This window comes from Pseudocitrobacter corydidari (assembly GCF_021172065.1).
GTDB lineage: Bacteria > Pseudomonadota > Gammaproteobacteria > Enterobacterales > Enterobacteriaceae > Pseudocitrobacter > Pseudocitrobacter corydidari.
The window spans coordinates 3,735,127-3,850,469 of the sequence record NZ_CP087880.1 but is presented as its reverse complement, the minus strand read 5'-3'; the positions used below and the strand labels follow the sequence as shown (position 1 = coordinate 3,850,469).

The 115,343-nt window shown below is 53.9% G+C and carries 102 protein-coding genes, 1 pseudogene and 1 other annotated feature (2 of these 104 only partly in view); of the genes and pseudogenes, 48 read left to right on the top strand and 55 right to left on the bottom strand.

The features are described 5' to 3' along the window. The 7 genes from glmU to phoU all read left to right on the top strand — a co-directional run. On the top strand, positions 1-946 hold the 3' portion of the coding sequence (gene glmU / locus G163CM_RS17850; RefSeq protein ID WP_231825819.1) for a bifunctional UDP-N-acetylglucosamine diphosphorylase/glucosamine-1-phosphate N-acetyltransferase GlmU. It extends 425 nt beyond the left edge of the window; only the last 946 of its 1,371 coding nucleotides appear in the window; the start codon falls outside the window, past its left edge; it ends in the stop codon at positions 944-946. A gap of 221 nt (positions 947-1,167) precedes the next feature. Further along, a complete protein-coding gene (glmS, locus tag G163CM_RS17845) occupies positions 1,168-2,997 on the top strand; it encodes a glutamine--fructose-6-phosphate transaminase (isomerizing) (protein WP_231825817.1) in 1,830 nt (609 codons plus the stop codon). A 299-nt stretch (positions 2,998-3,296) separates the two neighbouring features. Further along, complete coding sequence (gene pstS / locus G163CM_RS17840) at positions 3,297-4,337, top strand: phosphate ABC transporter substrate-binding protein PstS (RefSeq protein WP_015966602.1); 1,041 nt, start codon at positions 3,297-3,299, stop codon at positions 4,335-4,337. A gap of 127 nt (positions 4,338-4,464) precedes the next feature. Continuing rightward, a complete protein-coding gene (gene pstC / locus G163CM_RS17835) occupies positions 4,465-5,424 on the top strand; it encodes a phosphate ABC transporter permease PstC (protein ID WP_015966603.1) in 960 nt (319 codons plus the stop codon). Then, entirely contained in the window at positions 5,424-6,314 is an 891-nt protein-coding gene (pstA, locus tag G163CM_RS17830) for a phosphate ABC transporter permease PstA (RefSeq protein WP_015966604.1), read from the top strand. The genes pstC and pstA overlap by 1 nt, the downstream gene beginning before the upstream one ends. A 92-nt stretch (positions 6,315-6,406) precedes the next feature. Continuing rightward, a complete protein-coding gene (gene pstB / locus G163CM_RS17825) occupies positions 6,407-7,180 on the top strand; it encodes a phosphate ABC transporter ATP-binding protein PstB (RefSeq protein ID WP_015966605.1) in 774 nt (257 codons plus the stop codon). 13 nt (positions 7,181-7,193) lie between these two features. Further along, positions 7,194-7,919 carry a phosphate signaling complex protein PhoU gene (gene phoU / locus G163CM_RS17820; RefSeq protein WP_015966606.1) on the top strand — a complete coding sequence of 242 codons (726 nt, stop codon included), beginning with the start codon at positions 7,194-7,196 and terminating at the stop codon, positions 7,917-7,919. Positions 7,920-8,010: 91 nt separating this feature from the next. On the opposite strand, the gene yieH is transcribed toward phoU, so the two are convergent. Then, on the bottom strand, positions 8,011-8,676 hold the full coding sequence (yieH, locus tag G163CM_RS17815; protein ID WP_231825816.1) for a 6-phosphogluconate phosphatase: 666 nt from the start codon (positions 8,674-8,676) through the stop codon (positions 8,011-8,013). Positions 8,677-8,844: 168 nt separating this feature from the next. On the opposite strand from yieH, the gene adeP reads away from it, so the two are divergent. Next, positions 8,845-10,182 (top strand): adenine permease AdeP, encoded by a 1,338-nt coding sequence (gene adeP, locus G163CM_RS17810; RefSeq protein ID WP_149463801.1) that lies wholly within the window; start codon positions 8,845-8,847, stop codon positions 10,180-10,182. Between the two features lie 55 nt (positions 10,183-10,237). On the opposite strand, the gene G163CM_RS17805 is transcribed toward adeP, so the two are convergent. The 9 genes from G163CM_RS17805 to rpmH all read right to left on the bottom strand — a co-directional run bounded on the left by G163CM_RS17805 (position 10,238) and on the right by rpmH (position 17,947). Then, complete coding sequence (locus G163CM_RS17805) at positions 10,238-10,804, bottom strand: NADPH-dependent FMN reductase (RefSeq protein WP_015966609.1); 567 nt, start codon at positions 10,802-10,804, stop codon at positions 10,238-10,240. A 38-nt stretch (positions 10,805-10,842) separates the two neighbouring features. After that, the gene (locus G163CM_RS17800) at positions 10,843-11,592 is read right to left on the bottom strand and encodes a 4'-phosphopantetheinyl transferase family protein (RefSeq protein ID WP_231825815.1); all 750 of its coding nucleotides are present in this window, start codon (positions 11,590-11,592) and stop codon (positions 10,843-10,845) included. Between the two features lie 170 nt (positions 11,593-11,762). Then, positions 11,763-12,722 (bottom strand): HTH-type transcriptional regulator YidZ, encoded by a 960-nt coding sequence (gene yidZ, locus G163CM_RS17795; RefSeq protein ID WP_231825814.1) that lies wholly within the window; start codon positions 12,720-12,722, stop codon positions 11,763-11,765. After that, positions 12,691-13,875, bottom strand: coding sequence for an MFS transporter (locus G163CM_RS17790; RefSeq protein WP_231825813.1), 1,185 nt, complete (start codon positions 13,873-13,875; stop codon positions 12,691-12,693). The genes yidZ and G163CM_RS17790 overlap by 32 nt, the downstream gene beginning before the upstream one ends. Before the next feature lie 219 nt (positions 13,876-14,094). Then, positions 14,095-15,459, bottom strand: a complete 1,365-nt coding sequence (gene mnmE / locus G163CM_RS17785) for a tRNA uridine-5-carboxymethylaminomethyl(34) synthesis GTPase MnmE (protein WP_231825811.1) — start codon at positions 15,457-15,459, stop codon at positions 14,095-14,097. Positions 15,460-15,563: 104 nt separating this feature from the next. Beyond that, positions 15,564-17,207 carry a membrane protein insertase YidC gene (gene yidC / locus G163CM_RS17780; RefSeq protein WP_231825810.1) on the bottom strand — a complete coding sequence of 548 codons (1,644 nt, stop codon included), beginning with the start codon at positions 17,205-17,207 and terminating at the stop codon, positions 15,564-15,566. 2 nt (positions 17,208-17,209) lie between these two features. Beyond that, complete coding sequence (gene yidD, locus G163CM_RS17775) at positions 17,210-17,467, bottom strand: membrane protein insertion efficiency factor YidD (protein WP_015966614.1); 258 nt, start codon at positions 17,465-17,467, stop codon at positions 17,210-17,212. After that, positions 17,431-17,790, bottom strand: coding sequence for a ribonuclease P protein component (gene rnpA / locus G163CM_RS17770; protein WP_014072458.1), 360 nt, complete (start codon positions 17,788-17,790; stop codon positions 17,431-17,433). The genes yidD and rnpA overlap by 37 nt, the downstream gene beginning before the upstream one ends. Before the next feature lie 16 nt (positions 17,791-17,806). Then, positions 17,807-17,947: a 50S ribosomal protein L34 gene (rpmH, locus tag G163CM_RS17765; protein WP_000831330.1), complete on the bottom strand. Its 141-nt coding sequence runs from the start codon at positions 17,945-17,947 to the stop codon at positions 17,807-17,809. A gap of 793 nt (positions 17,948-18,740) precedes the next feature. Here rpmH and dnaA point away from each other — a divergent pair. The 4 genes from dnaA to gyrB are packed head-to-tail and all read left to right on the top strand — an operon-like array spanning position 18,741 to position 24,759. Continuing rightward, positions 18,741-20,138 (top strand): chromosomal replication initiator protein DnaA, encoded by a 1,398-nt coding sequence (dnaA, locus tag G163CM_RS17760; protein WP_041686133.1) that lies wholly within the window; start codon positions 18,741-18,743, stop codon positions 20,136-20,138. 4 nt (positions 20,139-20,142) lie between these two features. Then, on the top strand, positions 20,143-21,243 hold the full coding sequence (gene dnaN, locus G163CM_RS17755; protein ID WP_015343927.1) for a DNA polymerase III subunit beta: 1,101 nt from the start codon (positions 20,143-20,145) through the stop codon (positions 21,241-21,243). Beyond that, positions 21,243-22,316: a DNA replication/repair protein RecF gene (gene recF / locus G163CM_RS17750; protein WP_015343928.1), complete on the top strand. Its 1,074-nt coding sequence runs from the start codon at positions 21,243-21,245 to the stop codon at positions 22,314-22,316. The genes dnaN and recF overlap by 1 nt, the downstream gene beginning before the upstream one ends. A gap of 28 nt (positions 22,317-22,344) precedes the next feature. Further along, entirely contained in the window at positions 22,345-24,759 is a 2,415-nt protein-coding gene (gene gyrB, locus G163CM_RS17745) for a DNA topoisomerase (ATP-hydrolyzing) subunit B (RefSeq protein ID WP_231825809.1), read from the top strand. Between the two features lie 130 nt (positions 24,760-24,889). Here the strand turns inward: gyrB and G163CM_RS17740 are convergent, their stop codons facing one another. Further along, positions 24,890-25,459 (bottom strand): YidX family protein, encoded by a 570-nt coding sequence (locus G163CM_RS17740; protein ID WP_231825808.1) that lies wholly within the window; start codon positions 25,457-25,459, stop codon positions 24,890-24,892. 78 nt (positions 25,460-25,537) lie between these two features. Then, positions 25,538-26,287: a DUF3239 domain-containing protein gene (locus G163CM_RS17735; RefSeq protein ID WP_231825807.1), complete on the bottom strand. Its 750-nt coding sequence runs from the start codon at positions 26,285-26,287 to the stop codon at positions 25,538-25,540. Between the two features lie 293 nt (positions 26,288-26,580). Between G163CM_RS17735 and G163CM_RS17730 the strand changes: the two genes are divergently transcribed. Continuing rightward, a complete protein-coding gene (locus G163CM_RS17730) occupies positions 26,581-26,982 on the top strand; it encodes a YidB family protein (RefSeq protein WP_231825806.1) in 402 nt (133 codons plus the stop codon). 121 nt (positions 26,983-27,103) lie between these two features. After that, a complete protein-coding gene (yidA, locus tag G163CM_RS17725) occupies positions 27,104-27,916 on the top strand; it encodes a sugar-phosphatase (RefSeq protein WP_015343933.1) in 813 nt (270 codons plus the stop codon). Between the two features lie 44 nt (positions 27,917-27,960). Here the strand turns inward: yidA and G163CM_RS17720 are convergent, their stop codons facing one another. Then, the gene (locus tag G163CM_RS17720) at positions 27,961-28,617 is read right to left on the bottom strand and encodes a YidX family protein (RefSeq protein WP_420851449.1); all 657 of its coding nucleotides are present in this window, start codon (positions 28,615-28,617) and stop codon (positions 27,961-27,963) included. Positions 28,618-28,679: 62 nt separating this feature from the next. Beyond that, positions 28,680-29,786 carry a colicin M resistance lipid reductase CbrA gene (cbrA, locus tag G163CM_RS17715; RefSeq protein WP_231825804.1) on the bottom strand — a complete coding sequence of 369 codons (1,107 nt, stop codon included), beginning with the start codon at positions 29,784-29,786 and terminating at the stop codon, positions 28,680-28,682. 99 nt (positions 29,787-29,885) lie between these two features. On the opposite strand from cbrA, the gene G163CM_RS17710 reads away from it, so the two are divergent. Next, the gene (locus tag G163CM_RS17710) at positions 29,886-31,112 is read left to right on the top strand and encodes a YidR family protein (protein WP_231825803.1); all 1,227 of its coding nucleotides are present in this window, start codon (positions 29,886-29,888) and stop codon (positions 31,110-31,112) included. A 1-nt stretch (position 31,113) separates the two neighbouring features. On the opposite strand, the gene G163CM_RS17705 is transcribed toward G163CM_RS17710, so the two are convergent. Next, entirely contained in the window at positions 31,114-31,446 is a 333-nt protein-coding gene (locus G163CM_RS17705; RefSeq protein WP_149463773.1) for a YceK/YidQ family lipoprotein, read from the bottom strand. Between the two features lie 244 nt (positions 31,447-31,690). Further along, positions 31,691-31,765 (top strand) — a sequence feature (ROSE (Repression Of Heat Shock gene Expression) occurs in the 5'-region of heat shock genes and acts as an RNA thermometer to modulate expression.). Here G163CM_RS17705 and ibpA point away from each other — a divergent pair. From ibpA to G163CM_RS17690, 3 genes are all read left to right on the top strand, one after another. After that, entirely contained in the window at positions 31,759-32,172 is a 414-nt protein-coding gene (gene ibpA / locus G163CM_RS17700; RefSeq protein ID WP_015343937.1) for a small heat shock chaperone IbpA, read from the top strand. (Overlaps the previous feature by 7 nt.) A 111-nt stretch (positions 32,173-32,283) precedes the next feature. Further along, the gene (gene ibpB / locus G163CM_RS17695) at positions 32,284-32,712 is read left to right on the top strand and encodes a small heat shock chaperone IbpB (protein WP_231825801.1); all 429 of its coding nucleotides are present in this window, start codon (positions 32,284-32,286) and stop codon (positions 32,710-32,712) included. A 223-nt stretch (positions 32,713-32,935) separates the two neighbouring features. Continuing rightward, positions 32,936-34,597 carry a putative transporter gene (locus tag G163CM_RS17690; protein ID WP_041686135.1) on the top strand — a complete coding sequence of 554 codons (1,662 nt, stop codon included), beginning with the start codon at positions 32,936-32,938 and terminating at the stop codon, positions 34,595-34,597. Here the strand turns inward: G163CM_RS17690 and G163CM_RS17685 are convergent. After that, the gene (locus G163CM_RS17685; protein ID WP_015343940.1) at positions 34,577-35,314 is read right to left on the bottom strand and encodes a GntR family transcriptional regulator; all 738 of its coding nucleotides are present in this window, start codon (positions 35,312-35,314) and stop codon (positions 34,577-34,579) included. The genes G163CM_RS17690 and G163CM_RS17685 overlap by 21 nt on opposite strands. Before the next feature lie 298 nt (positions 35,315-35,612). On the opposite strand from G163CM_RS17685, the gene G163CM_RS17680 reads away from it, so the two are divergent. The 6 genes from G163CM_RS17680 to G163CM_RS17655 all read left to right on the top strand — a co-directional run bounded on the left by G163CM_RS17680 (position 35,613) and on the right by G163CM_RS17655 (position 42,166). Further along, the gene (locus tag G163CM_RS17680) at positions 35,613-37,235 is read left to right on the top strand and encodes an alpha-glucoside-specific PTS transporter subunit IIBC (RefSeq protein ID WP_231825800.1); all 1,623 of its coding nucleotides are present in this window, start codon (positions 35,613-35,615) and stop codon (positions 37,233-37,235) included. Further along, positions 37,232-38,554: a 6-phospho-alpha-glucosidase gene (locus G163CM_RS17675; RefSeq protein WP_231825799.1), complete on the top strand. Its 1,323-nt coding sequence runs from the start codon at positions 37,232-37,234 to the stop codon at positions 38,552-38,554. Before G163CM_RS17680 ends, G163CM_RS17675 begins: the two co-directional genes overlap by 4 nt. A gap of 397 nt (positions 38,555-38,951) precedes the next feature. Further along, positions 38,952-40,304 carry a glycoside-pentoside-hexuronide (GPH):cation symporter gene (locus G163CM_RS17670; RefSeq protein ID WP_231825798.1) on the top strand — a complete coding sequence of 451 codons (1,353 nt, stop codon included), beginning with the start codon at positions 38,952-38,954 and terminating at the stop codon, positions 40,302-40,304. A 47-nt stretch (positions 40,305-40,351) separates the two neighbouring features. After that, positions 40,352-40,699, top strand: a complete 348-nt coding sequence (locus G163CM_RS17665; protein ID WP_231825797.1) for a YidH family protein — start codon at positions 40,352-40,354, stop codon at positions 40,697-40,699. Beyond that, a complete protein-coding gene (locus G163CM_RS17660) occupies positions 40,689-41,051 on the top strand; it encodes a DUF202 domain-containing protein (RefSeq protein ID WP_231825796.1) in 363 nt (120 codons plus the stop codon). The genes G163CM_RS17665 and G163CM_RS17660 overlap by 11 nt, the downstream gene beginning before the upstream one ends. Next, positions 41,048-42,166 carry an anaerobic sulfatase maturase gene (locus tag G163CM_RS17655; protein WP_231825795.1) on the top strand — a complete coding sequence of 373 codons (1,119 nt, stop codon included), beginning with the start codon at positions 41,048-41,050 and terminating at the stop codon, positions 42,164-42,166. The genes G163CM_RS17660 and G163CM_RS17655 overlap by 4 nt, the downstream gene beginning before the upstream one ends. A 5-nt stretch (positions 42,167-42,171) precedes the next feature. Here G163CM_RS17655 and G163CM_RS17650 read toward each other — a convergent pair whose 3' ends face one another. Together G163CM_RS17650 and G163CM_RS17645 are read right to left on the bottom strand one after the other, a co-directional pair. Next, complete coding sequence (locus tag G163CM_RS17650) at positions 42,172-43,629, bottom strand: sulfatase (RefSeq protein ID WP_231825794.1); 1,458 nt, start codon at positions 43,627-43,629, stop codon at positions 42,172-42,174. A gap of 151 nt (positions 43,630-43,780) precedes the next feature. Continuing rightward, on the bottom strand, positions 43,781-45,196 hold the full coding sequence (locus tag G163CM_RS17645) for an aryl-sulfate sulfotransferase (RefSeq protein ID WP_231825793.1): 1,416 nt from the start codon (positions 45,194-45,196) through the stop codon (positions 43,781-43,783). A 387-nt stretch (positions 45,197-45,583) separates the two neighbouring features. Between G163CM_RS17645 and G163CM_RS17640 the strand changes: the two genes are divergently transcribed. Beyond that, positions 45,584-45,847 carry a helix-turn-helix domain-containing protein gene (locus tag G163CM_RS17640; protein WP_255689004.1) on the top strand — a complete coding sequence of 88 codons (264 nt, stop codon included), beginning with the start codon at positions 45,584-45,586 and terminating at the stop codon, positions 45,845-45,847. Here the strand turns inward: G163CM_RS17640 and dsdA are convergent. After that, entirely contained in the window at positions 45,844-47,163 is a 1,320-nt protein-coding gene (gene dsdA / locus G163CM_RS17635) for a D-serine ammonia-lyase (RefSeq protein ID WP_231825790.1), read from the bottom strand. The genes G163CM_RS17640 and dsdA overlap by 4 nt on opposite strands. A gap of 187 nt (positions 47,164-47,350) precedes the next feature. Next, positions 47,351-48,535, bottom strand: a complete 1,185-nt coding sequence (emrD, locus tag G163CM_RS17630) for a multidrug efflux MFS transporter EmrD (protein ID WP_231825788.1) — start codon at positions 48,533-48,535, stop codon at positions 47,351-47,353. Positions 48,536-48,828: 293 nt separating this feature from the next. Here emrD and ivbL point away from each other — a divergent pair, with 293 nt between their 5' ends. From ivbL to ilvN, 3 genes are all read left to right on the top strand, one after another. Next, complete coding sequence (gene ivbL, locus G163CM_RS17625; RefSeq protein WP_072277096.1) at positions 48,829-48,927, top strand: ilvB operon leader peptide IvbL; 99 nt, start codon at positions 48,829-48,831, stop codon at positions 48,925-48,927. 107 nt (positions 48,928-49,034) lie between these two features. Beyond that, positions 49,035-50,723 (top strand): acetolactate synthase large subunit, encoded by a 1,689-nt coding sequence (gene ilvB, locus G163CM_RS17620; protein ID WP_231825787.1) that lies wholly within the window; start codon positions 49,035-49,037, stop codon positions 50,721-50,723. A gap of 3 nt (positions 50,724-50,726) precedes the next feature. After that, on the top strand, positions 50,727-51,017 hold the full coding sequence (gene ilvN, locus G163CM_RS17615) for an acetolactate synthase small subunit (RefSeq protein ID WP_015343952.1): 291 nt from the start codon (positions 50,727-50,729) through the stop codon (positions 51,015-51,017). A gap of 1 nt (position 51,018) precedes the next feature. Here the strand turns inward: ilvN and G163CM_RS17610 are convergent, their stop codons facing one another. Further along, positions 51,019-51,804 carry a DeoR family transcriptional regulator gene (locus G163CM_RS17610; RefSeq protein WP_231825786.1) on the bottom strand — a complete coding sequence of 262 codons (786 nt, stop codon included), beginning with the start codon at positions 51,802-51,804 and terminating at the stop codon, positions 51,019-51,021. A gap of 325 nt (positions 51,805-52,129) precedes the next feature. Between G163CM_RS17610 and rbsK the strand changes: the two genes are divergently transcribed. From rbsK to nepI, 5 genes are all read left to right on the top strand, one after another. Next, positions 52,130-53,050 (top strand): ribokinase, encoded by a 921-nt coding sequence (rbsK, locus tag G163CM_RS17605; RefSeq protein ID WP_231825784.1) that lies wholly within the window; start codon positions 52,130-52,132, stop codon positions 53,048-53,050. A 26-nt stretch (positions 53,051-53,076) separates the two neighbouring features. Continuing rightward, complete coding sequence (fucP, locus tag G163CM_RS17600; RefSeq protein WP_231825783.1) at positions 53,077-54,393, top strand: L-fucose:H+ symporter permease; 1,317 nt, start codon at positions 53,077-53,079, stop codon at positions 54,391-54,393. A gap of 11 nt (positions 54,394-54,404) precedes the next feature. Beyond that, the gene (locus G163CM_RS17595) at positions 54,405-55,418 is read left to right on the top strand and encodes an aldose 1-epimerase family protein (protein ID WP_231828394.1); all 1,014 of its coding nucleotides are present in this window, start codon (positions 54,405-54,407) and stop codon (positions 55,416-55,418) included. Between the two features lie 72 nt (positions 55,419-55,490). Beyond that, positions 55,491-55,943, top strand: a complete 453-nt coding sequence (locus G163CM_RS17590; RefSeq protein WP_231825782.1) for a DUF1198 family protein — start codon at positions 55,491-55,493, stop codon at positions 55,941-55,943. Positions 55,944-56,059: 116 nt separating this feature from the next. Next, the gene (gene nepI / locus G163CM_RS17585; RefSeq protein ID WP_231825781.1) at positions 56,060-57,244 is read left to right on the top strand and encodes a purine ribonucleoside efflux pump NepI; all 1,185 of its coding nucleotides are present in this window, start codon (positions 56,060-56,062) and stop codon (positions 57,242-57,244) included. Positions 57,245-57,294: 50 nt separating this feature from the next. On the opposite strand, the gene G163CM_RS17580 is transcribed toward nepI, so the two are convergent. The 11 genes and pseudogenes from G163CM_RS17580 to G163CM_RS17535 all read right to left on the bottom strand — a co-directional run bounded on the left by G163CM_RS17580 (position 57,295) and on the right by G163CM_RS17535 (position 70,975). Continuing rightward, the gene (locus G163CM_RS17580; protein WP_015343961.1) at positions 57,295-57,594 is read right to left on the bottom strand and encodes a YicS family protein; all 300 of its coding nucleotides are present in this window, start codon (positions 57,592-57,594) and stop codon (positions 57,295-57,297) included. A gap of 64 nt (positions 57,595-57,658) precedes the next feature. Beyond that, complete coding sequence (locus tag G163CM_RS17575) at positions 57,659-58,570, bottom strand: carboxylate/amino acid/amine transporter (RefSeq protein ID WP_041686136.1); 912 nt, start codon at positions 58,568-58,570, stop codon at positions 57,659-57,661. 86 nt (positions 58,571-58,656) lie between these two features. Next, positions 58,657-60,090, bottom strand: a complete 1,434-nt coding sequence (gene murP / locus G163CM_RS17570) for a PTS N-acetylmuramic acid transporter subunit IIBC (RefSeq protein WP_231825780.1) — start codon at positions 60,088-60,090, stop codon at positions 58,657-58,659. Between the two features lie 21 nt (positions 60,091-60,111). Continuing rightward, positions 60,112-61,014 carry an N-acetylmuramic acid 6-phosphate etherase gene (murQ, locus tag G163CM_RS17565; protein WP_231825779.1) on the bottom strand — a complete coding sequence of 301 codons (903 nt, stop codon included), beginning with the start codon at positions 61,012-61,014 and terminating at the stop codon, positions 60,112-60,114. Between the two features lie 159 nt (positions 61,015-61,173). Continuing rightward, positions 61,174-62,328: a multidrug effflux MFS transporter gene (locus tag G163CM_RS17560; protein ID WP_231825778.1), complete on the bottom strand. Its 1,155-nt coding sequence runs from the start codon at positions 62,326-62,328 to the stop codon at positions 61,174-61,176. A gap of 409 nt (positions 62,329-62,737) precedes the next feature. After that, positions 62,738-62,818, bottom strand: a pseudogene (locus G163CM_RS23580) (hypothetical protein); the annotation flags it as partial. Between the two features lie 15 nt (positions 62,819-62,833). After that, positions 62,834-64,198: an efflux transporter outer membrane subunit gene (locus G163CM_RS17555; RefSeq protein ID WP_231825777.1), complete on the bottom strand. Its 1,365-nt coding sequence runs from the start codon at positions 64,196-64,198 to the stop codon at positions 62,834-62,836. Between the two features lie 3 nt (positions 64,199-64,201). After that, positions 64,202-67,306: an efflux RND transporter permease subunit gene (locus tag G163CM_RS17550; RefSeq protein ID WP_231825776.1), complete on the bottom strand. Its 3,105-nt coding sequence runs from the start codon at positions 67,304-67,306 to the stop codon at positions 64,202-64,204. Beyond that, a complete protein-coding gene (locus G163CM_RS17545; RefSeq protein WP_015343968.1) occupies positions 67,306-68,427 on the bottom strand; it encodes an efflux RND transporter periplasmic adaptor subunit in 1,122 nt (373 codons plus the stop codon). Before G163CM_RS17545 ends, G163CM_RS17550 begins: the two co-directional genes overlap by 1 nt. Positions 68,428-68,562: 135 nt before the next feature. Further along, a complete protein-coding gene (locus tag G163CM_RS17540) occupies positions 68,563-69,132 on the bottom strand; it encodes a TetR/AcrR family transcriptional regulator (protein ID WP_015343969.1) in 570 nt (189 codons plus the stop codon). A 328-nt stretch (positions 69,133-69,460) separates the two neighbouring features. After that, a complete protein-coding gene (locus G163CM_RS17535; protein WP_231825775.1) occupies positions 69,461-70,975 on the bottom strand; it encodes an MDR family MFS transporter in 1,515 nt (504 codons plus the stop codon). Positions 70,976-71,054: 79 nt separating this feature from the next. Here G163CM_RS17535 and G163CM_RS17530 point away from each other — a divergent pair, with 79 nt between their 5' ends. Then, a complete protein-coding gene (locus G163CM_RS17530) occupies positions 71,055-71,711 on the top strand; it encodes a TetR/AcrR family transcriptional regulator (RefSeq protein ID WP_231825774.1) in 657 nt (218 codons plus the stop codon). A 50-nt stretch (positions 71,712-71,761) separates the two neighbouring features. Here the strand turns inward: G163CM_RS17530 and G163CM_RS17525 are convergent, their stop codons facing one another. Continuing rightward, positions 71,762-72,034, bottom strand: a complete 273-nt coding sequence (locus G163CM_RS17525) for a hypothetical protein (RefSeq protein ID WP_231825773.1) — start codon at positions 72,032-72,034, stop codon at positions 71,762-71,764. Positions 72,035-72,312: 278 nt separating this feature from the next. Between G163CM_RS17525 and G163CM_RS17520 the strand changes: the two genes are divergently transcribed. Together G163CM_RS17520 and G163CM_RS17515 are read left to right on the top strand one after the other, a co-directional pair. After that, positions 72,313-72,525 carry a YdgH/BhsA/McbA family protein gene (locus G163CM_RS17520; protein ID WP_015343973.1) on the top strand — a complete coding sequence of 71 codons (213 nt, stop codon included), beginning with the start codon at positions 72,313-72,315 and terminating at the stop codon, positions 72,523-72,525. Positions 72,526-72,594: 69 nt separating this feature from the next. Beyond that, entirely contained in the window at positions 72,595-73,695 is a 1,101-nt protein-coding gene (locus tag G163CM_RS17515; protein ID WP_231828393.1) for an alkene reductase, read from the top strand. Positions 73,696-73,905: 210 nt separating this feature from the next. On the opposite strand, the gene cfa is transcribed toward G163CM_RS17515, so the two are convergent. The 11 genes from cfa to priA all read right to left on the bottom strand — a co-directional run bounded on the left by cfa (position 73,906) and on the right by priA (position 87,586). Further along, positions 73,906-75,048: a cyclopropane fatty acyl phospholipid synthase gene (gene cfa, locus G163CM_RS17510; RefSeq protein WP_015343976.1), complete on the bottom strand. Its 1,143-nt coding sequence runs from the start codon at positions 75,046-75,048 to the stop codon at positions 73,906-73,908. Between the two features lie 271 nt (positions 75,049-75,319). Beyond that, positions 75,320-76,636, bottom strand: a complete 1,317-nt coding sequence (locus G163CM_RS17505; RefSeq protein WP_231825772.1) for an OprD family outer membrane porin — start codon at positions 76,634-76,636, stop codon at positions 75,320-75,322. A 383-nt stretch (positions 76,637-77,019) separates the two neighbouring features. Continuing rightward, entirely contained in the window at positions 77,020-78,216 is a 1,197-nt protein-coding gene (locus G163CM_RS17500) for a hypothetical protein (protein WP_231825771.1), read from the bottom strand. A gap of 600 nt (positions 78,217-78,816) precedes the next feature. Further along, a complete protein-coding gene (locus G163CM_RS17495) occupies positions 78,817-79,536 on the bottom strand; it encodes a hypothetical protein (RefSeq protein ID WP_231825770.1) in 720 nt (239 codons plus the stop codon). A gap of 59 nt (positions 79,537-79,595) precedes the next feature. Continuing rightward, entirely contained in the window at positions 79,596-80,081 is a 486-nt protein-coding gene (rraA, locus tag G163CM_RS17490; RefSeq protein WP_231825769.1) for a ribonuclease E activity regulator RraA, read from the bottom strand. A gap of 92 nt (positions 80,082-80,173) precedes the next feature. Continuing rightward, on the bottom strand, positions 80,174-81,094 hold the full coding sequence (menA, locus tag G163CM_RS17485) for a 1,4-dihydroxy-2-naphthoate polyprenyltransferase (RefSeq protein WP_231825767.1): 921 nt from the start codon (positions 81,092-81,094) through the stop codon (positions 80,174-80,176). Positions 81,095-81,163: 69 nt separating this feature from the next. Beyond that, positions 81,164-82,495, bottom strand: coding sequence for an HslU--HslV peptidase ATPase subunit (gene hslU / locus G163CM_RS17480; RefSeq protein WP_015966505.1), 1,332 nt, complete (start codon positions 82,493-82,495; stop codon positions 81,164-81,166). 9 nt (positions 82,496-82,504) lie between these two features. Then, positions 82,505-83,035, bottom strand: a complete 531-nt coding sequence (gene hslV / locus G163CM_RS17475; RefSeq protein WP_015966504.1) for an ATP-dependent protease subunit HslV — start codon at positions 83,033-83,035, stop codon at positions 82,505-82,507. A 90-nt stretch (positions 83,036-83,125) separates the two neighbouring features. After that, entirely contained in the window at positions 83,126-84,118 is a 993-nt protein-coding gene (gene ftsN, locus G163CM_RS17470) for a cell division protein FtsN (protein ID WP_071843569.1), read from the bottom strand. A 99-nt stretch (positions 84,119-84,217) separates the two neighbouring features. Next, positions 84,218-85,240 carry a DNA-binding transcriptional regulator CytR gene (gene cytR, locus G163CM_RS17465; RefSeq protein ID WP_015966502.1) on the bottom strand — a complete coding sequence of 341 codons (1,023 nt, stop codon included), beginning with the start codon at positions 85,238-85,240 and terminating at the stop codon, positions 84,218-84,220. A 150-nt stretch (positions 85,241-85,390) separates the two neighbouring features. Beyond that, a complete protein-coding gene (priA, locus tag G163CM_RS17460; protein ID WP_231825766.1) occupies positions 85,391-87,586 on the bottom strand; it encodes a primosomal protein N' in 2,196 nt (731 codons plus the stop codon). Positions 87,587-87,798: 212 nt separating this feature from the next. On the opposite strand from priA, the gene rpmE reads away from it, so the two are divergent. After that, a complete protein-coding gene (gene rpmE, locus G163CM_RS17455; RefSeq protein ID WP_015966500.1) occupies positions 87,799-88,011 on the top strand; it encodes a 50S ribosomal protein L31 in 213 nt (70 codons plus the stop codon). 303 nt (positions 88,012-88,314) lie between these two features. Beyond that, positions 88,315-89,736 (top strand): MFS transporter, encoded by a 1,422-nt coding sequence (locus G163CM_RS17450; RefSeq protein ID WP_231825764.1) that lies wholly within the window; start codon positions 88,315-88,317, stop codon positions 89,734-89,736. 266 nt (positions 89,737-90,002) lie between these two features. Here the strand turns inward: G163CM_RS17450 and G163CM_RS17445 are convergent, their stop codons facing one another. Further along, positions 90,003-90,611, bottom strand: coding sequence for a YiiX family permuted papain-like enzyme (locus G163CM_RS17445; protein WP_231825763.1), 609 nt, complete (start codon positions 90,609-90,611; stop codon positions 90,003-90,005). Between the two features lie 65 nt (positions 90,612-90,676). Then, positions 90,677-90,994 (bottom strand): met regulon transcriptional regulator MetJ, encoded by a 318-nt coding sequence (metJ, locus tag G163CM_RS17440; protein ID WP_015966498.1) that lies wholly within the window; start codon positions 90,992-90,994, stop codon positions 90,677-90,679. A 264-nt stretch (positions 90,995-91,258) separates the two neighbouring features. Between metJ and metB the strand changes: the two genes are divergently transcribed. Both metB and G163CM_RS17430 read left to right on the top strand, forming a co-directional pair. Beyond that, the gene (gene metB, locus G163CM_RS17435; protein ID WP_015966497.1) at positions 91,259-92,419 is read left to right on the top strand and encodes a cystathionine gamma-synthase; all 1,161 of its coding nucleotides are present in this window, start codon (positions 91,259-91,261) and stop codon (positions 92,417-92,419) included. A 2-nt stretch (positions 92,420-92,421) separates the two neighbouring features. Beyond that, complete coding sequence (locus G163CM_RS17430; protein ID WP_231825762.1) at positions 92,422-94,854, top strand: bifunctional aspartate kinase/homoserine dehydrogenase II; 2,433 nt, start codon at positions 92,422-92,424, stop codon at positions 94,852-94,854. 87 nt (positions 94,855-94,941) lie between these two features. On the opposite strand, the gene G163CM_RS17425 is transcribed toward G163CM_RS17430, so the two are convergent. Further along, the gene (locus tag G163CM_RS17425; RefSeq protein WP_231825761.1) at positions 94,942-95,316 is read right to left on the bottom strand and encodes a carboxymuconolactone decarboxylase family protein; all 375 of its coding nucleotides are present in this window, start codon (positions 95,314-95,316) and stop codon (positions 94,942-94,944) included. Between the two features lie 89 nt (positions 95,317-95,405). On the opposite strand from G163CM_RS17425, the gene G163CM_RS17420 reads away from it, so the two are divergent. From G163CM_RS17420 to G163CM_RS17400, 5 genes are all read left to right on the top strand, one after another. Next, on the top strand, positions 95,406-96,314 hold the full coding sequence (locus G163CM_RS17420) for a LysR family transcriptional regulator (protein WP_231825760.1): 909 nt from the start codon (positions 95,406-95,408) through the stop codon (positions 96,312-96,314). 157 nt (positions 96,315-96,471) lie between these two features. Beyond that, positions 96,472-97,362, top strand: a complete 891-nt coding sequence (gene metF, locus G163CM_RS17415) for a methylenetetrahydrofolate reductase (protein ID WP_231825759.1) — start codon at positions 96,472-96,474, stop codon at positions 97,360-97,362. A 164-nt stretch (positions 97,363-97,526) separates the two neighbouring features. Then, positions 97,527-99,707 carry a catalase/peroxidase HPI gene (katG, locus tag G163CM_RS17410; RefSeq protein WP_231825758.1) on the top strand — a complete coding sequence of 727 codons (2,181 nt, stop codon included), beginning with the start codon at positions 97,527-97,529 and terminating at the stop codon, positions 99,705-99,707. Positions 99,708-99,807: 100 nt separating this feature from the next. Then, positions 99,808-100,689 carry a DMT family transporter gene (locus tag G163CM_RS17405; RefSeq protein ID WP_231825757.1) on the top strand — a complete coding sequence of 294 codons (882 nt, stop codon included), beginning with the start codon at positions 99,808-99,810 and terminating at the stop codon, positions 100,687-100,689. A 13-nt stretch (positions 100,690-100,702) separates the two neighbouring features. Next, complete coding sequence (locus tag G163CM_RS17400; protein ID WP_231825756.1) at positions 100,703-101,329, top strand: hypothetical protein; 627 nt, start codon at positions 100,703-100,705, stop codon at positions 101,327-101,329. Positions 101,330-102,078: 749 nt separating this feature from the next. On the opposite strand, the gene G163CM_RS17395 is transcribed toward G163CM_RS17400, so the two are convergent. The 4 genes from G163CM_RS17395 to ptsP form a co-directional block, all read right to left on the bottom strand. Next, the gene (locus tag G163CM_RS17395; RefSeq protein ID WP_231825755.1) at positions 102,079-102,690 is read right to left on the bottom strand and encodes a DUF1287 domain-containing protein; all 612 of its coding nucleotides are present in this window, start codon (positions 102,688-102,690) and stop codon (positions 102,079-102,081) included. A gap of 187 nt (positions 102,691-102,877) precedes the next feature. Further along, a complete protein-coding gene (gene gldA / locus G163CM_RS17390) occupies positions 102,878-103,981 on the bottom strand; it encodes a bifunctional L-1,2-propanediol dehydrogenase/glycerol dehydrogenase (RefSeq protein WP_231825754.1) in 1,104 nt (367 codons plus the stop codon). Positions 103,982-103,993: 12 nt separating this feature from the next. Beyond that, complete coding sequence (gene fsa, locus G163CM_RS17385; protein WP_231825753.1) at positions 103,994-104,656, bottom strand: fructose-6-phosphate aldolase; 663 nt, start codon at positions 104,654-104,656, stop codon at positions 103,994-103,996. Between the two features lie 11 nt (positions 104,657-104,667). Continuing rightward, positions 104,668-107,169 (bottom strand): phosphoenolpyruvate--protein phosphotransferase, encoded by a 2,502-nt coding sequence (gene ptsP / locus G163CM_RS17380; RefSeq protein WP_231825752.1) that lies wholly within the window; start codon positions 107,167-107,169, stop codon positions 104,668-104,670. 307 nt (positions 107,170-107,476) lie between these two features. On the opposite strand from ptsP, the gene G163CM_RS17375 reads away from it, so the two are divergent. The 3 genes from G163CM_RS17375 (at position 107,477) to G163CM_RS17365 (ending at position 109,315) form a co-directional block, all read left to right on the top strand. Beyond that, positions 107,477-108,556 (top strand): PTS fructose transporter subunit EIIC, encoded by a 1,080-nt coding sequence (locus G163CM_RS17375; protein ID WP_015966488.1) that lies wholly within the window; start codon positions 107,477-107,479, stop codon positions 108,554-108,556. A 17-nt stretch (positions 108,557-108,573) separates the two neighbouring features. Next, positions 108,574-108,894, top strand: coding sequence for a PTS fructose-like transporter subunit IIB (locus G163CM_RS17370; protein ID WP_231825751.1), 321 nt, complete (start codon positions 108,574-108,576; stop codon positions 108,892-108,894). Between the two features lie 64 nt (positions 108,895-108,958). Further along, the gene (locus G163CM_RS17365) at positions 108,959-109,315 is read left to right on the top strand and encodes a PTS fructose-like transporter subunit IIB (protein ID WP_231825750.1); all 357 of its coding nucleotides are present in this window, start codon (positions 108,959-108,961) and stop codon (positions 109,313-109,315) included. On the opposite strand, the gene G163CM_RS17360 is transcribed toward G163CM_RS17365, so the two are convergent. From G163CM_RS17360 to argE, 4 genes are all read right to left on the bottom strand, one after another. Beyond that, positions 109,302-110,153, bottom strand: a complete 852-nt coding sequence (locus tag G163CM_RS17360; RefSeq protein WP_015966485.1) for a helix-turn-helix transcriptional regulator — start codon at positions 110,151-110,153, stop codon at positions 109,302-109,304. The two genes, G163CM_RS17365 and G163CM_RS17360, sit on opposite strands and share 14 nt — an antisense overlap. A 200-nt stretch (positions 110,154-110,353) precedes the next feature. Beyond that, positions 110,354-112,087, bottom strand: coding sequence for a phosphoethanolamine transferase CptA (locus G163CM_RS17355; protein WP_015966484.1), 1,734 nt, complete (start codon positions 112,085-112,087; stop codon positions 110,354-110,356). 225 nt (positions 112,088-112,312) lie between these two features. Then, positions 112,313-114,964: a phosphoenolpyruvate carboxylase gene (gene ppc / locus G163CM_RS17350; RefSeq protein WP_231825749.1), complete on the bottom strand. Its 2,652-nt coding sequence runs from the start codon at positions 114,962-114,964 to the stop codon at positions 112,313-112,315. A gap of 301 nt (positions 114,965-115,265) precedes the next feature. Next, a protein-coding gene (gene argE, locus G163CM_RS17345; RefSeq protein ID WP_015966482.1) for an acetylornithine deacetylase crosses the window boundary here: on the bottom strand, positions 115,266-115,343 show its end. The gene runs 1,074 nt beyond the window's last position; the window shows 78 of its 1,152 coding nt (coding positions 1,075-1,152); the start codon falls outside the window, past its right edge — the gene reads right to left on this strand; the stop codon is at positions 115,266-115,268.

The window sequence follows — 115,343 nt, the reverse complement described above, 5'->3', positions numbered from 1 at the left end:
CACCCGCGAAAACGGCAAAGTGACCGGTATCGTTGAGCATAAAGACGCCAGCGATGAACAGCGTCAGATTCAGGAAATTAACACCGGCATTTTGATTGCCAGCGGTGCGGATATGAAGCGCTGGTTGTCGAAACTCAACAATAACAATGCGCAGGGTGAGTTCTATATCACCGACATCATCGCGATGGCGTATCAGGAAGGGCGTGAAATTGCCGCCGTGCATCCTGACCGCCTGAGCGAAGTAGAAGGCGTCAACAACCGCCTGCAACTCTCTCGTCTCGAACGCGTTTACCAGTCTGAGCAGGCTGAAAAACTGCTGCTGGCGGGCGTAATGCTGCGCGACCCGGCGCGTTTTGATCTTCGTGGCACCCTGACGCACGGGTGCGATGTGGAAATTGACGCTAACGTTATTCTGGAAGGCGACGTTACGCTGGGCAACCGCGTGAAAATTGGCGCAGGCTGCGTGATTAAAAACGCGGTGATTGGCGATGATTGTGAAATCAGCCCTTACAGCGTGGTGGAAGACGCACGTCTCGACGCCGCCTGCACTATCGGCCCGTTCGCACGTCTGCGTCCTGGCGCGGAACTCATGGAAGGCGCACACGTTGGCAACTTCGTTGAAATGAAAAAAGCGCGTCTGGGTAAAGGCTCGAAAGCCGGCCATCTGACTTACCTGGGCGATGCGGAAATTGGCGACAACGTGAATATCGGCGCAGGCACCATCACCTGTAACTACGATGGTGCGAATAAATTCAAAACCATCATTGGGAATGATGTGTTTGTGGGTTCTGACACGCAGCTGGTGGCGCCGGTTACCGTCGGCAATGGTGTGACCATCGCCGCAGGCACCACTGTCACGCGCAATGTTGCTGATAACGAACTGGTTTTAAGCCGTGTACCGCAGGTCCATAAACAGGGCTGGCAGCGTCCGGTGAAGAAGAAGTAATACTGTAAGGGGATAAACCCCGTTGATCTATTTGTAGGCCTGATAAGGCGAAGCCGCCATCAGGCAGACAGGGGATGAGGAGATAACATAATCTCCCGCCCAAAATGCAGTACTCAAAATAATAACCCCACTCTCTACAAAGGCTCGGGGCGCCCGAAAATACGGGCATACAGGTTGACCGACAACGACTGGCATATCGCCAAAATCGGAATTAAAAAACTATGTGTGGAATTGTAGGCGCAGTCGCGCAACGTGATGTAGCTGAGATCCTTCTCGAAGGTTTACGTCGTCTGGAATACCGTGGTTATGACTCCGCGGGTCTGGCGGTCGTTGATGAAAAGGGCAACATGACCCGTCTGCGTCGTCTGGGTAAAGTCCAGATGCTCTCTCAGGCGGCGGAAGAACACCCGCTTCACGGCGGCACCGGTATTGCTCACACCCGTTGGGCAACGCACGGCGAACCTTCAGAAACCAACGCGCATCCGCATGTTTCTGAACACATTGTGGTGGTGCATAACGGCATCATCGAAAACCACGAACCGCTGCGCGAAATGCTGCAGGGCCGTGGCTACACCTTCGTGTCCGAAACGGATACCGAAGTAATCGCGCACCTGGTGCACTGGGAAATGGAGCAGGGCGGCACACTGCGTGAAGCCGTGCTGCGCGCCATCCCACAGCTGCGTGGCGCGTACGGCACCGTGATTATGGATACCCGCAATCCGGACACTCTGCTGGCCGCGCGCTCTGGTAGCCCGCTGGTTATCGGCCTCGGCATGGGTGAAAACTTTATCGCCTCTGATCAGCTGGCGCTGCTGCCGGTAACTCGCCGCTTTATCTTCCTTGAAGAGGGTGATATCGCGGAAGTGACCCGTCGTGCGGTAACCGTGTTTGATAAAACTGGCGCAGAAGTCAAACGTCAGGATATCGAATCCAATCTCCAGTATGACGCGGGCGATAAAGGTATTTACCGCCACTACATGCAGAAAGAGATTTACGAGCAGCCGAACGCCATCAAAAACACCCTGACCGGCCGCATCAGCCACGGGCAGGTTGATTTAAGCGAACTGGGGCCGAATGCCGACGAACTGCTGGCGAAAGTCGAGCATATTCAGATCATCGCCTGCGGTACCTCCTACAACTCCGGGATGGTTTCCCGCTACTGGTTTGAATCGCTGGCGGGCGTACCGTGCGACGTGGAAATCGCTTCTGAATTCCGCTATCGCAAATCCGCAGTGCGTCGCAACAGCCTGATGATCACCCTGTCGCAGTCTGGTGAAACGGCAGATACCCTCGCGGGCCTGCGTCTGTCGAAAGAGCTGGGTTACCTGGGGTCTCTGGCTATTTGTAACGTTCCGGGCTCTTCGCTGGTCCGTGAATCCGACCTGGCGATGATGACCAATGCCGGTACTGAAATCGGTGTAGCGTCTACCAAAGCCTTCACCACGCAGTTGACCGTTCTGCTGATGCTGGTGGCGAAACTGGCAAGCCTGAAAGGTCTGGATGCGTCCATCGAGCACGATATCGTTCATGGCCTGCAAGCACTGCCGAGCCGTATTGAGCAGATGCTGTCGCAGGACAAACGTATTGAAGCGCTGGCAGAAGATTTCTCCGACAAACATCACGCGCTGTTCCTCGGCCGTGGCGATCAGTACCCGATTGCCCTGGAAGGCGCGCTGAAGCTGAAAGAGATCTCGTACATTCACGCGGAAGCTTATGCCGCAGGCGAGCTGAAACACGGCCCGCTGGCGCTGATTGACGCGGATATGCCGGTTATCGTGGTTGCACCGAACAACGAACTGCTGGAAAAACTGAAATCCAACATTGAAGAAGTTCGCGCGCGCGGTGGCCAGTTGTATGTCTTCGCCGACCAGGATGCTGCTTTCACCAACAGCGACAACATGCACATTATTGAGATGCCGCACGTTGAAGAGGTGATTGCGCCAATCTTCTACACCGTGCCGCTGCAACTGCTGGCGTACCACGTGGCGCTGATCAAAGGCACCGACGTTGACCAGCCGCGTAACCTGGCAAAATCGGTGACCGTAGAGTAATCACACAGGCTCCACCTTCGGGTGGAGCTTTTTTTTGCGCCATTCCCCGCCTGAGATTTATGACAATCTGTCATTTTCAGCTACTGTTTCTGATGTCATAAAAAGAAAATATTGCTGAAATCTGAAATTCGCTACAAAGAACAAATTATTGAATTGTATGGGTTTTATATCCATGTTTTCGGTAAGTACTTCCTTGTCATAAAACTGTCATATTCCATACATATAACTGTCACCTGTTTGTCCTATTTTGCTCATCGTAGCCATTAAACAATGCTTTATGAATCCTCCCAGGAGACATTATGAAAGTTATGCGTACCACCGTCGCAACTGTTGTCGCCGCGACCTTATCGATGAGTGCTTTCTCTGCGTTTGCTGCAGCAAGCCTGACGGGTGCTGGTGCAACATTTCCGGCGCCGGTGTATGCCAAATGGGCTGACACCTACCAGAAAGAGACCGGTAATAAGGTTAACTACCAGGGTATTGGTTCTTCTGGCGGCGTAAAACAAATTACCGCTAACACCGTGGATTTCGGCGCATCTGATGCCCCGCTGTCTGACGAAAAACTGGCGCAGGAAGGCCTGTTCCAGTTCCCGACCGTGATCGGCGGTGTGGTTCTGGCTGTAAACATTCCGGGTCTGAAATCTGGCGAACTGGTGCTGGATGGTAAAACTCTGGGTGACATCTACCTGGGTAAAATTAAGAAGTGGGATGACGAAGCCATCACCAAACTGAACCCAGGCGTGAAACTGCCTTCGCAGAATATCGCCGTCGTGCGTCGTGCGGATGGCTCCGGTACCTCCTTCGTCTTCACCAGCTACCTGGCGAAAGTGAACGAAGAGTGGAAATCCAAAGTTGGTGCAGGCTCTACCGTAAACTGGCCGACTGGCCTCGGCGGTAAAGGCAACGACGGTATCGCGGCGTTCGTACAGCGTCTGCCGGGTGCGATTGGTTATGTCGAGTACGCTTACGCGAAACAGAATAACCTGGCCTACACCAAAATTGTTTCTGCCGACGGTAAGCCGGTAAGCCCGACCGAAGAGAGCTTCTCTAACGCTGCCAAAGGCGTCGACTGGAGCAAATCTTTCGCTCAGGACCTGACCAACCAGAAAGGTGACGATGTGTGGCCGATTACCTCCACCACCTTCATCCTGGTGCACAAAGAGCAGAAAAAACCGGAGCAGGGCGTAGAAGTGCTGAAGTTCTTTGACTGGGCTTACAAAAACGGCGCGAAACAAGCTAACGACCTGGATTACGCGTCACTGCCGGACAGCGTGGTTGAGCAGGTTCGTGCCGCATGGAAGACCAGCGTGAAAGACAGCAGCGGTAAAGCGCTGTACTAACGGGAAATTTTGACGAAAATGGCGGGTGGCGCTGCGCTTGCCCGCCCTACGGTTCAGACTGTAGGCCCGATAAGCGTTTGCGCCATCGGGCAACTTCGTAAAACGCGTTTAACGGAAAGAGTGATTTATGGCTGCAACCAAGCCTGCTTTTAACCCACCGGGTAAAAAGGGTGACATGATCTTCAGCGCGCTGGTAAAACTGGCTGCGCTGATTGTGCTATTGATGTTGGGCGGCATTATCGTGTCCCTGATCATCTCCTCCTGGCCGAGCATCGAAAAATTCGGCTTTTCATTCCTGTGGACCAAAGAGTGGGATGCGCCGAACGATATTTACGGTGCGCTGGTTCCCATCTACGGCACCCTCGTCACCTCGATTATCGCGCTGCTGATCGCCGTTCCGGTGAGCTTCGGCATCGCGCTGTTCCTGACGGAACTTGCTCCCAACTGGCTGCGTCGCCCGTTGGGTATCGCTATTGAACTGCTGGCGGCTATCCCGAGTATCGTTTACGGCATGTGGGGCCTGTTTATCTTTGCTCCGCTGTTTGCCACGTACTTCCAGGAGCCGGTTGGCAACGTTCTCTCCAACATCCCGTTTGTGGGCGCGCTGTTCTCCGGCCCGGCCTTTGGTATCGGGATTCTGGCGGCTGGCGTGATCCTCGCCATCATGATCATCCCGTACATCGCGGCGGTCATGCGCGATGTGTTCGAACAAACGCCGGTGATGATGAAAGAGTCGGCCTACGGTATCGGCTGCACCACCTGGGAAGTTATCTGGCGCATCGTCCTTCCGTTCACCAAAAATGGCGTGATTGGCGGTGTGATGCTGGGCCTGGGTCGTGCGCTGGGGGAAACCATGGCGGTGACCTTTATCATCGGTAACACCTACCAGCTCGACAGCGCCTCGCTGTACATGCCGGGCAACAGTATCACCTCGGCGCTGGCAAACGAATTCGCGGAAGCGGAATCCGGGCTGCACGTCGCGGCGCTGATGGAACTGGGTCTGATCCTGTTTGTGATTACCTTTATCGTGCTGGCGGCATCTAAGTTCATGGTGATGCGCCTGGCGAAAAACGAGGGGGCGCGTTAATGGCTACGCTCGAAATGCAAAACACGGCGGCCCTGGCGGAATCTCGCCGCAAAATGCAGGCGCGTCGCCGTCTGAAGAACCGTATCGCGCTGACGCTTTCGATGGCGACGATGGCGTTCGGTCTGTTCTGGCTGGTGTGGATTTTGATGTCCACCGTAACCCGTGGTATCGATGGGATGTCGCTGGCGCTGTTCACCGAAATGACGCCGCCGCCGAACACGGCGGGCGGTGGTCTGGCGAATGCCCTGGCGGGGAGCGGGTTGTTAATCCTGTGGGCGACCGTTTTTGGTACGCCGCTCGGCATCATGGCGGGTATCTACCTGGCGGAATATGGCCGTAAATCCTGGCTGGCGGAAATCATTCGCTTTATCAACGACATCCTGCTTTCTGCACCGTCGATTGTGGTCGGTCTGTTTGTTTACACCATCGTGGTGGCGCAGATGCAGCACTTCTCCGGCTGGGCCGGGGTGATCGCGCTGGCGCTGTTGCAGGTGCCCATCGTTATTCGTACCACCGAAAACATGCTCAAGCTGGTGCCGGACAGCCTGCGTGAAGCGGCTTACGCGCTGGGTACGCCGAAGTGGAAGATGATCTCGGCGATTACGCTGAAGGCGTCCGTGTCGGGGATCATGACCGGTATTCTGCTGGCGATTGCCCGTATCGCGGGTGAGACCGCGCCGCTGCTGTTTACCGCGCTCTCGAATCAGTTCTGGAGCACCGACATGATGCAGCCGATCGCTAACCTGCCGGTCACCATCTTTAAATTTGCGATGAGCCCGTTTGCCGAGTGGCAGCAACTGGCCTGGGCCGGGGTGTTGATTATTACCCTGTGCGTACTGCTACTGAATATTCTGGCGCGCGTTGTTTTCGCGAAGAAGAAACACGGTTAACACTTTGCCGGATGGCGGCGTGAACGCCTTATCCGGCCTACGGTAAGCCTGATAAGCGAAGCGCCATCAGGCACGATGAGGAAGAGATTGAGATGAGTATGGTCAATACTGCCCCGGGTAAAATTCAGGTTCGTGATTTGAACTTCTACTACGGCAAATTCCATGCCCTGAAGAACATCAACCTGGATATCGCCAAAAACCAGGTGACGGCGTTTATCGGGCCGTCCGGCTGCGGGAAATCCACGCTGCTGCGTACCTTCAATAAAATGTTCGCGCTCTACCCGGAGCAGCGTGCGGAAGGGGAAATTCTGCTCGATGGCGACAACATCCTGACCAACACCCAGGATATCGCCCTGCTGCGGGCGAAAGTGGGCATGGTATTCCAGAAACCCACGCCGTTCCCGATGTCGATTTATGACAACATCGCCTTTGGCGTGCGTCTGTTTGAAAAGCTCTCGCGCACCGATATGGACGAGCGCGTGCAGTGGGCGTTGACCAAGGCCGCATTATGGAACGAAACCAAAGATAAACTGCATCAGAGCGGGTACTCTCTTTCTGGTGGTCAGCAGCAGCGTCTGTGCATCGCGCGCGGCATCGCTATTCGCCCGGAAGTGTTGCTGCTGGATGAACCGTGCTCCGCGCTGGACCCGATCTCCACCGGGCGAATTGAAGAGCTGATCACCGAACTGAAACAGGATTACACCGTCGTTATCGTGACCCACAACATGCAGCAGGCTGCGCGTTGCTCGGATCACACGGCGTTTATGTACCTGGGCGAGCTGATTGAGTTCAGCGACACGGATGCACTGTTCACCCGCCCGGCGAAGAAACAGACTGAAGATTACATTACTGGCCGCTACGGTTGATTTGGAGTTAACCATGGACAACCTCAATCTTAATAAACACATTTCCGGCCAGTTCAACGCCGAGCTGGAAAGCATCCGCACCCAGGTGATGACCATGGGCGGCATGGTCGAGCAGCAGCTCTCCGACGCGATTACCGCGATGCACAACCAGGACAGCGATCTGGCCAAACGCGTGGTGGAAGGCGACAAACAGGTCAACATGATGGAAGTCGCCATCGACGAAGCGTGCGTGCGCATTATCGCCAAACGCCAGCCGACGGCGAGCGACCTGCGTCTGGTGATGGCGATCATCAAAACCATCGCCGAGCTGGAACGTATTGGCGACGTTGCCGATAAAATCTGCCGCACGGCGCTGGAGAAGTTCTCTTCTCAGCACCAGCCGCTGCTGGTGAGCCTGGAATCGCTGGGCCGCCACACGGTGCAGATGCTGCATGACGTGCTGGATGCCTTCGCGCGTATGGATCTCGACGAAGCGGTGCGTATCTATCGCGAAGATAAGAAAGTCGATCAGGAATATGAAGGCATCGTGCGTCAGTTGATGACTTATATGATGGAAGATCCGCGCACTATCCCAAGCGTGTTAACGGCGCTGTTCTGCGCGCGTTCAATCGAGCGTATCGGCGACCGCTGCCAGAATATCTGCGAATATATCTTCTACTTCGTGAAAGGACAGGATTTCCGTCACGTGGGCGGCGATGAGCTGGATAAGCTGCTGGCGGGGAAAGACCCGAAAGAGTAACAGGCTGCGGTAAAATGCCCGGTGGCGCTGCGCTTACCGGGCCTACCCAACGTACGTAGGCCGGATAAGCGTTAGCGCCATCCGGCTTTGTTTAGCGAGTAATATCCCACCCGCGCGCTTTCCACAGCGCAGGCAATTGCGCCAAATCGGTAAACGTCGTCACCTTCGGATGTTCAATTGGCTTATTATGCGGGTCGGCGCAGAAGTAGAACACCTCCATTCCCGCATCAATTCCCGACTGCGCGCCTGCGGAAGAGTCGTCCACCAGAATGCAGTTCTCAACGTTGACGTTCATCGCCTTCGCCGCGTGGAACATCAGCGCCGGGTCCGGCTTCCAGCGCTGGATGTCGTAGCCGCTGAACAGTTTTTCCGGGAAATGGTGCAACATCTGAAGCTTGCCCAATGAGTGCTGCATTTTGCTGACCGGGCCGTTAGAGACCACGCACATCGGCACTTTCATAGCATTCAGCAGCGTATCCGCCCCGGCGATTATCTCAAGTTCCGAGTCGAACAGGCGTGCGACCTCAGCGCGATAAACCGGTTCCAGATCTGCGCGGGCGAGATTCACCCCGTGCTCTGCGTTAATGATGTCGATGATCTCGTAGAGTTTCACGCCCTTAAAGCGTTTAAAGATCTCTTCCAGATCAAGCGTAATGCCAAACTCTTTGAACATATGGACATACGCGCGAGAACAAATCACTTCGCTGTCGACCAGCGTGCCGTCACAGTCGAAAAATACTGCTTCAATCCCGGACATATCATTCCCTTAATAACAAGTTTAACGTTTTCGTACTGCTGAATTGAGAGACGCAATCGTTGCCGTATAAGCAAAACAGATGAAAAAAAGTATCTCGCAACCGCGCCTATTGTCGCATTTTGGTATAGGATAGCGACGAATTTTCCTTCCTTTCTGCGGAAATAGATGATGAGCCAACAACAAACTACCCAGACTTCCGGTCAGGGTATGCTGGAACGCGTGTTCAAACTGCGCGAACACGGCACAACGGCACGTACTGAAGTGATTGCCGGTTTCACCACTTTCCTGACGATGGTCTACATCGTTTTTGTAAACCCACAAATTCTTGGCGTGGCGGGCATGGACACCAGCGCGGTGTTTGTCACCACCTGCCTGATTGCTGCATTGGGCAGCATCCTGATGGGCGTCTTCGCGAACCTGCCGGTGGCACTGGCGCCCGCGATGGGCCTGAACGCCTTCTTCGCCTTTGTCGTGGTACAGGCGATGGGCCTGCCTTGGCAGGTTGGCATGGGCGCAATCTTCTGGGGCGCAATCGGCCTGCTGTTGCTGACTATCTTCCGCGTGCGTTACTGGATGATTGCCAATATCCCGGTTAGCCTGCGCGTGGGCATCACCAGCGGTATCGGCCTGTTCATCGGTATGATGGGCCTGAAAAATGCGGGCGTCATCGTGGCGAACTCCGAAACGCTGGTGGCGATTGGCAACCTGACCTCTCACAGCGTACTGCTGGGTGTGCTGGGCTTCTTCATTATCGCCATTCTGGCCTCGCGTAACATTCATGCTGCCGTACTGGTCTCCATCGTGGTTACCACGCTGCTGGGCTGGATGCTGGGCGACGTGCATTACAACGGGATCGTTTCTGCGCCGCCAAGCGTCATGACGGTTGTCGGTCACGTTGACCTGGCCGGGTCATTCAACCTGGGCCTGGCGGGCGTGATTTTCTCCTTCATGCTGGTGAACCTGTTCGACTCCTCCGGTACGCTGATTGGCGTGACCGATAAAGCTGGCCTGACCGACGAAAAAGGCAAATTCCCGCGCATGAAACAAGCGCTGTATGTGGATAGCGTCTCGTCCGTCGCCGGTTCCTTTATTGGCACCTCGTCCGTTACCGCGTACATCGAATCCTCCTCCGGTGTCTCCGTCGGTGGCCGTACCGGCCTGACAGCGGTCGTTGTGGGGCTGCTGTTCCTGCTGGTGATTTTCCTCTCTCCGCTGGCCGGAATGGTTCCAGGCTATGCGGCTGCGGGTGCGCTGATTTACGTTGGCGTGCTGATGACCTCAAGCCTCGCGCGCGTGAAATGGGAAGACCTGACCGAATCCGTTCCAGCGTTCATTACCGCCGTGATGATGCCGTTCAGCTTCTCGATTACCGAAGGGATTGCGCTGGGCTTCATCTCTTACTGTGTGATGAAAATCGGTACCGGACGTTTCCGCGACCTCAGCCCGTGCGTGATTATCGTTGCGCTGCTGTTTGTGCTGAAGATTGTGTTTATTGACGGGCATTAATGCTTTCATCCTAACCCTCTCCTTGTGGGAGAGGGCCGGGATGAGGGAAAAATTTTTACGCCTTAACCCGCGAAATATACTCGCCAAACGCGGTCAACTGACCGGTCAAATGATCCAGCGTACCCTGCTCAATCACTTCACCCAACTGCGGGTCGACCTTGTTCTGAATCACGCCGCCCATAAATTCCGGCTTGTTCATCACCATTGCATCGAGGAAGACCAGAATCTGACGCAGGTGATACTGGCAGCGTGCGCCGCCAATCGCGCCCATAGAACTGGTCTGAATCAGCACCGGCTTACCGGCCAGCGGCTGTTCCGGCAGGCGTGACAGCCAGTCGATGGCGTTTTTCAGGCCACCCGGCACCGAGTAGTTATATTCCGGCGTCACAATCACCACGCCATCAGCCTGGCGAATCTGCTCCGCCAGCGCTAATACGCTTTGCGGAAAACCCTCTTCCTGCTGAACGTCGGCGTCATACAGCGGGATATCGCCAATCGACGGCAGCGGAGCAACGTCCATACCCGCTGGCGCAATTTTCGGCAGGGTGCGCGCAACCATACCGTTAAATGAACCTTTGCGCAGGCTTCCCAGTAACGTAACAACTTTCAACGCTTCGGACATGATTACTCCTGTTTATCTACTGGCCAACAACGGCCAGGCTAATTGAGTATAAGAGCCTTATCAGCCGACAGGCTGGTGAATCGCATCAGACGGGCATCTTCGGCATTCGCGCGCGTTTGCGCGTCGGGCAGGCTCTGCCAGCCGTGCTTACCGTCATATTGCCAGATTTTGAGCTTCTCGATGGCGGGCGTCGCGGCGAGCGACCAGACCAGCACATCCTCAGCATCGCTCAGGGCTTCCAGTTGCGCCAGACGAGCCGATCGCAAACGCCCCGAGCCCGGTAACAGCTGGAGCAGTTCGGGCTTATCGTGATGAATTTCACCGGTGAGTTTCAGAATGCTGTGGCGCAGGGTCAGCAACTGAACCTGCGCTTCATTGGCGTCATTTTGATTTTTAATCCACAGCTTCTCATTACTGGTGAAGCCGTCGATTTCCGGATTCTGGGCGCGTGATAGCGAATAGGCCGAACGTTGTAGTTCAAGATCGAGCCCGCATTTTCCTTCCGTCGTCAGGGCGACTCCGACAATGTTTCCGGCGTAGGCCAGCGAAAAATCGGGAAGGTTGGGGTCACGAAAAACCGGCCTGCCATCAGGCTGATTGATGATTTCTGGTAGTTCGCTGATGCCGTAGAGCATAAACACCAGTTCGGCGAGCAGGGCGCGTGACGCCAGAAATCGTGTTCGTCGATGTGATGGTAACTCGCGGGCCGCATTATGACAGGCTGTCGACAGCCTGACCGAGAGCATATGCCCGTCGTTCAGTATCCCTCTTGCAAAATGTATCGCCATTTTTCGCTCCGTGATTAATGGTCCGTTAATAAATTTCACCCTTATATTATCGGTGAAACGTATACGTTTTAATGCGGAAGCGCAGACTTTGAAAGGGTCAGGACAGGACTTTTACAATTCCTTAGCCGTTACAGTTAAATATGTCGCAAAAATGACATAAATAAGCAGGATCACTTAATATCCCGATATAACGATTTTATGCTCTCCTTGAGCCAGACGAGTTTGGGGTTGTGACTGTTGCGCTTGTGCCACAGCAGCGTAAAAGGCACCCTCATCTTCTCGCGCAGGCTTTCCTCAAAGGGCAGCGGACGGGCAACCAGCGGTAGATGATGCTGCTGATTGTAGTGCTGACAGTAGAGCGGCGCGGTAGCGATCAGCGAATGATCCGGTTGGGCGGCCATAAACAGCGATTGCTCAAAACCCGGCAGGCTCAGGGCGATAGTGCGTTCGCGTCCCAGCTCCTGCAACACGTTGTCCAGCGCCCAGGTGTCACTCTGTTCCCAGCAAATGCTGATGTGCGGATAGCGCAGGAAGGTCTCCAGATTCCACTCTTCGCGCAGCGCCGGATGATCCTCGCGCAGCCAGACCCACGGAAGATCGGTAAACAGCACCTCGAAGTCGATCGACAGCGGCAGGGCGCTGAGTAATTCCCGTGAACGGGGATGCGTCTCGCGGCCTGTAAAACCAATATCCACCTCACCGCGCGTAATGGCATCCAGCGAATCGTAATCCCAGTTACGCACTTTTATCGACGCCTGCGGGTAACGCTGATAAATCTGCTGCGACAGCGTATTAAATTTCAGCATCATCAGCGGCGATTCCGCCGCCAGCTCGAATTTTAGTCCTCCCGGCGTGTCGTTGTGCGGCTTATCGAGGATTTGCTTACCCATCTGCATCCAGTCCGCGAGGTCCTGCTCAATGCTCACCATCAGAGGCGTCGGCGTCAGCCCTAAAGGCGTATTAATAAACAGCGGGTCGTCAAACCAGGCGCGCAACTTGGCCAAAGACTTACTGACCGCCGACGGCGTCACGCTCATCCGCTTCGCCGCTTTGGTCACGCTGCGCTCCTGCGTCAGAAGTTGCAGGCATAACAGCAGGTTAAGATCGAGGCTGGTGATGGATTTCTTCATGGCGATGCGCGGTCCTGTTGGGCGTGACGGCGAGAATCAGCAATAGACTCAGTATGCTACAGGCAATCAGAATCCCGATCAGCATATTCAGCGCATTGAGGCCGAGCACCGCCGCAAGCCAAATCCACAGCGATGACCCACAGACCTGAGCAATGCCCAGCACCGAACTGGCGACGCCCGCACGCAGGGCGAACGGGCCGAGTGCCTGGCTCATCGCCACGCCAAAGCCGACCGAGAACCCTGCGCAAATCAGCGTAATGCCAAACAGCGTAACGGCGTGGGTTGGCGCAAGGATGAGCACCACGCCTGCCGCCAGAAACAGGCACTGCGAGGTCATCATCAGCGTGCGTGGCTTAAAGATGCTCAGCGCAAACGGCGTCGAGAACGAGACCGCCATACTTACGCCCGCCGTTAACGCCATGGTGGTGGCATACTCGCCGCGCGCAAAGCCCATCATCTCCATCAACAGCACCGGCGACGTATTCACAAAGGTGAGGATCACCGAGACGCTAAGCGTGGTGATGGCCAGGCGGCTGAGGAAGAATCGGTCGAGCAGCGATTCGGATGAGGGCGCAGAGTGGGCGGTGGCATGTTGTTGTTTATCGGGCCGCGTCTCTTTCAGCACCAGCAGTGAAAGCAGGAACACCACTACGCCCATGGTTAACATGGTCCAGAACAGGCTCTGCCAGGGATAGCTGAGCATAATCAGATGGCCCATCACCGGCGCCAGTACGGGCACAATACAGGTGATACCGTTCAGCAGCGACAGCACTTTGGCACGCCGCTGGTCATCCAGCGTATCGCGCAGAATCGCAAAGGCAACGACGTAGCAGTTCCCGGCCCCAAACCCCTGTACGAAACGCCCCAGCAGAAACAGCGAACTCTCCTGCGCCAGCGCGCACAGCGCGGAGGCCAGCACAAACACCACCGCGCCAAACAGCGCGACAGGCCGACGCCCTGAGCGATCGGCGACGCGTCCGGCAAACAGCATCGCGGTCGCCATTCCGGCCAGATAGACCGAGAAGGCAATATGCAGCTGCGCCTCGCTGGCGTTGAGATCGGCGGCAATACGCGGTAAACCCACCAGATACATGTCGATACCCGCGGGATAAAGCAAAACAAGGGCGAAACTACACAGGAGATAGCGGGCCATAGCGTCCTCACAATAAGCGTGGCGCTCAGGATACGGGGAGGGCGAATGGCTGGCGAGTTGCCATTTGGACAAGTGTGATTTCCTGTGGGGAAAACTCACATGGCGGGCAGTGGTGCTAAATGCCCGGTGGCGCTACGCTTACCGGGCCTACAAAACCTGTAGGCCGGATAAGGCACAGCCGCCATCCGGCGATGGGCGCGAACGTCTGACAAAAATTTCTTACTTCCCAATGCAAAAACTCGAGAAAATCCGCCCCAACAAATCATCTGAGGTGAATTCCCCGGTAATCTCGCTCAGGGCTTGCTGTGCGAGGCGCAGTTCTTCAGCCAGTAGTTCACCCGCCCATGCGCCCAACAGTTGCGCCTTGCCCTGCTGAAGGTGCTCTGCGGCCTGTTCCAGCGCCTGCAGGTGGCGACGACGCGCCAGGAAGCCGCCTTCCATATTGGTTTCAAAGCCCATGCTTTGTTTAAGATGGTTGCGCAGCACTTCCACGCCATCGCCGGTACGCGCGGAAAGACGAACGAGTGAGTGACCATTCACCTCGCTCAATCCCTGCGGTTCGCCGGTGATATCCGCTTTGTTTCGCACCACGGTTATCGGCAAATTTGCCGGCAGGCGGGCGATAAAATCAGGCCAGATAGCCGCCGGATCAACGGCGTCGGTGGTGGTGCCATCGACCATAAACAGCACGCGGTCGGCCTGTTCGATTTCCTGCCAGGCGCGCTCGATACCGATGCGTTCCACCTCATCACTGGCTTCACGCAGGCCCGCCGTATCGATGATGTGCAGCGGCATGCCGTCGATATGAATATGTTCGCGCAGCACGTCGCGCGTGGTGCCTGCGATATCGGTAACGATGGCGGCTTCACGCCCGGCCAGCGCATTCAGCAGGCTCGATTTCCCGGCATTTGGACGTCCGGCAATCACCACCTTCATCCCTTCACGCAGCAGGCTGCCCTGACGCGCTTCGGCACGCACGGCGTCGAGATCGGTCATCACATTGTTCAGCTGCGCTTCGATTTTACCGTCGGAAAGGAAATCAATTTCTTCATCCGGGAAGTCGATGGCGGCTTCCACGTAGATGCGCAGGTGAGTGAGTGCTTCCACTAAGTGATTTACGCGAGCAGAAAATGCACCCTGCAATGAGTTCAGCGCGGAACGCGCCGCTTGCTCTGAACTGGCGTCGATCAAATCGGCAATCGCTTCTGCTTGCGCCAAATCGAGCTTATCGTTGAGAAACGCGCGCTCAGAGAACTCGCCCGGCTTTGCGATACGCACGCCCGGAAGAGTCAGAATACGTTTGAGCAGCAGGTCCAGAATTACCGGGCCGCCGTGTCCCTGAAGTTCCAGCACGTCTTCACCGGTAAAGGAGTTTGGTCCGGGAAACCACAGGGCGATGCCCTGATCCAGCGCAGTGCCATCGACATCTTTAAACGGCAGATAGTCGGCGTAGCGAGGTTTTGGCAGTTTGCCCAGCACGGCTTCGGCCACTTCACGCGCTTTCAGGCCAGAGATGCGCAGAATACCCACACCACCGCGTCCCGGAGGTGTCGCCTGGGCGATGATCGTGTCGTTATGGCTCATGATATATCTCGTCCAATACAAATAAAAAAAGGCGGTCATGAGACCGCCCTATCATTATTGTTCCGATTGCCGGGGGGCGCTACGCTTACCCGGCTTACACCGAATCAGGAGCTTTTCTTCTCGCGGCTATGCAGGCCACGTTTCTCCAGACCACGGTAAATCAGCTGCTGCTGAATAATGGTCACCAGGTTGCTGACGATATAGTACAGCACCAGACCAGACGGGAACCACAGGAAGAACACGGTGAAGATGACCGGCATAAAGGTCATGATCTTCTGCTGCATCGGGTCGGTTACGGTGGTCGGCGACATCTTCTGAATGAAGAACATCGTTACGCCCATCAGAATCGGCAGGATGTAGTACGGGTCCTGTGCGGACAAGTCGTGGATCCAGAGTGCGAACGGCGCATGACGCAGTTCAACGGAGCCCATCAGCATGTAGTACAGCGCAAGGAAGATTGGCATCTGGATCAGCAGCGGGAAGCAGCCGCCCAGCGGGTTAACCTTCTCAGCTTTGTACAGGGCCATCATTTCCTGGCTCTGACGCTGTTTGTCATCGCCCAGACGCTCACGCATTGCCTGAATTTTCGGCTGCAGCATACGCATCTTCGCCATGGAGGTGTACTGCGCTTTAGTCAGCGGGTACATGATGCCACGAACGATGAAGGTGATGACGATGATGGAGAAGCCCCAGTTACCCAGGAAGCTGTGGATCCATTTCAGCAGTTTGAACAGCGGCTGAGAGATGAACCACAACCAACCGTAATCAACGGTCAGATCCAGGTGCGGCGCGACGGCTGCCATTTTGTCCTGAATTTCCGGACCAACCCACAGGGTGCTGCCCAGCGTACCGGTTTGACCCGGTTGAACCAGAACAGGCTGAGATTTGTAGCCGATCGCTGCAACGCCGTTACCGAGGTTAGCGGTATAGAAGTTGTTGGAGCCATCGTTACGCGGAACCCACGCGGTCGCGAAATACTGTTGCAGCATCGCCACCCAACCGCCTTTGGAGCTGACGTTCAGGTTTTCGTTATCTGCAATGGTATCGAATTTGTATTTTTCATACTTCGCATCAGGCGTGGAGTACGCAGCGCCGCGGAAGGTGTGCAGCGCAAAGTTGCTGCTGCCCGTATCGCGGTGAGAGGGCAGATTGATGGACTGCTTAAGCTGACCAAAGGTGGACAACTCTAACGGTTTCTCGCTGCTGTTCTGTACGCTGTAGCCCACGTTCACCGCATACTCGCCCTTTTTCAGGGTGAAGGTTTTGGTGAAGGTGTTGCCCGCTTTATCGGTATAGGTCATCGGGATAACCAGTTCGTTCTGGCCATCGGCCATTACAAAGGTATCGCTGGTGACGTTATACAGCGGACGATCGCCATTTGCCGGATTATCCGGGCCATCACGACCGGTCAGGCCGCTTTGTGCCTGATAGATAAACTGCGGCGTCGTTTCCAGTAACTGGAACGGCTCAGAAGATTTGAGTTCTTTCGGGTAAGCCAACAGGAGTGCCTGCTCAACATCACCACCACGGGTGTTGATGGTCAGCTCGAGCACATCGGTTTTCACCGTAATCAGTTTCCCCTGGCCACTGGCCGGTACGCCCTGGTCGGCGGCGCTACCCGCTGCGGTGGTCGTAGTCTGCGTGGTCTGCTGCTGAGGTTGAGGATTTTTATCCTGCTCCCAAGCCTGCCAGATCATGAAAGACACGAACAACAAAGCGATGATGAGAAGATTGCGTTGCGAATCCATCGTTAGTGTTCTCTGGTATTAAAAGGTCCGGGGGGGACGGGGTCGTCTCCACCTGGGTGTAAAGGGTGGCATTTTAATACGCGTTTCACTGTCAACCAACTGCCTTTTATCACTCCAAACCTGCGCAATGCCTCAATTCCGTATTGTGAACAGGTAGGAGTGAAACGGCAATGCGGCCCGAGTAGCGGACTAATCAGGCGTTGATAGACCCGAATGAGGGCTATCAGGAGCCGTGAGCCAGGCGACAATGGCGGCGCCATAATTTTTCCAACGCTTCCGAAAGAGCACGGTTATCGAGGTCTGCAACCCCCTTCTTCGCCACCACCACGAAATCCATAGACGGGAGTTCATGTTGACGTAAACGGAAGCTTTCACGCGTCAGACGTTTAATCCGATTGCGTTCATGCGCACGTTTAACATTTTTCTTGGCGACTGTAAGACCGATACGGGGATGCCCCAGCGAATTTTGGCGGCCGAGGATGGTGATTTGCGGCGTGCCAGCCCGTTGTGGCTGCTGGAAGACGAATGTGAAATGAGTGGGAGTTAACAAACGTAACTCCCTGGGAAATGCTAGCTTAACCACTCAGGGGTTAGCTTTATTACTTGGAAACGGTCAGACGAGCGCGGCCTTTAGCACGACGACGTGCCAGAACCTGACGACCATTTTTAGTAGCCATACGAGCACGGAAGCCGTGAGAACGGTTGCGCTTCAGTACAGACGGTTGAAAAGTGCGTTTCATGGCGATTTCTACCTAAACTTGAATAAATTCAATGGCTTTATTGGATATCCGCCCGAAAATCGAACGATGGACACCGAAGCCATGGGTGATTAAAGAGGCCGGATTGTAATAATTGTACACTCCGGAGTCAATTCTCTTTCCTTATTTACCGCGCAATTTACCACGTTTTTTTGTAGCGATTAGCACGGAAAATGAGCAACATCTGACGCCTGTAGGCACGTAGCATGCGCTGGGTCGGGGATTATACGGCCTGACCATTAAAGCGCAAGGATCATCCAGGATCTTTGTTAGATCATTTAAGCAAAAATTTGTCGTTACTCATTAATTTTTCCAATATGCGGCGTAAATCCCCCCTCCTTCTCTTGCGGATCGTTTACACTTAGCCGGTCTCGATCCTTCCTGTGGATAAATCGGGAAGAATCTGTGAGAAACAGAAGATCTCTGGCTCAGTTTAGGCTATGATCCGCGGTCCTGATCGGATCAACGGATCCTGAACCGGGAAAACACACTGAACGCTTCCGGTGTTTCTGGTTGCGGTACTGCCCACGGGCAGCCCGAGGTGTTTTGTGGAAAACCGCAAAGAGCGGTTCGCACGTCACCCTTGTGCATTGGGTCTTTTCGACGTGTGCCAATAATCACGAACTTTTTAATCTTATACACAGCACTATTCAGGCTGCATCTGCGGCTACTGAGTGAGTCCCCGACAGTTTATGTCAGGCAGGTTCATCAACAGCACCCTGACAGGGTCGCCTGAACGATGATGTGTATCGACTTTTTTCGAGTGGAGTCCGCCGTGTCACTTTCGCTTTGGCAGCAGTGTCTTGCCCGATTGCAGGATGAGTTACCAGCCACAGAATTCAGCATGTGGATCCGCCCGTTGCAGGCGGAACTGAGCGATAACACGCTGGCCCTGTACGCGCCAAATCGTTTTGTGCTTGATTGGGTAAGAGACAAATACCTGAACAATATCAACGGGCTGCTGAATGATTTCTGCGGTTCTGACGCCCCACAGCTGCGCTTTGAAGTGGGCACCAAACCGGTCACCCATACCCTCAAAGAGACGGCAAACGTCGCGATCCCTGCACAGGCCGCGCAGGTGCATACGCCACGCGCCGTGCCCGCTCCGCGTCAGGGGTGGGATAACGTTCCGGCCCCGGCTGAGCCTTCTTACCGCTCCAACGTCAACGTAAAACACACCTTCGATAACTTCGTTGAAGGTAAGTCGAACCAACTGGCTCGCGCGGCGGCGCGTCAGGTGGCGGACAACCCTGGCGGCGCGTATAACCCGCTGTTTTTATACGGCGGAACGGGCCTCGGTAAAACGCACTTATTACATGCGGTCGGTAACGGCATCATCGCACGTAAACCGAATGCCAAAGTGGTGTACATGCACTCCGAGCGTTTTGTGCAGGACATGGTAAAAGCCCTGCAAAACAACGCCATCGAGGAGTTCAAACGCTACTATCGCTCCGTCGATGCCCTGCTTATCGATGACATTCAGTTCTTTGCCAATAAAGAACGATCCCAGGAAGAGTTTTTCCACACCTTTAACGCCCTGCTGGAAGGTAATCAGCAGATCATCCTCACGTCGGATCGCTATCCAAAAGAGATCAACGGCGTGGAAGATCGTCTGAAATCCCGCTTCGGCTGGGGCCTGACGGTGGCGATTGAGCCGCCGGAACTGGAAACCCGCGTTGCCATTCTGATGAAAAAAGCCGACGAGAACGACATTCGTCTGCCGGGTGAGGTGGCGTTCTTTATTGCCAAGCGTCTACGCTCTAACGTGCGTGAGCTGGAAGGGGCACTGAATCGCGTGATTGCCAACGCCAACTTTACGGGCCGGGCTATCACTATCGACTTCGTTCGCGAAGCGCTGCGCGATTTACTCGCGTTGCAGGAAAAACTGGTCACTATCGACAATATTCAGAAGACAGTGGCCGAGTACTACAAGATTAAGGTGGCGGATCTGCTCTCCAAACGGCGTTCCCGTTCGGTGGCGCGTCCGCGTCAAATGGCGATGGCGCTGGCTAAAGAGCTGACCAACCACAGTCTGCCAGAAATTGGCGACGCATTTGGTGGTCGTGACCATACTACCGTGCTTCATGCCTGCCGCAAGATTGAGCAGCTGCGTGAAGAGAGCCACGATATCAAAGAAGATTTTTCAAATTTAATCAGAACATTATCGTCGTGACGCTATGAAATTTACCGTAGAACGTGAACATTTATTAAAACCGTTACAACAGGTGAGTGGCCCGTTAGGTGGCCGCCCGACGCTGCCTATTCTCGGAAACCTGTTGTTGCAGGTCGCTGACGGTACGCTGTCATTGACCGGTACCGATTTAGAAATGGAGATGGTCGCTCGCGTGGCGCTGGTACAGGCGCACGAGCCCGGCGCAACCACCGTCCCGGCGCGTAAATTCTTCGATATCTGCCGTGGTCTGCCGGAAGGCGCCGAGATCGCCGTGCAGCTGGAAGGCGACCGCATGCTGGTCCGTTCTGGCCGTAGCCGCTTCTCGCTCTCCACGCTGCCTGCCGCAGACTTCCCGAATCTGGACGACTGGCAGAGCGAGGTGGAATTCACCCTGCCACAGGCGACCATGAAACGTCTGATTGAAGCGACCCAGTTCTCGATGGCGCATCAGGATGTTCGTTATTACTTAAACGGCATGCTGTTTGAAACCGAAGGTGAAGAGCTGCGTACCGTGGCGACCGATGGTCACCGCCTGGCGGTATGCTCTATGCCGGTCGGCGAATCGCTGCCGAACCATTCGGTGATCGTGCCGCGTAAAGGCGTGATTGAACTGATGCGTATGCTCGACGGCGGTGATAACCCGCTGCGCGTACAAATTGGCAGTAACAACATCCGCGCGCATGTCGGCGATTTTATCTTCACTTCTAAGCTGGTTGATGGCCGTTTCCCGGATTATCGCCGCGTATTGCCGAAGAATCCGGACAAACATCTGGATGCCGGTTGCGATATTCTCAAGCAGGCGTTCGCGCGTGCGGCCATTCTTTCCAACGAAAAATTCCGCGGCGTGCGTCTGTTTGTCAGCGAAAATCAGCTGAAAATCACCGCCAACAACCCGGAACAGGAAGAAGCGGAAGAGATTCTGGACGTCAACTATTCCGGCACCGAGATGGAAATTGGCTTTAACGTCAGTTACGTCCTCGATGTGCTGAATGCGCTGAAATGTGAAAACGTACGTATTTTGCTGACGGACTCCGTTTCCAGCGTTCAGATTGAAGATGCCGCATCACAGTCGGCAGCCTATGTTGTCATGCCAATGAGACTGTAATGTCGCTCACCCGCTTGTTGATCCGCGACTTTCGCAACATCGAAAGCGCGGATCTCGCCTTATCTCCCGGCTTTAACTTCCTGGTTGGCGCAAACGGCAGTGGCAAAACCAGCGTGCTGGAAGCCATCTATACGCTCGGCCATGGCCGGGCGTTTCGCAGTTTGCAGATTGGCCGCGTGATTCGCCATGAGCAGGACGCATTCGTGCTGCACGGGCGTTTGCAAGGCGAAGAGCGCGAAACCACCATTGGCCTCACTAAAGACAAGCTGGGCGACAGTAAAGTACGCATCGACGGCACCGACGGTCACAAAGTTGCCGAACTTGCGCTGCTGATGCCGATGCAGCTCATCACGCCCGAGGGGTTTACTTTACTCAACGGCGGCCCCAAATACAGAAGAGCATTCCTTGATTGGGGATGCTTCCACAACGAAGCCGGGTTCTTTACCGCCTGGAGCAACCTCAAGCGCCTGCTGAAGCAGCGCAACGCCGCGCTACGCCAGGTCAGCCGCTATGAGCAGCTGCGCCCCTGGGATAAAGAATTGATTCCCCTGGCGGAACAAATCAGCCGCTGGCGTGCCGAATACAGCACCGGTATCGCCGAGGATATGGCGGATACCTGCAAACAGTTTTTACCGGAGTTCTCCCTCACCTTCTCATTCCAGCGCGGCTGGGAAAAAGAGACGGATTATGCCGAGGTGCTGGAGCGGAACTTCGAGCGTGACAGAATGCTGACCTACACCGCGCACGGCCCGCATAAAGCGGACTTTCGCATACGCGCCGACGGCGCGCCGGTGGAAGATACCCTGTCGCGCGGGCAGCTTAAGCTGCTGATGTGCGCACTGCGCCTGGCACAAGGCGAGTTCCTGACCCGTGAAAGCGGACGGCGCTGCCTGTACCTGATAGATGATTTTGCCTCTGAACTTGATGACGCGCGTCGCGGGCTGCTGGCCAGCCGCTTAAAAGCGACGCAATCACAGGTTTTCGTCAGCGCGATCAGCGCTGAACACGTTATGGACATGTCGGATGAAAATTCGAAGATGTTTACCGTGGAAAAGGGTAAAATAACGGATTAACCCAAGTTTAAATGAGCGAGAAACGTTGATGTCGAATTCTTATGACTCCTCCAGTATCAAAGTCCTGAAAGGGCTGGATGCGGTGCGTAAGCGCCCGGGTATGTATATCGGCGACACGGATGACGGCACCGGTCTGCACCACATGGTATTCGAGGTTGTGGATAACGCTATCGACGAAGCGCTCGCAGGGTACTGTAAAGACATCGTTGTCACCATCCATAGCGATAACTCCGTATCCGTACAGGATGATGGCCGTGGTATCCCAACCGGCATTCACCCGGAAGAGGGCGTGTCCGCCGCCGAAGTTATCATGACCGTACTGCACGCAGGCGGTAAATTCGATGATAACTCCTATAAAGTCTCCGGCGGCCTGCACGGCGTAGGCGTTTCCGTGGTTAACGCCCTGTCGCAGAAACTGGAACTGGTTATCCAGCGCGATAACAAAGTTCACCGTCAGATTTACGCGCACGGCGTGCCGCAGGCTCCGCTGGCCGTGACCGGCGATACCGAAAAAACCGGTACCATGGTTCGCTTCTGGCCGAGCCTTGAAACCTTTACTAACGTCACCGAATTTGAGTATGACATCCTGGCGAAACGCCTGCGCGAACTGTCATTCCTCAACTCCGGCGTGTCTATTCGCCTGAAAGATAAGCGTGACGGCAAAGAAGACCACTTCCACTATGAAGGCGGCATCAAGGCGTTTGTTGAATATCTCAACAAAAACAAAACGCCAATTCACCCGAATATCTTCTATTTCTCCACCGAAAAAGACGGTATCGGCGTGGAAGTTGCGCTGCAATGGAACGATGGCTTCCAGGAAAACATTTACTGCTTTACCAACAACATTCCGCAGCGCGACGGCGGTACGCACCTGGCAGGCTTCCGTGCGGCGATGACCCGTACCCTGAACGCCTACATGGACAAAGAAGGCTACAGCAAAAAAGCCAAAGTCAGCGCCACCGGCGACGATGCGCGTGAAGGCCTGATTGCGGTAGTCTCCGTAAAAGTACCAGACCCGAAATTCTCCTCTCAGACCAAAGACAAACTGGTTTCTTCTGAGGTGAAATCAGCGGTAGAACAGCAGATGAACGAACTGCTGAGCGAATACCTGCTGGAAAATCCGTCTGATGCGAAAATCGTCGTCGGCAAAATTATCGACGCCGCGCGTGCGCGTGAAGCGGCACGCCGTGCCCGTGAAATGACCCGTCGTAAAGGCGCGCTCGACTTAGCAGGCCTGCCGGGCAAACTGGCCGACTGCCAGGAACGCGACCCGGCTCACTCCGAACTGTACCTTGTGGAAGGGGACTCTGCGGGCGGCTCTGCAAAACAGGGGCGTAACCGTAAGAACCAGGCGATCCTGCCGCTGAAAGGTAAAATCCTCAACGTTGAGAAGGCGCGCTTCGACAAGATGCTCTCTTCTCAGGAAGTCGCCACGCTGATCACTGCGCTGGGCTGCGGCATTGGCCGTGACGAATACAACCCGGATAAACTGCGCTATCACAGCATCATCATCATGACCGATGCGGACGTCGATGGCTCGCACATCCGTACCCTGCTGCTGACCTTCTTCTACCGTCAGATGCCGGAAATCGTTGAACGTGGCCACGTCTACATCGCGCAGCCGCCGCTGTACAAAGTGAAGAAAGGCAAGCAGGAACAGTACATCAAAGATGATGAAGCGATGGATCAGTATCAAATCTCCATCGCGCTGGACGGCGCGACGCTGCACACCAACGCACACGCACCGGCGCTGGCTGGCGAAGCGCTGGAAAAACTGGTCTCTGAATACAACGCCACGCAGAAAATGATTGGTCGTATGGAGCGTCGTTTCCCGAAAGCGATGCTGAAAGAGCTGGTTTATCAGCCGACGCTGACTGAAGAAGACCTGTCGAATGAACAGACCGTCACCCGTTGGGTGAATGCACTGGTTACCGAGCTGAACGAAAACGAACAGCACGGCAGCCTGTGGAAGTTTGATGTTCGCCATAACAGCGAGCAGAACCACTTCGAGCCGATCATTCGCGTGCGTACGCACGGCGTAGATACCGACTACCCGCTGGATCACGAATTCGTGGTTGGGCCGGAGTATCGCCGTATCTGCACGCTGGGCGAGAAACTGCGCGGTCTGGTGGAAGAAGATGCCTTCATCGAACGTGGCGAACGCCGTCAGCCGGTTACCAGCTTCGAGCAGGCGCTGGAGTGGCTGGTGAAAGAGTCCCGTCGTGGTCTGGCTATCCAGCGTTATAAAGGTCTGGGCGAGATGAACCCGGAACAGCTGTGGGAAACTACCATGGACCCGGAAAGCCGCCGCATGCTGCGCGTTACCGTAAAAGATGCGATTGCTGCCGACCAGTTGTTCACCACCCTGATGGGTGATGCTGTTGAACCGCGTCGCGCGTTTATCGAAGAGAACGCCCTGAAAGCGGCGAATATCGATATCTAAACCGATGGCAAATGCCCGGTGGCGCTGGCCTACAGATAATCTTTTGTAGGCCGGATAAGGCGTTTACGCCGCCATCCGGCAAAACCATGCAGACATAAAACGCCTGAATTTATTCAGGCGTTTTTTTCGTCTACTGATGCAAATTCGGTATCACAAACGGTAGCGCTAGCAGCTGTAGCGGGGCAGTGACGATATCGGCAGCGACGGAAAGCGGGTAGAACGCTTTGCTGTAAGCAGTACCCTCCTCTCTGATCTCCAGATTAAAGGGCTTATTAATACGCTCAATATGGTCATTCGCCTTTTTATCGATAAATACAGCCTTGTCATCACTTCCCGTGTTGAGAGTAGAAAAGTCGAAAGCGTCTTTGTTGTTCCTTTCCTTGAAATCAGGATCCACCGTTCCTAGTTTTATTAATTGTTCATCGTTAAGTGAGTTTGTGTCATAACGTAAAGTAATTCCGTAATTATTCTTATAATAAATAACAACTGGAGAATATATTGAGTTTATGAAACGCTTATCAAAGTCAGGCGTATCCATGAGTTTGATCAGGCTACTTCGCATAGAGAAACGATAATTCATTTTTTCCCCGGCCAGCATCCATTTGCCGCTCTTTTCATCTTTAGTAAAGCCGATGATTTTATCGGTTGTGACAACCTGACCCTCTCTGTGGACGTCATCCACATGGCTCTCAAGCATCATGGTGGCGCATCCTTCAAGTAAAGGAATTAGGAATACGATAAAAAATAATTTATACCCTTTCACGTAATAAACCTCAGTTTAGCTTTCGAATATTTTATCCAGACCTAATTTCTTTATTTCGTCCGAAGTAAGGTATTGAAGTCGTTCGGGCAATGTACTTGCAAGCGGAAAATGATCTCTGTCGAGATCTTTATAGCGTTTTTTTAGTTGCTCCAGAATATCCCATTCTTGTTGAGGGATACTATCAATACCGTATTGAATGACAGACGCATCATTTGTACCCCATGCAATAGGTAAAGCATAAGCTATTGCAAACGCGTGACCGCTGTCATTTTCGATGAAGCAGCACGTTACGGGAATACGTTCACCGAGTGTAAGATTATGGCCCGGAAGTCTCTTGGCCTGTAAGCTCACCAGGCCCCATGAGGTTGCGTTTATTGTTAACTCTGCGAGTACGAGAATACCTACATAACCATCGCCAATGTGACAGATAATACCGGGATTCAAGACACCACGTTTAAAAAATGTATGTGGTTTACCTGTCTTATGTATTGCCAGCAGTAAAAATATAAAGAGAGCAAGTGAGATGATGGCAAATATTCCTCCAGTAATTGCCCTCCATCCCTCTTTAATATCGAAAAAATAATAAGATAAGACGGTGGATAAAATAGATGTGGTGACTAATAAAATAATCACTATAATATCAGAGTGCCACTCCTGATTATAGCGAATAGAATGTTTTATATTTATCGGAAAGTGTAAATGACGTATTGCGTAAGAGTCATTTATGTATGGGCCCGATCCTACCGATGTTGCGTTCTTTTCCATAAAACCACCCATTAACCAAATGTACAATGAGATATTGTGCAATAAAGATGATATTTAAAGCAATGAAATAAATATTATTGTTAGTATAGTTCTATGCTCTATAAAAAAATTATATGTATATTTGCAAATAATAATTTTTATTAATGTGGTGTTGTGATGAATGCGATATTTTATGTTTTGTTAAGCATCATGTTTTAATCGGTAATATTCATTTTATTAATGTTAACCCGACACACTACCCGCACTGACCTATACTTCTCTCATCATGTATTCACCACTAAAAGGAGTGGAAAATGGGACTTTTTGATGAAGTTGTCGGCTCGTTTCTCAATGGCGATGCCGGGAAGTATCAGGCTATCCTGAACTGGGTAAACGAGCAGGGCGGCATTCAGGCATTGCTGCAAAAACTGCAAAACGGTGGGTTGGGCGACATTCTGTCTACGTGGATCAGCAATCAACATAGCAATCAGCCGGTGAGTGGCAGTCAGCTTGAATCGGCATTGGGCACGCCGGCAGTCTCCGATCTCGGCCAAAAACTGGGCATCGATACCGGTTCTGCGTCGAGTTTGCTGGCGGAATATCTGCCGAAAGTCATTGATGCGCTCTCGCCGCAGGGCGAAGTTGACCCGCAGGCGCATAACGATTTACTCAGCGCAGGGATGGATCTGCTGAAAAGCGGCAAACTTTTCGGCTAACCACGCAACAAAAGGGGAGCACGCCAGGCGCGTTGCATCCCCGTTTTAACCCGTCACGGCTGCTGTTTTTTGAGCGGAATCGCGTTAGCATGAGGAAGGACTCATCTAACCTGGGGTATTCATGGCTATCAAACTTATTGCAATCGACATGGACGGAACCTTGCTGTTGCCGGACCATACTATCTCTCCTGCTGTCAAAAAGGCGATCGCCGACGCGCGTGCGCGTGGCGTTAACGTGGTGCTGACCACGGGCCGCCCCTACGCAGGCGTGCATAGCTATCTGAAAGAGCTGCACATGGAACAGCCGGGCGATTACTGCATCACCTACAACGGTGCGCTGGTGCAGAAAGCGGGTGATGGCAGCACGGTGGCGCAAACCGCACTGGGCTATGACGACTATCGCTATCTGGAACAGCTCGCGCGCGAAGTGGGCTCGCACTTCCACGCCCTCGATCGCAATACGCTTTATACCGCCAACCGCGACATCAGCTATTACACGGTGCATGAATCCTACGTTGCCACAATCCCGCTGGTCTTCTGCGAAGCCGATAAAATGGACCCGGCGACGCAGTTCCTGAAAGTGATGATGATTGATGAGCCTGCCATCCTGGATAAAGCGATTGCGAAAATTCCTGCGGAAGTGAAAGAGAAGTACACCGTGCTGAAAAGTGCGCCGTACTTCCTCGAAATCCTCGATAAACGCGTCAATAAAGGCACTGGCGTGAAATCACTGGCCGATGCGCTGGGCATTAAAGCGGAAGAGATCATGGCGATTGGCGATCAGGAAAACGACATCGCAATGATTGAATTCGCAGGCGTCGGCGTGGCGATGGATAACGCCATTCCGTCGGTGAAAGAGGCGGCGAACTTCGTCACTAAATCCAACCTTGAAGATGGCGTGGCGTACGCCATTGAAAAGTTTGCGCTGAATTAATTTTGGCGGGCAAATGATGCTAGCGCATTTGCCCGCTTTAATCGCTATTTGCTTGAGATGTAAAGAGCAGCAAATTGAAGTGGAGAGGTCACGATATCCAGCGTGATAGTGATGGGCAGTAGCGCCGTCGAAACGCCTTGAGGAATTCCGCCTGAGGATTTGTACTCATAAAATCCCACCTTAAATGGATGGTAGAAAGCCATCATTTTCGAATAATCCACTTTATTATTCTTCTTATGGATGGTGCCTTCCAGACCATCCACAGTTAAGGTGCATCGTTGCTCGATACAGTTGAAACCGTAATGAGCCATCCGCTCTTTTTCATTCGTATTTTGCAAGGTATAACTGAGGGCCAGGCGACCAAAAAATTCTTTATGACCAGACTGAATGATAAATTGTGTATCGCCTTCAACCGCAAGGTTTTGCCTGTTGACCCCAGGATCATTTAGCAACTTAACAACGTCATCTCCACCTTTGGTCAGCAGATAATCGAGCGATTCACCTATAAAAACGTAACCTTTCGTACCATTGCTGTCTGCCGCTAGCGATAAACCGTTGATGGTATCCGAACGCCACTCTTTCTGAACAGAATGACCGTTGCTGGTGTTGGATACCATAGCGTAAGAAATACAACCTGATAGTGATAAAGCCACCGCGCCTGCTGAAATAAATTTTACAACTCCGTTGGTACGCATCTGTATTACTCATCCTTTGATAAACAGTGGGTTAAGTTGCAGGGATAATACCGCGAATGTTGTTCCCTTTAACGAGGATGCGATTCTTTCAGATTTGTGCCCGGCGGCAATATTGGGTGGTTTTGAGCAATATGGGAAACACCACTTTTCATGATCCACTGTCTCAGGACGGGGGCCGTTAAGCACCGGCTTTTAAGTATCTTGCTATAAAGTTTGAGGCGCAGTTTTCGTGTGGCTCGCCAGTATATCTGATTAGCGCTATTCGACGTTGTTAACAATACCTTATGTAAAATCTCCGCACTATCCAGCGCATAACTGATCCCCTCCAGCGAACTGGCGCTAATAAACCCCGCCGCTTCGCCAATCAAAAACGCGTTCTCTTTACCGCAAACAAAATCCTGCCAGCGCGACGGAAACAGTACGGTGCACTTCTCGCTTTTTACCGGCTCGCCAAAATGAAACGCAAAATCTGCCATCTTTGTTTTCAGCGCCTCAAAGCGTATCTGTCCGTCTTTCATTGGATACGCGCCGCCAAAGATAAAATAGCCGTCTTTACTGATGCTCCATGAATAGCAGTCCGTCACCGCGTTATCAAAAATGCAGGAGTAAAACGGCACGGCGTGCGCTTCGGCGAACCATTGTTGGATGGCGACGTATTTACGAATTTGATGTTCGGGGTAAAGATGACGTCGCACCAGTGAATTTGCCCCGTCGGCACCTACCAGCCAGCGGGCGGTGATGTGTTGTTCTTCGCCGTCAACCTGAAACCGAACGTGCCATAAATCTCCTTCGCGCCACACCTTTCGGCACAGGGTGTCGTGATGAACGGTCACCACGTCGGGAATTAATGATTTCATCCATAAATCAAACGCATGGCGATTAATATTGATATAGCTACGCTGATAGTTGCGGGTCAGCCCGGCGGCCACATCGATGGTTTTAACGCTGAATATTTGCGGGTTGGCGATAACGTCGACGGGAAGGGTGATCCCATCGCGAATAAACGCCCGCTGCGCATCCGGCGCCAGCAGGCCGCCGCAGGGTTTGCTGAAGCCTTCGGTGCCGCACTGGCGCTTTTTATCCAGCGCAATGACACGCATTTTCCCTGCTAACTGCCGCGCCAGCGCCGAGCCTGCCGGGCCGAGGCCGATAATCGCTACGTCAAAATGTTTCATCTTTCGCTCGCCAAAGTTGAGATGGCGATACGCTAAAGCCTGAAAGTGAACTCTGTGTGAAGTATGATGACGAAAATTGCCTCGCATCAGGACTGCGCCATGAAACAGGTCACCTTCGCCCCTCGCCATCATCAGCTCACTAATATCAATACCTGGACGCCGGACAGCCAGTGGCTGGTGTTTGATGTCCGCCCTTCCGGGGCGTCGTTTACCGGTGAGACCATTGAGCGGGTTAATGTTCATACCGGTGAGCTTGACGTTATTTACCGCGCCACGCAGGGGGCGCACGTCGGGGTGGTGACCGTTCATCCTCAGCGTGAGAAATATGTGTTTATCCACGGCCCGGAGAATCCGGATGCGGACTGGCACTACGACTTCCATCATCGCCGTGGTGTGGTGACTGAGTACGGTGAAACCCGCAACCTTGATGCCATGGATATCACCGCACCCTACAAGCCTGGCGCGCTGCGCGGCGGGAGCCACGTACACGTGTTTAGTCCCAACGGTGAGAATGTCAGCTTTACCTATAACGACCACGTGATGCACGAATACAACCCGGCGCATGACCTGCGCAACGTCGGCGTCGCCGTCCCGTGTGGCCCGGTGGAGGTCACCGCTCAGCATCCGCGTGAATACAGCGGCAGCCACTGGTGCGTATTAGTGAGTAAAACCACGCCCGCGCCGCAGCCGGGCAGCGACGAGATCAACCGCGCCTATGAAGAGGGCTGGGTGGGGAATGAGAAGCTGGCGTTTATCGGCGATACGCTGTCGGTGAAGGGCGAGAAAGTGCCGGAGCTGTTTATTGTCGAACTGCCTAAAACCGCGCAGGGCTGGAAACAGGCGGGTGATGCGCCGCTCGCCGGAACGGACACCACGCTACCCGCACCGCCCGCAGGCGTAGTGCAGCGCCGCTTAACCTTCACGCATCAACGGGCGTACCCAGGGCTTGTGAATGTGCCGCGTCACTGGGTGCGCAGCAACCCGCAGGGCACGGAAATCGCGATGCTGATGCGCGATGAAAGCGGTGTGGTTCAGTTGTGGCTGATATTGCCAGAAGGCGGGGAGCCGCGTCAGCTTACCCATCTTGAGAGTGATATTCAGTCGGCGTTTAACTGGCATCCGTCGGGGAATGCGCTGGGCTTTGTGCTGGAAAATAGAATTGCGATAGCCGACGCGATGAGCGGAAGCGTGCGCTTTTTGACAACCGATCATGGTAACCCGCCGTCTGCGGATGCCGTCGTTTTCTCACCCGATGGCAATTATATTGCCTGGATGGAAGAGACGGCGGGCTTCCGTCAGCTATGGATTACCGAAACCGGCCTCTGAATTACGGCGAAGGCATCGGCGCTGGCGGAATAACTGAGTTCGTCGCCAGCGTCTCCTGCTCGCTCTTCTCTACGCGTGAACGCACGGAGTTATCGGTGCGGAACATGTCCCACGGCAGCAGCAGGGTATCCATCACCGCGGTGAATGGCATATCGAGCGCCACCAGCGATTTGGTGCCCCAGTTGCTGTCATCATCACCGAGCATGGTCGCGCTTGCGCGCGTACCCGGATACGTTCCCTCTTTGCCACCCGTATGCGACATCACGCTTGAACAGCCACCTACTAACATCATCCCACTGAACAGAGCCAGCTTAAGCAGATTATTTTTTATCATGATTTAATCATCGTATCGGAGCCGGGAGGGCTCATCTGTACGGGTTATAGCCACCCGTAGCGAAAATGGATAGTCCTGGCTTCCCGCTCTGTGGCGGTTGTCGCACTTTAACCAATAGTGCTCTACCCCAGTCTATGCCTTCAGCACGAAAGTGCAAAAAAAGTAAGACCTGCGCCCTTGAAAATCGTTCCTCAGAACACATTTTAAGAGTGTAGCCCAATGAGGAGCACGCCTGATGGGTGCTTCGGGTATCACCGCCTGTCCATGATGGAAGGCCGTAAAAATTCTCGCTGATTTCAGGAGCTATTGATTATGCGTAACTTTGATTTATCCCCGCTATACCGTTCTGCTATTGGTTTTGACCGCCTGTTCAATCTGTTAGAAAACAATCAAACCCAGAGTAACGGCGGCTACCCTCCGTACAACGTTGAGCTGGTAGACGAAAACCACTACCGCATTGCGATTGCCGTTGCCGGTTTTGCTGAAAGCGAGCTGGAAATCACCGCCCAGGACAACATGCTGGTGGTGAAAGGTGCTCATGCGGCGGAGCAGAAAGAGCGTACCTATCTCTATCAGGGGATCGCCGAGCGCAACTTTGAACGCAAGTTCCAGTTAGCGGAAAACATCCACGTGCGTGGGGCGAACCTGGTGAATGGCTTGCTCTATATCGAGCTGGAGCGCGTGATTCCTGAAGCGAATAAACCGCGCCGCATCGAAATCAACTAATTCCGTGAGCCGCTACGGCGGCTCAAATTACCCAGGCTTGCCGTCAGGGAGCCTTATGCGAATCTTCATGATCCGCAGGACTTCACTCGCTTCTTAGAAGGAGAATGTATTATGCGTAACTACGATTTATCCCCACTGCTGCGTCAATGGATCGGTTTTGACAAAATGGCTAACGCGTTGCAAAACGCTGGAGAAAGCCAGAGCTTCCCGCCCTATAACATCGAAAAAAGCGACGATAACCACTATCGCATTACCCTCGCGCTGGCCGGTTTCCGTCAGGAAGATCTGGATATTCAACTGGAAGGCACGCGCCTGACCGTGAAAGGCACGCCGCAGCCGCAGGAAAAAGAGACCAAATGGTTGCATCAGGGTCTGGTCACCCAGGCGTTCAGCCTGAGCTTCACGCTGGCTGAAAATATGGAAGTGGTGGGCGCAACCTTCACTAACGGCTTGTTGCATATCGATTTAACCCGCAACGTGCCGGAAGAAATCCCCCCGCAGCGTATTGCTATCAGCGAGCGCCCGGCGCTGAATAGCTAGCAATGTAAGGAACAGGCGTGATTTTGTAGGCCGGATAAGGCGTTCACGCCGCATCCGGCAACAACAACGCGCACGTTGCCCGCAATCTAAAGCCTCGTCTGCAAGACGGGGCTTTTTTACGCCTGCTAAAAATCCAAAGTAATTGTGCGCAAATCCCCATACAACCTTTCCCATTTCTGCGAAAATCCCTGGAACAGGTAATGTTATTCACAGGGAAAATAGTATGAGTGATATAGCAATGACCGTCAGTGTGCTTGCTCTGGTTGCCGTCGTCGGCCTCTGGATAGGCAACGTCAAGATCCGCGGCATTGGCCTCGGTATTGGTGGCGTGCTGTTTGGCGGGATAATCGTAGGACACTTTGTCGAAATGGCTGGCGTCGAGCTTAGCGGCCCGATGCTGCACTTTATTCAGGAATTCGGCCTGATTCTCTTCGTCTACACCATCGGGATTCAGGTGGGGCCGGGATTCTTCGCCTCATTACGCGTCTCCGGGCTTCGGCTTAATCTCTTCGCCATATTGATTGTGCTGCTGGGTGGCGTGGTCACCACGCTGCTGCATAAAATCTTCGCTATTCCGCTGCCGGTGGTGCTGGGCATATTTTCCGGCGCGGTGACCAACACGCCAGCGCTGGGTGCGGGTCAGCAAATTCTGCGCGACCTCGGCGTGCCGTTTGATGTGGTCGATCAAATGGGTATGAGCTACGCGATGGCTTATCCGTTCGGTATCTGCGGTATTCTCCTCACCATGTGGCTGCTGCGTCTGTTCTTCCGCATTAATGTCGAGAAAGAAGCCCGACGTTTTGATAAACAGGCGGGTAACAGTCACGAAAATCTGCAAACCATCAATATCTGCGTCGAAAACCCAAACCTGCACAGTATGGCGATTCAGGATGTCCCCATTCTGAACAGCGACAAAATTATCTGCTCGCGCCTGAAACGCGGTGACATCTTGATGGTGCCGTCGCCCGCTACGCTCATTGAGCAGGGTGATTTGCTGCATCTGGTGGGCCGACGTGCCGACCTGCACGATGCCCAACTGGTGATCGGTAAAGAGGTTGAAACGTCGCTCTCTACGCGCGGTACTGACATGAAAGTCGAGCGCATCGTGGTCACCAACGAGAAGGTGCTCGGCAAGCGAATCCGCGATTTGCACTACAAACAGCGCTATGACGTGGTTATCTCGCGCCTGAACCGCGCGGGCGTGGAACTGGTTGCCAGCAGCCATGCGACGCTGCAATTTGGTGACATCCTCAATCTGGTGGGTCGCCCGGCGGCGATTGATGCGGTGGCGGCTGAACTGGGCAACGCGCAGCAAAAACTGCAACAGGTGCAGATGCTACCGGTCTTTATCGGTATCGGCCTTGGCGTACTATTGGGTTCTGTGCCGTTGTTTATCCCTGGCTTCCCGGTGGCGTTAAAACTGGGCCTGGCCGGCGGGCCGCTGATTATGGCGCTGATCCTCGGGCGTATCGGCAGCATCGGGAAGCTCTACTGGTTTATGCCGCCGAGCGCTAACCTGGCGCTGCGTGAGCTGGGAATCGTGTTGTTTTTATCGGTGGTTGGCCTGAAATCGGGCGGCGATTTTGTCGATACCCTGGTGCACGGCGACGGCCTGAGCTGGATTGGCTACGGCATCTTCATTACCGCGATACCGCTTATTACCGTGGGTATTCTGGCGCGTATCTTTGCGCGCATGAACTACCTGACCCTGTGCGGCATGCTGGCTGGCTCGATGACCGATCCACCCGCGCTGGCCTTCGCCAACAATCTGCACGCCACCAGCGGCGCGGCTGCGCTCTCGTACGCTACCGTGTATCCGCTGGTGATGTTCCTGCGCATCATCACTCCGCAGCTACTGGCGGTGCTATTCTGGGGAATGGGTTAACGGGCTATTATCGGTGTGGACGCGCCGTAAATGGTAGTCCACCTGATATTCACTGGCATTACGGAACATCACGGAATAATTGAGAAACTCGCCGCTGTCGCTGTAGGAAAGAGAGGTAATACGCAGCAGCGGCGTCTGTTCCGGCACATTCATCGACTGCGCCAGCTGCCTGTCCGCCAGTACGGGCGTCAGGCTTTCATAGTTACCGCTGATGGTTATTCCGCACTCCTTCTCGATGTAATCAAACTTTGACCCTTCCAGATGCCCCAGTGAGAGCGTACGAAACAGTTTCACCGGCATGTAGCTGTCTTCCAGCATTAACGGTTTCCCGTCTACATACCGCACGCGGCGTGAAAAGTAGATCCGCTCATTAATCTGGATGCGCAGTTGGCTGGCAATGGCAGGCGGCGCAGGCATCACTTCAAACACCAGGACCTTGCTCACCACCTCTTTCCCTTGCTGGCGCAGCACTTCCGCCAGCCCGGTGAGGTTGGTGGTCTCATGATGAACATCTTTGCGCGCCACGTAGGTCCCGCTGCCGTGACGGCGAACGACCAGCCCCCATGCAATCAGCATATCCACCGCTTTGCGAATGGTCATGCGTGCAACGCCAAATTCCTGAGCGAGAATCTTCTCGGCCGGAAGCGGGCTTCCCACGCTGTAATCGGAGGAGTTGAGCCGTAAACGCAGTTTGTCAGCGATAGATTTGTAGATCACCAGTAGACCTCTGTTTTAGGGTAAGTGGTAAGAATCGAACCTCTGTTTCTAATTATTAATTCATATATATCATTAAGATAAACCGTATTCTCTCAATGAATCTCTGCACGCTAATTCATGTTGTCTATTTTTCCATGAAAAAGTAGACAACATCAGCGCAATTAAAACCATGAATGGGATCACGAATCGAACCGGCGCGGCATGTTGTCTGCCCGGCAAATTCCTATTCTCGAAGCAGGCTGATAGAGAAGATAAATAAAGCCACTCACCCTACAAGTTGTTAAATGAGGATTACCAAATGCTCAGTCAAATACAACGCTTTGGCGGCGCCATGTTTACCCCGGTATTGTTGTTTCCTTTTGCCGGGATCGTGGTGGGTATCGCCATTATGTTGCGTAACCCGATGTTTGTCGGCGAAGCGCTTACGGCTCCCGATAATTTATTTGCTCAGATTGTTCATATTATTGAAGAAGGCGGCTGGACCGTATTTCGCAATATGCCGCTTATTTTCGCCGTTGGCTTACCGATTGGCCTGGCGAAACAGGCGCAGGGCCGAGCCTGTCTGGCGGTGCTGGTGAGTTTCCTCACCTGGAACTACTTTATTAACGCGATGGGAATGACCTGGGGCCACTTTTTTGGCGTCGATTTTTCCGTCGATCCTACTGCCGGTAGTGGCCTGACGATGATCGCCGGAATAAAAACGCTCGACACCAGTATTATTGGCGCGATCGTTATTTCCGGTATCGTTACTGCGCTGCATAACCGTTATTTTGATAAACCCCTGCCGGTATTTCTCGGTATTTTCCAGGGAACATCGTTTGTAGTGATTGTCGCTTTCCTGGCGATGATCCCCTGCGCCTGGTTAACCCTGCTTGGCTGGCCCAAAGTGCAATTAGGCATTGAATCACTGCAGGCGTTTTTACGCTCTGCCGGGGCGCTGGGTGTATGGGTTTATATCTTCCTGGAACGTATTTTGATTCCGACCGGGTTACACCACTTCGTCTATGGCCCGTTCATCTTTGGCCCGGCGGTGGTTGAAAGCGGTATTCAGGTTTACTGGGCGCAGCATTTACAGGAATTCAGCCAGAGCACCGAACCGCTGAAAGCACTGTTCCCGGAAGGTGGTTTCGCCCTGCACGGCAACTCGAAGGTCTTTGGCTCCGTTGGCATTGCGCTGGCGCTCTACTTCACCGCCGCGCCGGAAAACCGCGTCAAAGTCGCCGGTTTGCTGATTCCCGCCACGCTGACGGCGATGCTGGTGGGTATCACCGAACCGCTGGAGTTCACCTTCCTGTTTATCTCGCCGCTTCTGTTCGCCGTACACGCCGTACTGGCCGCGACGATGGCGACGGTGATGTACATGTGCGGGGTGGTGGGCAACTTCGGCGGTGGCCTTTTGGATCAGTTCCTGCCGCAAAACTGGATACCGATGTTCCACAACCACGCGTCGATGATGTTTATCCAGATTGGCGTTGGCGTGTGCTTTACCGCGCTCTACTTCGTCATCTTCCGCACCCTGATTCTGCGCTTCAACCTGAAAACGCCAGGTCGCGAAGAAAGTGAAATCAAACTCTACAGCAAAGCCGATTACCAGGCCGCACGCGGCAAAACCAGCGCCGCAGGCGCACCGGATACCAAACTGGGCCAGGCCGCCGGATTCCTGCAAGCGTTGGGCGGCGCGGCAAATATCGAAAGTATCAATAACTGCGCCACCCGACTGCGCATTGCCCTGAAAGACATGGCGCATACGCAAAGTGACGAAGTCTTTAAAGCGCTGGGCGCACACGGCGTCGTACGCCGTGGCAACGGAATTCAGGTGATTGTCGGCCTGCATGTTCCTCAGGTTCGCGACCAGCTTGAAACCCTAATGAAAGAATCTTTCCCGACCGAACAAACCACCATGACGGAGGCAGTATCATGAAAAAATTCTCAGTTGTTATCGCAGGCGGCGGCAGCACATTTACTCCCGGTATCGTCCTGATGTTGCTGGCAAACCAGGATCGTTTCCCTCTGCGTTCACTGAAATTTTATGACAACGACGGAGCGCGTCAGGAAGTGATCGCCGAGGCCTGTAAAATCGTTCTCAAAGAGCAGGCGCCGGATATCGAATTCAGCTACACCACCGACCCAGAAGCGGCCTTTACCGATGTCGATTTTGTGATGGCGCACATCCGCGTTGGTAAATATCCGATGCGTGAAAAAGATGAAAAAATTCCGCTGCGCCACGGCGTACTGGGCCAGGAAACCTGCGGGCCAGGCGGGATTGCCTACGGCATGCGCTCCATTGGCGGTGTGCTGGAGCTGGTGGATTATATGGAAAAATACTCACCAAACGCCTGGATGCTGAACTATTCCAACCCGGCGGCGATTGTGGCGGAAGCGACCCGCCGTCTGCGCCCGAATGCGAAAATCCTCAACATCTGCGATATGCCGATCGGCATTGAAGGACGTATGGCGCAAATTGTGGGCCTGCAAGACCGCAAACAGATGCGCGTGCGCTACTACGGCCTGAACCACTTCGGCTGGTGGACTTCCATTGAAGATCTGCAAGGTAACGATCTGATGCCGAAGTTACGCGAATATGTGGCAAAACACGGCTATGTTCCGCCTTCTAAGGACCCACATACGGAAGCCAGCTGGAACGATACCTTTGCCAAGGCGAAAGATGTGCAGGCCCTCGATCCGCAAACCCTACCCAACACGTACCTGAAATATTACCTGTTCCCGGACTACGTGGTGGCGCACTCCAACCCGGAACGCACGCGCGCTAATGAGGTGATGGATCACCGCGAAAAACACGTCTTCAGCGCCTGCCGGGCGATTATTGAAGCGGGGAACTCATCCGCAGGGGAGTTGGAAATCGATGAACATGCGTCTTACATCGTCGATCTGGCGGCGGCGATTGCCTTCAATACCCAGGAGCGCATGCTGTTGATTGTGCCGAACAATGGCGCCATTCCTAACTTTGATGCCGATGCGATGGTTGAGATTCCGTGCCTGGTGGGCCACAACGGGCCAGAGCCGCTGACGGTTGGTGAAATCCCGCACTTCCAGAAAGGGATGATGGGCCAGCAGGTAATGGTCGAAAAACTGGTGGTAGATGCGTGGGAAGAGCGTTCATACCAGAAACTGTGGCAGGCGATCACGCTGTCGAAAACGGTGCCGAGCGCATCGGTGGCGAAGGCGATTCTTGATGATTTGGTTGAGGCGAATAAGGATTATTGGCCGGAATTGAATTGATGATGTTGCTGGCAGCTTGCGAGACAGGCTGCCAGTTTTAATATATGTTGGTAATGTTTTATTATTTTGCTATTGATTATATTTATTTTTCTTATGGGATATCGGAGATACGCACTCTTTATATAAACAGTAAGCATTGAATTCGGGGTTTATAATCACAGGTGAGTTATGTTACTGGTTCACGTTAAATTGTTATTTAAAAATGGAATGAACATTGTCAGTGATGTTTGCATGATTAGGAAATGGTGTGAGATATATATAAATTCTGAATGTAGGTATGTGCGATAAACTTCACAAATAAAAATTAACATAATCAAAAAGCAAGAAAACATAATATCGCAATAAAAAATATCCTTTCTACTATGTCCCATTATTGATTATTACGATGGAGACAGATATGAGTAGCCAGATTCTCTCTTTGAAAGAAAAAATTGGATATGGTTTGGGGGATGCAGCCAGCCATATTGTTTTTGACAATGTCATGCTCTATCTCATGTTTTTTTATACCGACATTGCGGGATTACCCGCTGCATTTGTAGGTAGCATGTTTCTGATTACCCGAATTCTTGATGCGATATCCGATCCGTGTATGGGGCTTTTGGCTGACCGCACCCGTACTCGCTGGGGAAAATTCAGACCATGGATTTTGTGGGCCGCGATCCCCTTCGGCATTAGTTGTTACTTTACATACACTGTTCCAGAACTCTCTCTCACCGGGAAAATGATATATGCAACGGTGACTTACATCGCGCTTACTTTGCTCTATACCATTGTTAATATTCCCTATTGTGCGCTGGGAGCCGTTATTACCAGCGATCCACAACAACGCATTTCTATGCAATCCTGGCGTTTCGTTCTGGCGACCGCCGGGGGCATGCTTTCAACAGCGCTGATGATGAAGATGGTGGAATGGATTGGCGGTGAAGATAAGGCTTTTGGTTTCCAGGCAAGCATTGCAATTCTGGCTGTACTGGCCACGATCATGTTTTATATCTGTTTCTTTACGACAAAAGAACGTGTAATAGCGCCACAAAATAGTTCCGGATTCAAAGGAATGCTCACCGATCTGAAAGACATCTGGCAAAACGATCAGTGGCGTGTCGTTGGTTTTTTAACGGTCTTTACGATTATCGGAACCTCTGTTCGCGGCGGGGTGATGATGTATTACGTTACCTGGATTATGGAGTCACCGAAACTTTTTTCCATTTTTCTAACGACTTACTGTGTGGGTAATATTTTGGGTAGCGCGATAGCGAAACCACTAAGTAGCCATTTCTGTAAAGTTAAAGTGTTTATTAGCTGCAATTTGATACTCACCGTGTTGAGTTTTGCAATGTTCTTCGTTCCTATGGATACCGTAACGATTATGTTCTGCCTGATGTTTATCATTGGAGTATTACATCAGGTGATGACGCCGATTAAATGGGTAATGATGGCTGATACGGTCGACTATGGTGAGGCAAGCAACGGTAAGCGTTTAACGGGAATCAGTTTCGCAGGTACATTGTTTGTCCTAAAAATGGGATTAGCGGTTGGGGGAGCAATTATCGGTTGGATGCTCGCCGCGGGTGGGTATCAGGCTGGAGCGACTGCGCAGTCAAGCTCCACCATTACCACAATCACGCTTTTGTTCACCGTGGCACCAGGCATTTGCTATTTTCTTTGTGCAGCGATCGCGAAGATGTTCTATAAGCTGGACTCGCATGAAATGGAGCGTATAAATGCGAAGTTAAGCCGTGTGATGCGATAATTTTTCCAGTAATGTTAACGCGGATTAACGGGACAAAAGGAGACGTCATGAAAATTTCCCGCCTCGGAGAAGCGCCAGACTATCGCTTCTCACTGGCAAATGAGCGCACTTTTCTGGCGTGGATCCGAACGGCGTTAGGCTTTCTGGCTGCTGGCGTCGGTCTTGATCAACTGGCGCCCGATTTCGCTACGCCGATCATCCGTGAGCTATTGGCACTTCTGCTGTGTCTTTTTGCTGGCGGGCTGGCGATTTACGGTTATTTGCGCTGGTTACGCAATGAGAAAGCGATGCGACTCAAGGAAGATTTACACTATACCCGCAGTCTATTGATTATCAGCGTGATTTTAATGGTTGTCGCAGCCATCGTGATGGGTCTGGTTCTCTATGCCGGCTAGTCGCAAAGCTCGTCGGGAAAGTGACCCCGGCCTGCAGCCTGAACGTACCTCGCTTGCCTGGTTTCGCACCCTTTTAGGTTACGCGGCGCTAATGATGCTGGCGATTAAACACAACTGGCATCAGGCAGGAAGTTTGTTCTGGATCTCACTTGGCGTACTGGCCATAGCGGCATTAGTGCTTTGGCGATATACTCGAAATCGCATCATTATGGACGTTGCACAAAATGATTTTGCGCAACCTCGCGTGGTGCGCGATAAGTTTTTTATCGCGCTCGCGGTTCTATCACTGGCGTTGTTGTTTGCGGTAACGCATCTGCGTCAGGTAGGGTTATTGATAAAGGACTATCTATGACAGGCTGCCAGGTCATGGTCAAACCGGCCAGTTCTCGCTGTAATCTGCGTTGCAGATACTGCTTCTATATTGAAAAACCGCAACAGCGGGTAATGGAAGACGAAACGCTTGATGCGTTTATTCGTCAACATATCGACGCGCAGCCGGGCGATGAGGTGCTGTTTGCCTGGCAGGGTGGCGAGCCTACGCTCTGCGGGCTTGATTATTTTAAACGTGTTGCCGCGCTTCAGCAGCGCTACGCAAATGGCAAACGAATTACTAATGCCTTCCAGACAAACGGGATCCTCCTCAACGACGAGTGGTGCCGCTTTTTCCGTGAGCAGAACTGGTTAGTTGGGATCTCCATCGATGGCCCTGCGCCTCTACATGATGCTTTTCGCGTCAGTAATAGCGGGAAACCCACTCATCATAGGGTTGTCGACGCGATTAACCTTTTGGTCGCACACCGCGTTGAGTTCAATCTTTTAGTGGTGGTAAATAGTCTTAATAGCCAGCATCCTCAGGCGCTTTATCGTTACTTACGTGCGCTCGGTACACCATTTATTCAGTTTATTCCGCTGGTCGAGCAGGATGAAAATGGCAATTTGAGCATTGAATCGGTTACAGGCCAGCGCTGGGGAGAGTTCCTCACCCGAGTTTTTTCAGTGTGGGTACGAGAAGATATTGGCCGCGTTTATGTGCAACTCTTTGATTCCACGTTAGGGATATGGTGTGGATACCCTTCACAAATGTGTGCTCAGAGCGAGCGTTGTGGTCACGCTTTTGCACTGGAGTCGAACGGTGATATTTACCAATGCGATCATTATGTTTATCCGGCGTATCGGTTGGGAAATATTCATCAGCAACCGCTGAAGACGCTCAATGCACTTCCGGAGGCCATTGCATTTGGTGATAACAAGCAACAATCGCTTTCACCTTCGTGCCGCCAGTGTCCAGTGTTGCGTCTTTGTCAGGGCGACTGTCCTAAACATCGTCTACAGCAAGGGAAAAGTACGCTATGTGACGGTTATCGCCAATTCTTCACCTATACCGAGCCACATATGAAAACCATGCGTGATTTGCTGAAGCATCACCGCTCCCCCGTTGAGCTAATGGTGATGCTACAGCAGAGTTGAAGGCACTAGCTCTGGGACGGTTTTTCGAGCGCCAGTCGTTCGAATTGCTCTTCCGGAGCATCATTTTCGATCATCAGTCGGGCTATTTCTTTTTTCAACCGTGAGACAACTTCCGGATTGTGCTGAGGTATTGCCTGGCGTGGATCGTCGGTGACATTGAACAAAACGCTTTGCCAGTTGTGCTCAAGCGGAACCATGCCAAGACCGATATCGGCAATCTTCATGAGTCGGCAACCTTTAGTAAAGCTGAAAGATTCCACCAGTTCTGTTTTTTGGAGTTCCTCTGGTGTAAAGGGGTGACGCATGTGAGTTGGCAGCAATGTATAGTGATTGAGTGGTCGATTTGCTTTTGTTGGGGCATGTGTATAAACCCAGGTACCGTCTGTACAACTCACCTGAGCACCATAAACGCCAAAAAGTGCGATATCGCGGACGGGTTGATCGTTGGCGATTGTTTCTTTTAAGGGCTTGCCTTGCATGTCCTTAGGAATTTCCAACTTGAAAAAGTCCAGTAAGGTAGGGGCTAAATCTATAGTCTGGACTAATTGATTACACCTACCAGTTTTTTTGCTTCGTGGGTCATAAATAAATAAAGGAGTGTGGGAAACTTCCTCATAGAAGTTTGCGTCGTTTGCTTTAGCCCACCAATCATGTTCGCCAAGTAAATAACCGTGATCGGTATTAATGATCAACAGAGTATCTTCCCACAGGTTATACTTATCCATCATATCGAGTACACGGCCAATCCCCACATCGCACATATCCAGTAAGCCACTGTACTCTTCGCGGAGATTATCTACCCACGGACGTTCTTCAGCAGAAACCTGGGCGTAATTTGGCCAATCAAAATCAGGACCCGATTTTTTCTCTTTCAGGCGACGGTGAAAAAAAGGCTCATGGGGATCAAACGTTTCGATTTGTAAGAACCAGTTATCCTCCGTATGAAATTTCTCTATAAATTCGAGGCCAAGATCAAATGTTTTCTCGATTGGAAATTTATCATGCTTTAATATTTTTTCTCTGTTGGCCTGATCCTGAGACATCATTTGGCCGAGATGAGCAGGAAATTCTCTTTTTTTAATGTCTGGTTCCCAATGGTCACCTTCTTGCCCGCGAACGATTTCCCATGAGGCGTAGCGGTTATGGTAGGTACAACCACCGTCCTCCCAGTAATGGTAATGATCGCTAATTAAATGGCTGTGTACGCCATTATTTTTCATAATTTCAAAGCAAGAGTCATCAAAAGGTTCAAGCGGCCCCCAGCTTCTATGGAGAAAATTATAGCGTCCAGTATGTAATTCACGACGGGCAGGCATGCAGGGAAGACTGCCCACATAACTCTTATCAAAAACCATACTGTTTTTTGCTAGCCGGCTAAAATTCGGCGTTTGCGTCCAGCTTGAATTATATGGGCTAAGACAATGTCTATTTAGTGAATCATACATAACCATTATGGCTTTCATGTTCTCTCCTGATTTATCTGATATGAACTCGAAATTATTATCTATTATTGTTGATGTATAAGACATCGATCACGAATGGAAATAATCATAAATTGATTATCGAAAATCATAAAGAGAAGAAGGCCGGACAAAGCGTCCGGCGCAGCCGTATTTAAATAAGATTACGAAGTTCATCGTAAGAGAATAGCCGGCCTCGATAGGTTAGCGCAGGATAGACACCATAGCATTCAACGCCAATATTATTATCGGTATCAATAATAAAGAAATTACTGTCAACACCATACATGATGCTGTAATAGTCACCAGCCTCATGAATTTCTGAAGTGATGTTGCTTCGTTGACCTGGAATATCAAAAGTATCTAATAATTCAACGGTTTTCTCTGTTAGGTCGATACCGTATACCATGCACTGTGAGTCAAAAGGCGCTTCATAGTATTCATTAGGGATAGGATCCTCCATCTTTTTATCGTTTTCACTACCATCGTCGAAAAGAGCTGCCTTGTTGTTAAAGAGCGTGAGTGCCAGCCTGTTATCCGCGATATATTCTGCATACTTAGGATTAGTTGTTGGAAAAACGGAATGCTCCCCATTAGGATAAATGAAGTTTTCTGGATTTAATGGTTGTAAATTGACTGATTCAGCAACCAGGGAATATGCCGGGTTATCAATCGTCCATTCGATATCACCGCTTTCGATATTAATACCGTAAATAGTACTTGTAGAACGGTTATTTAAAATAAGTTGATTGGCTTGGCTACTGTATTCTAGTGAGTTGAAATGGATATCATTGGGTTGTGCATCAATACAGACATCCTGATTATCAAAGAATGCTGAGTAATCTCGTGACCACAATACGTCTCCAGTGGTAACATTAAATTTAAAGATGGATGCTTGTTGCCGTTGTTCGGTGGTTGGGTTTTCCAAAAGCGTTATCAGACAGTACATATTACCGTCTGGCCCAAATGTAATATCATGATGAAAACCACAAGCGTTAGGGGCCTGATAGCTTTGACGTGTTTCACCCAGTAAATTCATCTGTTGTAGGGTTTGAGCGTATGTTTCGCCACTGGTGTTGAAAACATTGAAGCCAGGATAGACAGAGGTACCATCACTTTTCAAATTATTGTTATCCCAAACATTAGAAAACGCCATGCGTAAATCACCATTTTTATCATAAGCGGTATAATAACAGGTTACCATCCACCCCTGATAAAGAGTGTCTCGGGCAATTTTCTCGTCGTTGATAATGAAATCTACCGTTAAAGGTGTTACTCCGTAATCTTGCCCCGTTGTATCTGCAATGACATCGACTGTCTGAGCCGAACCATCATCGAACAGACATTCAATAGTGATGTTATTTTCTTGATTGGCATATAAACCAATGACAGGTATGGTGGGGTTTAAAATATATTCATTGTTTTCATAGATAAATGCGCAGTCAATGGTTCTCCCCGCGACAGTATATCGATATTTCATGGCGTTATCTGCAGTGATCACTACATGAGCAGAGAGTAGGTTTTGCTGGTAAGGATTAACAATAACATTGGTTTGAATTTGTTTGTTCATATGATCTCACTTGTTTAATTAATAATATTTAATATTGCAAGGAGATCGTATATAAATTTGAAATATCAATTCAAATCATACAATATAAATTTATATGTTTATGGTTTTTATAGAGTTACTTATAAATGAAAATATTGTTATTTATAATTTTGTTGTATGAGTTTATACATTTTGACTCTAAAGGTACAAAACATGACAACCAGATGAAGGTTTTGTCAGCTAATTTAGGGTATGTATGACATAGAGCCGAAAGATAAAAGCAGGTAAACCTATGCCACTCGTATTGCCGCGTGATACCCATTTTCTCCACCCACTGGAAAGCGTGGTGTTCCACTTCTGGCACCCGGAGAAAAGCATCAGTCAGATTTTGATTCGTCTCAACGGCCAGTGGCGGGAGCCGCGAGACCTCGAGCCATATGCCGGGAATTTGGCATGGCAAAGCGGACGTTGCAGCGTAGGTTCAGTAAATACACGGGCGTCTCGCCGCAGCAATATCTCGCCCGTGTCCGTTTATTGCAGTCTCGTTATCTGCTACGTTTTACCACCGATTCGGTGAGCGATATTGCCGTTCGCTGTGGCTTTGGCGACGTTAGCTACTTTTCTCGCGCTTTTCGTCGCCAGTTTGGTATATCACCGAATCAGTGCCGTTAACGCCCTTTCGCCAGATATTGCGCCATCTCTTCTTCCGGCACCATGCCGCCGCCCGTCGCCCACACTAAATGGGTGGCGTGGTTAAGCTGTTCGGCGCTGAAACCGTGCATTTGCTGATACGCGGTAGACGCGCAAACGCGCTGCGGCCCGGCCATACCTGCCAGCGCTGAAGGCTCCAGGCGAATATTTTCTTCCTGAGCCAGCCAGCCCAACATGTCATACATCGTTTGATCGTCGAGCGTATAAAGCCCGTCGAGCAGGCGTTCCATCGCGCGGCCTACAAAGCCGGATGCGCGGCCTACCGCCAGCCCGTCAGCCGCCGTCAGGTTATCAATGCCGATATCCTGAACGGAAAGCGCATCGTGCAGGCCGGTGTACACGCCCAGCAGCATGCACGGCGAGTGAGTTGGCTCTGCAAAGAAGCAGTGAACGTTATCGCCAAAAGCCAGCTTCAGGCCAAACGCCACGCCGCCAGGGCCGCCGCCCACGCCGCACGGCAGATAAACAAACAGCGGATGATCGGCATCGACCACACGACCTTGCTGGGCAAACTGCGCTTTCAGGCGCTGCCCGGCGACGGCATAGCCGAGGAACAGCGTGCGGGAGTTTTCATCGTCGATAAAGAAGCAGTTCGGGTCAGACTCCGCCGCTTTGCGCCCCTGTTCGACCGCCACGCCATAATCTTCTTCGTACTCGACCACCGTCACGCCGTGGCTGCGCAGCTTCGCTTTTTTCCAGGCGCGGGCGTCAGCGGACATATGCACGGTAACCTTAAAGCCGATGCAGGCGCTCATAATGCCAATCGACAAGCCCAGGTTCCCGGTTGAACCCACCGCGATGCTGTACTGGCTGAAGAACTGTTTAAATTCAGGGGAAAGCAGCACGCTGTAGTCGTCTTCAGTGCTCAGCAAGCCCGCTTCCAGCGCCAGTTTCTCGGCGTGGGTCAGCACTTCATAGATGCCGCCACGGGCTTTAATCGAGCCTGAAATCGGCAGATGGCTGTCTTTCTTGAGCAGGAGTTCACCGCTAATTTTCTGGGCGAACTGCTTTTCCAGCCGCTGCTGCATGGCCGGGATCGCCACCACGTCAGATTCAATAATTCCGCCGGTTGTGGCCGTTTCTGGAAACGCTTTTGCCAGGTACGGCGCAAAACGCGTCAGACGGTTGTGTGCGGCTTTAACGTCTTGTTCCGTCAGGCCAACATAGGGTAAACCTTCCGCAAGAGAGGTGGTGCCGGGGTTAAACCAGGTGGTCTCTTTGAGCGCGACCAGGTCCGCGACCAGAGGGTGTCGAGTAAGTAAAGTCGCCGTTTGCATCAGCCGATCTCATGTTAGGGTATTTCGTTCTATTCAACAGAAAACGGGCTGTTCATGACAAGTGATAAATGCGCAATTGACGCGTTCATAGTGTTTCTTGTGGGGGCGTAGGCTGGATAAGGCGTTTACGCCGCCATCCGGCAATGTACACCGGCGCGGCGTTATAGCAGGTTACTTACCGAGGCGCTTACACCGGCTGCTGATGCTGATGAAAGCGCGAAGCCAGCGGCAGCCAGCAAAGGAAAATCAGCAGGCCCATCAGCGTCATCAGCAGGCCGAGGCTGGCCTGACCGGTTTGCGGCATCATGGCTGAAAGCCATGCCAGCACGCCGGAACCAATGTTCTGCAAGCCACCGACCAGCGCGCCCGCGGTACCGGCGAGGAACGGGAAGGGCTCCATTGCACCGCTGGTCGCCAGCGGGAAAAGCATCCCCGCGCCGAAGAAGAACAGTGCAGCGGGTACCAGCAGCGTCCAGACAGTCATCACGCCAAACAGCCCTGGAATCCACATCATCAGCCCGGCGACCAGGCAGCTCATCACCGACTGCCACATCAGCGTAGAGAAACGTTTGTTCGGACGCCCGGCGAACCATGCGCCAAAGAATGCCGCCGGGATCGGCAGAATAAACAGAATGCTCACCACCATGCTGTTCAGGCCAAGCACCGCGCCCATCAGCACGCCGGAGCAGGCTTCAAACACCGCAATGCCCGCCAGCCCACCAATCAGCATCAGCAGATAGCAGTTGAACGCGCTGCTGCCAAATAGCGTTTTATAGTTGCTGATAAGCCGCGTTTTCGGCGCGCCGGTCGGGCGCGTTTCTGGCATCCAGCGTGCCATGCTGAAGGTGACAATCACGCACAGGGTCAGCAGGAAGCCGTAGCACGCACGCCAGTTCCAGGCGGTATCAAGCAGCCCGCCAATCAGCGGTGCGAGCAGTGGGCTTACCAGAATTCCCATATTCAACAGGCTGTTAGCGTGGCGAAGCTGGCTGCCTTCATACAGGTCACGCGGCAGAGTACGCGCCATCACGCCGCCCACGCCGGTGCCCATACCCTGTAACGCGCTGGCGGCAATCAGCACCGTCAGGTCGCTGGTGGAAATGGCGATAACCGTCGCCAGCATAAAAATCGACATCCCGACGAGGATCACCGGGCGGCGACCTACGCGGTCAGAAAGCGGGCCATAGAACAGTTGCGAAACGCCATAGGTCAGCAGATAGGCGGCCATGACGCTTTGCACCGCGCCCTCGCGAACGTTGAGATCGCGTGCCATATCAGCAATTGCAGGAATATATATGGTTTGCGCCATCTGTCCGACGGCAACCAGCAACACCAGCATCAATAAGATAGTGACGTTTCTTTGGCTTTTCATTTCTCTGATATTTTATAAAAAAAGAAAATGTAAGAATAAGCTGCTGCTTATTACCCTAAATGCGGGTGGAATCTACCATATCAAGATGACAATTTAACCATCAGATATGTGAATGATTTGTAGCAACCAGGCAGGATTTATAGACGGTGACGGCAACTAATCTTGCCAGTCTTAGCGTGGCTCTGGAGTGTGATCGCGCAAACATTTTTACGCAGATGAATTTTTTTCCGTTGCCAGCATCCAAAACCTGTGTTTGTATAAATTCACTTGATGAATTGATAAACAGGTCCCTAATGACTCCTTCCATGATGACGTCGACCCTACTAAAAACCGCGCTACCAGCCGCGGTGGTCGTCGTGCGTGTGGTGGTGGTCGTCGGCAATGCGCCGTAGGGTCCGGAACAACACACGATTCCAAAACCCCGCCGGCGCAAACCGGGCGGGGTTTTTCGTTTAAGGACCCTCCCCGGAAAGTCGGCTCAGAATAAAAGGACTGGAGCATGGCAAGTTCGGGCACAACATCACAGACCAGACGCTTTACCGGCGCAGAACTGATCGTTCATTTACTGGAGCGTCAGGGGATCACCATGGTCACCGGCATTCCCGGTGGCACCGTGCTGCCGCTGTACGATGCATTAAGCCAAAGCAAACAGATACGTCATATTCTGGCGCGTCACGAGCAGGGCGCCGGGTTTATCGCGCAGGGCATGGCGCGTACGGCGGGGAAACCGGCGGTATGTATGGCCTGTAGCGGCCCCGGTGCCACCAACCTGGTGACCGCCATCGCCGACGCGCGTCTCGACTCGATTCCGTTAGTGTGTATCACCGGCCAGGTGGCCTCCTCGTTAATCGGCACCGACGCGTTCCAGGAAGTCGATACCTACGGCATCTCTATCCCCATCACCAAACACAACTATTTAGTCCGCAACATTAAGGAATTACCGCAGGTTATCGCTGATGCTTTCCGCATTGCGCAGTCTGGCCGTCCGGGCCCGGTGTGGATAGACATTCCTAAGGATGTGCAGACCGCTGAAATCGAACTGAGTGAACTGCCGCAACCCGGCGACCGTGCGCCAACGCCTGAATTCAGCGCTGAGAGCGTGCGTGAAGCCGCCGCGATGATCAACGCCGCGCAGCGCCCGGTACTGTATTTGGGGGGCGGGGTGATTAACGCGCCTGAACGGGTGCGCGAGCTGGCCGAGAAAGCGAATTTACCGACCACCATGACCCTGATGGCGTTAGGTATGCTGCCGAAAGCGCATCCGCTGTCATTAGGCATGCTGGGGATGCACGGCGCGCGCAGCACCAACTTTATTTTACAACAGTCTGATTTGCTGGTTGTTTTAGGGGCGCGTTTTGATGACCGGGCAACGGGTAAAGTGGCTGAGTTCTGCCCGAACGCGAAGATCATTCACGTCGATATCGATCGCGCCGAGCTGGGGAAAATTAAGCAGGCACATGTCGCGATTCAGGCGGATGTTGATGATGTACTGGCGCAACTGTTACCGCAGATTGACGCGCAGCCGCGTAACGCATGGCGTGAAAAAGTGGCTGAACTGCAACAGGAATTCCCGTGTGCGATCCCTCAGGAAACGGACCCATTAAGCCATTATGGTCTGATCAACGCCGTTGCCGCCTGCGTGAACGACGACGCGATTATCGCCACCGACGTGGGCCAGCACCAGATGTGGACTGCCCAGGCGTACCCGCTCAATCGGCCACGCCAGTGGCTGACCTCCGGCGGCCTTGGCACAATGGGCTTCGGCTTGCCTGCGGCGGTTGGCGCAGCGCTGGCGAACCCGGATCGCAAAGTGTTGTGCTTCTCGGGTGATGGCAGTTTGATGATGAATATTCAGGAGATGGCGACGGCGGCGGAAAATCAGCTGGATGTGAAAATCATCCTGATGAATAACGAAGCGCTGGGCCTGGTGCATCAACAACAGAGCCTGTTCTACAAACAGGGCGTGTTCGCGGCGACCTATCCGGGCATGATCAACTTTATGCAAATTGCCGCCGGTTTCGGCCTGGCGACCTGCGACTTAAACAGCGAAACCGACCCGCAGGGCGCGCTGCAGGCAATTATCAATCGACCGGGCCCGGCGCTGATCCACGTGCGTATCGACCCGCAGGAAAAAGTGTATCCGATGGTACCGCCGGGTGCGGCCAATACTGAAATGGTGGGGGAATAAGCCATGCAAAACACAGCACACGATAACGTCATTCTCGAACTCACCGTTCGCAACCACCCCGGCGTCATGACCCACGTCTGCGGCCTGTTTGCCCGCCGCGCGTTTAACGTCGAAGGCATCCTTTGCCTACCGATTCAGGACAGCGATCAAAGCCATATCTGGCTACTGGTCAACGATGACCAGCGGCTGGAGCAGATGATGAGCCAGATAGACAAGCTGGAGGACGTGGTGAAAGTGCAGCGCAACCAGTCTGACCCGACGATGTTTAATAAGATTGCGGTGTTTTTTCAGTAAGTTATTCGTCTTCCGAATCTGGCGTGATGACTTTTACCGAACCGTTCCGGCAGTGCGTAACATAATCTGCCGGTAACGGACGATCGCTTATCAATATATCGAAGGCGGATAAAGGAGAGAGACTGGCAGGCGCAACTTCATCAAAAAGGGCATGGCGAGCCAGCAGAATTTTTCGTTGTCCACGCTCCATCGCTTTACGCTTAGTGGCGAGATCGTCGGGGTTAAACCAACTGACGCCAAAATGGTCATGCACGCCGCTTGCTGAGATAAACACTTTACGCGGATTGAGCGCATCTAAAGGCGAAGGGTTATTCGTATCGTAAAAGGCGTCGCTTCGTGCGCGATAGGTGCCGCCACAAAGCACTGCCGTGGCGTTGGGTTTTTCATTGAGCGCCACAAACACGCGGTGTGAGTAGCAGATGCCGGTGAAAGTAATATCGTCCGGGATCATACTGATCACTAACGGAATCTCCGACCCATTATCAAAGAAGACCAGATCGTTTTCATTCACCATTCCCGCGGCCAATATGGCAACCGGAAGGTCGTCACGATGGTGTGCTTTTTTCACCGAAATAGCAGGGGATGCTGGTGCGGCGGGTTTGTTCACCATCACGATGTAGCCGCCCAGAAGTGCCAGAGGGAGAGGTTCATCGTCCTGGCTGAGATCCCGTCGAATGGTCATCACCGAAACTTCCAGCATTCGCGCCGCGTCTTTCAGATGGATTCGGTCGGTCTTCTTCAATAATTCCATCAAACGTCGAATGCGTTCTTTTTGCTTCGTTTCCATTCACTCTCTCCGCAAAGCGTGTTGTATATGTTCCTTACGTAACATTTTTGTGTGTTTTGGAACATCAACATAGTTGATTCACTATACGTCTGGTCTCGATGAAATAAAAGAGCGAAACGACGTGATTTTGCACTTAACTTGCGCTGTTTCAGCATGTTGTGACGTTTTCCATGCTTTTTATCTGGCGCTAACTAATCTTGATAGTACAATAAATAATCAATAAAATGATGATGCAATCGCGATCACAGTCACAAATGATACTCAAGTAACATGATAATGTTATTTTAATATCATTGTTGTGTGATTGTTTCTGAGAGGTAGTAAAATGGATATCGCGGTTATCGGCTCTAACATGGTGGATCTCATCACCTATACTAACCAGATGCCTAAAGAAGGGGAAACGCTGGAAGCGCCTTCCTTTAAGATTGGTTGTGGCGGTAAAGGGGCAAATCAGGCTGTGGCAGCGGCCAAGCTCAATTCTAAAGTTCTGATGCTAACCAAAGTTGGCGACGATATTTTTGCGGATAACACCATTCGTAACCTTGAGTCCTGGGGCATTAATACGACATATGTAGAAAAAGTACCTTGTACCAGCAGTGGTGTTGCGCCGATTTTTGTGAATGCCAATTCAAGTAATAGTATTCTTATTATTAAAGGCGCGAACAAGTTTCTCTCACCTGAAGATATCGATCGCGCAGCGGAAGATTTGAAAAAATGCCAGCTCATTGTGCTGCAACTGGAAGTACAACTGGAGACGGTTTATCACGCCATTGAATTCGGTAAAAAACACGGTATTGAAGTGTTATTAAACCCGGCACCGGCATTACGTGAACTCGATATGTCCTATGCCTGTAAATGTGATTTCTTTGTGCCAAATGAAACCGAGCTGGAGATATTAACAGGTCTGCCTGTCGATACGTATGATCATATTCGTATTGCCGCGCGGTCTTTGGTTGATAAAGGGCTGAACAATATTATTGTCACGATGGGCGAAAAGGGCGCGCTGTGGATGACGCGCGACCAGGAAGTTCATGTTCCCGCTTTCAGAGTAAGTGCTGTAGATACCAGTGGCGCGGGCGATGCCTTCATTGGCTGCTTTGCTCACTATTACGTCCAGAGCGGTGATGTTGAAGCCGCCATGAAAAAAGCCGCTCTCTTTGCCGCCTTCAGCGTCACCGGGAAAGGTACACAATCATCTTACCCAAGTATTGAACAATTTAATGAGTATTTAACCTTAAACGAATAATTACCCTGCACTGTAAAGGTAGCACTATGAACGATAAAAACATCATTCAGATGCCCGATGGGTATCTGAATAAGACCCCTCTGTTCCAGTTTATTTTGTTATCCTGTTTATTCCCACTGTGGGGATGCGCAGCCGCATTAAATGATATTTTGATTACGCAGTTTAAAAGTGTGTTCTCACTCAGTAATTTCGCCTCTGCTTTAGTGCAGAGTGCGTTTTACGGTGGTTATTTTTTAATTGCGATTCCGGCATCCCTGGTGATTAAAAACACCAGTTACAAAGTGGCGATTTTAATTGGTCTAACGCTCTATATCGTGGGTTGTACGCTCTTTTTCCCGGCATCTCACATGGCGACGTACACCATGTTCCTCGCGGCGATATTTGCGATTGCGATTGGTCTGAGCTTCCTGGAAACTGCTGCGAACACCTACAGTTCGATGATCGGCCCAAAAGCGTATGCCACCTTGCGCCTGAACATCAGCCAGACGTTTTACCCGATTGGCGCGGCTTCTGGCATTTTGCTGGGCAAATACCTCGTCTTCTCTGAGGGCGATAGCCTGCAAAAACAGATGGCGGGCATGAATGCCGAACAGATCCATAACTTTAAGGTGTTAATGCTTGAGAACACGCTTGAGCCCTATAAGTACATGATTATGGTGCTGGTAGTGGTTATGGTGCTGTTCCTGCTTACTCGCTTCCCAACCTGTAAAGTGGCGCAAACAGCCAACCATAAGCGCCCGTCTGCGGTCGATACATTACGTTATCTGGCCCGTAATGCCCGCTTCCGTCGTGGCATCGTGGCGCAGTTCCTGTATGTCGGCATGCAGGTGGCGGTATGGTCATTCACCATCCGTCTGGCGCTGGAGTTGGGTGATATCAACGAGCGCGATGCTTCTAACTTTATGGTTTACAGCTTTGCCTGCTTCTTTATCGGTAAGTTTGTCGCCAACATTCTGATGACGCGATTTAACCCGGAAAAAGTTCTGATTCTTTACTCCATCATTGGTGCGCTGTTCCTGGCGTATGTCGCACTGGCCCCGAGTTTCAGTGCCGTGTATGTCGCCGTTCTGGTCAGCATTCTTTTCGGACCCTGCTGGGCAACGATTTATGCCGGCACGCTGGATACGGTGGATAACGAGCATACCGAGATGGCGGGGGCGGTGATCGTCATGGCGATTGTTGGCGCGGCAGTCGTTCCGGCGATTCAGGGCTATGTAGCGGATATGTTCCACTCGCTTCAGCTTTCATTCCTGGTTTCTATGTTCTGCTTTGTTTACGTCGGCATCTACTTCTGGCGTGAAAGCAAAGTGCGCAACAACCTGGCGGAAGCAACCGCTTCCTGAGGACAACGATGATGACAACGCGAATTACATTATGGCGTGAGCTTTTTGCCGAACAACCGCGCATGCTACTAAAAAATGACGATTTCACCGCGACCGCTTTTCGTTACGCCAGCGGCGTGGAAGGGCTGAAAATAGAGAATAACCGTGGTTATCTGGTGATTTTGCCCTGGATGGGGCAGATGATTTGGGATGCGCAGTTCGATGGTCATGACCTGACTATGCGAAATATGTTCAGCCAGCCTAAACCGGCGACGGAAGTGGTGGCAACCTATGGCTGTTTCGCATTCCATTCGGGGCTGCTGGCTAACGGCTGCCCGTCAGCGGAAGATACACATCCACTGCATGGTGAGATGGCCTGCGCCGCAATGGACGAAGCTTGGCTGGAACTCGATGATGATGCATTGCGTATCTCGGGTTGCTATGAATACGTGATGGGATTTGGCCATCACTATCAGGCCCAGCCAGCCGTGACACTGCGTAAATCCAGCGCCTTGTTTGATATTCAGATGGCAGTAACCAATCTGGCGTCAGTGGTAATGCCGCTACAGTACATGTGCCATATGAACTACGCCTATGTGCCAGATGCCACATTCAGCCAGAATATCCCGGATGAAGCCCTGAAACTGCGTGAGTCGGTACCTGCGCATGTTTTACCTACCGAGCAGTGGCTGGCGTTCAATCAACGGATTTTGCAGGGTGAAGCGTCACTGGCGACGCTTAATCAACCGGCGTTTTACGATCCCGAAATTGTCTTCTTTGCGGATAAACTGGATGCCTATACGGACCGCCCCGAGTTCAGCATGACTTCCCCGGATGGCACGACGTATGTGACCCGTTTCTCCAGCGCAGAGTTGAATTACGTTACACGCTGGATCCTGTACAACGGCGATCAGCAGGTCGCGGCCTTTGCGCTACCTGCCACCTGCCGACCGGAAGGTCATCTCGCCGCGCAGCGTAACGGCACGCTTATCCAGGTTGCTCCGCAGGAGACGCGGACTTTCACGGTAACAACAGGGATAGCCTGAAGACACAAAAAACCATCGCCAGCGCTGAAATTCTCTTTATGATGTCGGGGTTGAACGACATTGAGAGGGCGCATGATCTGGATAATGCTGGCGACACTGGTGGTGGTTTTTGTGGTGGGTTTCCGGGTGATGACATCCGGCCCGCGCCGGGCGATTCGTCGTTTGAGTGAACGTATGGGCATTACGCCAATGCCCATAGAATCGATGATCGATCAACTGGGGAAGGAACCCGGCAACGAGTACCTGCACTATCTTGAGCGTCCGAATGAAGCGCATTTACAAAATGCCGCGCAGGTACTGCTGATTTGGCAGGTGTTTATCGTCGACAGCAGCGAAGAGAGCATGCACCGCTGGCATCGCCTGCTGCAAAAATCGCGTCTTGCGGCGCCGATTACCGATGCGCAGGTACGGCTGGCGCTGGGGTTTATGCGTGAGCTGGAGCCTGATGCGGGCGAATTGAATGCGTTTCAGAATCGCTACAACGCCCTGTTCCATGATGAAGATGGGGTACGTTGGTTGCATTGATGTTTGAGGGGACTTCCCCTCTCTCCCCCTAAATAGTTGTCAAAACGTTAAATACGTCACACTCAGGATGTTACACTGCGCGACTTTCCCGCATAAAAACTAACGCCTGGTGACCTATGACCGAACCGCTTTCCTCCCCACAGCCCAAAGACACCGTAACCCGACCGAACTGGTCGGCGGTTTTTGCCGTGGCCTTTTGCGTCGCCTGCCTGATTACCGTTGAGTTTTTGCCCGTCAGCCTGCTGACGCCGATGGCGCAGGATCTGGGTATCTCTGAAGGCCTGGCGGGGCAGTCGGTCACCATGACCGCGTTTGTGGCGATGTTCTCCAGCCTGTTTATCACTCACGTCATTGGCCGCACCGATCGCCGCTACGTGGTGGTGATGTTTGCGGTGCTGCTCACGCTCTCCTGCCTGCTGGTATCGTTCGCCAATAGCTTTGCGCTGTTGCTGCTGGGGCGCGCTTGCCTCGGCCTGGCGCTGGGTGGGTTCTGGGCGATGTCGGCGTCGTTGACCATTCGGCTGGTACCGATGCGCGTAGTACCAAAAGCGTTATCAGTCATCTTTGGTGCCGTCTCCATCGCGCTGGTGATCGCCGCCCCGCTCGGCAGTTTTCTCGGCGGAATCATTGGCTGGCGCAACGTGTTTAACGGCGCGGCGCTGATGGGCGCGCTGTGTATTGTGTGGGTGATAAAAGCGCTGCCCTCGCTGCCTGGCGAAGCGGCGCATCAGCAGCAGAACATGTTCAGCCTGATGAAGCGCCCCGGCGTGCTGGCGGGAATGAGTGCCATCTTTTTGGTGTTCGTCGGTCAGTTCTCTTTCTTCACGTACATTCGCCCGGTTTATACCACTCTGGCAGGCTTTAGCGTGGATGGCCTGACGCTGGTGCTGCTAAGCTTTGGGATTGCCAGCTTTGTCGGCACCTCGCTCTCTTCTGCCATTTTGAAACGTTCGGTAAAAGGCACGCTGGCCTGCGCGCCCTTTGTTCTGACGCTCAGCGCGCTGGCGCTGATATTCTGGGGAAGCTCGCCTGTTGTCGCGTCTGCGGTGGCGATTATCTGGGGCTTCGCGTTTGCGATGGTGCCGGTTGGCTGGTCGACGTGGATCACCCGCTCGCTCTCCGATCAGGCCGAGAAAGCGGGATCGATACAGGTTGCGGTGATCCAGTTCGCTAACACCTGCGGCGCGGCGCTGGGCGGCGTTGCGCTGGACCATTTCGGTGTGCTGTCGCCATTGGCGATTTCCGCCTGCCTGATGCTGCTGACGGCCACGCTGGTGGCGACGAAAGTGAAAGTGAGTTAATGCATATTGCCGGATGACGTTATGCGCATCCGGCCATCATTAACGGGAAATCACTCCGCTTTCGGACACTGTACCTGCTTCACGGCTGCGGCGTAGCGTTCCGCATCATTGCGTTCCAGCGCCAGCGTCGCTTCCCGCACGCGCAGGCGATTCTCTTCCGTCGCCAGCACCAGATTGGCAAACTGATCGTCCGACACCGCGCCCGCCGGGGCGCAGTTTTTCTTCACGTCCTCAATCACCTGCCGCTTTTGCTGCTCGAACTTAAGTCCTTCCATCGGCGACTCGGCATACGCCGCGCCGGAAGCAGCCAGACAGGCCGCCAGAGAAAACAGCACCGGAATCATTTTCATACTCATATCCTTATCGGGAATACATTCCCTTTAACTATATGTGCAGCGGGCGATTCTGGACAATTTAGTGACGTTCTACCGGCGTACTGCGACGGCGGGAATCCAGCGAAATCAGGATAACCGAGGAGAGGATCAGCAGCGTGCCCAGCCAGTCCGGCAGAGTGAAGGTGATACCGAGCAGCAGCAGTGACAGGAACGCGCTGCTCAGCGGTTCGGCGCAGCTTAAAATACTGGCGCGCGGGCCGCCAATCATCTGCGCGCCTTTCAGGTACAGGCTGAAGGTCAGTGAGGTGCCAATTACCACCAGATAAAAGAACGCCAGCACCACGTTGCCGGAAAGCGTGAAGCTCTCGCCCTGGCCTGCATAGAACGGCAGCAGCACCGCGCCGCCGATGAGCATGCTCCAGCCGACAATCGGGAGCGTGCCGTAACGCGCAATCAGCTGTGACGGATAGGTGGTGTAGAACGCCGCCGTAAAGGCCGAGACAATCCCCCAGAACAGCGCGCCGCCGGAGATAGAAAGCGATGTGGGGTTACCGTGGGTGACCAGCAAAAACGTACCGATTAATGAGGTGCCGATGGCGGCAAAGACCAGCATGCCGGGGCGAGATTTACGCACCAGCGAGAACCACGCCACGATGATCGTCGGGGCCAGAAATTGCAGCACCGTCGCGGTGGCAGCGTTGGATTTCTCGATGGTCATCAGAAACGACAGTTGCACCGTCAGGGCGCCCACCAGGGTAAAGAACAGCAAACTGAGCGCGTCTTTGCGGTTTTTCATAATGCGAAAGATGCGGTCGCCGTGTACGAAAGAGAGCGTCAGCAGAATCAGCCCCGCAAACAGCAGGCGCGTCATGGTCAAAAACTGCGAGGACATCTGGCTTTGTTCCATGATGTACTGCGCGCATACCCCTGAACTTCCCCACAGCACGGCGGCGATAAGGACGTTCATCATCCCTCTTCTGGTGGAACCCATGTTGTTGTGATCTCTTTTGATTTTTATCAGACAGGAATCATAGCATGCGGAACCAGAAGCCCCCAGCACAGGCCGGAGGCGGGGGATTAACTGAGATCGACGTTTTTACTGCCGAATAGCCAGGTGAGCAGGAAACCGCAGAAGTAGGCTACTGCAAGGCCCGCGGCGTAAACCGCCATCCCGGCGTAGATACCGCTGTTGGAGGTCATTAACGGCAGCGCCACCAGGCCCGACGGGCCGAAAACGGTGTTCAGGCCGACGGGCAGGCCCATCCACGCCACCAGGCCGATAAAGAAGCCGCCGCACGCGCCGCCAAAACAGGCGGTGATAAACGGTTTCATGCGCGGCAGCGTGACACCGTAGATCAGCGGTTCGCCGACGCCCAACAGGCCGGGAATAATCGCCCCTTTAATCTGCGTGCGCAGCAGTGCGCCATGCTTCGCGCGGAAGTAGAGCGCCAGCGCCGCGCCAACCTGGCCCGCGCCTGCCATCGACAAAATGGTGAACAACGAGTTGAAGCCCTGTGCATCCATCAGCGCGAAGTAGACCGGCACGAACCCCTGATGCACGCCAAACATGACCGCCAACAGGAACAGCCCCGCCAGCACCGCAGAACCGAACGGGTTGCCGTTGAGATGCAGGAACAGCCAGGACATGCCGGTGAACAGGTAACCGCCGAGCGGCATAATCACGACAAAGGTGACCGCACCCATAATCAGCAGCGTAATGGCGGAGGTGAGGATCATATCGAGGTTGGCAGGCATGATGCTGCGTACTCGCCTTTCCACCCATGCGCCCAGAATCGCCGCGATCAGCACGCCGATGATGTTACCGCGCGGGTCGATATCGTGACCGAAGAACTGCGTGATGCCGGAATAAAACCCAACCGTTGCTTCCGGGTTATAGCCCAGCACAAACAGCGAGGCGATAATCGCGCCGTTCACGCCCGAACCGCCGAACGCCTTTTGCGTGTTGTAGCCAATAAGGATACTCAGGAAGGTGAACATCCCCTTGCTGAAGACCTTCATATAGCCGATCACTTCCACTAACGTGGCGTTAGGATGGGCGCTTTTCAGCACAAACATCTGTTCCGCCAGCGTGGCAAAGCCAAGCAGCAGGCCCACGGCAATAAACCCAGGGATTAACGGGGTAAAAATGGTGGCGAACTTCGCCAAAAACTTCTGGATTCCGCTGGTTTGTTTCTCTTTCAGCGCTTTTTTCTTTTCGCTGGCGACGTCAGCCAGTGAAGGTTCGACCGTGGGCGAATCTTCCAGCAGCGCGTTCATCATTTCGGCGGCTGTCTGCGCTTTGCCGGGGCCGAGGATTATCTGGAACTGCTCTTCGCTGACCACTACGCCCAGCACGCCTTCCACCTGGCGGATGTTGGCGATATCGGCCTGTTGTTCATTACGCAGGGTTAAGCGCAGTCGGGTCATACAGTTCCCGGCCTGAACGACGTTTCCGGCTCCCCCCACCAGGGAGAGGAGACGGGCTATCATCTCTTTATTTATTTTCGCCATTCAATCTGTCTCCAGGACGGTTTAGCCTTGCTGTAACGCCTTGCGGATATAGCCGTTGTTGTCCGCCAGCAGCGTGGTGGCGTCGTCAGCGCTGAGGTTTGCCAGCACCATCACGATGGCGGTTTTACAGTGGCGATGACAGGCGTTCAGCGCATTGACGGCGGTTTCGCGGTCACACTCGGTCGCTTCCATCACGATGGACACCTGACGCTCAATCAGCTTGGCGTTAGTGGCTTCCACATCGACCATCAGGTTGCTATAGACCTTGCCGCTGCGAATCATCGCGCCGGTGGTAATCATGTTCAGCACCAGTTTCTGCGCGGTGCCTGCTTTCAGGCGAGTTGAGCCGGTCACCACTTCCGGGCCGACAACCGGGGTAATGGCGATATCGGCCAGCTGCGCCATTTCACCGTGCGGGTTGCAGGTAATGGTTGCGACCAGAGCGCCCACGCTTTTGGCGTAGTTCATCGCGCCAATCACGTACGGCGTGCGCCCGCTGGCGGCGATACCGACCAGCACATCATTTGCCGAGAAATTCAGCGTTTTCAGGTCTTCCGCGCCCTGAGCGACGTTATCTTCCGAGTTCTCAACGGCGCTGAGAATCGCTTTATGGCCGCCAGCAATCAGGCCAACGACCTGTTCCGGGCGGGTGCCGAACGTCGGCGGGCACTCGCTGGCGTCAAGAATACCGAGGCGACCTGAAGTGCCTGCGCCGCTGTAAATCAGACGACCACCTTTCTGAAAGGCAGCCGCGACGGCGTCAACCAGTTGTGCAATTTGCGGCAGATAAGGCGTGATTGCGTGAGCAACCAGCTGATCTTCGCGGTTAATCACCGCCAGCATCTCTTCGGTGGAGAGGGTGTCAATATTGGTACTGTTGGCGTTGCGGCGCTCGGTCAGCAGTTTACTCAGGTCGATACTCATAGTGGCCTCGTCTTCGTCAGTGGCGGTCAGTATAAGGAATTTTTTATTCCTTTCGTGTGAAGAGTATCACGATTAAAGCCTGGCGAATAAGAGGAGGTGCAGATGGGTAGTGACTTACTGCGGTAATAAATTTGGAATATTTTATTACCGCAGTGAATTTTAGCGGGCTTTGCAGAGCGAGAAGAAGAGGGCGATGGCGTAGGAAATCGCCATGGCGAGACTCATTTTGAGCATGGTTTCGCCGCCTAACCCGGCCAGCGGCGCGGCGATGCCGCCGCACACGAACATCAGCGTACCCATCAGCGCGGATGCCGTACCAGACTGCTCGCTGCTGACCGCGCTCATCGCTTCAGAACCGGATACGGTGCTGATCCCGCTCATAAACGAGACGGTAAAGAACAGGCCAACCAGCGCCGGAATAGCAAGATGCAGCCAGGCCAGCAGCAGCGTGATGCCCGCGCAGGCGACCGCCAGCAGTAACCCGCGACGCAACAGCACTTCGGCGGCCACGCGGTGAGAAAGCTTCGAGAAAATCAGCGCGGCGATAATCAGGCCAATGCCGTTCAGGCCAAACAGCAGGCTGAACTGCATGGCGCTCATGCCGTACTCGCTCTGGATCACGAACGAGGATGAGCCGATGTATGAAAACAGCCCGGCCATCATAAAGGCCTGAATCAGGCAGTAGCGCAGGAAGCGGCGGTTTTTCAGCAGCGGCGTATTACGCGTTTGCTGGCTGGCGACGGCGCTTTTCGCGGGCAGCGTTTCGTGCAGCACCACCAGGCTTAACACCAACAAAAGCACGCCGATCCCCGCCATACACCAGAAAAGAGTGCGCCAGTCGAAAGCGGTGATGATATAGCCGCCAAGCACTGGCGAGAGCACAGGCGCAATACCGTTGACGGTCATCAGCAGGGCGAAAAATTGCGTCAGCATCGCGCCCTGATAGCGGTCACGGGCGATAGATCGCGACAGCACGGAACCGCCCGCGCCGGCGAAACCCTGTAAGAAACGCCAGCCAATCAGCAGGTGAATATCCTGGGTCATCGCACACATCGCGGAAGAGAAGATAAACAGCAGCAACGACAGCGCCAGCGGTTTTTTGCGGCCAATATGGTCGCTTAGCGGGCCGAAGAACAGCTGGCCGAGGCCGAGACCGATTAACGCGGCCGTTAAAGAAAGCTGCGTTTGCGTACCGGTCGCACGAAGCTGGTCGGTGATTTCCGGCAGCGCGGGAAGGTAAAAGTCAGTACAGAGTGGGCCGATGGCGGTCAGCAGGCCCAGCGTCAGCACCCATGAGGGGGCGATGCGCGGCATAGAAGCTCCTTTTTCAATAGCGATAATGAACAATGCGGCAAGTTGCGGCCCTGCCGGATGGCGGCGTAAACGCCTTATCCGGCCTACGGTTCGGTAATGTAGGCCCGGTAAGTGCAGCGCCACCGGGCATGTAGTGCGCCTTGCCGGATGGCGGCGTAAACGCCTTATCCTGCCTACGGTTCGATAATGTAGGCCCGGTAAGTGCAGCGCCACCGGGCATGTAGTGCGCCTTGCCGGATGGCGGCGTAAACGCCTTATCCGGCCTACGGTTCGGTAATGTAGGCCCGGTAAGTGCAGCGCCACCGGGCATGTAGTGCGCCTTGCCGGATGGCGGCGTAAACGCCTTATCCGGCCTACGGTTCGGTAATGTAGGCCCGGTAAGTGCAGCGCCACCGGGCATGTAGTGCGCCTTGCCGGATGGCGGCGTAAACGCCTTATCCGGCCTATGGTTCGGTAATGTAGGCCCGGTAAGCGCAGCGCCACCGGGCAAGTTAGGCACCCTGGACTATGCCGCCCCACCGCCCAGCGACTGCCACAACGTTATGCGGTTATCCAGCTCGGTCTGTTGCAGCGCAATCAACGACTGCTGCGCCGACCACAACGTACGCTGGGCGGTCAGCACCGTCAGGTAATCGCTGCTCCCGGCCTGGTAACGCTTCATCGCGATATCCAGCGTCTGCTGTTCAGCAGCGACATACTGGCGCTGGGCGTCCAGCTCTTCACTCAGCGTCTGGCGACGCGCCAGCGCATCGGCGACATCCTTAAACGCGCTCTGAATCGTTTTCTCATAGGTCGCAATCAGCCCTTTTTTCTCCGCTTCCGCATAGCGAAGCTGCGCCATATTGCTGCCACCGGTAAACAGCGGCAGGGTGATGGACGGCGCAAACGACCACACTTTCATACCATGACTGAACAGCGAAGAGAGTGAATCACTTCCCACTCCCGCGCTGGCGGTCAGGGAAATTGTCGGGAAGAAGTTCGCGCGCGCCGCGCCGATATTGGCGTTAGCACTCAGCAGGTTGTGCTCCGCTTCCTGAATATCCGGGCGGTTGAGCAGCACCGAGGAGGAGACGCCCGCCGGTACCAGCGTAATGGTGTTATCGCCTAAACTTTCCAGCGTGCCCGGCAGCAGTGAGTCGGGCACCGTTTGCCCGGCCAGCAGGTTGATGGCGTTTTTATCCTGCATCACCAGCGTCTGATAGCTGGCAACGCTGGCGCGCGCCTGCTGATACACGCTCATTGCCGAACTGACATCCGTCGCGGCGGCAGTGCCGACTTCCATCTGGCGTTTCACTATCTTCAGCGAATCCGCCGCGCTGTTCATCGTCTGCTGCGCCAGCGCCAGATTACTGTTATCGGCGGCAAGCGTTACCCACGCGGTGGTGAGTTCGGAAATCATCGTCAGACGCGTATTCTGCGCGGTGTATTCGCTGGCAAGCCAGGTTTCCCGCGCGGCGCGGGAAAGGCTCTGGTTGCGGCCAAACAGATCCAGCTCGAAGCTGGACACCGCGCCATCCGCCTGCGTAGACGTTGCCACGCCGTTCGCCAGCGTACGGCTACGGCTGCCGCTTAACTCGGCATCCACCGTCGGGAACAGCGAGGCGCGCGTTTCGCCATACTGAGCACGCGCGGCATCGATATCGGCAATCGCTTTTTGTACATCGCGGTTGCTGTTCAGTGCCATGCTCACCACTTTGTTCAGGCGGGCATCTTTCACTACCTGCTGCCAGTTACCGATCACCGCCGTCGCCTGGCCCTGCGCGCCCGGCAGCGTTGCCGGGACGGGCGCGTCGGGGCGTTGATAGTTTGGATCGAGTGACACACAGCCGACGCTCAGGAAGGCAATAAATAAAACAGAGAGACGAAACATAACTTACCCCTGACGGCGTTTACCGGCGAACAGGCTCTTCACCAGCACAAAGAATAATGGAACAAAGAAAATCGCCAGCAGCGTCGCGGTCAGCGTACCGCCTATAATCCCGGTACCGATGGCGATGCGGCTGTTCGCGCCTGCGCCTGTGGCAATTGCCAGCGGCGTTACCCCAGCGACAAACGCCAGCGAGGTCATGATGATCGGGCGTAAACGGGTCTGCGCCGCACGCAAGGCCGCACGAGAAAGCGAGTAGCCTTCGGCTACGGCGGCTTCGGCAAATTCAACAATCAGAATGGCGTTCTTCGATGACAAACCAATCGTGGTGAGCAGCGCCACCTGGAAGTAAACGTCGTTACTTAAGCCGCGCATCCATGCCGCCAGCGCCGCACCCAGCAGGCCGAGCGGGATAACCATGATGACCGAAATCGGCACCGACCAGCTCTCATACAGCGCCGCCAGGCACAGGAACACCACCAGAATGGAGATGGCGTACAGGCTTAGCGCCTGCCCACTCGCCAGTTTTTCCTGCAATGACAGCCCACTCCACGCCCAGGTAGAGCCTGCTGGCAGATTGTTGGCGAGCGTTTCCATGGTGGTCATCGCGGTACCCGAACTGGAACCGGTGGCGTTTTCACCCTGAATTTCATAGGCGGCTGCGCCGTTGTAACGCACCAGACTTTCCGGGCCGTATTCCCAGCGGGTGGTGGCGAAGGCGGAGAACGGCGTCATGCTGTCATCGCTGCCGCGCACAAACCATTTACTGAGATCCGACGGCGCCGAGCGGGAATCGCTATCGCCCTGGATATAGACCTTTTTCACGCGCCCACGGTCGATAAAGTCGTTCACGTAGGTGCCGCCCCAGGCGCTGGAAAGCGTCGAGGTGACATCGCTTAAAGACAGGCCCAGCGACACCGCTTTGTTGTTGTCGATATCCACCTGCAACTGCGGCGTTTGCGGCATATCGTTAGCGCGAACGGCGTGCAGCGTGGTGTCCTGGTTGGCTTTGCCAATCAGCTCATCGCGCATTTTCAGCAGTTCAGCACGATCGGTACCGCCGCTCGCCATCAGTTCGAAGGTAAAGCCGTTGCTCTGACCGAGACCATCGACCGACGGCGGCGTCATCGCGAACAGCGTTGCATCACGAATGGCACCGAGCTCTTTGGTGGCGCGCAGGGCAATCGCCTGAGCGGTATTTTCCGCACCCTTACGATCGGACCAGTTTTTCAGCGAAACGAAGGCCATCCCGGCGTTCTGCCCGCTGCCGCTGAAGCTAAAACCGTTCACGGTGAAGATTACGTTGGTGTTGTCTTTTTCGTTGTTGAGGAACCAGTCGGTGACCTGCTTACTCACTTCGGCGGTACGCGAGTTGGTCGCGCCCGCAGGCAGCGTGTACTGCACCATGATCTCGCCCTGGTCCTCAGTCGGCAGGAAGCTGCCGGGCAGTTTCCACATCGCCAGTGCCATACCGCCGCAGATCGCCAGATACACCACCATCACCAGCCCGGAGCGGCCCAGCGTGTTGAGCACTTTGTGTTTGTATTTGCGTTCGGTCGAGCCGTAGAAACGGTTAAACCCGCCGAAGAAGCCTTTTTTATGCGGCGGCGTGTGGCGCAAAATCGAGCCGCACAGCGCAGGCGTTAAGGTCAACGCCACCACCACTGAGAGCATCATCGCCGAAATAATGGTGACCGAGAACTGACGGTAAATCACCCCGGTCGAGCCGCCGAAGAAGGCCATTGGCAGGAATACCGCCGAGAGCACCAGCGCGATCGCAATCAGCGCCCCGGAGATTTCTCCCATCGATTTTTCCGTGGCTTCGCGGGCGGGAAGCCCTTCGTCGCGCATAATACGCTCGACGTTCTCCACTACCACGATGGCGTCATCCACCAGAAGCCCGATAGCGAGCACCATCGCAAACAGCGTTAAGGTGTTGATGGAGTAGCCGAACAGCGCCAGTACGCCAAAGGTACCGAGCAGCACAACGGGCACTGCCAGCGCCGGAATCAGCGTCGCGCGGATGTTTTGCAGGAACAGATACATCACGCAGACCACGAGGATAATCGCCTCGAACAGCGTCTGCACCACGTCTTCAACGGAAATCTTAATGAATTCGGTGCTGTCTTTCGGATACGCGACGTCATAGCCCTGCGGCATATTACGTTTGTATTCGTTAATTTTGTCCTTCACCAGCGTGGCGGTGCTCAGGGCGTTTGCGCCCGGTGCCAGCATCACCGCCATCCCGGCTGCCGGGTGACCGTTCAGTTTGGCGATAGCGGTGTAATCCTCACTGCCCATCTCCACGCGCGCCACGTCGCCGATGCGCACCACCGCGCCATTAGACTGGCTTTTGACGATGATATCTTTGAACTGAGCGACCGTTTGCAGACGCGACTGCGCGCGCACGGTGGCGGTCAGCTGTTGGGTATCTGGCGATGGCAACGCCCCGATTTTACCGGCGGAGACCTGCACGTTCTGCGCTTCAATCGCCGTCTGCACATCCGATGGCATCAGCGAGTAGGACGCCAGTTTCGCCGGGTCCATCCAGATGCGCATCGCGTATTCCGCACCGAACACTTGCAGGCTACCGACACCGTCGAGACGGGCCATCGGGTCCTGCATGTTACTCACCAGCCAGTCGGCGATATCCGAGCTGCTGGCTTTATCGGTTTTATCGTAAACGCCCATAATGAGCAGGAAGTTGCTCTGGGATTTCACCACCGTCACGCCGGCCTGCTGAACTTCGCTTGGCAGGCGCGATTCGGCCTGCTGCACTTTGTTCTGAACCTGCACCTGCGCGGTATCCGGGTCGGTACCTTGTTCGAAGGTCACGGTAATGCTCACCGAACCGTCAGAGCTGCTGGTGGAGGTGAAATAGAGCAGATTATCGAGCCCGGTAAGCTGCTGTTCGATAACCTGCGTTACGCTGTTTTCCAGCGTTTGTGCCGATGCCCCGGTATAGGTGGCAGAGATTTTAATCGACGGCGGCGCAACGTCCGGGTACTGCGCAACCGGCAGCGTTTTGATCGCCAGCATCCCGGCCAGCATGATCAGAATAGAGATAACCCAGGCAAAAACCGGGCGACGTACGAAGAAACGGGCAAACATCAGGCGTTTCCTCCGGTGGACTGCACTTCAACCGGCTTCACCTGTTGACCGACCACCACTTTTGCCGAGCCTTCAACAATCAGTTTATCGCCCGCCTTCAGGCCCGTTAACACCAGCCATTTGTCGCCGTAGGTGTCGCCGGTTTCCAGCTCACGCTGTTCCACTTTGTTATCCGCGCTGACCACCAGCGCCGTGGCGACGCCTTTCGCATCGCGCGTGACGCCCTGCTGTGGCGCGAGGATCGCATCGTTCATGATGCCTTCATCGACTTTGGCGCGCACAAACATCCCCGGCAGAAGCTGCTGTTTCGGGTTAGGGAACACGGCGCGCAGGGTGACGGAACCGGTCGATTCATCCACCGCCACTTCGGTGAGCGCCAGGCGGCCTTTCTCACTATAGGTTGAGCCATCTTCCAGAATCAGCGCCACGTTCATAGTGTCGCTGTTGGTGGCAAGGGACTGCTTGCGCAGGCGCAGCAGGTCGACGCTTGAGCGAGTGAGGTCAACGTACATGGTATCGAGGCCGCGAATGGTCGCCAGCGCGGTGGTCTGCTCGGCGGAAACCAGCGCGCCAGGCGTCACGGAAGAAATACCGATGCGCCCGGCAATCGGCGCGGTGATGGTGGTCCAGTTCAGGTTGATGCGCGCGCTTTCCAGCGCCGCTTTTTTCGACTCAACGCTGGCTTTGTCCTGCGCACAGGTTGATGCCGCGTCGTCTGCATCCTGACGTGATACGCCGTTCTCTTTCACCAGTTGCGCGTAACGCTGGGCTTTCGAACAATCGGCGGTGACCAGCGCCTGAGCCTGTTTCAGCGCGGCAGCGGCTTCGTTATAGGCCGCGCGGAAGCTGTCTGGCTCAATCTGATACAGCGCCTGCCCAGCTTTGACGTTGTCGCCTTCATTAAAAAGCCGTTTCTGGATAATGCCGGTGACCTGTGGACGCACTTCCGCGCTCATCGCCGCGGTTGTGCGCCCGGTCAGTTCGCTGACCACCGAAACGGGTTGGCTTTTTAATGTTACGACACCCACTTCCTGCTCCGGACGTTGGGGCGCTGATGTTTGCGCGTTATCGCATCCGCTCAGGAGAAATAATGCGGCAAGTGTGGTTATGATGTATTTCATCTTTATTCTCAAGGTGAATGACGTCCTCCCCGCAAATAGATTGCGAGGATTTAAGGGTGAACGAATCCGCATCGCCGGTCGCCCGGAAATGACAAAAAAGGGGGAATTAACTCCCCCGTTATTTACAGGATTAAATTACTTAGCAGTGATAAGCATATTTATAATTTCCTGATAGATTTTTTCTAACGCCTCGGGTGAGACTTTTTGCGGCGTTAAACGGCGGTAGATGGAGCCTTCCATCATGACCGCGATCACTTCCACACAGCAGCGCACGCGTTCCGGGCTGAGGTGAGGGTGTTCTTTTTGCAACATGGTGCAGGCGTTATTGAACATGCGTTCATCGGCCTCCGCCAGCCAGGCGGCCACCTGCGGGTTACGCGTGGCTTCCGCCGACATCTCGAGCATTAAGGCATCATCATCCTCGCTCAGGGTAAAGCGGCAGGCAAGCAGATGTGGCATCAGTTTTGTCTGGGTTTTGCCTTCCATCTCGGCGATGCGGTAGTCGATGATGCGGCGGATCATCTCTTCGATAATGGCGTCTTTATTGGCGAAGTAGCGGTAGATTTGCCCGACGCTGAGCTTCGCTTCCGCGGCGATTTGCGACATGCTGGCCGCGTGGAAACCACTGTTGCGAAAGCAGCGGCGTGCGGCGGCAATGATGTCGTCTTGTCGTGCTTTCTGTCGGGCTTCCAGTTTGCTGGTCATGCATTTCTCCGCGTTTTGAAACAGTGAGAACGATCGTTCTCATTTTGGCTCATTATACGTCGATGATGACCAATGGAAAGTATTTTTTGGCGCTGTTTTTTTTCTGTCTGTTTCGTACAAAAAATAATGGAGGAAAAAAGGAGATTTTGTGAAATTAACGAGGGCGGGAATAAAAATAATGGAGAAAATATGGGTTATGTAATTAAAAAAGTTATTATGAAGCGAATTTAATAATGTGCATTTTATTGCCGGATGGCGGCTTCGCCTTATCCGGCCTACGACGTTTGCTCATTGTAGGCCGGATAAGCGCAGCGCCATCCGGCGCTTACTACTCATGCCGCGTTTTCAACGGCGCTTCCTTCAGTAACCACGACAGCACAAACGCCAGCACCATAATGCATGCCGCCATAATAAAGGCCGCGTGAATGGCCGAGCCGAAGGCATCCAGATAATCCGTGCGCACCGCATCGGGCAGATGATGGATGGTGGTTGGATTCATATCGCGCGGCACCTCTGCGCCTTCCGGCAGCAGACGCGTCAGGTTTGATTGCAACACGGAGGTAAACACCGCGCCAAACAGCGCCACGCCGATGGAACCGCCAATCGAGCGGAACAGCGTCACGCCGGAGGTTGCCACGCCGTAGAGATTCGGCGCAACGGTGTTCTGCACCGCCAGCACCAGAACCTGCATCACCAGCCCTAATCCCATTCCCAGCACGCCGGTAAAGAGATAAAGATGCCAGGTTGGCGAGGTGATCGTAATTCGCGTCAGCAGCACCATGCCCACCGTGCCCAGCAGCGTGCCGAGAATCGGGAACAGGCGATACTTCCCGGTGCGGCTGATAATCCGCCCGCTGATGATTGAGGTCAGCAGCAGCCCGCCCATCAGCGGAATCAACTGCAAGCCCGCCTGCGTCGGCGTCGCCTCTTTGACCACCTGCAAATAGAGCGGCAGGAACGTCACCGAACCAAATAGCGACATACCGATGATAAAGCCAATCATGCTGCACAGCAGAAAGCTACGGTTGCGGAACAGCGATAGAGGAATAATAGGCTCCCACGCCAGCCGTTCTTCATAGATAAACCCGGCAATGCCCACCAGGCCAAAGGCGAGAATGCACCACAGCTGCGGGTCGCTCCATGGGCGAACGGTGCCGCCTTCGGTGGTGAACAGAATGATGCATACCAGCGCCATGGTCAGATAAATCGCACCAAGCCAGTCTATCTCATGCTGGTTACGTTTGGTGTTGGCATGGAAGACCGCGCCGATCACCAAAAGGGCGAACAGCCCCAACGGAATGTTGATATAGAAAATCCAGCGCCATGACGCGTGCTGAACGATAAAGCCGCCAATCAGCGGGCCAATCACCGTCGCCAGGCCGAACACGCCGCCAAACAACCCCTGATAGCGGCCACGCTCAGCAGGCGGAATGACATCCGCTACCGCCGCCATGCTGATCACCATCAGCCCGCCGCCGCCGAGCCCTTGCAGGGCGCGCATCAGCACCAGCTGCGTCATGTTCTGCGCGACTCCGCACAGGGCAGAGCCTAACAAAAACAGCACGATAGCGATTTGCAAAACCCGCTTACGGCCAAACAGATCGCCGAATTTCCCGTACAATGGCACCACGATTGTGGAGGTCAGAATATACGCCGTGACGACCCAGGAGAGCTTATCCAGCCCGCCCAGTTCGCCAACAATGGTTGGCAGCGCGGTCGAGACAATGGTCTGATCGAGCGCAGAGAGCAGCATCACCAGCAGTAAGGCGCTGAACAGCAGGCGAATGGAAGGTGCGCCTGCTTGTGATGACGATTGCTTTTGAGTCACCGTATCCGACTCCATAATGGGCTCACTTGAAATTAATTAACTGTATAATTAATATTTATGGAAGATGCTCCACCGGTCAAGAGATCACCTATTTATGACGGCACAAAAAGACAACGGAAAAAGCTTAAAAGCACGCAAGCCGGGTCGCCCACGTGGCGGTAAACCGAGCGGCGATAACCGCGAGCATCTGCTCGATATCGCGCTGCGGCTCTTTTCGCAGCAGGGCATCGGCCATACCTCACTGAACGCGATTGCCCGCGAGGCAGGCGTGACGCCCGCCATGCTGCATTACTATTTCAACTCGCGCGAACAGCTTCTGGACGTGGTGATTGAAGAACGTTTCTTACCGTTGAGAAGTGAGATCACAGCGATTTTTGCCGCGCATCCAGAAGATCCGGTTACCGCGCTGACCGAGATGGTCAAAACGCTGGCGGAACTTGCCGCGCGCTATAAGTGGTTTGCGCCATTATGGATGCAGGAGGTGATTGGCGAAATGCCGGTGCTGCGCCAGCATCTTAACGTGCGTTTTGGCGAGGATCGCTATCAGCAAACGCTGGCCTCCGTGAAACGCTGGCAGCAGGAAGGGAAAATAAACCCACATTTGACGGCGGAATTACTGTTTACGTCTTTATTAAGTCTGGTGTTAGTGCCATTTTCCCGAATGCGTAACGATGAAAGACTCGCTTCGTTGACGACAGAAATAATCATTAGCAATGCATTGGCATTAATGCGTCAGGGAATAAATAATTAAGCGATTATTCTTTGATTCTTATTAATAGTGGTATTTTTACAGCGACTTAATTAATAGCTGTAAATCACTACTTCCCGCATCGGGCGAGCACCACGCGGTGTGATGTCTCTGACCGTAGAGACGACAGGAACCTCGCCCTCTGCGGCGCAGCGCTGCGCCTGCATGCGGTAAATCGCATCGTCAACGCACTTGCTCGTTGACGCGGCAGAGGCCCCATAAATCTCACCGGAAAAATGCACGTTGCTACCCGCATGTGCCGGGGTAATTAACGCTGAAAAAAGGAATGAAGCTGCAAGCAGCATGACGCCAGATAAGTTTTTCATTTGTTTATTACGCATTATTGAAAAGAGCGCGAATAATATGCCTATTCTTTAAAGTTACAATATTGCGGGTTATTTTCTTTAATTACATAACCTGGCAATGTGAATAAAACGCATACAGAACATACCTTTGCGCTGGTGAAAGGTAATCTAGTGGCTTTATGAACAAAATCGCAATAGTCTATTGCCGAAATGACCGTTTATCCCGCCTGCTCCCCGCCGTATTCTTGTCGCCATCGAGTTGCCGAACGCAACGTTATGCCGAATACAGGATACCCATTATGAAAACCCTCACTCAGATTGCAGCTGCTTCTCTTCTCTCCGTTATGGCTTTTGGCGCATCCGCGCAAAGCGTAACGGCAACCGCCTCTACCCTCGATTCTGCTGAAGCGGTGATTGCACAGAAAGCGAAAGAGATGAATGCCTCTCAGTACAAAATCACCAGCGCCCACATGGGCAACCGCGTCACCATGAGCGCTGAACTCTACAAATAAGCGTGCGGCGAGACGGTTTTCCAAAAAACATGAGAACCGCCTGTTTATTACCCTCACCAGGAGATGATGATGTTATTTGAAAACTATGCACTGAATGCCGTCGCGCTGAAAAACCGCATTGTGATGCCACCGATGACCCGCTCACGTGCCGGAGCGGGCGATGTCGCCACCGATATGATGGCGGAATATTACGCACAGCGCGCCAGCGCCGGGCTTATCATTAGCGAAGGTACGCAGATCAGCCAGCAGGGCCAGGGCTATGCCTGGACGCCGGGAATGTACACCGAATCACAGATTGCAGGCTGGAAAAAAGTCACCGATGCCGTGCATCAGGCGGGCGGTAAAATCTTTGCGCAGCTGTGGCACGTTGGCCGCGTTTCGCATACCACGCTTCAGCCGGGCAACGCCGCACCGGTTTCCTCTTCTGCTATTCAGGCCGAAGGCGTGAAGGTGTTTGTGGATGTAAAAGGCTGCGGCCCGGAGAGCGGTGTGGGCGAGATGCTGCAACATACGATGCCGCGTGCGCTAACTACTGAAGAGATCCCCGCTATCGTCAATGACTATGCGCAGGCTGCGCGTAACGCGATTGCCGCGGGTTTCGATGGTATCGAACTGCATGGCGCGAACGGTTACCTCATCAACCAGTTTATTGATTCGCAGGCTAACCTGCGCGATGACCAATACGGCGGCGCACTGCAAAACCGCCTGCGCTTTATGAAAGAGGTGGTTACTGCCGTGTCGAACGCGATTGGCAAAGAACGCGTCGGTATTCGCCTTGCGCCATTGACCACCCTGATGGGTTCCCGCGACGATACGCCGGAAGCGACCTATCTGGCGGCGGCCAGCGTGCTGAACGATCTCGGTATTGCCTATATTCATATTGCCGAAGCGGACTGGGAAGATGCGCCGGTGATGCCAGCGGCCTTTAAAGAAGCGCTGCGTCTGATTTTCCACGGTACGCTGATTTACTCCGGGAAATACACCAAAGCGCGTGCGGAAGAGGCGCTGCAAAATGGCTGGGCGGATTTGATTGGTTTTGGTCGCCCATTTATCGCCAACCCGGATTTGCCGTATCGTTTACAGAACGATCTGCCCCTGAATCAGCCAGTGAAAGAGCAGTTCTTTGGCGGCGGGAAAGCGGGATATATCGATTATCCGCAAGCGAAATAACACAGGCTGCCGGGTCTCGCATTGCGCGGGCCCGGCAAAACGCGTTACCAGAACTTAACGGCCAGGCTCAGAATAAAGACAAAGCCGACAATGGCAACCGCCCAGCAAAACGCCAACATATGGGCTTCATGTTTTTGTTGTTTTAATACTGCTTCGTTTTCCATTTTTCTTTTCCTTGCTCACATCGTGTAGGGGCAGAGGCGCCCCATATTACCGTGGGACGTTAATCCCTCCCGGTACTCCGTGCGTCAGAACCACCTGCCAGAGTTGAATATTTCTGGCCCTGAAGGCACCGGCGCAGGCTTTCAGGTAGTAGGTGAACATCCGTTTAAAACGTGCTGAATAGACATCTTCTAATTGGCCCCATGAATCCTGGAATCGCTGTTCCCAGGCCATCAGGGTTTTATCGTAGTCCGAGCCAAAATTGTGCAGGTCTTCAATTACAAAGAAGGGCTCACAGGCGGAAGAGAGCTGCGATACCGACGGCAGGCAACCGTTGGGGAAGATGTATTTATCGATCCATGCGTCGACGTTGAGGTCGCTTTGATTGGAACCGATGGTGTGCAGCAGGAATATGCCGTCCTCCGCCAGGTTTTTATTGGCCACGGTGAAGTAGGTTTTGTAGTTTTTCGGCCCGACATGTTCAAACATCCCCACCGAGACAATGCGGTCAAATTTGCTGTCGAGATCGCGATAGTCCTGCAACAGGATCTCCACATCCAGCCCGGCGCAGCGCTGCTGTGCGAGCTTTTGCTGTTCAGCAGAGATGGTGACGCCGGTGACCTTCACGCCGTAGTTTTCCGCCGCATAAGCCGCCAGCCCGCCCCAGCCGCAGCCGATATCCAGCAGCGTCATGCCTTTTTGCAGATTGAGTTTGCGGCAGATAAGCTCCAGCTTGTTTTGCTGTGCTTCAAGCAGATTGCTGGCGTCGCGCCAGTAGCCGCAGGAGTACTGCATGTACGGGTCGAGCATCAGCGTGAAGAGGTCGTTACCGAGGTCGTAGTGTTCTTTCCCGACAATCCACGCCCGTTTTTTTGATTGCAGGTTGATTATCTTCGCGCTCACCACGTGCATTAAATCTTTCAGGTTGTGCTTAATCTGCGATTCAATATCGATTTTCAGCAGGCGAGAGATAAACTCATCGAGCTGTTCGCACTCCCACCAACCATCCATATAGCTCTCGCCCAGGCCGAGAGAGCCTTGCTGAAGAACGCGTTTGTAGAAGTGTTTGTTTTTGACCTGAATGTCGAAAGGCCGTTTGCCGTTGATTTCAATGTCTGCGCGTTGCAGTAAGTCACGGCAGATGCGATACCACTGATTGCCGCCATCGGGCATGATTAGTTTTTTGTTCATCGTTTGTGCGCCTGAGCGATAATCTATTTGTCATACAAATGTGCTAAGGGAAGGTTATACCTATGATGAATATTCGTAAAGTGAATCTCATCAATGGAAGGGATGCGGAAATGGAATATAGAAAGAAGCCGGATGCTGGGGGAAAGTAGGCCGGATAAGGCGTTTACGCCGCCATCCGGCAGGGTGCGCAACATGCCCGGTGGCGCTGCGCTTACCGGGCCTACATCACCGAATGTGTAGGCCGGATAAGCGAAGCGCATCCGGCGTAACGTCAGAAATCGTACTGCAAGGTTAAACGGTTCTGCCAGAAGTCTTTCTCATACAGCGGTGAAGTCTGCACGCCGACAAAATCGCTCAGGCTCAGGCCTTTCAGTGCACCCTGGAAGTTCCAGATAAAGTAAACCAGGTACTCGGACTGGCGCAGGCTGCCGGTATTCACCGTCGGCGTCAGGTCCATCCACGAATAGCGTGCGCCCAGCGTCAGGTTCTCGTTAGCGTTCCAGTTCACGTTAGTGGCATATGCATCGCCGCTGCCCAGATCCTGGGTACTGGTGAAGTACGGCTGCGCGAAATACGGGCCCGATGAACTGTTATGCGCGTATGGCGTTACCAGTGAACCATAGCCGTAGCTATTGCCGCTGGAGGCGATATGGTCATAACCCGCCGCCCAGGAGAACGCTGGCGTGAAGTTCAGCGACAGTTGCGCGCCGTAAGAGCGGTTATCCACTTCGCCCGCCAGCGCTTTACCTTCGCTGGTGCCGCGAATGTATTGCAGCGCCACATCCGGCGTGAACAGCGCCTGCTGCCACTGGAGATGACCTTCGGTATAGAAGATGTTGGAGAAATCCGCGTAGCTTTCGTACCACATCTGGCCGGTCAGTTTTTTGTCATCCCACATCATGTGGCGACCCGCGCCAACGGCCCACATGCCATCGGTCTCTTCGGTGACTTCGGTATACGCGGTGGTGCGTTTCACCTGATCGCTGCCCCAGCCTTTATAACGCCAGATTTTGGTCGCACGCAGGAAGTCGTCGCCGCTGCCGTACTGCATATCCAGGGCCTGATAAAGGATCGGAGTAATACGCCAGTCGTAGTCGCCGACAAATGGCAGGTCCAGACGCTGGTTGCCGCCGGTGATGCGGAAATCGCCATAGCGCCAGTTGAGATACGCTTCGCCAATATTGGTCTGGTTTTCGCCGATGTCGCTTATCACGCGCTCTTCCGGCGGATGGTTAATACCGCGCAGGAACAGGCCGCTGACGCCCACGTTGAAGCCGTACATCGGCGCGGTTTCGTACTTCAGAAAACCGCCGTAGCTGATAGTGTCCTGGTTAAAACCTTTGGCGAAATAGGCGTTGTGGGTGGTGTAGTAAAGAGATCGAACGCTGCCGCTAACTTTACCGCAACTGAATACATCGCTCAGGCTGCTGACGTTACCGTCAGCGTCAAAACATTCGCTGTCGGACTTAAAGGAGAGAGCCGCTTCTGCGCTGGCGGGAAGCGCCAGGGCTGCAAGCGTGACCAGGGCGGTGAGACCACCGGTTAATCGTGATGGTTTAACTGCTCCTGCTGCCCGACACATCTTCATGCTAATACCTTGTAAACAGAGATAAAAAAAGAAAAAAGTGTGCGAGCGCCGCCGCCACATTGCCGCGCTTCTCGCGGGTGGAGAGACCCCTGATAGACGCACAAAATGTATGGGCGGTTTCGCACAGGGCTGCGATTATCTTCATCAGAAGGGGTGTGATCCAGATCTAAACGCAAACGTTTGCTTTCTTTTTCCAGGCATTGATGCTGAATCAATGATTCAAACTGAATTAATCATAATGCTAATTATTAATTGGCAGGGTATTGCACTGCATATTGATTGGGTGAATGGAAGATAGTACTTATTTTGCTGTTTTGCTTAAACCGCACCGATTGGATAGTTTTCAGGCGCTTCCCGCGCGTAAACGCGCGGGAAATCGGTCATCAAAAATAGTAGCCGATATTGACGTTGGTGCGGAAATACCATTTTCCGCTGCCTTCCGACTGCGTGCTGGTCCAGCCCGTGGCGTTAAGCGCGCCGCCCCATGGGTTAACGTTTTTCGCCCAGCTAAGGTCGACCCAGAACATGACGGGTAGCGCGAAGACCTGCACGCCGACGGTGTTCATCTGGGAATCGCTCCAGTCGCTTTTGTCTTTCCATAACACGCTGTAATCGTTATAGAACCGCAGCTTTGATACCGCGCCCCATTTGACGTCCACATCGCGAGCCACGTTGAGCGACGCGGTAGTGGCTTTTGCCGGGATTAAATACGACGGCGTCAGGCCGTTGCCGCCCATCAGAATGGTATCGTCGCTTACGCCCGCCGGATTTTTCGGATCGTACTGGTAACGGATCACCTGCGAGGAGAGCTGCCACGGCCCGTTTTGTACGGTTCCGTGCAGGCCTGCCGCCCAGAAAGTGCCGTCATCGTCGGTCTCGCGATTGTGCAATCGCGCCAGCGCCAGCGAGCCGCCCAGCTCATTATTCCATCCCCCGCCGTGGAATGTCCGTGCCAGCCGTACGTTCACCTGATCGCGTTTCTCATTACGCTGTTGATGTTGGCTGGGGTAGTTCGTGTTTTTTAAGCGATCGTAATCTCCGACATCTGGCGCATAGCGCAGGTTCTCAGGCTCCATCCACGGGAAATAAGCCACATCCAGCGACCAGTTATTATCGTGATATTGATAATTTATCCCGCTTCCGGCATTGACACCGAAGCCTAAATAAAAGGGAATGCCGTATGACCAGCCAAATTGTGGATACGGCTCCAGGCCAAAAGGTTTACCGGGAATACCGAGCTGTACACTATTATTCTGATCAAATCGATACCCCACATAGGCGCGGTCAACCGCATATTTATGGTGATCCTGGAACCAGAATCCGGCATCAAAGAAATAGTTATTATAAAAACCGCTGCTGTCGATACGGAATGTATCAAAACGCAGATGTGGCGGATTGCGATAATTACTGCCTTTCCAGTCTTCATAGCGATAATTTGCCCGCAACGCCCCGCCAATATCCAGCCCGGCGCTGCTGTCCGCGCTGCGCCAGCCGATGTGCGGGAAGGGCTTGCCGCCTTCCGCCAGCGCGGGTGCGGCGGTACATGCGCCCAGCAGCAGCGCGAGAAATTGTTTACGCATAGCTCACCTCTCATTTCATATTCAATACGCAATAGCTCGCCGCCGCGGATAAAATCAGCGAGAATTAATTGATGTCGTTTCGCCAGTGAAACGAATATTATTTTTTATGAGTTTGTTTCAAATATGAAACTAAGTTTATTATTTGATATAAAGAAAATCGCACGTGAAAGGTAGGCCGTCAAGGCATAAAACTTGAGCTATAACGCAATATTATTAAATGATTGAATGTCGATTGGTATTTTTTAGAGGAGGGGATGGTATGTCTCAAATATGAAACAAAAGAGTTTATCGGCGGCTAAGTAGAGCCCTATCCGCCATGTAATGACTAGATAAGCAGGCTATTCCCAAGGATGATGATGAGCACAAAGAGTGTCCAGTTAAGCCGCTTAAACAGCATACGTCTTCCTTTCTGCTTTTTAAAAGCCGATATAATGATGGCAACGAGGAGAGGGAATATAAATGAACCAAAAATAACGTAGGTTAAGTATTCACTTTGGGTTCCTGCATCAGGATAAGGCTTTAACAGAATATAATCACCTTTGAGTACATTAATAAAAAATAGAATCGCGAACAATGGTACTGATAAAACGTAACACATACTTAATCCTTAATAGCCTTTGCAGACTGCATAATTCCCATGATTTCATCATAATACTCATCAGCATATTTCTGATCGATAACCGCCGCCACCTGGATAAAATGGGTATTATCCAGCAGCGTCATCAAAATAGACCGTTTTTCATCGCCATCATCGGTTGTGGCGATATAGTCCTGATAGGCGCACCGAAAGCCGTCAACCTGACAGGGATAAAGCGTAAACGCATCTGCCTGATAGCCACTCTTGTAGTGAATCTGCTGTGACGTGAGTAATTCATCAAAGTTATGAACGTTACTGGAATCCTGAGTGCTGGACATCACTGAAATCCCGGCATGGACGTTTTTCATCACTACCGTCATACGGTAGCCATGAGGCGTGGTCACCACCGTTTTCCACTCGTTACTCGGGAACGTCAGCGTGATGGGCGCATTCGGTGCGGTGTACTCCCAGCTAAAGAATTGCCAGAAGTGTGTGGCGCAGCTGAACAGAAATATTATCCCCATCACCCAGCTTGTCCCGGCAATAATTTGCTGCTGCGCCGTCTTACGAAATATTACGCAAAACGCGGCGGCCACAAGGCAAGCGGTACCCAACGGATAAAAAAAGACGAGATTCACATAGGAGATAATATTACCAGCGTCGTCCGTGATCAGATTTTTCCATTGCAGATGCTTGATAATAATAACTGAAATATATAAAACACCTAAAACTATAAATCGCATATATACATCCGTGTATAAAAAAGGGGAAATAAATTTCCCCTTTATGATATGCGAATTATTTACTCGATATCCAGCGGATCTTCAGAAAGGATAATACCGGTATTATCGGCATAGAGATGGTCGCCGGAGAAGAAGGTCACGCCGCCGAAATTGACGCGCACATCGCTTTCTCCAATGCCTTCGCCAGCGGCGCCAACCGGAATGGCGGCAATGGCCTGAATGCCGATATCCAGCTCTTCAAGGTCATCAACCTGACGCACGGCACCGTAAACCACAATGCCTTCCCACTCGTGCTGGGTGGCGATACGCGCCAGTTCTGCATCAATCAGCGCGCGGCGTACGGAGCCGCCGCCGTCAACCAGCAGAATGCGGCCACGGCCATTCTGTTCGAGCAGATCATACAGCAACCCGTTATCCTCGAAACATTTCACGGTGGTGATTTGCCCACCAAACGACAACCGCCCGCCAAAGTTGGAGAACAGGGGTTCCACGACGTTGACATCTTCCTGATAGATGTCGCAAAGCTCGGAAGTATCGTATTTCATAGGATTAACACTCAGTTGCTGCGAGTGATTTCAGTATATCGCGCTCTGTGCACTGTTGGCAAAATCATCAATTGTTAATTGATATTTGTCAGTTAACCCAGCGCCTTGCTCAGGATAATCCCAACGATAAACAGAGCGTTAGTGAGCAGCGCGCCTTTGACCGTGCGTTCAAGCATCGGGCGCATCGCGACCGGCTCACGCTGCGTCATGACGTAGCGCGCCTGTTTAAACAGCAGCGGCGTGGCGAGAATAAACAGCCAGCCACACACGTTTTGCAGCGAAATCAGGTTAAACAACGCCAGACACACCAGCGTGCCGCCAAGCAGGCAAGCGTGATAGCGACGTGCGCCCACCGGGCCTAAACGTACCGCAAGCGTGTTTTTGCCGTTTTCGCGATCGCTGTCGATATCGCGCAGGTTATTGATATTCAGTACCGCCGTTGCCAGCAGCCCGCACGCTGTGGCGGGAAGAATCAGCGTGGCGCTCAGCATATGCGCCTGCAAATACCAACTGCCGATAACGCTCAGCCAGCCGAAGAAAATAAGTACAGAAATATCGCCCAGACCGATATATCCGTAAGGGCGAGTACCTACAGTATAGGTAATTGCCGCAACGATAGAGAGCAACCCCAGCACCAGGAAACCGATAAAGTCACCGATGTTTTGATACGCCGCGAACAGCAGCCCCAGGCCGGAAAGACAAATGAGCGCCACGGTAATCATCAGCGCGCGTTTCATTTGCGGCTGGGTGATGGCACCTTTTTGCATTCCGCGCAGCGGCCCGATGCGATCGGGTTTATCGCTGCCCTTCACCGCATCGCCATAGTCGTTCGCGAGGTTGGAGAGGATTTGCAGCAGGCCCGCAGTAACCAGCGACAGTACAGCCACAGTTGCATCGAAGTGCCCTTGCCACCAGGCGAGCGTAATGCCCACAAGGATAGATGCGAAGGCCAGAGGTAACGTTTTAGGGCGCAGGCTTTCAAGCCAGGCCTGGGTGCGGCTGATTTCAGTCATAGTGATTTTTGCCAATAAAAATGGGGCTTTTCAGCCCCATCAACAGTGATGAATATGCATTGAACGCGATTATAGGATAAAACGGCTCAGATCTTCATCTGCAACCAGTGCATCCAGGTGTTTGCTCACGTATTCCGCATCAATTGTGATGCTCTGGCCATTCAAATCACTGGCGTCATAGGAAATATCTTCCATTAAACGCTCCAGAACCGTGTGCAGACGACGTGCACCGATGTTCTCGGTGGTTTCGTTGACCTGCCACGCGGCTTCGGCAATACGCTTGATACCGGATTCGGTGAACTCAATGTTCACGCCTTCGGTTGCCATCAGCGCTTTGTACTGAACGGTAACGGACGCATTCGGTTCGGTCAGGATGCGTTCGAAGTCGCTGGTGGTCAGCGCCTGCAGCTCAACGCGAATCGGCAGACGGCCCTGCAGTTCCGGGATCAGGTCAGACGGTTTTGCCACCTGGAATGCACCGGAGGCGATAAACAGAATGTGATCTGTTTTCACCATACCGTGCTTGGTGGACACGGTGCAGCCTTCTACCAGCGGCAGCAGGTCACGCTGTACACCTTCGCGGGAAACGTCCGGGCCGGAGGATTCGCCACGCTTACAGATTTTGTCGATTTCGTCGATGAACACGATACCGTGCTGCTCAACCGCGTCGATAGCGTCTTGTTTCAGCTCTTCCGGGTTCACCAGCTTCGCCGCTTCTTCTTCAATCAACAGCTTCATCGCATCTTTGATTTTCAGCTTACGCGGTTTCTGTTTCTGCCCGCCGAGGTTCTGGAACATCGACTGCAGCTGGCTGGTCATCTCTTCCATTCCCGGAGGCGCCATGATTTCAACGCCCATCGGTGCAGCAGCGAGATCGATTTCAATCTCTTTATCGTCCAGTTGGCCTTCACGCAGTTTTTTGCGGAATGCCTGACGCGCGGCAGAGGGTTCAGCCTGCTGCTCTGCCTGGCCCCAGTTGTTTTTGGCCGGGGGGATCAGCACGTCGAGGATACGCTCTTCCGCCATCTCTTCGGCGCGGAAGCGGTTTTTCTCGATGGACTGCACGCGCACCATTTTGATGGCGGAATCGGTCAGATCGCGGATGATGGAATCCACTTCTTTACCCACATAGCCCACTTCGGTGAACTTGGTCGCTTCAACTTTGATGAACGGCGCATTAGCCAGCTTGGCCAGACGACGCGCGATTTCGGTTTTACCGACACCGGTCGGGCCGATCATCAGAATGTTTTTCGGGGTTACTTCGTGACGCAGCTCTTCATCAAGCTGCATACGACGCCAGCGGTTACGTAAGGCGATCGCAACGGAGCGTTTGGCCGCGTCCTGACCAATAATGTGTTTGTTCAGTTCGCTGACAATTTCGCGTGGGGTCATTTCAGACATGGTCAATCCTTACGCTTTAGACGGTAATTCTTCAATGGTGTGGAAGTGGTTGGTGTAGATGCAGATATCGCCTGCAATATCCAACGCTTTCTCAGCAATGTCGCGCGCGCCCAGTTCGGTGTTTTCCAGCAGGGCACGGGCTGCGGCCTGGGCGTACGGGCCGCCAGAACCGATAGCAATCAGGTCATTTTCCGGCTGAACGACGTCGCCGTTCCCGGTAATGATGAGGGATGCGGTTTCATCCGCAACGGCAAGCAGGGCTTCCAGCTTGCGCAGCATACGGTCGGTACGCCAGTCTTTCGCCAGCTCAACGGCGGCTTTCACCAGATGGCCCTGGTGCATCTCAAGCTTACGTTCGAACAGTTCGAACAGAGTGAAGGCATCAGCGGTGCCGCCAGCGAAACCGGCAATCACTTTGTCGTTGTACAGGCGACGGACTTTCTTCACGTTGCCTTTCATCACGGTATTGCCAAGCGTAGCCTGTCCATCACCGGCGATTACGACGTGGCCGTTACGGCGAACACTTACTATTGTTGTCACGAGCAGACCCCTTGTTGCAAATACGGAATAGGGGCCCCGCAAGCTTTGCGGGGCAGAATGTCATTATAGATGGGGGGTATTTCGGGGGTTTCAACCCCCGGAAGCGAGTCTTATGCAGTTTCCGTGACCGGCCATTTTCAGGCGGTTGAGGGTGCCGTCGGCGTTATCTTTGCCTTTGATAGGCCCGATGACGACGCGATTCCAGCCGTTGTTGGTGGTGATACGTGAATCAAACCCTTCGAACGCCAGCTGTGCACGCACGGTTTCGGCCTGCTCTGCGCCTTTAAACGAACCACACTGTACCATCCAGCGGCGCTCGTCTTTTTTCTCGGTTGCCTTAGGCGGCGTCGTTTCACGCGTCACCGGCGCGGCGGCCTGCTGTTTAGGCGCTGACGTCGTGGTGTGCGCAGGCGTTTGCAGCAGATCCTGATACGGCTGCTGGTTAGAAGCGGCCGCCTTCGGCTGCTGCGTCTGACGCGGCGGCTGCTGTGTGGTTTGCGCCTGGCGTGCCGGTTGCTGTGTCTGCTGTTGCGCGCGCGGCTGCTGCACAGGCTGCGTTTGCGCCCATTGCTGCTGTTGCGCTTGTTGCGCCTGCTGCGCTAAACGCTGACGTTGCAGCGTTTGCTGGCGTTGTTCCGGCGTTTGCTCGTTCCACGGTACTTCCGTCAGCTGCGTTGGCTGCTGGCGCATATCGGCCTGCATTTGCGCCAGCAACTGGCGCTGTTCGTCGGTCAACTGATTCGGGTTCATGACTTCCCCGCCCGCAGACGGTTCCGTTGGCGCACGCACGCCCGGCTGGCGGCTTTCCAGTTCTTTAATGTAGCGCCAGCGCTCTTCCGGTTTCGGCGGTAGACCATTCCCTGTCATCTGACGGCTTTGCAGCGTTTCAGAATCTTCTTTTTTATGATGGGTAATAAAGTACAAACCACCGATAAAGGCGACGACCACCGCGGCGGCAATGGCCACCATCGCCGGTGATACCGCCGGGAAGCTACTTTGATTTTTCCGCGAACTCCGTGAGGTGCTCTTTTTGCGCCGCGAAGGAGCCTGTTGGCTGCGGCGTACATAATCTCGTTGTGCCACTATCGTTTCGCTGTATTTATTCGTTCGTGAACCCGACATGTTACTTAAGCGACGAGGCTTTGACCAGACAAGCAAGTCCTAAAGCCCCACACTTTTATGTCATATTTTTTGAGTGCTGCCGCGAATCACCAGTTCACAGTCCAGCAAACGCGAACCGCTGTCGACATATTGTCCACTGAGCTGATTCAGTAATAACAGCATCGCTTCCCGACCAATGTCGAAACGCGGCTGAGAAACGGTGGTGAGTGGAGGATCGCAGAACTCCGCCAGCGAGATGTTATCAAAGCCGATAATCGACAGGTCGTCCGGGATTTTCAGACCGTGACGTTTGGCGCAGGAAAACGCGCCGAGCGCCATGATATCGCTATGGCAGAACACGGCGGTCGGCGGTTGCGGCAGCGCCAGAAGCTGCTCAAGCGCCTTAGCGCCCGCTTCGTAGGTAAAGTTGCCGCGCGTGATGTACGCCGGATCTACCGTGATACCGCTGCGGCGCAGCGCCTGCACGTACCCCTGTAAGCGGTAGTGACACAGCGGCATCTCTTCCGGCCCGGCGATACACGCAATGCGTTTATGACCCAGCTCGTGCAGGTAGTTTACGGCATTGAACGCGGCGGTGAGGTTATCGATGTGCACCGTCGGCAGCCCCAGCTCCGGGGCGAATTCGTTGGCCATCACCATCGGCGGCAGGTTGCGCTGCTCTTCAATGCTGGCATCAAACGGCAGCTGTGAACCGAGCAGCAACATACCGTCGATCTGCTTGGTAATGATTAAATCGATGAAGGTTTTTTCCTGCTGATTCTGGTGCGCGCAGTCGCCAATCAGCACCAGATACCCCTGCGAGGCGGCGGTGACTTCGATGCCGCGGATCACTTCGCTAAAGAACGGGTCGCAGATATCCGGCACGATGACCAGAATGGTGCGGGATTCATTGCGTTTCATGTTACGCCCCTGCGCCTGCGGGAGGTAACCCACTTCCAGTGCGGCCTGCTCAACGCGAGTTCTCGTTGCCTGCGAGACCTTCTCGGGGTTCATTAATGCGCGTGATACGGTTGCCGTAGAGACTTTCGCCTGCATAGCAACGTCTTTCATGGTTGCGGCCACAACCGGTTTTTTAGCCTTCACCTGATTCTCTCCTCGCTAACTGGCGCAGACACGTCCCCTGTATCTGACATCAGACACACTTTTATCAGATAGTTAATCCGATCTGTTACAGAATTTTCATAAAAAGTGTGACGATTGTTAGATTCCTCGATCTTGCTCGCAACCTGGGCATTAACCTTCAATCGGGTCAACGTCGAGGACCCACTTCACTTTGCGCGCTTCCGGTAGCGTATTGATGAGGACCAGCGCGCCGTTGACGATATGTTGCAGGCGCACGCGGGAAGGGTGTTGCAGCAAGATTTGCCAGCGATAACGCCCGCCGCGTTTCGGCGCGAGGGCGGGAACCGGGCCGAGAACCCACAGTTTGTCATCCGCCAGCGGGCTGGCCTGCAACAGATTACGCAGCTGTTGCAGGAACACTGGCGCCTGCTGGTTGTTGTGATCTTCCGCGCGGATCAGCACGTGGCTGGTCCACGGCGGAAGCTGCATTGTCTGGCGCTCGGCCAGCGCCTGCTCGGCAAAGGCGTCGTAGCCTTTATACAGCAGCGTTTGCAGCAACGGGTGATCCGGATGGTGCGTTTGTAAAACCACTTCGCCCTGTTTACCTGCACGGCCTGCGCGCCCGGAAACCTGGGTGTAAAGTTGGGCAAAACGTTCTGCCGAGCGGAAATCTGCCGAGAAAAGCGCGCCATCGACATCAAGCAGGGCAACCAGCGTGACGTCCGGGAAGTGGTGGCCTTTTGCCAGCATCTGGGTGCCAATCAGAATACGCGCGCCGCCGCGATGCACTTCCGCCAGATATTGTTCCAGCGCACCTTTGCGGCTGGTCGTGTCGCGGTCGATACGGGAAAGCGGTACGCCGGGGAAGAGCGGGGCCAGCACCTGTTCCAGTTGCTCCGTTCCCAGGCCAACCGGCACCAGGTGCGTCGAGCCGCAGGAAGGGCATTGGCGCGGGATCGGGCGCTGGCTGTCGCAGTGGTGGCAACGCAAATGATGCTGCGACTGGTGCAGTGTGTAGTAGCTGTCGCAGCGCGGACATTCGGCTATCCAGCCGCAGTCGTGGCACAGCAATGTGGGCGCGAAACCGCGACGATTGAGGAACAGGATCACCTGATTATCCGCCTGCAAATGCTGACGCATGCGGTTAATCAGCGCCGGAGAAAGCCCCGCCTGCAACTGCTGGCCTTTTAAATCAAGTACATGCTGCGTCGCTGGTCGCGCATTTCCGGCGCGACGCGTCAGGCGCAGCATATGATATTTATGCTGGCGCACGTTGAGCAGTGTTTCCAGCGCAGGCGTCGCCGAGCCGAGAATTATCGGAATTTGCTCGCTGTGCGCGCGCCAGACGGCTAAGTCACGCGCGTGATAACGCCATCCTTCCTGCTGTTTATAAGAGCTGTCGTGCTCTTCATCAATAACAATCACGCCGAGGTTTTTAAACGGCGTAAACAAGGAAGAACGCGTGCCGATAACGATCGCCGCCTCGCCGCTTTTGGCTTTCAGCCAGGCGTTCAGGCGCTCGCTGTCGTTAAGCCCGGAGTGCAGCACTTCCACGGGCGCGTTAAAACGTTCGCGGAAGCGGGCGATGGTCTGCGGCGTCAGGCCGATTTCCGGCACCATTACCAGCGCCTGTTTCCCCTGCGCCAGCACGTTTTCCAGCACGCTGAGATACACTTCGGTTTTACCGGAACCCGTCACCCCCGCCAGCAGCCACGCAGAGAAGCGGTCAGATGCGCTATGAATTGCGCCCACGGCGGTGGCCTGCTCTGTGTTGAGCCGTAACCGCTCGCCGATGGCGGAGTAGCCTTCGCGCCAGTCGTTCAGCGCGGGGGCTTCGCTTGCCAGCTCGCTTAACCCTTTGCTGCGCAGCGACTGTAACGCCGCTTCGGTAAATTCCAGTTCCGCGACCTGATGACGCCAGATTTTTCCCTGACGCAGCGCGGCCAGCGCCTGCTGTTGTTTTGGCGAGCGCTTCAGGCTGTTGATATCCACCGCCTGGCCCTGCTCGGTGGCAAACCAGTACCACAGCGGCGCATGGCTGGCCGGTTTGCCCTGACGCAGCAGAATCGGCAGCGCGTGGAACAGCACATCGCCAATCGGGTGATGATAGTAATCCGCCGCCCACAGCAACAGTCGCCATACCGAGGTGGTGAACACCGGTTCGCTGTCGAGGACCTCAATGACCGGTTTCAGCTCATCCAGCGGCAGTTCGCTTTTTTCGCTGACCGACACGACGATGCCAACGCGCTCCTGTTTGCCGAACGGCACGCGCACGCGACATCCCGCTTTTGCGCTGAGGCCTTCAGGCAGCAGATAGTCAAACGTACGCGGTAGCGGAACGGGCAGGGCGACGTGGGCAACAGGCATTTTTTCTTCCTGGACTTGAAAAGTGGCGGGTTAGTATACACATTGTATTCAGGTGAAGAACGGATCAGTTTGCATACCCTGCTCAGATTCTGTATGATCCGCCGCCTTTGATGCAGAAAAAATGCGTCGAAAGCCGAGAAGTTTACTATCAACATCGCGTGGTGTCTGGCGTTAGGGCTGGAAGAGCGACGCGGCCTTAACTGAGGTTTCCCATGAAAAAAGGTATTCACCCGAATTACGTAGAAATTACTGCAACTTGTTCTTGCGGTAATGTTATCAAGACTCACTCCACTGCGGGTCATGATCTGAACCTGGACGTTTGTGGCGCATGCCACCCGTTCTACACTGGTAAGCAGCGTGACGTTGCTACCGGTGGTCGTGTTGACCGCTTCAACAAGCGTTTCAGCATCCCGGGCAGCAAATAAGTTTTGCTTCTCCGAAAAAGGCGCCGAAAGGCGCCTTTTTTGTGTCTGTCATCAATACTATTACATATTTCATCTTTCTTCTGAATGTATATCAAATACAAAAATAAAATCACGTTTCATTTTTGTATTTGATGAGTCGTTTTAGTGATCTGTATCTTCTCTATCTTCTGTTTTTTGCCACTTTATATTCGGCAGTGGCAATAACCGGAAGGTGTCGTTATGTCCGCTGAAACTAAAATCGCCAGCGTAATAAAGTATTCTCTAAATATATTTACGTGAATAATATGTCTAAGGAGTGACATCATGCCTGGCAATGAAAATATCACGGAACATGGCAGTGCAGCCATCAGACCATTTGGATTCAGAGACAAAATCGGTTATTTATGTGGTGACCTGGGAACCTGTTTTATTCTTGGTTTGGTCAACAGTTTTTTAATGATTTATTACACAAACGTCCTCGGTGTTTCCGGCGTTATTGTCGGCTCGCTCTATTTCGTGACAAAACTCTTTGATGCATTTGTTGATGTCACCGTGGGACGTTTGTGCGATACCTCGAAACTGACGGCGACCGGGCGCTTTAACCCGTGGGTACGGCGTATGAAGTACCCGTTCTGCATTATTTCGGTAGTGCTTTTTCTGCCGTTTGTGCATGATTTTTCATATTCGGCGAAAATTATTTATATCTGTTGTTCCTATTTTATTTACGGCTCATTGTTATCGACCGTCAGTATTCCTTATGGCGCAATGTCAGCAGCCATTACCTCCAACCCGGATGAACGTGTTTCGCTTTCAACGTATCGCAGTATTGGTTCAGCGATCGGCGGCGGGGCAACCGGCTTCTTTATTCCTATTCTGATGTACACCACCCTGGTTGACGGAAGCCAGGTGATTTCCGGTCAGCACTTTTTCTGGATTTCAATTGGCTGCGCCATTCTGGGTTTTATCTTTTTAACGCTGACCTGCCAGCTCACCACCGAGCGTGTGCGTGTAGAGAAAAAAGAGAGCATGCCCGTTTCCGTTTTACTGAAAGGGTTGTTGCGTAATAAAGCGCTGATTGTTTTGGTGGTTGTGGATCTGCTGATCGTCATTAACCAGGGGCTTTCCGGTACCAATATGACCTACCTGTTTAATGACTATTTCCACAATAAAGAAGCGATGTCCGTCGCCCTGTTGTTTACCTTCGGCTCACTGGTGCTGCTGGCGCCGTCGGCGTCCTGGCTGACGAAGCGGTTTGGTAAAAAAGAGGCCAGCGTCGGCGCGCTGCTGTTTGCGGTGGCGATGTACCTGATCATGTATTTTATTCACATCACCGATGCGAAGGTGTACCTGGTATTCCTTTTCCTCGCGACGCTGGGGGCCGGGCTGTTCAACCTGATGATTTGGGCATTTATGACCGATGTCTGTGACTACCATCAGTATGTGACCGGCGATCGTGAAGATGGCACCGTTTATGGCGTGAACTTCTTCGCCCGTAAAGTGGGTCAGGCGTTCGCGGGGGCGATTGGCGGCTTTATGCTGGCGATTATCGGTTATCAGTCTTCATCGACCGGCGGCGCGGTGCAAACCAGCGTGGTACAGGAAAATATCTACACCATGGCCAACCTGTTACCGGCATTATGCTTGTTCCTGGCGGCAGTGATTTTGATTTACTTCTATCCGCTGAACCGGAAACAGACGCTAAAAATGGAAGAAACGCTGAATAAACTCAATGGGATCAGTAAGTAATCCGGAGTAAGCCGTGTCGGGCGCGGGAGTGCTTGTCGGGTGGCGCTGCGCTTACCCGACCTACGGGGTGCGGAGTTGCTTGTCGGGTGGCGCTGTGCTTACCCGACCTACGGGGTGCGGAGTTGCTTGTCGGGTGGAGCTGCGCTTACCCGACCTACGGGGTGCGGAGTTGCTTGTCGGGTGGCGCTTCGCTTACCCGACCTACAGATTGCAGAATTTGTAGGCCTGATAAGCGCAGCGCCATCAGGCATTTTCTTCAGCGTGCACTACCACGAAAATAACGGCCACTTTTTATCAACCGTTTCCAGCCCCGGCGCATCAAACACGGCCTGCGGGGAGATAACGGTTTCATTGAGCGGCACATTCTTGCCGTAGCGTTCTTTCAGTTTGGCCTGCACCGTCGGATTACTGAGATCGAAATCCTTCAGTTTTTGCAGCTTACCCAATTTCATTCCCAGCGCTTTGTCATACACCTTCCACACCACTTCAGAGCAGTACTGGCGGTCATCGCTCCAGGAAAAGGCCAGATCGTAAGGTTTACCGAGATAGCGCTTCGCGGTTTGTGCCAGCTTCTGTTTTTGCTGAGCCGATAACCCGCCGTCCACACGACGCACGATATATTTCCCGTCTTTTCCGTGCCTTATCCATTTTTGCAGCGGCGTATAGATAACCGGACCAACGGCCTCGAAGACATACGGTTTTTTCTCGCGGATAACAATCATGCCGGTGTGACTATAGTCAGAATGGGTGGCCAACTGAATGGCTTTACTTTGTGAAGATTGAGAAATTTGAAAGATGATGTCGCCGGTTTGCGGCTCCCAGGCATAAGCCGGATAAGCCAAAGCCAGGCCTAATGCCAGAAAACAGGGTTTCATGGCACAACCTCCGTGTTATCACATTAAAAAGCGCGGCTCGTACTCCGTAAGCCGCGCTCCCTGAATCAGTACTCCCACGTCTCCGGGTCAATCCCCAGTTCACGCATAATCACCTTCGCCTCTTCCGGGATTTCATCGCTGCGCTCTTTACGCAGGTCTTCATCGTTAGGCAGCGGTTGCCCGGTGAATGCGTGCAGGAACGCTTCACACAGCAGTTCGCTGTTGGTGGCGTGACGCAGGTTGTTCACCTGACGACGCGTGCGTTCATCGGTGAGGATCTTTAACACCTTCAGAGGAATGGAAACCGTAATTTTTTTTACTTGCTCACTCTTCTTACCGTGCTCAGCGTATGGGCTGATATATTCGCCGCTCCATTCAGCCATGAGATACCTTAATCCTCTTTATCATTAATAAAAGGCCGGGCTCTAACCCAGACCATAATCGCGCATAGTTTACCGTAGTGACGCGGCCCTGACACGATACGAGCCGCCGCAGTTGTGCGCTAATGCATATAATTTTAACGGCTATTCGTCTTTTGCTCAATCTATACGCTAAGAAGTTTAGATGTCCAGATGTATTGACGTCTATTGTGACAATGTTTACTCTGGTGCCTGACATTTCACCGACTAAGTCAGGAACGAATCACCATGACCCGTAAACAAGCCACCATCGCAGTGCGCAGCGGTTTAAATGACGACGAACAGTATGGCTGCGTTGTCCCGCCGATTCATCTCTCCAGTACCTATAATTTCACCGGTTTTAATGAGCCTCGCGCGCACGACTATTCGCGTCGCGGCAACCCGACGCGTGATGTGGTCCAGCGAGCGTTGGCCGAGCTGGAAGGTGGCGCGGGCGCGGTGATGACCAATACGGGTATGTCGGCGATTCACCTGGTGACGACCGTGTTCCTGAAGCCGGGCGACCTGCTGGTGGCCCCGCACGACTGCTACGGTGGCAGCTACCGTCTTTTCGACAGCCTGGCAAAACGCGGCTGTTACCGCGTGAAGTTCGTTGATCAAGGTAACGAACAGGCGCTGCGTGCGGCGCTGGAAGAGAAACCGAAACTGGTACTGGTCGAAAGTCCGAGTAATCCGCTGTTACGCGTGGTGGATATCGCGAAAATATGTGAACTGGCGCGGGAAGTCGGCGCGGTCAGCGTGGTGGATAACACCTTCCTGAGCCCGGCGCTGCAAAATCCGCTGGCATTGGGCGCGGATCTGGTGTTGCATTCATGTACTAAATATTTGAACGGCCACTCTGATGTGGTTGCCGGGGTGGTGATTGCCAAAGATCCGGAAACCGTCACCGAACTGGCCTGGTGGGCGAACAATATCGGCGTGACCGGTAGCGCCTTCGACAGCTATTTATTGCTGCGCGGTTTGCGCACGCTGTCGCCGCGCATGGAAGTGGCGCAACGCAACGCCTACGCGATTGTCGATTTCCTGAAAAACCAGCCGCTGGTGAAAAAACTGTATCATCCTTCTTTGCCGGAAAATCAGGGCCACGAAATTGCCGCCCGCCAGCAGAAAGGGTTTGGCGCGATGCTCAGCTTTGAACTGGACGGCGACGAGCAAACGCTACGCCGCTTCCTGAGCGGGCTGTCGCTGTTTACGCTGGCGGAATCGCTGGGTGGCGTTGAGAGCTTAATCTCCCACGCCGCTACGATGACCCATGCGGGCATGGCGCCTGAAGCGCGCGCCGCCGCCGGGATTTCTGAGACGCTGTTGCGTATCTCAACCGGTATTGAAGATAGTGAAGACTTAATTGCCGATCTGGAAAATGGCTTCCGGGTTGCAGCCGAGGGATAAAAATGAGTGTGATTGCGCAGGCAGGGACGAACGAACGTCAACTGCATAAATTTGGTGGGAGTAGTCTGGCAGATGTGAAGTGTTACCTGCGTGTTGCCGGGATTATGGCAGAGTATTCTCAGCCCGGCGATATGATGGTCGTTTCCGCAGCCGGTAGCACCACTAACCAGTTGATTAGTTGGCTGAAACTCAGCCAGAGCGATCGCCTTTCTGCGCATCAGGTTCAACAGACGCTGCGTCGTTATCAGTCAGAGTTGATTAGCGGCCTGCTGCCTGCTGAGATTGCCGACGGCTTGATTAGCGCATTCATTCATGACCTCGAACGTTTAGCCGTATTGCTGGATGGCGGTGTCTCCGACGCCGTGTATGCGGAAGTGGTGGGCCACGGTGAAGTCTGGTCTGCACGCCTGATGGCGGCTGTGCTGCAACAACAAGGTCTGGATGCGGCGTGGCTCGACGCGCGTGAGTTTTTACGTGCCGAGCGCTCCGCCCAACCGCAGGTGGATGAAGGTTTATCTTACCCGCTGCTGCAACAGCTCATGGCGCAGCATCCGGGAAAACGCCTGGTCGTCACCGGGTTTATTAGCCGCAACAACGCGGGTGAAACCGTGCTGCTGGGGCGTAACGGTTCTGACTATTCCGCGACGCAAATCGGCGCGCTGGCGGGCGTTTCTCGCGTAACTATCTGGAGCGATGTCGCGGGGGTATACAGCGCTGACCCACGCAAAGTGAAAGACGCCTGCCTGCTGCCGCTGCTGCGTCTCGATGAAGCCAGCGAGCTGGCGCGTCTTGCCGCGCCGGTGCTGCACGCACGTACCTTACAGCCGGTTTCCGGCAGCGATATCGACCTGCAACTGCGCTGTAGCTATACGCCGGATCAAGGCTCCACGCGTATTGAACGCGTGCTGGCCTCCGGGACGGGCGCGCGTATTGTCACCAGCCACGATGATGTCTGCCTGATTGAATTCCGCGTCCCGGCAAGCCAGGACTTTAAGCTGGCGCATAAAGAGATTGACCAATTACTGAAGCGTGCGGGTATTCGTCCGCTGGCTGTTGGCGTTCATACGGATCGCCAGTTGCTGCAATTCTGCTACACCTCTGAAGTGGCGGATAGCGCACTCAAAATTCTAGATGAAGCCGGGTTGCCGGGCGAGCTGCGTCTACGTCAGGGCCTGGCGCTGGTGGCGATTGTCGGGGCGGGCGTCACCCGTAACCCGCTGCACTGCCACCGTTTCTGGCAGCAACTGAAAGGCCAGCCTGTCGAGTTTACCTGGCAATCGGAAGAGGGCATCAGCCTGGTCGCCGTGCTGCGTACCGGCCCAACCGAAAGCCTGATTCAGGGCCTGCATCAGTCCGTCTTCCGCGCAGAAAAACGCATCGGCCTGGTGCTGTTCGGCAAGGGCAACATCGGCTCTCGCTGGCTGGAGCTCTTCGCGCGTGAGCAAAGCACCCTCTCGGCGCGTACCGGGTTTGAATTCACGCTGGCAGGCGTAGTAGACAGCCGCCGCAGCCTGCTGAGCTATGAAGGGCTGGACGCCAGCCGCGCGCTGGCATTCTTCGAAGATGAAGCGGTCGAACAGGACGAAGAGTCCCTGTTCCTGTGGATGCGCGCGCACCCGTATGATGATTTGGTAGTGCTGGATGTCACTGCCAGCCCGCAGCTGGCTGACCAGTATCTCGATTTCGCCAGCCATGGCTTCCATGTTATCAGCGCCAACAAACTGGCCGGGGCAAGTAGCAGCAATAACTACCGCCAGATCCACGACGCGTTTGAAAAAACCGGGCGTCACTGGCTGTATAACGCCACCGTTGGTGCGGGCCTGCCGGTGAACCACACCGTGCGCGACCTGATCGACAGCGGCGACAGCATTCTGTCCATCAGCGGGATTTTCTCCGGCACGCTTTCGTGGCTGTTCCTGCAGTTCGACGGCACCGTGCCGTTCACCGAGCTGGTGGATCAAGCCTGGCAGCAGGGCTTAACGGAACCCGACCCGCGCGACGATCTTTCCGGGAAAGACGTGATGCGTAAGCTGGTGATTCTGGCGCGCGAAGCGGGCTACGATATCGAACCCGATCAGGTTCGCGTGGAATCGCTGGTGCCATCGCACTGCGAAGATGGCTCAATCGACCACTTCTTTGAAAACGGCGATGAGCTGAACGATCAGATGCTGCAACGCTTTGAAGCTGCGCAGGAAATGGGGCTGGTGCTGCGCTACGTGGCGCGTTTCGACGCCAACGGCAAAGCGCGCGTCGGCGTGGAAGCGGTGCGCCCGGAACATCCGCTGGCGGCGCTGCTGCCGTGCGATAACGTTTTTGCCATCGAAAGCCGCTGGTATCGCGACAACCCGCTGGTGATCCGTGGGCCTGGCGCGGGGCGCGATGTCACCGCCGGGGCGATTCAGTCGGACATTAACCGACTGGCGCAGTTGCTGTAATAATCCATTTGTTGGACGGCGGCTACGTCTTATCCGACCTATACAAAACGTAGGCCGGATAAGATGCGTGAGCATCGCCATCCGGCGTTACTGCTGAGCGGCAAAGACCTCTTTTGCCGCGAACAAGCCATTCAGCGCCGCCGGGAAACCAGCGTAAACCGCCATCTGCATAATCACTTCAGTAATTTCTTCCTGCGTTAACCCAACATGAAGCGCCGCCGCAATATGCACTTTCAATTGTGGTGATGCGTTCCCCAATGCGGTCAATGCTGCGACGGTGGCAATTTCACGACTGCGTAAATCCAGACCCGGGCGGGAATAGATGTCACCGAAGGGGAATTCAATCAGGTAACGGGCAAAGTCTGGCGCGATATCTTGCAGACTTTCGACGACAGCATCGCCACCTTTGCCATCCACTTGTTGCAGCATGTCCTGGCCGGTAATAAAACGTTCTGAATGCATGGGGAAATCCTCGTTTATCTTAGGTGTGACGCGAGAATAGGCCGCCGGACGCTGTTTGGATAATACCGTTTCCGTGATACCTTTTCGGTATGACAAACGCACAGATTCACTCTCTCGATATTCGCCTGCTACGCTATTTTTCCGTAGTGGCGGAAGAGAACAACATGAGCCGGGCTGCACTGCGACTCTTTATGTCGCAACCGCCGCTCAGCCGTCATATTCGCCAGCTTGAGGAACGTCTGGGGGTAACGCTGTTTGTCCGTCATACCCGCGGGCTAACGTTGACGGAGGAAGGGGCGCGCGTGCTGGAGATCGTTCGCCCGCTGCTGGCGTTGCAGGAGAAAACCTATGCTGCGCTCGATAAACTTGCGCTGGCAAATGGCCCTCTACTGCGTATTGGGCTAACCACGGCGTTTGAGCAGGGGGTTTTTACGGCGTTAGAAACCCGGCTACGTGCGCAGGTTGATACGCTACGTATCGCGCGGCACAGTTCTCTTGAGCTGGTGCGTCAGGTGCAACGAGGAAAACTGGATGCGGCGCTGGTGGCACTGCCGCTTGAGATCGGTGGATTATCCGTTGTACCGCTTGGCTGGCAAGAACCGCTGATTGCCGCTTTGCCCGCTATCTGGCCAGTGGCAGAATCTGCTTCGATCTCTTTATCCTCTTTAAGTTCTCGCCCTTTATTCTGGTTCAAGCGAGAGCGTAACCCGGCTTTTTTTGATTACACTCGTCAACGTTTCCAGCATGCCGGTTATGTGCCATCCTGCATCGAAGAGCCTCTCGAACATGATGTTCTGCTCGCCCGAATCGCAAATGGAGATGGCTTAAGCCTGCTTCCGGCATCTTTCGCCGCCATTCAGCGGCAGGGTGTTGTTTTTCGTCCATTATCAGACAATAGTCTACGAGTTAGCGCAGGCGTCGTGGTATTGCCAGAAAAGCAGCCGAAACTTGAGTGGTTGATAACTCTTTTAAAGAGTCAGTTCACAGCACCGGAGTAAGATGAATATTTTTCATCTTCACTGAATATTCCTCACCGTTTGCGTGGATCTTTCTATTGACCTTCCCCAACTTTTCCTTCATCTTTACATCTAGACGTCTAAACGTATAGCAGTTCACAACACAACAAATAATGACACGCGATTGATGAGGTAAGGTATGAGCTTTTTTCACGCCAACCAGCGGGAAGCCCTGAATCAGAGTCTGGCCGAAGTCCAGGGGCATATTAATGTTTCGTTCGAATTTTTCCCGCCGCGCACCAGTGAAATGGAGCAAACCTTGTGGAACTCTATCGATCGTCTGAGCAGCCTCAAGCCAAAATTCGTTTCCGTCACCTATGGCGCAAACTCCGGGGAGCGTGACCGCACGCACAGCATCATCAAAGGTATTAAAGATCGTACCGGCCTTGAGGCCGCACCGCACCTGACCTGCATTGATGCCAGCCGTGATGAACTGCGCGCCATCGCCCAGGACTACTGGAACAACGGCATTCGCCATATCGTCGCCCTGCGCGGTGACCTGCCGCCAGGCAGCGGCAAGCCGGATATGTATGCGGCGGATCTGGTTGGCTTGCTGAAAGAAGTTGGCGATTTTGATATCTCCGTTGCTGCTTACCCGGAAGTGCATCCGGAGGCGAAAAGCGCGCAGGCGGATCTGCTCAACCTGAAACGTAAAGTTGATGCCGGGGCCAATCGCGCGATCACCCAATTCTTCTTCGATGTGGAAAGCTACCTGCGTTTTCGTGATCGCTGCGTTTCTGCGGGTATCGATGTTGAAATTATTCCGGGTATCTTGCCGGTCTCTAACTTTAAACAGGCGAAGAAATTTGCCGACATGACCAATGTGCGTATCCCGCACTGGATGTCTACAATGTTTGAAGGGCTGGACGATGACGCGGAGACGCGCAAACTGGTCGGGGCATCTATCGCCATGGACATGGTAAAGATTTTAAGTCGGGAAGGGGTAAAAGATTTTCATTTTTATACACTTAACCGTGCTGAGATGAGCTATGCCATCTGTCATACGCTGGGTGTCAGACCCTCCTTATAGTCGAAAAGGCCCTCGCAAGAGGGCTTTTTTACATCTACATTGATCTACATCCCTGTAACCAAAAATATAAAAGTTTCCAACTATCGAATCTGTGGATTATTTCAATTATAACTTTACTCTGATGCTGTATATCGTAACGGTAACATTGTAGAGGGAGCATATTGATGAGTACGTCAGACGATATCGAGAACAAAACGTCCGCAGGTAAGTGCCCTTTCCATCAGGGCGGTCACGATCAGAGCGCTGGTGCAGGGACGACCAGTAAAGACTGGTGGCCAAAACAGCTTCGTGTGGACCTTCTGAATCAACATTCCAACCGTTCTAACCCGCTTGGGGAAGACTTCGATTATCGCAAAGAATTCAGCAAACTGGATTACTCCGCTCTGAAAGGCGATCTGCGCGCGCTGCTGAGTGAATCGCAGCCGTGGTGGCCTGCCGACTGGGGTAGCTATGCCGGTTTGTTTATCCGCATGGCGTGGCATGGCGCAGGTACCTATCGTTCTATTGACGGACGTGGCGGTGCGGGCCGTGGTCAGCAACGTTTTGCGCCGCTGAACTCCTGGCCAGATAACGTTAGCCTCGATAAAGCGCGTCGCCTGCTGTGGCCAATCAAGCAGAAATATGGCCAGAAAATTTCCTGGGCTGACCTGTTCATCCTGGCCGGTAACGTGGCGCTGGAAAACTCCGGCTTCCGTACCTTCGGCTTTGGTGCCGGTCGTGAAGACGTCTGGGAACCGGATCTTGACGTAAACTGGGGTGATGAGAAAGCCTGGCTGGCTCACCGTGACCCGGAAGAGCTGGCGAAACGTCCGTTAGCGGCCACTGAAATGGGCTTGATCTACGTGAACCCGGAAGGCCCGAACGCCAGCGGTGAACCGCTTTCTGCGGCAGCGGCGATTCGTGCGACCTTTGGCAACATGGGGATGAACGACGAAGAGACTGTGGCGCTGATTGCCGGTGGTCACACTCTTGGTAAAACCCACGGCGCTGGCCCGGCAACTCACGTTGGCCCGGACCCGGAAGCCGCACCGATTGAAAACCAGGGCCTCGGCTGGAAGAGCGATTTCGGCACTGGTGTCGGTAAAGATGCGATTACCTCAGGTCTTGAAGTAGTGTGGACGCAGACCCCAACGCAGTGGAGCAACTACTTCTTCGAGAACCTGTTCAAATACGAGTGGGTTCAGACTCGCAGCCCGGCTGGCGCAATTCAGTTCGAAGCCGTTGATGCGCCTGAAATTATTCCTGATCCGTTCGACCCGTCGAAAAAACGTAAGCCGACCATGCTGGTCACCGACCTGACGCTGCGTTTTGATCCGGAATTCGAAAAAATCTGCCGTCGTTTCCTGAACGATCCGCAGGCGTTTAACGAAGCGTTCGCGCGTGCATGGTACAAACTGACCCACCGTGATATGGGGCCGAAAGCGCGCTATATCGGGCCGGAAGTACCGAAAGAAGATCTGATCTGGCAGGACCCGCTGCCGCAGCCGACCTACCATCCGACGGAAGAAGACATTCTGAGCCTGAAAGCGGAAATCGCTGCTTCTGGTCTTTCGGTGAGTGAACTGGTTTCTGTTGCCTGGGCCTCTGCGTCTACCTTCCGTGGTGGTGATAAACGCGGTGGTGCCAACGGTGCACGTCTGGCGCTGAATCCGCAGCGTGGCTGGGCGGTGAACGCCACTGCAGCTCGCGTGCTGCCTGCACTGGAGAAAATCCAGCGTGCATCCGGCAAGGCGTCACTGGCGGATATCATCGTCCTGGCAGGCGTTGTGGGTGTTGAGAAAGCGGCGAGCGCTGCGGGCGTCAGCATTCATGTTCCGTTCACGCCGGGCCGCGTAGATGCGCGTCAGGATCAGACCGACATCGAGATGTTCGAGCTGCTCAAACCGATCGCAGATGGTTTCCGTAACTATCGCGGCGAACCGGGCGCGGCAACCACCGAATCTCTGCTGATCGACAAAGCTCAGCAGCTGACCCTGACTGCGCCGGAACTGACGGTGCTGGTGGGCGGTATGCGCGTTCTGGGCGCGAACTTCGACGGTAGCAAGCATGGCGTCTTTACTGACCGTCCGGGCGTGCTCAGCAATGATTTCTTCGCAAATCTGCTGGATATGCGCACCGAATGGAAAGCCACCGACGACACCAGCGAGCTGTTCGAGGGCCGCGACCGTCTGAACGGCGAAGTGAAATACACCGCCACCCGCGCGGATCTGGTATTCGGCTCTCACGCGGTACTGCGCGCGCTGGCCGAAGTGTACGCCAGCAGCGATGCTCACGTGAAGTTTGTAAAAGACTTCGTGGCGGCATGGGTGAAAGTGATGGAGCTGGACCGTTTCGACCTGCAGTAATCTAAGTGCTTAATCCGTCAGCGATTGCTTTGCAGCAGTCGCTGACGTTTTTTTTGAGGCGTATAGTGCACGCAGAAATCGTCACTTTACGGGATTCATCATGTCTGCCTCAGGAAAGAGCAACCCGCTGGCCATCAGTGGTCTTATCGTTCTGACCCTCATCTGGAGCTATAGCTGGATTTTCATGAAGCAGGTCACGGGCTATGTTGGCGCGTTCGACTTCACTGCTTTGCGCTGTATTTTCGGCACCCTCGTTCTGTTCCTCGTTCTGCTGGTACGCGGTCGCGGCCTGCGCCCGACGCCGTTTAAGTTTACTTTCGCTATCGCCTTACTGCAGACCTGCGGCATGATTGGCCTCGCCCAGTGGGCGCTGGTGAGCGGCGGCGCGGGGAAGGTCGCCATCCTCACCTATACCATGCCGTTCTGGGTGGTGATCCTTGCCGCGCTGTTGCTGGGCGAACGGTTGCGACGCCTGCAATATGCCGCCATCGGTATTGCCGCGATAGGCCTGGTGCTGGTGATGCAACCGTGGCAGCTTGATTTTAGCTCGCTGAAAAGCGCGCTGCTGGCGATTCTTTCCGGTATAAGCTGGGGAGCGAGCGCCATCGTTGCCAAGCGGATGTATACCCGTCATCCGGGTGTTGATCTGCTGTCGTTAACCGCCTGGCAAATGTTGTATGCCGCGCTGGTAATGAGCCTTGTGGCCTGGCTGGTTCCGCAGCCGGAAATTGACTGGCAGCCTATCGTGTTCTGGGCGCTGGGCTATAGCGCGATTCTGGCGACGGCGTTGGCCTGGAGCCTGTGGCTGTTTGTGCTGAAAAACTTGCCTGCCAGTATCGCCAGCCTGAGCACCCTCGCTGTGCCGGTCTGTGGCGTACTGTTTTCCTGGTGGCTGCTTGGCGAGAATCCAGGGCCAGTAGAAGGTGCGGGGATCGTGCTGATTGTGCTGGCGCTGGCGGTGGTGAGCGGGAAGAAGCGTTAAAGAGGAAGCTAAAATGCATCTTCGTTTATGGATACTATTGATTTATATATTAATGAACTTGTCTTGTATCGCTGCATCAGGCCATTCAGGAGACTGGGGGCGTGATGGCATCAATATGTATAACGTACCGCTATTAAAACATGAGGGAGTAAAATCCCCGGATGGTAAAATCACTGTAGCTATTAATGATGAATCATTGGCATTAAAAGTGGGTAATAGATTCATTCCTCTAAATGTTATATTTAATCCAGAGCTTTCTGAAGTTTTATGGTCATCAGATTCTCGCTATTTTACTCTTACTGTTAGCGATGGAGGTTGGGTTGGCACCTGGGACACTTACGTTATCGATACTAAAGACATTACAACTCCCAAAATAATATCACTTCGGCCTATTATTGAGGCCGTTTTAACGAAGTGCTGGATGTGTAATGGGGAGGATGCAATAAATATTGGCGCTGTATCCTGGCGCGATGAGCTACGCGTTATTGTTGAAATACCGCCTCATTCTGTTTGTAACAACATGGGGGAAGTGAAAGGAGCTGTTATTGATGTTGAACATGGAAATGTTATCAAGCTTATGAGAAGTGAAAAGGTGTATTATGAATGGGGAGAGGATATGGGTAAGCGTTTTAAGGAGTAAAACTATGTGGCCGCTTTGCTGCGGTACATTGCTGAAAGATAGTTTTATTATCGATTTGAAATGGAGATTCATTCATGGTGAATATTTGTTGGGAAAATATTATTTTATTAATAATGGTGTTATTTTCAGTAAGTGTTTTAGCCCTCCCCGTCCCCTGGGAGTCAAAAAAGCCTCGCCAAATCGTGACGGTGGATCGTTTATACTAATCCTGTAGTGTGATTGGGCAGACTGCGGGAGGATACATCCCCTGATTTGACTGTGAAAGCTACGTATATGGCGTTCTCGATAGCTACCTTGCTATTCGCGACAGCATCCCTAAAGAGAAAAGAGCCTGTTTTCCTGAAAAGATTGCGCCGTGGGAAGTGCTTGGTCTGGGGTAAGGATATTTTTTGGAATACAGTGAGGGGAAAAGTACAGTTTACGACTGGAAAGCAAATGCTGCGACATGGCTGATTGAAAGGCTGAAAGAAAAGTATCCATGTAAATGAATTTATTTATTAATATGTGTTATGTGTGGACTGCTATGAAATTCTTTAGATTTATTTTCGGGCTTTTTTTGGATATTGCGTTGGGATTGTTCGCTTTATTCATTGCGTATTTGTTTGTTTTATATGGACCCATTCACAATGCTTCCGCATTGGTGATCGCGTTCATTCTATTTATCGCTTTTGAGTTTGTGTCTTATTCGTTGCGCGAAAGGATTATGCGTAAATTATTCAAATAACATACGCATTAAATAGAGAGTATCCTTAATGCGTGTAATACCGGTAATGCCCCACAATCCGCCAGCTAAATAACACATCCTCTTCCTGCGCGCCCGCGCCGATGTTATGCACGACCAGCGGTGTGCCATCGTATGCGTGGTTCAGAGAAATCACGCCAATATGCGCCAGGCCGTTACTCAATCGCCACGAAACAATATCACCCGGCTGATAGTCGCTGTATTTATCGGTAATGGGTAAGGCTTTGTCATGGCGCTGAAACCAGGTTTCCAGGTTGGGTACGCGGCGATGGTCGATGTTGCTGTCCGGGCGTTTTAGCTTCCATTTCTGTGGATACGCCGCGAAGTTCCCCTGCATGTCTTCATGCAATAATTTCTGCAAATCAATCTGTTGGGTGCGTAACGCGCGTATCACTACGTCGGCACAGACGCCGCGTTCCAGCGGTATATCGCCGTTGGGATAGGCCAGTCGAACATAGGCCGCGTCGTAATACAGCGTTTTGCCGATTTGTTGTGCTGCGCCCTGAGCAATAGCGGAATTAGTTTGCGCCTGTACGGTTACGGGTTTGGTATCAAGAGGTGGCGAGTGGTGAATAAAAGTAGCGGCAAGAAGAGTGATAAGCGCCAGCAGGAGTTTCATTCGCGTCGTCCATGAAGTGTGTCTGGCGATTTGACCTTCAGCAGAGAAAATGGTGCGCGACAAAAAGGTTCGTTTCAGGACAGATGCAAAGAATCGCCCGGTGGCGCTGCGCTTACCGGGCCGACAGTCAGATGTTTGTAGGTCGGGTAAGCGTAGCGCCACCCGACGAACAATGGTCAATCAGGCGTTATTCCCACTCATGCAGAAAACGCTGACCGTACTGGTCAGCAACCAGCAGCGCGGCGTAAACGCGGTCTGGATCGGCGCCGCCAGGCATGTTGTGGATGGTTTCACCTTCCGCGCAGGAGGCTTCAGCCACTTTGCGCATTTTCGCCGGAATATCTTCTTTGATATCCAGCTGCGCAAGCGTAATCGGCAGGCCGACGGAATGGCACAGGGCGGCGACGGTTTCGATCTCTTCCACCGAGGCGTTTTCCAGCACCAGTTGCGTGAGTGTACCGAACGCCACTTTTTCACCGTGGTAGTAGTGGTGCGCATCCGGAATGGCCGTCAGACCGTTATGGATAGCGTGCGCAGCCGCCAGGCCTCCGCTTTCAAAACCGACACCGCTCAGGTAGGTATTGGCTTCAATCACGCGTTCCAGCGCTGGGGTGACGACGTGTTGCTCCGCCGCCAGCATCGCTTTCTCGCCTTCTTCAATCAGGGTGTTGTAGCACAGCTCGGCCAGCGCCAGCGCGGCCTGCGTGCATTTACCGCCCGCCATGGTGGTGGCACCACTGCGTGAACAGGCGCGGGCTTCGAACCAGGTCGCCAGCGCGTCGCCGATACCGGCAGCCAGCAGGCGAGCCGGTGCGCCCGCAACGATTTTGGTATCGACAATCACCACGTTCGGGTTGTGCGGCAGCATCAGGTAACGGTCGAATTCACCGTCGTCGGTGTAGATAACCGACAGCGCACTGCACGGCGCATCGGTCGAGGCGATGGTCGGCGCAATGGCGACCGGCAGCGACATAAAGTGCGCCAGTGCTTTGGCTGTATCGAGCGTTTTACCGCCGCCGATACCCAGTACAGCGCTGCACTGCGCTTTTTCCGCTACGCCGCGCAGACGATCGATTTCGTTTTGTGAACATTCGCCGCCGAACGGGGCGATTTCCAGCGCCAGACCCGCGTCGTGGAAGCTTTTTTCCAGCGCGGCTTGGGCGAAGCCTAAGACAAATTTGTCACCGACAACCAGCCAGCGTTCCGCCATCGGTTTCAGGTAGTCGCCCAGACGGGTGATGACATCGGCACCCTGGATGTATTTACCAGGTGATTGAATAATGCGATCCATACTCTATTTCCCTCACAGGTTGATATGACCAAATGCGTTATTCCAGTCCTGCTCAAACTTCTCTATTGCCGACTCTACCGCAGGGGTGTTGATCATTTGTTGCGCTACATCTAAAGGAAGGGTGATTGCTTCACATCCTGCCAGTAAACAATCCAGCGCCTGACGCGGAGTTTTGAAGCTGGCCGCCAGCACTTTGCTGGTGGGCGCATGAAGTTCAAGCAGTGCCTGAAGTTCCTGCACCATGCGAATGCCGTCGCCGCCCTGGGCATCGACGCGGTTGACATACGGCGCAACATACTTCGCCCCGGCAAGCGCAGCCATCAATCCCTGCGAAGCGCTGTAAACCGCCGTGCCAAGGGTGGTAATGCCTTCTTTTTTCAGCAATTTAATGGCCGCGAGACCTTCAGCAGTGACCGGGATTTTTACCACAAGGCCGGGAACGGCCTGGCTCAGGCGTTTGGCTTCTTCAACCATGCCAGCCGCGTCACGGCTCATGGTCTGGGCGAACAGAATGCCGTCCGGGCCGACCGCTTTTTGCAGACGCGGCAGCACGTCCCAGATGGACTCCTTGCTGGCGGCGACAATGCTGGGGTTGGTGGTGACACCCGCCAGCGGGAAAATGCGCGCCAAACGTTCAACTTCCGCGACATTTGCGGTATCCAGATACAGTTCCATGATTCGTCCTCTTACAGTTCCAGTTCGTGTTGCAGCAGGCTGGCGATGGCGTCGGCAGATGCCGCGTTCACCAGCGCGTTACGGAATTCTTCATGCATAATGCGGCGCGCCAGGCGGGAGAAAATCCGCATGTGCTGGTCGCCTGCGGCGTGTTTGTTGAGCGTCAGCATAATGATGAACTGCGCGTCATCGTCGCCCCAGCGTACCGGCGCATTCAGGCGCGCGACGCTAATGGTCGACTGTTCAATATGTTCTGATTTGCTGTGCGGAATGGCGAAGCTGAAGCCCAGCCCGGTCGAGAACACCGCTTCGCGCGCCCAGAGATCGGCTTCCAGCTTACGCGGGTAACGGCAGCGCCCGGCCAGCAGTAGGTTATCGGTCATGCCTTTGATCACTTCTTCTTTGCTCTGCCAGTCGTTATCCAGCGAGATACAGGAGGTGGCGATCAGCGGCGCGTCCTGCTGGCTCATGCGGAATTGCGCCAGCAAATGCTCCACTTCCAGCGAGGTGCGACAGGCCATCGCCTGATTCAGCAACTGGCGGCAGGCACGGCTGTCGAGCTGTGCGAGGCGCGATTTGGTCGCCGGAATCGACGGCGCGCTCATGCTCAGTTCATCCAGCCCCAGGCCAACCAGCAGCGGCAGCACTGAACCTTTTGCCCCCAGCTCGCCGCACAGGCCAATCCATTTCCCCTGGCGATGCACCGCCTGTACCGCGTAATCGAGCGCGCGCAGGAACGCCGGGTTCAGGCTGTTGTAATGACGGGTAACTTTGGCGTTATCGCGGTCTACCGCCAGCAGATACTGGGTTAAATCGTTGCTGCCGATACTGAAGAAGTCGATCTCTTCGCAGCACTGATCGATGATGAACATCACCGAGGGCACTTCCAGCATAATGCCGAGCGGAATACGCTCATCGAACGGAATATGTTCATTACGCAGTTGTTGTTTGGCTTCTGCCAGCTTCTCTTTGACCCATAAGATCTCTTCCATCGAGGAGATCATCGGGATCATGATTTTCAGCTTGCCGTGCGCCGAGGCGCGCAGGATAGAGCGCAACTGGGTGGTGAACAGCGCCGCATACTCTTCATAAATACGCACCGCGCGATAGCCGAGGAACGGGTTGTTTTCTGCCGGAATATTGAGGTAATCCACCGGCTTATCGCCGCCAATATCCATGGTGCGCACGATAATGCTGCGGCCATTGGCGGAACTCAGCGCCTGGCAGAAAATGTTATACAGCTCGTCTTCACCCGGTGCGCAGGCGCGGTCCATATAGAGCATTTCGGTGCGGAACAGACCGACGCCTTCCGCGCCGTTGCCGAAGGCGGCCTGCGCTTCTACCGAATGGGCGATGTTAGCGGCCACTTCAATGCGTAAACCATCGGCGGTGCGCGCTTCCTGGTTAAGCCAGACGCTCTGCTGCTGACGCAGTTGTTCCTGTAGCCACGCTTCCTGCTGGTAATAGCGCGTCACGGCGGCATCTGGCGCAACGACTACCGCGCCCGCGTTGCCGTCGAGGAAAATCTGCTGCCCCTGCCAGGCGTTGAGAGCGTCAATATCCACGCCGACCAGCGTTGGGATATTAAAAGAACGCGCCAGAATCACCGTGTGTGAGGTGGTGCCGCCGCTTTGCAGCAGCAGACCTTTGAGCAGGGTTTTGTCCAGTTCGAGGAACTGGCTGGGGGTGAGTTCTTCCGCCATGCAAATGGTCGGCTGCGTCAGTTTTCCGGGGGCCGGGAAACGTTGTTCACCATAAATTTGCTGTAACAGTTGATAGCCGACGTCACGCACGTCCAGCGCGCGTTCCTGTAAATAGCTGCTGCTGGAGCGGGCGAACTCATCACAGAAATGGTTGGCGCTGCGAACAATCGCTTCGGCACAGCTCAGGCCCTCGTTCACGCCGGCCAGCAGATGCTGGCGCAGTGAAGTGTCGGTGGCGAGCGAACGATGGGCTTCCAGAATCGCGCTGGCGGTGGTGTCGCTGTCCAGCAGATGCAGTTCCAGCATTTTGGTCAGCCGCGCCAGGCCGCTATCCAGCGCCTGTTGCTCCTCTTCCACGCTACGCGAGGCAGGCAACTCACCCAGACGATTTAAATCGAGCGAGGCCAGACGCGTTAAAACGCCGCCTGCGCTACCGCTACAGACGGGCTGCGCGCGAAACAGCGTTGGATTGAGATGGGTGAGCGATTCCGGCAACGGTGCCTGTTCAACCGTGGCAGCCTGCGCCAGTGGCGCGTCGCACAGGGGAAATTCTTCGCTTATCCAGCGAGAGAGATGCTGCCAGGCGGCCTGTTCATCCTCGCCGGTAATCAGCAACTGGCAGGCATCGTTCACCAGGGTATCGGTGCCGATCAGCGCCAGCGCGCTTTTGGCGTTACCTTTACGGTCGGTGCGCAGGTTGTGCCATTCAATGGTGCTGGCGAATTTATTGCACTGCGTTTCGACGTGGCTGGCGGGGCGTGCATGGACGCCATTAGGTAATTCACAGACAAACTCTACAACCTGAGCCATCACTTCATCTCCAAATCATTCGATATAGGGAACAGGATGGAGGGTTGAGCGCGGCCCCGCTATCTGACAAATCTGTCAAAAACTGGATAAATGTAATATCCGGCGTAAAGTGAGAGATCCTTCACAAGTTCCCATCTGGTGGGCTATAGCGATGAGCTGCGAACTTTTGAGACCGATCGCATTTTTCTGATGCGATCACAAATATCCAGTAAATGCGCCTTTTATCCACTGTCTGTCGCGTCGTCAATTGCCTATCGTTTCCACAACCTCGTTATGGATATGGGCGCGTAACGCCCGGGAGCAACTGATGAAAGAGTTGGTGCAGATTCTCAAAAACACCCGTCAGCATTTAATGACCGGTGTGTCGCACATGATCCCGTTTGTGGTGGCGGGTGGGATCCTGCTGGCGGTTTCCGTCATGTTATACGGCAAGGGTGCGGTGCCGGACGCCGCCACCGATCCAAACCTTAAAAAGCTGTTTGATATTGGCGTGGCCGGTCTGACGTTGATGGTGCCGTTTCTGGCGGCGTACATCGGTTACTCCATCGCGGAGCGCTCCGCGCTGGCACCGTGTGCGATTGGTGCGTGGGTAGGCAACAGCTTTGGCGCAGGCTTCTTCGGCGCGCTGATTGCCGGGATTATCGGCGGGATCGTGGTCTATTACCTGAAAAAGATCCCGGTGCATAAAGTGCTGCGCTCGGTGATGCCGATCTTCGTGATCCCGATTGTTGGTACGCTGATCACCGCAGGCGTGATGATGTGGGGGCTGGGCGAGCCGGTCGGCGCGCTAACGGTAGGCCTGACGCAGTGGTTACAAGGTATGCAGCAGGGCAGCATCGTGGTGCTGGCGGTGATCATGGGCCTGATGCTGGCGTTTGATATGGGCGGCCCGGTTAACAAGGTGGCCTATGCGTTCATGCTGATTTGCGTATCGCAGGGGGTATATACCGTGGTGGCGATTGCCGCCGTCGGGATCTGCGTGCCGCCGCTGGGGCTGGGCCTCGCAACGCTGATTAATCGTAAAAACTTCAACAGCGAAGAACGTGAAGCGGGCAAAGCGGCGCTGGTGATGGGTTGCGTGGGCGTGACGGAAGGGGCGATTCCCTTTGCGGCGGCTGACCCGCTGCGCGTGATCCCGTCCATTATGATCGGCTCCGTTTGCGGGGCGGTGACGGCAGCGCTGATGGGCGCGCAGTGCTACGCCGGGTGGGGCGGGTTGATTGTTCTGCCGGTGGTGGAAGGCAAACTCGGCTACATCGTAGCGATTGCCGTTGGCGCGGTGGTAACGGCGGTGTGCGTGAATCTCCTGAAAAGTCTGGCACGTAAAAATGCGAAACCGGTCGCGGAAAAAGAAGACGACCTGGATCTGGATTTCGAAATTAACTGATTGAAGAGGTAAATATTATGACCATGATTATCGCGGTAACCGCTTGTCCGTCTGGCGTCGCACATACTTATATGGCGGCGGAAGCGCTGGAAAACGCGGCCAAAGCCAAAGGCTGGGACGTGAAGGTTGAAACGCAGGGTTCCATTGGCCTCGAAAATGAACTGACGGCAAGCGACGTTGCTGCCGCAGATATCGTGATTCTGACCAAAGATATCGGTATCAAGTTTGAGGAGCGTTTTGCCGGGAAAACTATCGTGCGGGTTAACATTAGTGATGCGGTAAAACGCGCCGACGCGATTATGGGCAAAATTGAAGCGCATCTCGCACAAACGGCGTAAGCGCGAATACCGGGCTGGCGAGGAGACTCGCCAGCATGCATAAAACCAGAAGCAGGATAAAACGATGACGGTATCCCCCGGTAGACGATTAGTCGCAGTCACCGCCTGCGTGAGCGGCGTGGCGCATACCTATATGGCCGCTGAACGCCTGGAAAAACTGTGCCAGCAGGAAAAATGGAGCATCAAGATCGAAACCCAGGGCGCGTTGGGGATTGAAAATGCGCTTACCGCAGAGGATATTCAGCGCGCTGATGCGGTGCTGTTGATCACCGATATCGAGCTGAGCGGGGCAGAACGTTTTACTCAATGTCGCTATGTGCAGTCGGGTATTTATGCGTTTCTGCGCGAGCCGCTGAAAGCGATGAGCGCGGTGCGTAAGCTGATCTCCGCGCCGCAGCACACGCACATTATTCTGACGTAGTTTTCTTTTCCGTGAGCTGGCTGTGGTACTGGCGACGGTATTCTGACGGCGAGCGTTCGGTATTTTTGCGAAACAAGCGGCAGAAGTAGTTACTGTCGACAAAGCCGCAGGCGTGCGCAATCTCTTTTACCTTCAGGTCGTAACCCTTCAGCAGCATTCTGGCGTGTTCCAGCCGCGTATGATTCAGATATTCGTTAAACCCCACCGCACCAGTTTTCTGAAACAGGTGTGAGAGATAGTTGGGCGAGATATAAAACGCCTGAGCCACCGATTCACGAGTGAGCGGCGAGGCGTAATGTTCGTCGATATAGTCACGAATGGCGTCGAAAAGTGCCTGACTGCGCGAAGCAGTTTGGATTTGGCTGCCCAGCAGGTCGCAGCAGTGGCTCAACAGGCTGGCGACAATCAACCGCGCGGTGTGTTGCTCCTGCGGTTGCATCTGCATTTCATGCAGCGTTTGCAGGAGAAACGAACCGATGCGCGGCCCACGCCGGGCGACGTGCTGGCGATGGAGACTGTGCGAATGGCTGCCGTCCCAGTGCACCAGGCTAAAACCGAGCTGCTGCTTACCGAACAGAATGCTGAGGGTGGTTACCGGCGTTTGCCATTGCGGGAAGTTCCAGCCGCCTGCGGGCACAAACAGGACATCATGACGCTGCATGCGCGTGGCCGCACCTGCATCGCTAAACTCGCCCTCCAGCACGATTTCCAGACGTGGGAAATCGACCTGATACGCCAGTTCAGGCGCCGGGCTGGTGGTGCTGGCAAAGTGAATGGTTTGCAGTTCAGACGGCGTATTGATTAGCCGGGTGAGCAGTTGCGTGATGTCGTGATGCATAGCGATCCCTTCTCTGTTGCATTGCTCGCAACATTAACGGGATGCGAAAAAAAAGGCCACTCCTGAATGGAGTGGCCTCAAAGATTGCAGACAACGTGCGCTTTGTTTTGCCGGATGCGGTGTGAACGCCTTATCCGGCCTACATTCAATAACTTGCAGAAAACCTGTAGGCCTGATAAGCGGAGCGCATCAGGCAATTCTCACTGATTACCCTGGAGTTCCCCGTAAGGCAGTGAATCGTAATCTTTTAAGCCGTTTTTCTTGTACGGGTTGCCAATCCAGCGCGTCATCGGCGTGAACTGTGGGCTGGTGATGGAACGCGTCGCATCATAACCGTCATAACTCAGCCCAGCTAAGTCGGACCAGGTATGAATCAGCTCCGAGCTGCTGTACTTGCGGTTAACGTCCTGCGAGAAATCACGCGGATGTGCCGCCTGCCATTTATCCGACGTCCACAGCATAAACGGTACGGTATACATGTGACGCGTCGGCGCCAGCTCGTTACGCCCTTGAATGTTGTGCGGCGGCGTGTCGTAAACCTCTTCACCGTGATCGGAGAAGTAGAGCAGGAATCCGTTCGGGTCCGTTGCTTTGTACTCGTTGATCAGGCTGGCGACAACGTGGTCGTTGTACAGGTTCGCGTTATCGTAGGCATTGTACTCATCCTGCTGTTCCTGCGATAACCCGGCAGGCAGATTGTCGGTTTTACCGTCAAATTTGCCCCATTTCTCCGGGTAGCGATACTCATACTTGATATGCGTACCCAGCAGGTGAACGATGATCAATTTCTTCGGTGCCGGGTCAGCCATCACTTCTTTAAACGGATCCAGCACGTTGGTGTCGTATTCGCGCGCGCTCTGCGTACGCTGCTGGTTCATATAGAACTGTTTGTCCGTTTGCTTCGAGAACACCGTCAGCATGGTGTTGCGTTCGGTCATCGTCTGCTGGTTGGTTATCCAGAACGTTTTATACCCGGCCTGTTTCATCATGTTCATCAATGACGGTTTGGTCAGGTAGAGGTCCGGGTTTTTCTCGTTTGCAAAGGTCAGCGCCTGTTGCAGGATTTCGATGGTATAAGGGCGAGACGTAACGACGTCGTTGAAGACGGTCAGGTTCTTATCGCTCTTATGCAGGGCATCGAGTTCCGGCGTGGTTTCACGCGGGTAGCCATACAGGCTCATACGACCACGTTGCGTCGATTCGCCAATCACCAGCACCAGCGTGCGCGGCGCATCGCCGGAGCTGTCTTTTAAATTCGCCAGTGGCGGTAATGCGTTGTTAGCGCTTAACAGCTTGTTCAGGCTGGTTAATTGCTGGCGATATTGATAGTAGCCGGTAATAAACTGCCACGGTGCGGCGGGCTCCATACGGGAGGCCATACCGTTCAGCGTTTTTTCCAGCGGTTTATCACCGACAACGCTTCCAGCCACAATAGGATTAAGAATTAGCCCATACAGCAGCGCAAAAGAGACCAGCCAGCGGCTGAGGTGTGGGATATAGACAGGCTTCAGTCTCGACCACAGGAAAATCGCCACCGCGGTATACGCCACCGCTGTTAGCACAATCTTCAGGCTGAAATACTGGCTCAGGTATTCGCTGGCTTCATTGGCGTTCGATTCGAACATAATGAACAGCACGCTTTGCGAGAATTCCTGCCCATAGATAACGAAGTAGCACAGCGTCGCCAGCGAGGCGGCCCACAGCACTATTCCGATAACGGCGGCAATAATGCGCGTTTTACTCGGAAAGAGAAAAATAGGGATCAGCCACAACGAGCTGAATAAAAGAGAGTCACGAAATCCGTTCGTACCGCTATAGCCCGTTAAAAGAATAATGGCCTGTAGCAGGGTAGAGAAAAACCAAAAGTAGAGCAGCGCCCAACCGAGGGCCTTCCAGCTAAACTTAGTTTCAGCCGGGGTAGTAGTGGAGAGCATAAATTAAGCCTGTCAGAATTCGTGGTGCCAACCGTAACAATATTTTATTAAGTGAACCTTAAGGTGCACTCCAGCCGTTATTGTTGCGGCAGTAAAAAATCACGTCGAGCACATTGATAGACAGAGCGAATATGAAAAGGTTTTGCGGCGAAATCAAAAAAAATAAGTGCGCTTATTTCGGCGTGAGCCAGCGCACTTATTTGATTGAGACTTAACTTAAATTGCTTAGCCGGTGTTACGCATACCTGCTGCAACGCCTGCGATAGTGACCATCAGCGCCTGCTCAACGTTAGGGTCCGGCTCTTTGCCTTCTTCTTCCGCCAGACGAGAGCGGTGCAGCAGCTCGGCCTGGAGCACGTTCAGCGGGTCGGTATAGATGTTACGCAACTGAATGGACTCGGCAATCCACGGCAGGTCGGCCATCAGGTGTGCGTCGTTGGCAATCGCCAGCACCACTTTGATATCGGCTTCCAGCAAGGTGCGAAGTTCTTCACCCAGACCCCACAGCTCTTTTTTCACCAGGCGCTGATCGTAATATTCTGCCAGCCACAGGTCCGCTTTCGCGAACACCATTTCCAGCATCCCCAGACGCGTGGAGAAGAACGGCCAGTCGCGACACATGGCTTCAAGCTGGCTCTGTTTGCCATCTTCCACCACTTTTTGCAGCGCCGCGCCCGCGCCCAGCCAGGCTGGCAGCATCAGACGGTTCTGCGTCCAGGCGAAGATCCACGGAATGGCGCGCAGGGATTCCACACCGCCTGTCGGGCGACGTTTTGCCGGACGTGAACCGAGCGGCAGTTTGCCCAGTTCCTGTTCCGGCGTCGCGGAGCGGAAGTAAGGCACGAAATCTTTGTTTTCACGCACGTAGCCGCGATACATCTCGCAGGAGATATCGGACAGCTCGTCCATAATGCCGCGCCACTCTTCTTTCGGCTCCGGCGGCGGTAACAGGTTCGCTTCGAGAATCGCACTGGTATAAAGCGACAGGCTGCTGACGGTGACTTCCGGCAGGCCGTATTTGAAGCGAATCATCTCGCCCTGTTCGGTCACGCGCAGGCCGCCTTTCAGGCTTCCCGGCGGTTGAGAAAGCAGTGCCGCATGAGCTGGCGCGCCGCCACGACCAATGGAGCCGCCACGACCGTGGAACAGCGTCAGTTCGATACCCGCTTTTTCGCAGGTTTTGATCAGCGCGTCCTGTGCCTGGTACTGCGCCCAGGAGGCGGCCATCACGCCCGCGTCTTTCGCGGAGTCGGAATAGCCAATCATCACCATCTGTTTGCCCTGAATAAAGCCGCGATACCAGTCGATATTCAGCAACTGAGTCATGACATCGTTCGAGTTGTTCAGGTCATCAAGCGTTTCGAACAGCGGCGCGACCGGCAGGGCAAAGGTAATGCCCGCTTCTTTCAGCAGAAGGTGCACGGCCAGCACGTCGGACGGCGTTTTCGCCATCGAGATGACGTAGGCGGCGACCGAGCCCACCGGCGCATCGACAATCGCTTTACAGGTATTGAGGACTTCGCGCGTTTCGTTGCTTGGCTCCCAGCTACGCGGCAGCAGCGGGCGCTTGGAATTCAGTTCACGGATCAGGAACGCCTGTTTGTCGGCTTCGGACCAGCTTTCGTAGTCGCCAATGCCCAGGTAGCGGGTCAGCTCGCCGAGCGCTTCGGTGTGGCGAGTGCTCTCCTGACGGACGTCAATACGTACCAGCGGCACGCCAAAACACTTCACGCGGCGCAGGGTGTCGAGCAGTTCGCCGTTGGCGATAATGCCCATTCCGCAGGCTTGCAGGGATTTATAGCAGGCGTAAAGCGGGTCCCACAGCTGTTCGTTCTGGCTGATTAATCCCGCCGGTTTTGGCAGGCGCTGGCCTTTCAGGCGCGCTTCCAGCCAGGACTGGGTTGCCATTAACTGGCTGCGAATGTTTTTTAGCAGATAACGATACGGCTCCTGAGCGCCTTCTTCGCCCACCAGGGCGCGCAGCTCGTCGGTACACTCGACCATCGACAGCTCGGAGATCAGCAGCTGAATATCTTTCAGGAACAGATCGGTCGCTTTCCAGCGGCTCAGCAGCAGGACGTGACGGGTGATTTCGGCGGTAACGTTCGGGTTGCCGTCACGGTCGCCGCCCATCCAGGAAGTAAAGCGAACGGGGACGAAATCGACCGGCAGGCGGTAGTTCAGGTTCTCTTCAAGCTGTTCATTAAGCTCGCGGAGATAATTTGGCACGCCTTCCCACAGGCTGTTTTCCACTACGGCGAAGCCCCACTTGGCTTCATCCACCGGGCTTGGGCGGTGCTTACGAATTTCGTCCGTATGCCAGGACTGCGCAATCAGCTGGCGCAGACGGCGCATCAACTGGTGACGTTCGTAGTCGGCGATATCTTTGTTATCCAGCTGCTTCAGGCAACCGTTGATTTCGCCCATTTTGTGGATAAGCGTGCGGCGCGTGATTTCTGTCGGGTGGGCGGTCAGAACCAGCTCCAGCGACAGCGATTCGACGGCTTTTTTAATGGTGGCTTCGGTGAGATTGGGTTGCTCTTTGAGTTTACGCAGCGTACGCGCAATCACTTCCGGGTTGCTCGCGGCTTCGCCTTTCGGCGAGATGCTGTGATACTGCTCGGCGGTATTCGCCAGGTTCAGAAACTGGCTGAAGGCACGCGCCACCGGCAGCAGTTCATCGTTGGAGAGGTTTTGCAGCGTTGTCAGCAGTTCCTGACGGTTGGCCTCATTGCCAGCGCGGGAGGACTTCGACAACTTACGGATAGTTTCTACACGGTCAAGAATGTTCTCACCAAGCGCATCCTTGATGGTATCGCCTAGCACTTTACCGAGCATACTGACATTACTACGCAACGCGGAATATTGTTCGTTCATGTTAACCCAGACACCCCATCTCATTTTATTTTGTTATACCCCAGGCTTCGGAACGCAAAGCCAGGATAAGCAACCTCCTTTATAAAGCCACGTAAAAACCCCCACGTCAATTGCTGCGAAATCGCTTCAGCAATCGAGTAAATCGCGGCAATTTACGAAATTTAATTCGCATCGTGTCAGATAAGTAATGCTTATGGAAATGTGCGTGCGGATGCCCTCATCACGGCCCTCTCCCACAGGGAGAGGGAGAAAATCGGGTCCCCTCTCCATTGAGGGAGAGGGTTAGGGCGAGGGGGGCATATCAATGCCAGCAGAAGTGATGCACAACCTGGGTGATCAATTCGCGCGTCGGCTTGATAAACCGCGTTTCCAGATATTC

Bases quoted from the DNA above. Each gene is read 5' to 3' on its own strand.
- G163CM_RS17535 (WP_231825775.1), bottom strand. From the start codon at position 70,975: ATGGAGTCGGATACGGTGACTCAAAAGCAATCGTCATCACAAGCAGGC.
- katG (WP_231825758.1), top strand. From the start codon at position 97,527: ATGAGTACGTCAGACGATATCGAGAACAAAACGTCCGCAGGTAAGTGC.
- phoU (WP_015966606.1), top strand. From the start codon at position 7,194: ATGGACAACCTCAATCTTAATAAACACATTTCCGGCCAGTTCAACGCC.
- G163CM_RS17665 (WP_231825797.1), top strand. From the start codon at position 40,352: ATGAAAATTTCCCGCCTCGGAGAAGCGCCAGACTATCGCTTCTCACTG.
- G163CM_RS17660 (WP_231825796.1), top strand. From the start codon at position 40,689: ATGCCGGCTAGTCGCAAAGCTCGTCGGGAAAGTGACCCCGGCCTGCAG.
- G163CM_RS17545 (WP_015343968.1), bottom strand. From the start codon at position 68,427: ATGAAATACATCATAACCACACTTGCCGCATTATTTCTCCTGAGCGGA.
- G163CM_RS17555 (WP_231825777.1), bottom strand. From the start codon at position 64,198: ATGTTTCGTCTCTCTGTTTTATTTATTGCCTTCCTGAGCGTCGGCTGT.
- G163CM_RS17445 (WP_231825763.1), bottom strand. From the start codon at position 90,611: ATGAAACCCTGTTTTCTGGCATTAGGCCTGGCTTTGGCTTATCCGGCT.
- cfa (WP_015343976.1), bottom strand. From the start codon at position 75,048: ATGAACAAAAAACTAATCATGCCCGATGGCGGCAATCAGTGGTATCGC.
- ibpB (WP_231825801.1), top strand. From the start codon at position 32,284: ATGCGTAACTACGATTTATCCCCACTGCTGCGTCAATGGATCGGTTTT.
- ilvN (WP_015343952.1), top strand. From the start codon at position 50,727: ATGCAAAACACAGCACACGATAACGTCATTCTCGAACTCACCGTTCGC.
- hslU (WP_015966505.1), bottom strand. From the start codon at position 82,495: ATGTCTGAAATGACCCCACGCGAAATTGTCAGCGAACTGAACAAACAC.
- G163CM_RS17530 (WP_231825774.1), top strand. From the start codon at position 71,055: ATGACGGCACAAAAAGACAACGGAAAAAGCTTAAAAGCACGCAAGCCG.
- G163CM_RS17735 (WP_231825807.1), bottom strand. From the start codon at position 26,287: ATGGAAAAGAACGCAACATCGGTAGGATCGGGCCCATACATAAATGAC.
- G163CM_RS17655 (WP_231825795.1), top strand. From the start codon at position 41,048: ATGACAGGCTGCCAGGTCATGGTCAAACCGGCCAGTTCTCGCTGTAAT.
- G163CM_RS17375 (WP_015966488.1), top strand. From the start codon at position 107,477: ATGAAAGAGTTGGTGCAGATTCTCAAAAACACCCGTCAGCATTTAATG.
- G163CM_RS17540 (WP_015343969.1), bottom strand. From the start codon at position 69,132: ATGACCAGCAAACTGGAAGCCCGACAGAAAGCACGACAAGACGACATC.
- gldA (WP_231825754.1), bottom strand. From the start codon at position 103,981: ATGGATCGCATTATTCAATCACCTGGTAAATACATCCAGGGTGCCGAT.
- G163CM_RS17595 (WP_231828394.1), top strand. From the start codon at position 54,405: ATGACAACGCGAATTACATTATGGCGTGAGCTTTTTGCCGAACAACCG.
- yidA (WP_015343933.1), top strand. From the start codon at position 27,104: ATGGCTATCAAACTTATTGCAATCGACATGGACGGAACCTTGCTGTTG.
- emrD (WP_231825788.1), bottom strand. From the start codon at position 48,535: ATGAAAAGCCAAAGAAACGTCACTATCTTATTGATGCTGGTGTTGCTG.
- fsa (WP_231825753.1), bottom strand. From the start codon at position 104,656: ATGGAACTGTATCTGGATACCGCAAATGTCGCGGAAGTTGAACGTTTG.
- pstA (WP_015966604.1), top strand. From the start codon at position 5,424: ATGGCTACGCTCGAAATGCAAAACACGGCGGCCCTGGCGGAATCTCGC.
- recF (WP_015343928.1), top strand. From the start codon at position 21,243: ATGTCGCTCACCCGCTTGTTGATCCGCGACTTTCGCAACATCGAAAGC.
- rpmE (WP_015966500.1), top strand. From the start codon at position 87,799: ATGAAAAAAGGTATTCACCCGAATTACGTAGAAATTACTGCAACTTGT.
- G163CM_RS17740 (WP_231825808.1), bottom strand. From the start codon at position 25,459: ATGATGCTTGAGAGCCATGTGGATGACGTCCACAGAGAGGGTCAGGTT.
- ptsP (WP_231825752.1), bottom strand. From the start codon at position 107,169: ATGGCTCAGGTTGTAGAGTTTGTCTGTGAATTACCTAATGGCGTCCAT.
- G163CM_RS17790 (WP_231825813.1), bottom strand. From the start codon at position 13,875: ATGGCCCGCTATCTCCTGTGTAGTTTCGCCCTTGTTTTGCTTTATCCC.
- rraA (WP_231825769.1), bottom strand. From the start codon at position 80,081: ATGAAATACGATACTTCCGAGCTTTGCGACATCTATCAGGAAGATGTC.
- yidD (WP_015966614.1), bottom strand. From the start codon at position 17,467: ATGGCGCCGCCATTGTCGCCTGGCTCACGGCTCCTGATAGCCCTCATT.
- fucP (WP_231825783.1), top strand. From the start codon at position 53,077: ATGAACGATAAAAACATCATTCAGATGCCCGATGGGTATCTGAATAAG.
- dnaN (WP_015343927.1), top strand. From the start codon at position 20,143: ATGAAATTTACCGTAGAACGTGAACATTTATTAAAACCGTTACAACAG.
- G163CM_RS17590 (WP_231825782.1), top strand. From the start codon at position 55,491: ATGATCTGGATAATGCTGGCGACACTGGTGGTGGTTTTTGTGGTGGGT.
- rbsK (WP_231825784.1), top strand. From the start codon at position 52,130: ATGGATATCGCGGTTATCGGCTCTAACATGGTGGATCTCATCACCTAT.
- cbrA (WP_231825804.1), bottom strand. From the start codon at position 29,786: ATGAAACATTTTGACGTAGCGATTATCGGCCTCGGCCCGGCAGGCTCG.
- metJ (WP_015966498.1), bottom strand. From the start codon at position 90,994: ATGGCTGAATGGAGCGGCGAATATATCAGCCCATACGCTGAGCACGGT.
- G163CM_RS17560 (WP_231825778.1), bottom strand. From the start codon at position 62,328: ATGCCGCGCATCGCCCCCTCATGGGTGCTGACGCTGGGCCTGCTGACC.
- gyrB (WP_231825809.1), top strand. From the start codon at position 22,345: ATGTCGAATTCTTATGACTCCTCCAGTATCAAAGTCCTGAAAGGGCTG.
- murP (WP_231825780.1), bottom strand. From the start codon at position 60,090: ATGGCGAAAATAAATAAAGAGATGATAGCCCGTCTCCTCTCCCTGGTG.
- G163CM_RS17610 (WP_231825786.1), bottom strand. From the start codon at position 51,804: ATGGAAACGAAGCAAAAAGAACGCATTCGACGTTTGATGGAATTATTG.
- G163CM_RS17425 (WP_231825761.1), bottom strand. From the start codon at position 95,316: ATGCATTCAGAACGTTTTATTACCGGCCAGGACATGCTGCAACAAGTG.
- pstS (WP_015966602.1), top strand. From the start codon at position 3,297: ATGAAAGTTATGCGTACCACCGTCGCAACTGTTGTCGCCGCGACCTTA.
- G163CM_RS17495 (WP_231825770.1), bottom strand. From the start codon at position 79,536: ATGCGATTTATAGTTTTAGGTGTTTTATATATTTCAGTTATTATTATC.
- G163CM_RS17515 (WP_231828393.1), top strand. From the start codon at position 72,595: ATGTTATTTGAAAACTATGCACTGAATGCCGTCGCGCTGAAAAACCGC.
- rpmH (WP_000831330.1), bottom strand. From the start codon at position 17,947: ATGAAACGCACTTTTCAACCGTCTGTACTGAAGCGCAACCGTTCTCAC.
- G163CM_RS17650 (WP_231825794.1), bottom strand. From the start codon at position 43,629: ATGAAAGCCATAATGGTTATGTATGATTCACTAAATAGACATTGTCTT.
- G163CM_RS17395 (WP_231825755.1), bottom strand. From the start codon at position 102,690: ATGAAACTCCTGCTGGCGCTTATCACTCTTCTTGCCGCTACTTTTATT.
- G163CM_RS17575 (WP_041686136.1), bottom strand. From the start codon at position 58,570: ATGGGTTCCACCAGAAGAGGGATGATGAACGTCCTTATCGCCGCCGTG.
- G163CM_RS17370 (WP_231825751.1), top strand. From the start codon at position 108,574: ATGACCATGATTATCGCGGTAACCGCTTGTCCGTCTGGCGTCGCACAT.
- G163CM_RS17800 (WP_231825815.1), bottom strand. From the start codon at position 11,592: ATGGCGATACATTTTGCAAGAGGGATACTGAACGACGGGCATATGCTC.
- yidC (WP_231825810.1), bottom strand. From the start codon at position 17,207: ATGGATTCGCAACGCAATCTTCTCATCATCGCTTTGTTGTTCGTGTCT.
- G163CM_RS17525 (WP_231825773.1), bottom strand. From the start codon at position 72,034: ATGAAAAACTTATCTGGCGTCATGCTGCTTGCAGCTTCATTCCTTTTT.
- G163CM_RS17430 (WP_231825762.1), top strand. From the start codon at position 92,422: ATGAGTGTGATTGCGCAGGCAGGGACGAACGAACGTCAACTGCATAAA.
- menA (WP_231825767.1), bottom strand. From the start codon at position 81,094: ATGACTGAAATCAGCCGCACCCAGGCCTGGCTTGAAAGCCTGCGCCCT.
- G163CM_RS17505 (WP_231825772.1), bottom strand. From the start codon at position 76,636: ATGAAGATGTGTCGGGCAGCAGGAGCAGTTAAACCATCACGATTAACC.
- G163CM_RS17805 (WP_015966609.1), bottom strand. From the start codon at position 10,804: ATGTCCGAAGCGTTGAAAGTTGTTACGTTACTGGGAAGCCTGCGCAAA.
- mnmE (WP_231825811.1), bottom strand. From the start codon at position 15,459: ATGAGCCATAACGACACGATCATCGCCCAGGCGACACCTCCGGGACGC.
- pstB (WP_015966605.1), top strand. From the start codon at position 6,407: ATGAGTATGGTCAATACTGCCCCGGGTAAAATTCAGGTTCGTGATTTG.
- G163CM_RS17580 (WP_015343961.1), bottom strand. From the start codon at position 57,594: ATGAAAATGATTCCGGTGCTGTTTTCTCTGGCGGCCTGTCTGGCTGCT.
- G163CM_RS17520 (WP_015343973.1), top strand. From the start codon at position 72,313: ATGAAAACCCTCACTCAGATTGCAGCTGCTTCTCTTCTCTCCGTTATG.
- ppc (WP_231825749.1), bottom strand. From the start codon at position 114,964: ATGAACGAACAATATTCCGCGTTGCGTAGTAATGTCAGTATGCTCGGT.
- G163CM_RS17670 (WP_231825798.1), top strand. From the start codon at position 38,952: ATGAGTAGCCAGATTCTCTCTTTGAAAGAAAAAATTGGATATGGTTTG.
- ibpA (WP_015343937.1), top strand. From the start codon at position 31,759: ATGCGTAACTTTGATTTATCCCCGCTATACCGTTCTGCTATTGGTTTT.
- G163CM_RS17680 (WP_231825800.1), top strand. From the start codon at position 35,613: ATGCTCAGTCAAATACAACGCTTTGGCGGCGCCATGTTTACCCCGGTA.
- pstC (WP_015966603.1), top strand. From the start codon at position 4,465: ATGGCTGCAACCAAGCCTGCTTTTAACCCACCGGGTAAAAAGGGTGAC.
- adeP (WP_149463801.1), top strand. From the start codon at position 8,845: ATGAGCCAACAACAAACTACCCAGACTTCCGGTCAGGGTATGCTGGAA.
- yidZ (WP_231825814.1), bottom strand. From the start codon at position 12,722: ATGAAGAAATCCATCACCAGCCTCGATCTTAACCTGCTGTTATGCCTG.
- G163CM_RS17645 (WP_231825793.1), bottom strand. From the start codon at position 45,196: ATGAACAAACAAATTCAAACCAATGTTATTGTTAATCCTTACCAGCAA.
- G163CM_RS17400 (WP_231825756.1), top strand. From the start codon at position 100,703: ATGCATCTTCGTTTATGGATACTATTGATTTATATATTAATGAACTTG.
- G163CM_RS17690 (WP_041686135.1), top strand. From the start codon at position 32,936: ATGAGTGATATAGCAATGACCGTCAGTGTGCTTGCTCTGGTTGCCGTC.
- G163CM_RS17365 (WP_231825750.1), top strand. From the start codon at position 108,959: ATGACGGTATCCCCCGGTAGACGATTAGTCGCAGTCACCGCCTGCGTG.
- metF (WP_231825759.1), top strand. From the start codon at position 96,472: ATGAGCTTTTTTCACGCCAACCAGCGGGAAGCCCTGAATCAGAGTCTG.
- G163CM_RS17710 (WP_231825803.1), top strand. From the start codon at position 29,886: ATGAAACAGGTCACCTTCGCCCCTCGCCATCATCAGCTCACTAATATC.
- yieH (WP_231825816.1), bottom strand. From the start codon at position 8,676: ATGTCCGGGATTGAAGCAGTATTTTTCGACTGTGACGGCACGCTGGTC.
- metB (WP_015966497.1), top strand. From the start codon at position 91,259: ATGACCCGTAAACAAGCCACCATCGCAGTGCGCAGCGGTTTAAATGAC.
- G163CM_RS17355 (WP_015966484.1), bottom strand. From the start codon at position 112,087: ATGCTCTCCACTACTACCCCGGCTGAAACTAAGTTTAGCTGGAAGGCC.
- priA (WP_231825766.1), bottom strand. From the start codon at position 87,586: ATGCCTGTTGCCCACGTCGCCCTGCCCGTTCCGCTACCGCGTACGTTT.
- G163CM_RS17675 (WP_231825799.1), top strand. From the start codon at position 37,232: ATGAAAAAATTCTCAGTTGTTATCGCAGGCGGCGGCAGCACATTTACT.
- G163CM_RS17420 (WP_231825760.1), top strand. From the start codon at position 95,406: ATGACAAACGCACAGATTCACTCTCTCGATATTCGCCTGCTACGCTAT.
- ivbL (WP_072277096.1), top strand. From the start codon at position 48,829: ATGACTCCTTCCATGATGACGTCGACCCTACTAAAAACCGCGCTACCA.
- ilvB (WP_231825787.1), top strand. From the start codon at position 49,035: ATGGCAAGTTCGGGCACAACATCACAGACCAGACGCTTTACCGGCGCA.
- nepI (WP_231825781.1), top strand. From the start codon at position 56,060: ATGACCGAACCGCTTTCCTCCCCACAGCCCAAAGACACCGTAACCCGA.
- G163CM_RS17450 (WP_231825764.1), top strand. From the start codon at position 88,315: ATGCCTGGCAATGAAAATATCACGGAACATGGCAGTGCAGCCATCAGA.
- G163CM_RS17705 (WP_149463773.1), bottom strand. From the start codon at position 31,446: ATGATAAAAAATAATCTGCTTAAGCTGGCTCTGTTCAGTGGGATGATG.
- dsdA (WP_231825790.1), bottom strand. From the start codon at position 47,163: ATGCAAACGGCGACTTTACTTACTCGACACCCTCTGGTCGCGGACCTG.
- G163CM_RS17500 (WP_231825771.1), bottom strand. From the start codon at position 78,216: ATGCGTAAACAATTTCTCGCGCTGCTGCTGGGCGCATGTACCGCCGCA.
- glmS (WP_231825817.1), top strand. From the start codon at position 1,168: ATGTGTGGAATTGTAGGCGCAGTCGCGCAACGTGATGTAGCTGAGATC.
- G163CM_RS17730 (WP_231825806.1), top strand. From the start codon at position 26,581: ATGGGACTTTTTGATGAAGTTGTCGGCTCGTTTCTCAATGGCGATGCC.
- G163CM_RS17550 (WP_231825776.1), bottom strand. From the start codon at position 67,306: ATGTTTGCCCGTTTCTTCGTACGTCGCCCGGTTTTTGCCTGGGTTATC.
- murQ (WP_231825779.1), bottom strand. From the start codon at position 61,014: ATGAGTATCGACCTGAGTAAACTGCTGACCGAGCGCCGCAACGCCAAC.
- G163CM_RS17360 (WP_015966485.1), bottom strand. From the start codon at position 110,153: ATGCATCACGACATCACGCAACTGCTCACCCGGCTAATCAATACGCCG.
- G163CM_RS17405 (WP_231825757.1), top strand. From the start codon at position 99,808: ATGTCTGCCTCAGGAAAGAGCAACCCGCTGGCCATCAGTGGTCTTATC.